The organism is Roseburia sp. OM03-7AC (genome assembly GCF_003462625.1).
Taxonomy (GTDB): Bacteria; Bacillota; Clostridia; order Lachnospirales; family Lachnospiraceae; genus Roseburia_C; species Roseburia_C amylophila.
The window spans coordinates 1038086-1144905 of the sequence record NZ_QTZJ01000001.1; the positions used below are offsets into that span (position 1 = coordinate 1038086).

Below are 106820 nucleotides of genomic sequence, written 5' to 3' on the forward strand. Positions count from 1 at the left end.
CACAATGGCAGCAAAGGAGCCTATGTCCGTTCCGTAAAATCCCCATATGTTTCCAAAAAATCCTGCCACACAGGCTGCAACGATATAAAGCATCAGTCCATAGAGTTCCAGCGGAATCTTATCGATAAAACTTCTCTGTATTCTGCCCTCTTCATCCTTCTTTCCGGCAGTCCGTACCAGCGTAACCAGTAAAATAACTGCTCCAATTGTACTTACTGCAAGTACCGCAAAGATTGCATAGCGGGTCTTATATGCAAAATCAATATATTTCATTTTAAAATACAAATCATCATGATAAGTCAAATCCCCCAGCGGGAAGAATGCCACTGCATAAATATCACCTCTTGAAAGATTTGCATCCTGTTCTTCTACTTCCGTAAATATCTGCTCCGGACTGTTTAAAACATCTATGGAAATTCCCGGATAACAATAACTGTCATAATTTCCCACGATTGCCATGTATTCCGGAATGACGCTTGCCAGACTTCCGTTTTCTATGGTACAGATTCGTTCCACGGAAGTATCTACACTCTTTTTAAATACATAAAAATTAAAGTTCGTCTCATCAGCCAGGCTGTATGCACAAGACCGCGCATCCTCTATATCATAATTTACAAAGTCTGAAAAAATTTCTGCTGCCAGATAGGAACCAATCTGCTCCTGAAAGTCTGCCGCTGTTTCCTCCTGGCTGTTTCGATAGATCTGGCTGTCTATCATTTCCAGCGTAAATACTGCAGATAAAAATGCAATTGAAGTCAGTAAAATAAATGCAATGACTGCGCTTGCTCTTCTGATGCTTCTTTTTTTCTTTTTCATGGTGTGTTTCCTCTTTCCATCTTATAGCCCTGTCCCCACACCACTTTTAAATATCGTGGATTTGCAGGGTCATACTCTAATTTTTCCCGAAGATGGCGAATATGCACTGCCACTGTACTTTCTGAACCAAACGGCGCATCTTTCCATACTTTGCGATAGATATCCTTTGGAGAAAATACAACTCCGGGCTGTTCCATAAACAGTTTCAAAATATCATACTCTGTAGGGGTAAGACTCACCGCATCTCCGTCCAGCGTCACAACCTTGGCACTGTCATCTAATTCAATGCCACCGATGGCAAGATTCTTCTTTGTCATGTTTCCACCTCCCAGCTGCATATAACGGCGCAGCTGGGATTTTACTCTTGCCTGGACCTCCACCGGATTAAATGGCTTGGTAATATAATCATCTGCTCCCACCATAAGTCCTAAAACCTTATCGTTGTCTTCACTTTTTGCAGTCAGGAAAATCACAGGGACATTGCTGTTCTCACGAATCTTCACCATGGTCTGGATGCCGTCCATTTCCGGCATCATAATATCCATGAGCACAAGATGTATCTCTGTTTTCTGCATCATTTCAATTGCTTCCCGACCGTTATAAGCCTCGTAAATTCCATAGCCATCCGATGCAAGATAGATTTTTAACGCGGACACGATATCCGGTTCATCATCACATATCAATATGTTATACATTTTCTTTTCCCCTTTCCAAGTACACCATTATTGTATCGAATGAACCTTTAAGAACCAAGGCACCAAGTCTTTAAGATTTCTTTAACATCACGCAAATACTGTCTGTATTAACACCATATAAAGCACGGTTCCCACACCGATGCTCAGTAAATTATTTCTTTTCCACACATGTAAAACGATAACTACGAAAACTGCAATAAATTCCGGCAGACCAAATGGAAACTTCACTACATTTACTGCCTTTAAGCAATAAATAACAAGCATTCCCACAACTGCAGGCGGCAACACTTTTCCAAGATATTTTACGATTTCCGGGATTTCTTTTTTCCCACTGAATAATACAAACGGAATTGCCCTTGTTGTAAATACAACCAATCCGCAAACCACAATAATTAATAATGACCGTTCCACACTAATCGGCATTTTCCACTACCTCCTTTTCTTCCATCACCTTACGACCGGATAACAGAATTATCATAATACAAATCATGGATGGCAGAATGAAATTATCACTGCCAAAGATAAGCAGGCAGATAAGAGATGCTGCAATTCCGGTCAGCGCCGGCAAATGATTCCTGCTGGTCAGCCACTGCTCCACAAAAATTACGACAAACAATGCTGTCATAGCAAAATCAATACCCGTTGTGTCAAACGGAATCAGCGTTCCGGCAATGGCTCCGATGGCAGAACCAATAATCCAGTAAAGCTGGTCTAACAACGCAATGGAAAATAGGAATTTGTGCTCATCCACGCCCTCCGGCACTTTTGTAATAAAGAATAAGGAATAGGTCTCATCTGTCAGGGAAAAAATCATATATAATTTCTTTTTTCCCATATCACGGAATTTTTCTATTAAAGACAGTCCATAAAAGACATGCCGGATATTTACCATAAATTCTAAGAATATAATCTGCAGGAAACTGACTCCCGGTGCAAAGAAATTAACAGCCAGATACTGTCCGCTTCCGGCGTACACCAAGATACTCATCAGGATTGCCCAAAGAAAATTGTAGCCTTTTTCCTGATACATCACGCCAAATGCAATTCCTATAAAAAGATAACCTGTCAATACCGGTATCGTATACGGAAATGCTGCTTTCACTGCTTTGACATAGCCATTTTGTTTCATTCTGTAATCCTTCTTTCTAATTCGCCCTTTCTACATCAAACACAATAACTCTACAATATGAGACTTCAAAAAACAAGTTTTTTATGCTATACTAGAATAAATTGTAATTTTAATACACAGCCTGGAATTCGCATCTTAATGAGAAAGAAGAATTTCAGATTATGAAAGGAGTTCTATCCATGCAGATTGATCCGATTACCGCTGCGCTTGGAAGTACCGCTGCTTCCACAACCTCTGTAAACGGTGTAAATAATTTTGAATCCTATTTAAATAATGCAGGCAACAATTCCCTTGCATCTATCTTTCAAAAAGCCTCCGATACCTATGGTGTCTCTGTTTCTCTTCTGACCGCCATGGCAAAGCAGGAATCCAATTTTCAGGCAAATGCCACTTCCAAATCAGGAGCCATGGGCATCATGCAGCTAATGCCTTCCACTGCTTCTTATTTTGGCTGTACCGACCCTTATGACCCGGAACAGAATATTATGGCAGGTGCCAAATATATCAGCGAGCTTTTAAATAAATACAACGGAGATACCTCCCTTGCTCTTGCCGCCTACAATGCAGGCAGCGGCAACGTAGCAAAATACGGTGGAATTCCTCCATTTAAAGAAACCCAGAATTATGTAGCCAAGATCACCGGCTATATGCAGGAAGGTGTCACTCTTCCGGACGGAACATCCGTTGCTGCAAGTGCAAACAGCAATGCTGCCTACAATGCAGGCACTGTAGATAATTCCCTTTCTGTTGACCAGTGGGATTCCCTTGAGCAGAATGCCCTGCAGGATATTCTTGACCGCTTCTTTAATTATGATGACTATTTACGGTTTTTGAATATGTTTATGAAATTTATGTAAGATGACTGCAAAAATGCAACCCGGATATTTGTTGCTTCCTAAAAAGCATAGTTTTAGGGGCATTACAAATATCCGGGTTGTTTTTTTTTGCGGATTCCCGGAGGAGCCGGGAATTCTGGCTTTGCTGACTCTCGTCAGGGTAAAAGGCTGGCATTTCTGCGGTTTTTTACCCAATTCAAAGATTCTTACAGCTCCTTCATCATTTCCTGTACTAACTTTGCACAATGCTCTGCTGCTTTCTTTTCAAAAGTTGGATAATCCTCCTGTGCAGAGCCATCTGCTTTATCTGAAATTGCACGAATGACTACATATGGGATGTTATTTAAAGTTGCTGCCTGCGCGATGGAAGCTCCCTCCATTTCCGTGCAGTCCGGATGAAATTCTGCAATCAATGCATCCTTTATCTCTTTGCTGGAAATAAACTGGTCTCCACTTACTACGCGGCCTTCTGTTACATGAATATCCGGATTTACTTTTTTACATACCTCTACAGCAGTCTTACACAACTTTTCATCTGCCACAAAAGCAAGCTGCTCTAATCCCGGAATCTGTCCTTTTGCATAGCCTAATGGTGTCACATCCATGTCATGTTGAATAGCATCCTTAGATACTAAAATATCTCCGATATCTAATACAGAATTCAAAGAGCCTGCTACACCGGTATTGATAATATGTGTTACATCATATAAATCTGCAAGAATCTGCACGCACATTGCTGCATTTACTTTTCCTACACCGCACTGTACCACTACTACCGGCATTCCTTTTAAATTACCCTCATGAAATTCCATGCCGGCTTTCTTTGTAATCTGGTCTGTATCCATATTTTTCTTTAATGTTGCTACTTCTAATTCCATAGCACCGATAATTCCGATTTTACTCATGTTTTCTTTCCTCTTTCTGCTAATTTCCTACTTATGCATTACGCAATACATTTTTCATATCTGCTTTAAAGCAAATTTTCCAAGTATCCTCTACGCCGGATAATTCAGGTGTGCATCATCAATATGATAGAGCACATTATTTAAATAACGGTCTGCCAGATAGTTTGCCATACCAAGGTTCATATCAAGATAGTTGCCGCAGTCTTTTGGACTTGCGCCCGGTACCTCACCTTTAAAGTCACGGATGAATTCAAACATGCGAATCATCAGTGGCACGATATCTTTGGATGTATAGTCTCCCGCCAGCAATAAATAAAAGCCGGTCCGGCAGCCCATTGGTCCAAAATACACGGTCTTTCTGGCATACTCTGCGTCATTTCTTAAAAAGGTTGCACCAAGATGTTCTATGGTATGCACCTCTGCGGTATTCATAACCGGTTCATCATTTGGTGATGTCATTCTTAAATCAAAGGTTGTTACTGTACTGTCTCCTACTGCATCCTTTCTTGATACATAGACACCCGGCTGCAGTTTAATATGGTCAATTGTAAAGCTTGCGATTTTCTCCATATGCTTCTTCCTTCTTTCTCTTTTTTCAGAGTAAATTTATCATGCATTTTCTATTGTGTCAAATTTTCTAACAGTCCCCCCAGATTTCTCGCTACTCACCTGCAGAACCTGCCACCGGCAGCTTCTTACGGATGCGTTGCAGCGTAAAAAAGTAAGATGCATACCCAATACCCGCTGTACGCATCTTACTTTTTATCTCCACAATCCTTTATGCGGTAATATTTTTTCCGTTTTCCTGAATGCACTTTGCATACCAGTAATAGCTGTCTTTTGGGATTCGCTTAAAATCTCCGCTGCCATCATCATGTCTGTCCACATAAATAAGTCCGTAACGCTTCTTCATTTCGCCGGTTCCGGCACTGACAAGATCCATGGCTGACCAGATGGTATAGCCGAACAGGTCTACACCGTCCTCGATTGCCTCGCCCATTGCTGCGATATGGTCATTGAGATAGGAAATACGGTAATCATCGTGGATGCTTCCATCTGCATCGACTTCATCCGGTGCACCAAATCCATTTTCCACCACCATCATTGGAAGATGATAGCGGTCCCAAAGTTCATTTAATGTATAGCGCAGTCCCTTCGGATCTATCTGCCAGCCCCATTCACTAGCGGTCAGATACGGATTCTTGGCTCCCTCTAAAAGATTTCCATCGGTCTGCTCTGCTGCATCATCTATCGTGGCACAGTTTGTCATATAATAGCTGAAGGTATAGAAGTCCACACAGCCTGCTTTTAAAATTCCATCATCCTCCCGCTCCTTCTGAATCGTAATTTGATGTTCTTTAAAATAACGGTTCATATAGGACGGATAACTGCCGAACACGGCTACATCTCCGGCAAATTTATTTAATAGCCGGTCTTTGTGCTGGCACTCTAACATATCTTCCGGCCGGCAGGTCAGCGGATACTGCGTAATGTGTCCAATCATACAGCCCACTTTTATTTCCGGACTGATTTTCCTTGCTTCTATCACCGTTTTCGCTCCGGCAACAAACTGGTGATGTAATGCCTGGAATCTTACTTTTTCGTCTACGGTCATGGATTTAAGAGAAATGAATGCTTCCCCGCCGAGATATTTCCCATCAATCAGCCCCAGCGACTTATAAGCACCCATTGGCATTACGCCAAAGTTAATCTCGTTAAATAAAAGCCAGTAATGTACCTCTTCTTTAAAATAATTCATTACACAACAGGCATAACGAACAAAATCATCAATTACTTCCCGGTTTGCAAAACCGCCCTTTTCTTTTACCAGATACCACGGCATTTCAAAGTGGCTTAATGTCACCACCGGCTCTATGCCAAAGGATTTGCACAGAGTAAAAATATTCTTATAAAAGGAAAGTCCTTCCTGATTTGGCTCCTCTTCGCATCCGGTTGGAAAAATTCTTGCCCAACTGATACTCATGCGATAACATTTGCAGCCCATCTCCGCCAAAAGGCGGATATCTTCCTCATAATGATGATAATGGTCTACCGCATCATGGCTCGGATAGAATGCTCCTTCTTCCATGGTACTGCGAAACATCCGTGGTCTTCCGATTCCGCCACCTTTTATATAGTCCTGTATGGTAAGTCCTTTTCCTCCTTCTAAATATCCTCCTTCGCACTGGTTCGCAGCAGTGGCTACGCCCCATAAGAAATTTTCTTTAAATTCCACTTACACTCCCCCTATCGCTCTATTTTCCTTCCGAGGAATTCACCCAGCCGCTCATCAGAATATATGAGATTTACAGTCTGATAAAAATGCTGATAGCCGTCTCCTGCAAAAGAATGGAATGGTGCATCCTTTTTATAATTCTCCTGCAGTTCCCATTCGAAACAGTCTATCAAATCTGTCAGATAATTTTTCTGAATCGGAATAATGTCATGTGCCGGATAAATTTTATAATCCTCTGTTACTTTTAATGCCAGCTCCTTCAAGCTGTGAAGTGTACTCCGGAAGGGAGCCTGCACATCATTTCCCTGAAAATGCCAGATGTTGTGTGCAGATATCTGGTCTCCGGAAAAGAGCCATTTTTTCTCCTCTTCCAGAAGCATAATATGTCCATAGCTATGTCCCGGCGTATGTAATACCGTAAATTCAATATCTCCCAGCGAAATCTTGTCTCCATGACAGAGAAAATGAGGTTTCGTCTTATTGCTGATTCTCCACTCCGGGAACTCTTCCGGTATCAGTTCTTTTGTCCAGGGCATTTTATTTACCCTGTAATCCATTGCTTTTTTACGCATCTCTGTAGTGTCATTCCAAAGAAGCTTTCCCCAGTCCAGCGGATGTATCCACACTTCATCAAACCATTTGCTTCCAAGACCATGATCCGGATCACCGTGGCTTAACACCAGCATAACCGGCAAATCTGTAATTGTACGAACCAGTGGCATGATATTTTCATAGCCATATCCGATGTCAAAGAGCATTGCCTTATCACTTCCTATAACAAGATAACAATGCACACTCTCTGTCTCCGTAATCACATAAAGCTGATCCGATATTTTTTCCACTACATTCAGACTTTTTTCCATTAAGCTGCTTCCTCTCCATAAATGCTGTCATCAAATCCTAACACCCAGGTTGATACAAAGCTTACTACAATGGTAATTGCTGCTGCTGCAATTGCAAAATAGAAGTTACTCATCGTTCCATCCGGATTTAAGAAAATCGGCATTGTAAAGAAGGATGGAGCGCCGAAGCTGTATACTCTTACGCTGAAGATCGCACAGAAGATTGCGTTTACGATACATGCAATCCAGGTAGCAATCAAAGGTTTCTTCATTCGTACACAGATTCCATAAAGGGTAGGCTCTGTAACTCCTGCCAGGAATGCTGTAATTGCACAGGAAGATGCCAGTGTACGAAGGTTTTTATTTTTAGTTTTTAACATACAAGCTAATGCTACACCGAACTGTGAGAAGTTCATTCCGATAAATGCAACGAATAACATATTATCATATCCTGCTGTTGCAAACATGGACATTACAAGCGGAATCAATGCAAGATGCATTCCGGTTAATACTAAAAGTGGTGCAAGACAGCCAACAATTAATACAGAAGACCAAGGTGCTACGTTATTGATTGCGGTCAGTGCTTTGCATAAAAGGTCTCCACAATAGCTTCCGATTGGTCCGGTAATACATAACATAACTGGAATCATGATAATAACAGACAGTAACGGTTTAAATACAAATTTAACTGCTGCTGGAACAATTTTAACTACCAGCTTCTCTACATAGCTGAAGATCCAGATGGTTAAAATAATTGGAATTACGGTAGAGCTGTAATTTACTGTTTTCACCGGCAGTCCGAAAAGTGATACAAAGCTTCCCTGCTCCGTTAATCCAATCAATGTCGGACTAATCATAATTGCGCCAAGGAAAACACTGGTCATAATATCACAGCCGAATTTCTTGGCAGAAGTATATGCCAGTAATACCGGCAGGAAATATAATGCTGCATTTCCAACCATGCTGATGATGGTATAGGTTGTGCCTTCTGTACTCAGTCCGCACTTGGTTAAAATAATCAGTAATGCTGAAATCAATCCACTACACATAATCAGTGGAATTGCCGGTCCTAAAATGGCAGAAAGCACATTGAGAATTTTTGATACAATTCCATTTTTCTCCGGTGCTGCATCTGCTTTTTCAACCATCTTGCCATCACCGCTGTTTTCAATCTTATGCTTTGCTACAATTGCAGCATAAGCGGATGCTACATCATTTCCAATGATAACCTGAACACCGCCAACACTTTCTACTACGCCCATGACATCCGGCAGCTTCTTGATTCCTTCCAGGTCTGCCTTAGACATATCTGCAAGCTGAAAACGAAGTCTTGTAGCACAGTGAAACAGCTTGGTAATATTTTGTTCTCCTCCCAGCCGGGTAATAATTTCATCTCCCAGCTTCTCATAATTTTTTCCCATAAACATTCTCCTTTCATAAATGACCCGCATTTATTTTGTTAAGCTTATTATACCGTGCTTTTATGTTTCAGGAAATTTATACTTTTGCGTCACTAATAGCGAAATCCTCTGCCTAGCTCTGTCCACCTAACAGCTCTTTTACATAGTCAAAGAATTCTATCATATCCCCTTCTCCGCCATAATGTGCTGCAATAACTTCTGTAATCTGCTTACCGCCATAAGCAAATGGCTTTTTAAGATAAATACGATAAATCTTATTTCTTCCATCCTGCTCATGGTCAATCATAGAAAGACGATTGCTTCCGATGGTCTCCTTCGACACCTTCTGTTCCTGATATTCATAACCGATTCTTTTCTTTAAATCATCAAAGTCTGCCACTTCTTCTATCAGATACAGACTGTCCTTTGTGCCATATTTTTTCCGGAGCTTTTCTTCCGTTTCCTTCCAGTAGTTATTTTCAAGCTTATCAACATTTCTCCCCAGCCGCATAATCTGCTCATTGTCTGCAAAAAGGTCGAGATAAGTAAAGGAAGCATCCTTTAATACCAGCTCCTTTTCCGATGTAATCCGAAGCTGGTAATTCCGGCAATACCGTTCTTTTCTCTGTTCAAATAAATATTCCGGGATAACTGTTATCTCACTGATTCGCTCCCCTAAGAAGCCTTTTAATTTATTCTGTACATTATAAATGCTGCTGGCACTCTGGTCACTGATAAATAAAATATCCGGCTTTCTTCTGTTACGTTCAATGGCAGATGCAAAATAAAGCACCAGATAGCCCATTTCCGCATCCGGAATCTCTGTATTTAAAACAGGACTTAAACAGGTTCTTAAAAGATGCATTTCCAGCGGATACCGCTTTGCCATTTCTTTGGTATGATTACCGATATTATTACGTCCATTCTGAATCCGGAGTTCCATTCTTGACACATGGTCTGATAAAACCTCTAAAAGGTCCCGCTCCACCTGCAATTTAAGTCCGGTTTCCTCCTGCACCCGCTGGATAAATACTTCTAATTTCTGCAGCATATCCAGTTGAATGTCCGTCTCCTTACAGACCATATTCAATTCCTTTAACCGTGCCTCTACATTCTGCATTTCCATTTCCGGAAAATGATATCCGCAGACTTTCTCTATCTCTTCCACCAGCTCCATTGCCAGTCTGCCCGGACGGTTGATGCTGTCCTCTCCTTCTGTTACTGGAAATCCCATCTGGCTTCGCATCATGCAGACCGCAAGATAACGTGCAAAATCATGATAGGCTTCTCCCGATACGATAAACTGGTTTCTGGTAAATACTTCTGCCAGAACAGCCTGTAACTTTTTCTGATTTTCTGCAAACTGCTCCATCTCTTCTTCCGAAAACAACATATGATAATCCTGTCTGCTCTGCATGGTCTTCATGCACATGATTCTCTTTACATTCTCCGATGCCTGAATCTTAAGTCCATATTGTCCGGATACCAAAAGATCTGCCCCCGGCGTGCGGCTTATAATCCGCTTTACCTGCGGCAGGTCAGAAGTTACAGATGACCGGGAAAGGAATAATCGCTCAGAAATCGTTCCAATACTGGTATACTCCTTTTCAAACAGCAGCAAAGTAATAATCTGCTTGGAATGCACATAGTTCTCCTGTCCGCAACTTTTCTGTTCCTGCTCTAATGCAATCTTATTTTTCAAAAGATACCCCAGCCGGTTATTAGACTGTATCAGAGGCTCTCCTGACTGTTTCTCATTGATTGCCTTAATATCCATCTGCAGTGTCCTGCTGCTCACCCCGATATTTTCCCGCAGAAGGGAACCACTCATCCAGCCATCTGCACTTTTTAAGACCGCTATAATCTTTAACTGTCTGTCTGTATACATTTCATCCTATCTCCTGATTTTCTTCCATTCTTCTATCAGCCGCTCCAGACTCCATGCAGCATTGGCAGGACTGGTGGACGGCAGCTTGCAGATTTCTGCCTTATCCTTACAGGAACAGTATTTCATAAATAATTCGTAGGCTTTTGCGCCATTTAGGAAAACAGCCTCGATGGGAGCCTCCGTTAACAGCCGTTCAATATCATTTGCCACAACATTTGTTATGCTGCTGTCTGAAGATCCTGCTATGTCGCAGGATGCAATAACATCCCAGATAGCAATATGATTTTCGAGAAGAAATGCCTTCTTTTCTTCTATCGTCTCCGGGACCTCACAGCCGCATACTGCCGCCGTTACTTTCCAGAAGCGGTTTCTCGGATGGCCGTAGTAAAACCGGTTCTCTCTCGACTTGACCGACGGGAACGTGCCTAAGATTAATACTCTGGATTTTTTATCGTATACCGGGGCAAAAGTATGCATAACATGTTCTGTCTCCATCTTGTTTTCTCCTTTATAAAATGCTACACTAAAAAAGTTGAATTACCTTTACTATAAAATAGAATGACAAAATAATCAATTTTAAAGGACGATAATCATTATGTATATTCAATTAAATGGTCAGATTCTCTATTATGAAAAATATGGCGAAGGGCAGCCTTTCCTGCTAGTGCATGGAAATGGCGAAACCCACGAAATTTTTGATGTACTGATTCCGGAGCTTGCCGAACATTATACCGTTTATGCCATCGATTCCAGAGGTCACGGTCTTTCTGCTTCTCCAAAAGAACTTCATTACATGGATATGGCAGACGACATGGCAGCTTTTATTGATGCCTTAGAATTAAAGGCCCCTCTCTTTTATGGCTTCAGTGACGGCGGTATCGTCGGACTTCTCTTAGCTTCGAAATACCCGGATAAGCTCTCCAAGCTTATGATCAGCGGTGCAAACCTGACGCCAAAGGACATCAAAGGAAGAGACTACCGCCGCATCCGCAGGGAATGCAAAAAGAATCCGAATCCTTTTTCCACAATGATGCTCAATGAGCCAGATATCCAGCCGGTGGACTTACATAAAATCAAGATTCCAACCCTTGTCTTAGCCGGCGAAAAAGATTTAATCAAGAAAAAGGTTACAAAAAAGATTGCAGAAAATATTGAGCATGCCACTCTGGTTATTGTTCCGGGAGAAGGTCATGGAAGTTATATTGAACACAGTGATAAATTATATCCGCTTCTGTACTCTTTTTTAAACAAATAATCCATTGCAAACTCGAATTGCTGTGCTATAATAATTGCAGACTAAAATGAAAAAGGAGCTATTATGGAACATCTGATTATACCAAAAAATTATCAGTCTCAACTTAACCTGCATGATACACAGATTGCGATTAAAACAGTGAAAGATTTCTTCCAGAATCTGCTTTCCCTGCGTTTAAACCTTTCCCGTGTTTCAGCACCACTTTTCGTTGACCCTGATTCCGGATTAAATGATAACTTAAATGGTGTGGAGCGTCCGGTTACGTTCACCATCAAAGAACAGAATGAGCGTAAAGCAGAAGTTGTTCACTCTCTTGCTAAATGGAAACGTTATGCCTTAAAGCATTATGATTTCAAAGAGGGCGAAGGTCTTTACACCGATATGAATGCTATCCGCCGCGATGAAATCGCAGATAATATTCACTCTATCTTCGTAGACCAGTGGGACTGGGAAAAAGTCATTGCAAAGAAAGACCGCAGCATGGAAACTTTAAAAGATACTGTCCGTACTGTATACAAATGTCTTCGTAAAACAGAAAAATATATGGCTATCCAGTACGATTATATTGAAGAGATTCTTCCGCATGATATCTTCTTCATTACCACTCAGGAATTAGAGGATATGTTCCCTGAAAATACTCCAAAGGAGCGTGAATATTACATAACCAAGGCAAAGGGTGCTGTCTGCATCTTACAGATTGGTGATGTCTTAGAATCCGGCGAGCGTCATGACGGACGTGCCCCGGACTACGATGACTGGTCTTTAAATGCCGACATCTTAGTATACTATCCTGTCCTTGATATTGCACTGGAATTATCTTCCATGGGAATCCGTGTAGACAAGGCTGCACTGCTCTCACAGCTTGATAAAGCAGGCTGCCCGGAACGTGCTAAGCTTCCTTTCCAGAAAGCAATCATTGATGGCAAACTTCCATATACCATCGGTGGAGGAATCGGACAGTCCCGTATCTGTATGTTCTTCCTTCGTAAGGCCCATATCGGAGAAGTCCAGTCTTCTCTCTGGCCGGAAGACATGTGCAAGGCTGCAGCAGATGCAGGTATCCAGTTATTGTAAAACGAACTATGCGTAAATATTAAATCCCCGGTATCATATCTTTTTCGGATATGATACCGGGGATTTCTTATTTTGTAATTATATGCGTGCCCAACTCTACTCTGCACGGATTACATCATGCATATCATACATTCCGGCAGGTTTTCCCTTTAAGAACTTTGCTGCTTCTACAGCTCCTTTCCCAAAGATTGCCTTAGAATATGCCGTATGCTTAAATTCAATCACTTCATCAGTTCCTGCAAAGATTACTTCATGTTCACCAACAATGCTTCCTCCACGGACTGCCTGAATACCGATTTCTTTTGCATCTCTCTTCTTCCGCTCACTGCTCCTGTCTAATTTATAGGAATAGGTATTGTCCATAGCTTCGTTCATGGCATCTGCTAATGCAAGAGCAGTTCCACTCGGCGCATCCAGCTTCTGGTTATGATGTTTCTCTACGATTTCCACATCAAAGCCGGCAGGTGCAAGCTTCTTTATAGCAGTCTGCAATAAATCCATTAAGGTATTGATTCCAAGTGACATATTGGCAGATTTTAAAATTGCAGTCTCTTTGCTGGTCTCAGTAACTTTCGCCAGCTGGTCTTCGGATAAACCGGTGGTGCAAAGTACCAGCGGAAGCTTCTTCTCGCCACAGTAATTTAACAGTTCATCTACTGCCTTCGCATTGGAAAAATCAATCACAACATCTGCTGCAATCTGGCATTCCCGGATGGTCTTATATACCGGATAATCATTTTTCTTTTCATCATAGGTATCAATTCCGGCTACAATTTTCACATCTTCGTCCTGCGCAATCAGGCCGGTTATTACCTGACCCATTTTTCCATTACAGCCATGCATGATTACTTTTGTCATCTCTATCATCTCCAGTTTCTTATACTAATTTTAATCCATATGTACGCATTGCCTGAATCAGTCTCTCCTTATTGGCTGGCTCCATCTCGCAAAGCGGGGAACGAAGCGGTCCGACGTTCTTGCCCATAAGATTTAATGCTTCTTTTACCGGAATCGGGTTTACTTCACAGAATAATGCATCAATCAATGGAAGGGCTTCTCTCTGTAACTGATTTGCTGTTGCAAGGTCGCCTTTGAAGAAGCTTTCACACATATTATGCACTTTTGCCGGAGCAAGGTTTGCCCATACGGAAATTACTCCGATTCCGCCAATGGACATAAGTGGTACAACCAGTCCGTCTTCTCCGGAATATAAATCAAGCTTTCCATCGGTTAAGTACATGGTCTTAGATGCCTGTGCAAGGTTACCGGTTGCTTCTTTTAATCCAACAATATTTTCCTGGGTGCGGAATAATTCTGCAACTGTCTCCGGCAGAAGGTTACATCCGGTTCTTCCCGGTACATTATACATAATAATCGGAAGTCTTGTTTCCTGTGCAATCTTAGAATAATGTCCGATTAAACCTTTCTGTGTTGCCTTATTATAATATGGAGTTACGATAAGTGCTCCGTCTGCTCCTGCTTCTTCTGCTTCTTGGGTCAACTGGATTGCTGTCTCCGTTGAGTTAGAACCGGTTCCTGCTACTACTGGAACTCTGTGTTTTGCAAATTCTACTGCTGCACAGATTACTTTGTGATGTTCTTCCATGGATAAGGTAGAACTCTCTCCGGTTGTTCCTGCGATTACGATACAGTCTGTACCTTCAGAAATCTGTTCTTCAATTAATTCTGCTAATTTGTCATAGTTAACTTCTTCATTTGCTTTCATTGGGGTTACAATTGCAACTCCGGAACCTTTGTAAATAGACATGTTCTTTTTCCTCCACTTTATAAGTATCTTATTTATTGTATGAAGATATCGTTTGTTTTGCTTTTATTACCAGCATAACAAAGAATGTGCCTTGGCACATTCCCGCGCCTGCGGCGGTCGCTTGCGACATCTACCTTATACGCCGCAGTGCGCATCCTCGCGGAGCGTTTTTTTCTTTACAGGAAAGCAATTTCCTGTAAAGTAAAAAAACCGGCTCACAGGGAGCCGGTTGATATTCCACTTAAATTATTATGGATCATACCGATAGCGCCCCATCTTATTACAAGATGACAGTCATGAACTTCTTCAATCCATGCCCAAGATTATTCTTTGCAGGAAAAATAACCTTTCGGCGTGTTCCCCTTTCCTTATGTCTTCTTCTATGTCTGCCATATCCGACCAAGTACTCTTGTCTCACGCAACCTCTACCTTCATATATTAAATTTCTTACCTCAATATAGCACCGCTGCTACTATCTGTCAACGTCCTATGCAGACATTTTACATTTTCTTTCTTATTTTTCCGCAGTAATCTTATAAATCTCATCTGCATAACTGCGAATGGATTCTTCTAATACCCTTCCGGTCATAATAACCTCTGTTTCATCCATCTTTGCTTTTAAAACAGCTTCTAATTCTTCCGACGAAATTACTCCGGCATCTATAAGGCCCAGAACTTCATCCAGAATCAGTACATTGCATTCACCGGTAACCAGCACTTTCTTGGCAAAATTCAGTCCGTTTTTCATATTGAGTTTCTCTTCTGCCTGTCTTTCTTCCGGCAGTTCATCATAATTCTCTTCTGATTTTTCAAAACGGAATACCTTGATTTCCGGTTCTAACTGCTTCATATAAGCAATCTGATCATCTGTTTTTCCTTTTAAAAACTGGATAATAATTACACTCTTATTCTCTCCGGCTGCCCGCAACGCATTGCCCAGTGCAGCATTGGTCTTTCCACGACCTGCACCATAATAAATCTGTACGAAACCCTTTTCCATGACAAACCTCCATGCCAATTCTTACAGGGACTCTTAATCCCAGATTTACTTACGATACCACAATTTCCAATAAAAAGCAATGTCTGTATGTTTCATGCTTTCTCAATTATTCTTTATTTCTACTATTTTATTCCATATATTCAATTTTGCTCACGGATACTTCATAGGCGGTACGCTTCTCTACCTCATCCTCATTTAAGCGTTTGACATACTCCCTGCTCTGGATTCTGCCCCAGATCTGCACATGCACACCCACCTCAAATCTTGCGGCAAATCTTGCATTTCTTCCCCAGCAGATGCATGGGATATAATCAGATTTTCCATAGGAACGGTTTACCGCCACCAACAGGTCTGCAATTTCTCTTCCAAGAGGAGTCTTACGGTAAATCGGGTCTTTACAGATATAGCCATCAAGAAGAATCTGGTTGCTCTTCATCTCCTCCGTCTCTTCTTCAATAAACTCAATCTCCCGGACGAATACGGAGAGAACCAGCCGGTTCTTAAGTTCCTCATGTCTGTTATAGGAACGGAACTGTCCGGTCACATATACCTTCTGTCCTATGTAACTCTGTGAAGTGTCAATCAGACGCTCTGAAATCATCAATGGAATGTAGTCGGAAAAATTACTTAATCTGCTGACCGCTACCTCTACCATATAAAAGCCTTCCCCATACACTTCATGACTGTATTGGAAATCGGAAATAATCTCCCCTACAATGGATACCTGGTTGTTTTCTAAAATCTTATCTGCCATGAATCTTTCTCCTTTATTTAGTGTGTTTTCGAACGTTTTTACAGTACCATTCCAATGAGATGAAACTCATCAAAATCTGTCGATAACATTTTGGATATATTATGCATAAAGCCACTTTTCCATGCATATGCGCTGTGTCCTTGAACAAAGAATGTGCCTTGGCACATTCTCGCGCCTGCGGCGGTCGCTTGCGACATCTACCTTATACGCCGCAGTGTGCATCCTCGCGGAGCGTTTTTTTCTTTACAGGAAAGCAATTTCCTGTAAAGAAAGAAATACTTGCGTATTTTTCAATATGTGATAGAATAAAAACGCCGGTCATTTATGGACAGGCATTATATATAAGAAGAAACTGAATTTTATGCACTGATAGAAGGAAGGATTTTATATGAAAACAACAAGAGACGATATTAGAAACATAGCTATCATCGCCCACGTTGACCACGGTAAAACTACTCTGGTCGATGAGCTGTTGAAACAGAGTGGTGTATTCCGTGCCAATCAGGAAGTCCAGGAACGTGTCATGGATTCCAATGATATTGAGCGTGAACGTGGTATTACCATTCTTTCTAAGAATACTGCTGTATTCTACAAAGATGTAAAAATCAATATCATTGATACTCCTGGCCATGCCGACTTCGGTGGCGAGGTTGAGCGAGTTCTGAAAATGGTAAACGGTGTTATTCTTGTGGTAGATGCATTTGAAGGTGCTATGCCACAGACCAAATTCGTTCTTATGAAAGCACTGGAACTGAATCTGCCGGTTATTGTATGTATCAATAAAATTGACCGTCCAGAAGCAAGACCGGAAGAAGTTATTGATGAAGTATTAGAGCTTTTCATGGATTTAGACGCTTCTGACGAACAGTTAGACTGCCCATTCATCTTCGCTTCTGCAAGAGATGGATACGCCATGAGAAATTTAAATGATGAGCGCAAGGATATGACTCCTTTATTCGAAACCATTATCGACTACATTCCGGCACCTACCGGTGACCCGGATGCAAACACCCAGGTTCTTATCAGTACCATTGATTATAATGAATACGTTGGACGAATCGGTGTTGGTAAAGTAGACAACGGTGTCTTAAAGGTAAATCAGGATGCTATCGTAGTAAACCACCACGAGCCTGACAAACAGAAAAAAGTCAAAATCAGCAAATTATACGAATTTGATGGTCTTAATAAAGTAGAAGTAAAGGAAGCGAAAATCGGTTCTATCGTTGCTATTTCCGGTATTGCAGACATCCATATCGGTGATACCATCTGTGCAACAGACAACCCGGTTGCCATTCCTTTCCAGAAAATTTCCGAGCCTACTCTTTCCATGAATTTCATGGTCAACGACAGCCCGCTTGCAGGACAGGAAGGTAAATTCATTACTTCCCGTCACTTAAGAGACAGACTGTTCCGTGAGTTAAATACCGACGTCAGCCTTCGTGTAGAAGAAACCGACAGTGCAGACTGCTTCAAGGTTTCCGGACGTGGTGAGTTACATCTTTCCGTATTAATCGAAAATATGCGTCGTGAAGGTTATGAATTTGCAGTCAGCAAGGCTGAAGTTCTTTACCACACTGATGAAAACGGCAAGAAATTAGAGCCTATGGAATTAGCTTATGTTGACGTTCCGGATGAATTCACCGGTACTGTTATTGATAAATTAAGCCAGCGTAAAGGTGAGATGGTTGATATGCGTCCAATCAGCGGCGGCTATACCCGTATGGAATTTAACATTCCATCCCGTGGTCTTATCGGTTACCGTGGAGACTTCTTAACCGACACCAAAGGAAATGGTATCATCAATACCATTTTCAATGGCTATGCTCCATACAAGGGAGATATTGCTTATCGTAAACTTGGTTCCCTGATTGCTTTCGAATCCGGCGAATCCGTAACTTACGGTCTGTTCTCCGCTCAGGAGCGTGGTACTCTCTTCATCGGAGCCGGTGTAAAGGTTTACTCCGGTATGGTTATCGGTTCTTCCTCTAAACCGGAAGACATTGAATTAAACGTATGTAAGAAGAAACACTTAACCAATACACGTTCTTCTTCCGCAGACGAAGCGCTGACCCTTGTTCCACCAAAGATACTTTCCTTAGAGCAGGCATTAGACTTTATCGATGTTGACGAGCTCTTAGAGGTTACTCCGGAATCCTTACGTATCCGTAAACGTATTCTTGACCCGACCTTAAGAAAGAGAGCTAACTTCAAAAAATAAAAGTATCTCATGATATAGCATAAGAACTCCCCCGGATATTGAAATTTCTTCCAATATCCGGGGGAGTTTTCGATTACTATAAATGCCTAGTACGCACCATCTTTGTCATATTATTGCAGATATCCGTCCTTTATAATATCAGAAACCACACTGGTCGGAATCGTAAATTCTACAATTCCCATATAACCCGGTGCTACTTCATATTTATCAAAAACAATGGTCAGCTCTCCTTCTTTGTTGACATAGAAATTTACATCATTCTTAATTCCATCAAAGCTGTAGCCATCTACATCCTTGTCTAAGAAGTATTGCAGGTTACTGTCTTTTTCCATATTTTCCTTCATCTGCTTTTCTATTTCCTCTGAAATCCGGTCCAGATAATCGGAATCCTTCTGAAATAAATCATTTAATGTAATGGTATTTCCGGTTTTCTTATCTATATTATAGATTTTCGTATACTGGTTCGATCCTGCCATTACAATGGAAGTATCAATTCTTAAAGCAAACAGCCGGTCGTTATCTGTCACTACCTGATAAGACGAATTCACTGCCTCATTACCATTCTCACCATCTTCAATGGAAGCTACATCTGACTGATAAGACTTAATAATACCACCGGCATACTTTTTCACTTCCTGATTCAGCTCGTCCGTCTCATCCGATAATACTTCCCCATCCTGATTTGTCACTGCCACCTGGGGAATGTCTACATTTGCTTCCATATTCTTATCATCCTGTACATCAGAATATGTAGAAAAGTTCACTACCTTTACAATTGTGCCAAGTAATGGAACCTCTTCCATGGCATGGGCTATTGTCGGGCTTACATTTACCGAAATCACCAGTGCAACCATAGCTGCCGCTACCGTTGCTGCTCCTTTTAAAAAGCGGATACTGCCTTTCGTGGTATCCCTCTTTCCTTTTCTGATTCCGGCTTCCACCTGCGTTTTCAATGCTTCCGGGACTTCTATCTGCTCATATTCCTGCTTCATCCTGTCTATTTTCTCATGGTTCATGCTATTTCCTCCCTGGACATCTTTATCTTTAATTTCTTTAAGCTGCGATACAGGATTGATTTTACGGTGTTTGGATTTTCTTTCAGAAGATCTGCAATATCATCTATTTTCCATTCTTCAAAATATTTTAATATCACAATGGTTCTTTCCCGTTCTTCTAATTCTTCCAACGCTGCCAGCATATCCCAGTCTTTGTATACATCTTCTTTTGCTTCTTCCGGGATAAATACTCCACTTACGATACGCTTCTGTTTCTTGCACATATCCAGTGACGTATTTATAACAATCCGCCAGAGCCAGGTCTTAATATAGGTTTCTTCCTTCACCTGACCGGCATTTTTCATTGCCTTATATGCACTTTCCTGCACTACATCCATTGCGTCCTGTTCGTTCTTTACATAGGTAATTGCCAGCCGGTAAAGCTGTTCATAGGATGCAAGGATTTCCTGCTCCACCGCTTTTGCGATTCCTCTCTTCTTCATTCCTGTTTCCTCTTCTCTTTCCGAAAACCTGCATATGCAAAGAAAGCCTTTCAACCTTTGCTTTCTGTAAATTAGACGTTCCAGCCGGAAAAATAGTTTCATCTTTTTTATTATAACCCGCACAACTTACTGCCGGCAACTCCTTACCTGTGCTTTGCACCTAGAAAATGTTTCCTCTCTTTCATAAATCTCTCTTCTTTTTTGTACTTTTTATTCAGGGAAATGCATAGATTACTACAAAAAATGAATTGAGAATTGCTATGTGCGGTATTTCCGGTTTTTGTAATTTACATACTGATTTTTTAGAAAGGGAGCCTTATTATCGTAACATTCTATCTGATATGAGTGACGCACTTTATCACCGCGGGCCGGACTCCCATGGTATTTATTTAACCTCTCATACAGGGTTTTCCCACACCCGGCTTGCCATTATTGATCCTCATGGTGGACTTCAGCCTATGACCAGACATTATTGTGACGCAGACTTCACCATCGTCTATAATGGAGAACTTTATAATGCGAAAGAACTCCGTGAGGAACTGTTTTCCCATGGCATGACCTTTCGTACTCATTCCGATACAGAAGTCATTTTAAATGGATTTCTTTTTGAAGGACCGTCCTTTGTCCGGAAAATGAATGGTATTTTCGCTTTTGCCATTTATGATGAGGCTCATCAGCTTCTCTATCTCTTCCGGGATGCCTTTGGTGTAAAGCCGCTCTTTTACCGGCTTTTTCATGACACACTTATCTTTTCTTCCGAGCCGAAGGGAATTTTCTGTTATCCCGGCTGCATCCCTTCGGTAAATAAAACAGGACTCTCCGAAATCTTTGGTCTTGGTCCTGCCAGGAACCCCGGCAACGCAGTTTATGAGCATATGGCTGAATGTCTGCCGGGACATTACCTCACTTTCAGTGCTTCCGGACTGAAAGATTACTGTTACTTCCGATTAGAAAGCCATCCACATACAGACAGCTATGAAGAAACCGTTGTCCACACAAAAGAGCTGCTGTTACAGTCCATCCGCCGGCAGATGGTTTCCGATGTTCCTATCTGCACCTTTCTTTCCGGCGGGTTGGATTCCAGTCTTGTCTCTTCGGTCTGTGCGGAAGAATTAAGAAAAGAAGGGCAGACTCTTTCTACCTATTCCTTTGACTTTACAGATAATTCCCGTTACTTTAAGGCAAATGATTTTCAGCCCTCCGAAGACCGTCCCTTTGTGGATATTATGAAAAACTATCTTAAGAGTGAGCATCAATATCTGACCTGTGACAACCGCTCCCAGGCTGACTTACTTTTTGCTTCCATGAAAGCCCATGACCTTCCATGTATGGCTGACGTTGACTCATCCCTGCTCTTCTTCTGCCGGGAAGTCAGTAAGCAGCATAAGGTAGTCCTGACCGGCGAATGTGCCGATGAAGTTTTCGGCGGCTATCCGTGGTTTCACCGGAAGAATTTTCTTTCCTGCAACACGTTTCCATGGACACCGGATTTGTCTTTCCGCAAGTCCTTCTTAAAAGACGAAATTGCAGATGCACTGTCCTTAGATTCCTATGTGCAAAGTTCTTATGAAAATGCCATTGCAGAGGTCGATATTCTGCCATCGGACAATGATACGGAATGCAGCCGCCGGCGTATTTCCTATCTTAACATCCGCTACTTTATGCAGACTCTGCTAAACCGCATGGACCGCACCAGTATGTTCTCCGGTCTGGAAGCCCGCGTTCCTTTTGCAGATAAAAACCTGGTTTCCTATGTCTTTAATGTGCCATGGGAAATGAAAGCCAAAGATGGTCTTGTGAAAAACCTTTTGCGGCAGTGTGCGAAAGACTATCTTCCGGACACCATTACTTTCCGCAAGAAAAGTCCTTATCCTAAGACCTACCATCCTTACTATGAACAGCTCCTGCGTCAGCGTCTGAGTGCACTGCTGACCACCGGGGAAAGTCCCCTTCTTGCACTGATTGATAAAGAAAAGACTATGCAATTCTTAAATCAGGAAGGAGACTATGGCAAACCATGGTATGGCCAGCTTATGGCAGGTCCTCAGATGATTGCTTATCTCCTGCAGATTCATTACTGGCTCAGTGAATATAAGACTGACATTCATTTATAATCTACCGGCATTGGAGACAGTACCACCGGCTGCAGCTGTCTTCCTTTCATGGCTGCAGCTATGGTATCCTCTAACTGTCCAAAATCTGCCACCAGTGAATGGGGCTTCTTCTGATAATCATCCTGCCGGAAAGGTACAAAATAGATATGCTTCATATTCATCAGCAGTCCGATATTTCTAAGATTCATGGACAAAGCATCATTGGTAGAAATTGCCAGCACCAACGGCTTTTCATTTCTAAGATGCGCTTTGGCTGCCATAAGCACTGTGGTATCTACAATGCCCTGCTGCAGCTTTGCCATGGTATTTCCGGTACATGGTGCAATTGCCATCACATCAAAAAGTCCTGACGGACCGATGGTTTCTGCCTGCACGATACTTTGAATTCCCCTTTCTCCTGTAATCTCCTGCATTCTGTTTTGAAATACTTCCGCTGTCATAAATCTGGTATCCAAAGTTCCTGCATGTCTGGAGTATACCGGAATAACTTTTATTCCTTTTTGCACCAGTGCTTCTGTCGTCCGGAGTATCTTCCCAAAAGTACAGAAAGAGCCGGTAATTCCAAGTCCTAATGTAAGCTTATACTCTTCCATAATCTGCTGCTCCTCTTTCTATCATCCGTGCAAGAATGATTCCTGCACTTTCTGTCAGTATTCTTCCAGGAACGGCAGTAAGATGTTCCACATGAATACCTTTTTCTTCTAACTCCTCTGCCGGAAGTCCGCCACCAGTTGTAATATCCCATAGATATGTTTTCTCATCGCACCATTTTAAGACTGTGTCTATTGGACATGGTTTATCTGCCATATGAAAAATCCACTCAAAGTTCTGCTCCTCTGCATTCTCCTGCCACAAGCTACACCCCATTTTCATTGCCACCCGCTGGCAATCTTCCTTTATATCATAAACAGTTACTTCCGCTTCCAAAGATAAAAGCAGCTTTGCCATGGCTCTTCCACAATAACCAAAACCTGCCACCAGACAGTTTCTTCCTTTCACGCAGCACCTGCTCTTTGTCATTGCTTCTACAAGGCAGCCTTCTGCTGTCAGTCCGGCATTCTCATTTCTAAAGACTTCATCTTCCATATAATCAACCAGCCGTATCCGCCGCCCTGATGGTCTTCGTGTCAGAACCTCCGGGAAACAACCTCCATAAATAACACTTCTCTCCGCTGCATAGGATAATACCATTCCTATTTTTACCCTGCTTCCTCTGATTCTGCCATCCTCCTCCAGTGCCCGCAACGGTAATACAATAATCTGACTCTGCATCAGTCGCCGGATATTCTGCTCCGTTATTTCTATGATTCCAATTCCTGATTCCGTCAGACAACGTTTCAATGCCGGTGTTCTTTCATCTGCTCCAATGATTGCGATTTGCATTTCATCCCTCCTTGCCTTGCAATCGTCTGTTATTACTATATGCGGATGCTCCATTTTGTTACCGCTGTTACTGGATACAGGCTGCAAAAAAGCAGAACCAGCCTGCGCCGATTCTGCTTTTTTTATCCACTTTTTATCTACTATTTTTTAAACTGCTACAATAACACCGCCATTATTGGCATACATGGTGCTGACTCCTGCAGTATCTACAATTCTGATATCTTTAAATTTTGCCAGCTTTTCCAATTTTTCTTTTACCTGTTTTGCACGTTCCGGACAATTGCAATGTGCGATGGATAAAATCTTCTTTTCACACTCTTTCGTTCTCTTTACAATTTCATTAACCATATAGTCCAATGCCTTTGTCATTCCTCTTGCCTGTCCCAGCTGACAGATTGTACCCTCGGGCGTGGCCCCCATTACCGGCTTGATATTTAATGCCCCGGCAACCCAGGCTTTCAGGTTACTGAGTCTGCCGTTTTTACGCAGAGTCTCTAAAGTCTCTAATACAAAGAAGGTCTGCTGGTCTTTAATATATTTTTCCGTCTCAGCAACCACTTCTTCAAAGCTCTTTCCGGCTTCCTCTGATTCCTGTATCTTTTCTGCAATCAGAGTCTCTCCAATGGATGCAGAACAGGAATCAAATACATGAATCTGTTTTGCCCTATGTTCTTCTAAATAAAGCTTCTTTGCCAGCTCTGCACTGTTATAAGAACCGCTTAATTTACCGGAAAGTGTTACTACATATACATGCTCTGCTTCTCCTAAATATGCTTCCACATATCTCTGTGGAGATGGGCAGGATGACTTCGGGCTATGCCTGCTTTCCTTTACCCTGCGAATAAACTCCAGTTGATCAAAGGATTCATCATCCACCACATGGTATCCATCTACCTCAAGTTCTAACGGAACAGACTGGAATCTTCCATCTGCTTTCATATCATCAAATAACTCTCCACAGCTGTCTACTATGATTTTGTAGCTCATTTTCTATCCTCCTGATTGCGTAGTCATCTCTCTTATAGTATGTACGCAATGTTTAAAATTATATGTTATGTTTTTCTTTGTAATAACAAGTAGTTTTCATTACTACGTCATATTATCATAAATATTACGTTTTGAAAAGAGAATATTTAAAAATTTATAATATTTCACAAATATTTTATTTTTTCAGGAAAGTAAGTACCCGCATTGTCTCATTTTTCATATAAAATAAGGAACTATCCCCGGTATAATAATCCCCGATATGCCCTTCTTCAATGAAAAACTGCTGTGCCTGCCCATAAACTGCCTCATCCTCAAACTTCATCTGTACAGGGTGGCTGTCAAGCTCTGTAAATAATGCTCCGATGTCTTCCGGATACCAGTCCTTAAAATAACAATTTTCCTGCACAAAATAACTGTCATCCAGGCAATTGCATTCCGGCAATGAAAAATTCACATTGGGACTGTGGGTCTGAAATAACTCTTCTGTAGTTGCAGTAAAAAAGCAATAATCTACCACTTCAGCTACATCTCCGAAGTCATCCGGACTGTTGGAAGTTGGATTACCCCAGGTAGTATCCATATAATAATAGGCTCCATCCAGTTCGATGAGATTCCATGCATGTGGTTCTCCATTGGCAGTTCCTGTCACTATCGTACATGGAATATCTAATAAATCCATCAGATATTTTGTGGCACAGGCATAGCCCTGGCACACCGTTCTTCCCTCTAGAAATACACTGATGATATTCTGATTATTCTCTGCATTAAGGTCATAATTTACCGTACGCACCAGCGTATCAAATATAAACCGTGCTTTCTGGTAATCACTGTCCTCGGATGAAATGCCGCCAAGCAGCACATCGACCTTTTCATCAATTGCCGCCTGTGTCTCCTGTCTTGCAGCTTCATCCATCGTATACTTCGGTGCAAACTTAAGCCCGGTCAATACACCGGCCCTAGAATATTCCGTATAGGAATAGCCATCCACCCAGAAGAGTCCACCATAGTCTGCCATAATTGCTTCATACATTTTTGCCAGTACGTCTTTATCTAATGTAGCAACTGCCACCTCCTCCCGATGATTTAAAATAGCATCCAGCATCTCATCATAAACAAGCTGTTCTTCTTCCGTAAGCTGGCCATATACATATTTTTCCTCTGAAACCGACTCTACCGGAAGCAAGGTATTATCCGGTATCTGTCCATTGATATCTTCTACTACTTCATCTACCCATTCTTCAACGGATGATGTATTACAGCCGGTAAACAGAAATGCCATAAGTATTCCTGCAATACCGGTTAATAATCTTTGTTTTCTCATATCATTTCCTTTCGATCTGCTTCTTTTCATAGACATTCTACAATACTTTCTCTGTTTTTTCTATCCGGTTTGTGTTACACTTTAAAAATGAGGAGGATACTATGATTGCAATACAACTTTTACAGGTAAAGGATTTTATGAATAAATTACTTCGCACGGATTTATTTGACCACTTCTTATTATCAGAAGCTACCATCCGTGGAAAAGGTTCCTATGAAATCGACGGACATCTTGTACCGGATTTCTACAGTCCGGAAGAACTGGATGAACTGGAACTAACCGGTTTAAGCTGCCTGCCTTTTGGCATGCTGCGTGAAAACTGCTTCGCCCTGATCAAGGGAAAACATACCCCCTCCTATTTCCGCTTTATCTTTCAGCTTTCTCCAAAGAATCTTAAAAATACTCTGGAAGTAAGCAAAAGTGGTCTGACTACCCAGGATTTGAATGGAGTTTTCTTAAACATCAAATTTCAGGATGGTATTCTTTCCTGTACCAATGGTGTATCTTACCGCAGTTTTACCCTAGACCACACCTTCGACCAGGAATGGGATCTGCTGATACGAAAATTTTTTGCCGGGCATGATATCCCCTATACTGATATCAACTAATTTTCTTTACTTTTAAAATAAATTATGCTATTCTAAGCATAGCCATATGGCTAGATAATTTTTGTGGAGGTACTATAATGAACGGTACAGTTAAATGGTTTAATAACCAGAAGGGTTACGGATTCATCTCTGATGCAGAAGGTAATGATGTATTCGTACACTACTCAGGACTTAACATGGATGGTTACAAATCCTTAGAAGAAGGCGCAGCAGTAGAATTTGACGTAACAGAAGGCGCTAAAGGTCCTCAGGCAACTAACGTAACAGTAATTAAATAGTTGCAATAATCAAGGTTTTTCAATGTACCTTTCTCAGATATAGAATTTGATTTTTAATAATGATTTTTTATGTTGATTAAGATATAACGAACGAATTTGATTAAGAAAAATGGGATTGCTTCCTTCGGTATTATTACCGTTGGCTGCAATCCCGTTTTCTTACCTGTAAGCAAACAACATAGAAACTGCTGCTCCGATAAAAATAAAGAAATCGGAAATATTAAATACAATTCTTGAAAAGCGTTTCCACGGTGTATCAAAGCGGATATAATCCACCACATGCTTCTTATGAATTCTGTCCCAGAGATTGCTTAATCCGCCGCCAACCATCATACTCATACCGGTTTTCAGTCCTGTATTTCCTCTTCTTAATACAAACCCATATATGGCCATCAGTCCTGCCATGCATGCACTGTGTAACCCCAGCATAATTTTCGGTTTCTTCGCTAAAAGATTCAATGCGGCTCCATTGTTATAATATTTTTCAATTACAACCGGAAGCTTTGGAACTCTTTTTTCTTTTCCCAACGGCTCCTTCTTATCAACCCGCTGCTTGATTCCTTCATCCAGCCCGAAAATGGATACCACCAGTAATAAATATTTCATGGAAACTCCTCCTTCTTTTGTCCTGCCTGATTCCTTCTACCCTTTTCTTTCTCTCTTTCTATTCCGCCTGCTCTATAATTCTATGTCAGCAATCACATCCCGCAGTGCTTTTGCTGACGCATGAAGCCTTGCCCGCTCTTCTTCGTCTAATGACACCGGAAGAATCTGCTCCACGCCACCGGCATCCACCACTGCCGGCATGCTCAGCACGATATCAGAAATGCCATATTGCCCATGCATCAGACTGGACACCGGAAGCACCGAATGTTCATCCCTGACAATACATTCACAAATCCGCTTAATCGCCATTGCAATTCCATAATAGGTTGCCTGCTTACGCTCTATGATTTCATAAGCACTGTTCTTTACTTCTTCATATATACGCTTCGTATGACTTTCATATTCCTCATAGCCACGCAGCTTATAAATCTGTTCCAACGGAATACCGGATACGTTGGCAGAACTGAATACCGCCACCTCACTGTCTCCATGCTCTCCTACAATAAATGCATGCACACCACGATTGTCGATGCCAAGCTGTTTTCCCAGCATATTTTTTAACCGGGCAGTATCTAATACTGTTCCGGAACCGATTACCCGGTTTTCCGGAAAACCGGATAATTTCAATGCTGCCAGTGTCAGTATATCCACCGGATTTGATACGATGAGTAATATGCCACGACACCTTCTGCTGGCAATTTCCGGGATAATATTTTTGTAAATGGCTACATTTTTCTTTACCAGCTCAAGCCTTGTTTCTCCCGGTTTCTGGTTTGCTCCCGCCGTAATGATAATAATGTCGGCATCCACAATGTCATCATAACTGCCGGCATATATTTTCATCGGTGCGGCAAATGGCATTCCATGGCTGATATCCATGGCCTCTCCTTCCGCTCTTGCTTTATCCACATCAATTAGAACCAGTTCGGAAAAGAGCTTGCTCTGCATCAGTGTAAATGCAGTGGCAGAGCCGACAAACCCACATCCGATAATGGCTGCCTTTCGTAAATCAATTGCATGTTCCTGCTTCATCTTTACCCTCCTGCTTCGTGTTTTCTATATAGAATCCCACAGAAGCAGTTATTCTATGCAAACAAGAACCTCCTATGTCCGGCGCAACTGTTCGAAGGTCTGATAGAGATTTAAGGTTCCATATCCCCATTCCCGGTTCGGATAAACTCTGCTTTCTAACCGCACCGCACCGCGGATAAAATCATTTTTAATTTCTGCATTTGTAATATCAGTATTATAACCACGCTCTACTGCCCATTCCAGATACAGTGCTGCAGCTCCTGCAGTAATTGCCGCTGCAATGCTGGTACCACTTCTTGCCTCAAACCGGTTGCCCGGTGCCGGTCCAATCACATTGACACCCGGTGCTGCAAAATCCGGCTTTACCAGTCCCGATGCAGTGTATCCTCTGCTGGAATTCAGATAAATACTGTCATTTCCTGCATTGTATCCACCTACTGTCATCGGTGCAGCTGCATTTCCCGGCATGGTAATTGTCGTATCCGGATTAGAACGAATAAAAGAAATATCACCGGCAATCAGTCCGGTAATCGGAAGCCACATGTGATATCTTCCTTCTATACTGTAATCGCCATTTACCTCAATCGTCCAGATGCCTCTGGTGGGCCGGTCAAACCGGATATAAATAAGCTGATCTCCTGTGGCAGTGCCAACAATGTGGTAATCAATGATAACCTGTGTATTTTCAAATACAAAACGGTATACCTCTCTGCCATCCTGCTGCACCCGGACACCTGCCGTCCGCTCTCCCGTTGGCGATATAATCCGCACCGAATAAAGCTCCGGAGCCTTTGCCCACATTTCAATATGGAAACCCGCCACTGCATCTTCCACATCTACTTCTACCACATCACTCTGCTGCCCGAATGCAACTTCTCCGTAATAATGATGTCTGGCAGTAGCTTCATTCCCTGCTGCTACCACAACTGCCGTATTCCGCTTGAAGGAAACATAATTAAGATAATACGAAATCACACTGTTTCCACTGTGATCCCCGGAATTGCTTCCAAGCCCAAGATAAATCACCAGAGGGCGGCGATATCGTTCCGCCAGTCTGGTCAGATATGCCACCCCCGCCATAATATCATTTTCCTGATAAGCCTTTGCACCTTCCGAAATATAATAAAAACGCCTTAAATATTCCTTTGCCGGCTTCAGCTTTACCATGGCAATCTGTGCATAGGGTGCTACTCCGGCAAATTTCTCCGAAAGTTTTTCGCTTCCTGCCGCAAGACCTGCCATAAAGGTACCATGACCTTCTTCATCCCGGTGAGGTACTACCCGAAGAGGTGCATCTGTTAACAACGCCATATCGATCTGTTCTTTTGTATATTCCGTTCCATAGAGGAATCCCTCTGGTGTATCTTCACTTCGAATGCTCTGATCCCAGATTCTTAATATACGGCTGCTGCCATCGGAATTACGGAATACTTCATTCTGATAATCAATTCCGGTATCCACAAATCCAATCAGAACACCCTGCCCTCTCAAAGCAAGATTTGGCTGACTCTGTACCCTTATGATTCCGCCTGCCTGCAATGCCTCTTCGTCTAATGTGGTAAAACATTTTGGAATTGCCGAATAGGTATACTGGTCAATATCCAGCTTCGGCAAGCCTGCACTCTGCAAATAGACTACATTAAAATCTTTATCAATATTCTGGATACAGCCTCCCGGAAGATATTCATTTTCAAGGCTCAGATAGGAAACCAGAAGGTCGTAATATTCTTCCGAGTATGGTGCGTCTTTACAATCTTCCATATAAGCTCCGGCACTTATTTTCTTTTATTTTATTCGTTTACCGGTAATGCTGCCACTCCACGCATAGTGATAAGCGGACCGCCCTTTTTCTCAATATAATCTCTTGTAATCGTTACCTGGCCGATGTTTTCGTCCTTTGGAATCTCATACATGATATCTAACATAAATTCTTCGATAATAGAACGGAGTGCTCTTGCTCCGACCTTCTTCTCCTTTGCTTTCTCTGCAATTGCCCGCAGTGCATCCTCTTCAAATACCAGATTGACTTCGTCTAATGCCAGAAGCTTCTGATACTGCCTGATGATAGCATTTTTCGGCTCCTTTAGAATACGGACCAACATATCAACAGTAAGTGATTCCAGGGTAAAGAGAATCGGAAGTCTTCCGATAAATTCCGGTATCATTCCAAACTTCTTTACATCTTCTACCGTTACTTTCTGTAAGAGATTCTCATCATTATCATATTTATCCTTTAAATCTGCCTGGAATCCAATGGATGCCTGCTTATTGAGACGTTCTTTGATAATCTCTTCAATATCCGGGAAAGCTCCGCCACAGATAAAAAGAATATTCTTAGTGTTAACGGTAACCATCGGAACCATGGCATTCTTGCTGCTGGCTCCCACCGGCACTTCCACTTCTGCTCCTTCAAGAAGCTTTAACATTCCCTGCTGCACGGATTCTCCGCTGACATCACGCTGGTTGGTGTTCTTCTTCTTGGCAATTTTATCAATCTCATCAATGAAAATAATGCCATGCTCTGCCCGCTCTACATCATTATCTGCAGCTGCAAGCAATTTACTGACAACGCTTTCGATATCGTCTCCGATATAACCTGCCTCAGTTAAGGAAGTCGCATCTGTAATTGCCAGCGGCACATCCAGAAGTCTTGCCAGTGTCTTCACCAGATAAGTCTTACCACTTCCGGTCGGTCCAATCATTAACATATTGGATTTCTCGATTTCAATATCATCCATCGTATCGGTTGCCACACGTTTATAGTGATTGTAAACTGCCACAGACATTACCTTCTTGGCATATTCCTGTCCAACCACATATTCATCCAGGCTTGCTTTAATCTTATGTGGTGCCGGAATCTTCTTTATATCTAATTTTGGAGCTTCTGCTTTCTCCTCTTTGGTTTTCTTTTTCTTAATCTTCTGGCTCTGCGGCATAAAGCCCTGCAAATCTGAAAGATTAATCATGCTGATATTGGGCATCTGACCATTTGGTATAAAATCACCCATTGGAAATCCAGAGTTATTCATGCTGTCGAAGGTTCTCTGCATACAGTCTTTACAAATGCAGATATTATTCGGAATCTTTATCATCTTACCGGCAACACTTTCCGGTCTGCGGCAGATGTAACAGATTTCTTCGTATTCATCCTTCTTCTCATCTGTGGTCTCTTTCTTTGTCTCTTCTACAGTATCTATATTTTCAAGTTCTCTCTTGTCTTCATTCTCTGTCATATCTGATTCTCCTATTCTCTCAAATCTGTTTTAAGATTCTAAAACATTGCTTTTATTATAATTCAAGCCGGTTTTAATCTCAACCTTCGCAGCCATAATTTTATAAAATCTTCATATATGACAGAACCTGATATTTTTTACTATTTTTCAAAATTTGCAACCAATATTTGACAGTCTCCCTATTAAATGCTAAACTTTCAATGTAATTTATTAGATTTTTATAAACCAAGGAGGACATGAAAATGGGTGTCGCAGCATTAGTTTTAGGAATTATTTCCATCGTTGTTGACGTAGTTACAGTAGGTGTTTATGGCTGGATCGGAGCAATCTTAGGTCTTATCGGTACTATCTTAGGCGCTGTTGGACATAAGAATCAGGCTAAATGTGCTACAGGTGGTCTTGTATGCTCTATCATCGGATTAGTATTAGGCTTACTGCTTTACATCGCATGTGTTGCATGTGTTGCATCTGTTGCAAGCGCATTCTAATATTTGTTTTTTGAAAGGATACATGGAAAAAGATGGCACTTTATCTGAATATTCTGGGATTTCATATCCCATCTTATGGATTTATGATCACACTTGGAGTGATTACGGCAAATCTTTTTGCCCTGTATCCGCTCAGAAAATATAAGCTTAACTTCGATGATATGCTTATATTAGAAGCTTACACATTACTTGGCGCCTTCTTAGGCGCCAAGCTTTTGTATCTATTCATTTCTTACCGGGACATTGACTGGTCCCGTATGTTAGAACCCCAGTATTTTAATTACATTATGCAGAGTGGCTTTGTATTTTATGGCGGACTGATTGGAGGACTGCTTCTTTTTCTGCTGGCCGGAAAAATACATCATATTGACTGGAAGCCTTTTATCATTCACCTGATTTATCTGATTCCATGGATTCACGGTTTCGGACGTATCGGATGTTTTCTTGCCGGCTGCTGTTATGGAATTCCATATGATGGACCTTTTGCAGTACAGTTCCCGGAGCATTCCATTGCGCCATCTGATACTACGCTGTTTCCAGTTCAGCTGGTGGAAGCAATCTGTCTTCTGATTCTTGCTGTCGTACTTGCAATACTGGATTTAAAGAAATCTTATCCGCACACGATTGCCATATATTTTATTGTCTATGGTATTCTGCGGTTTCTGTTAGAATATGTCCGCTATGATGCCGTCCGCGGTCATCTCTTTGCCTTATCCACCTCCCAGTGGATCAGCATTGGATTTGTAGTTGGAACCATATGCTATCTTATCAGAACTTCTGTTTCCAGAAAAAAGGCATAAGTTTGGCTTCTCTTTATTGACAGACTACAGTAAAAACATAAAAATCCTGCAACATGACAGGTATTTCTGATACCTTCATACTGCAGGATTTTTTATACATATAAGGAAAAGCTTGCATGCATTCCCTGTTATTTATAACACTTCTTTATAACAGTTCTTTCAATATCTTATTTACCATTCCAGGATTTGCTTTGCCCTTCATGGCTTTCATGGTCTGACCTACCAAGAAACCGATTGCCTTTTCTTTCCCATTGCGGTAATCTTCTACCGACTGAGGATTTTCTTCAATGACTTTTGCAATAGTATCCCGTAATGCACCTTCGTCATTTACGGTCTTAAGTCCATTCTCTTCCACATATTTATCCGGATTAATATCCTTAGCAAAAATCTCTTCAAAAACTTCTTTTGCTACATTGCCATTGATGGTTCCGGCATCGGTAAGTTCGATTAATTTTGCCAGATTCTCCGGTGAAAATGCAATATCCTCCGGGTCTTTGTTCTGCTCCTTTAAGATACGCATGGTTTCGCCCATCAGCCAGTTGGATACTTTCTTTGGCTTATTACAGATTGCTGTGGTTGCTTCAAATACATCTGCCATCTTCTTTGCAGAAGTCAAAATATTAGCATCATATTCCGGAAGGCCGAATTCATCCTGATAACGCTGACGTTTTGCTTCTCTTAATTCCGGCTGGCTGTCTTTTATGCGTTGTAACCATTCATCACTGATGACGATTGGAACCAAATCCGGTTCCGGAAAATAACGGTAATCCTGTGCATCCTCTTTGGAACGCATGGCATAGGAATATCCCTGGTCATCATTCCAGCGTCTGGTCTCCTGAACCACCTTTTCGCCAGACTCAATCAAATCAATCTGTCTTGCTGTCTCTGCTTCAATGGCTCTTGCAATTGCTTTAAAGGAACCGATATTTTTCATCTCGGTACGGGTACCAAATTCTTTTGCTCCTACTTCACGGACAGATAAGTTGACATCTGCACGCATGGAGCCTTCCTGCATCTTACAGTCGGATGCACCAAGATACTGCACAATCATTCTCAATTTATCAAGATAAGCAATGACTTCCTCTGCAGAACGCATATCCGGCTCAGATACAATCTCAATCAGTGGCACACCGGAACGGTTATAGTCCACCAGGGAAACATCTTCCCAGTCATCATGGACTAATTTTCCCGCATCCTCTTCCATATGAATCTCGTGGATTCCAATGGTTTTCTTTCCTTCGGAAGTCTCAATCTCAATGCCGCCATCGTGGCAAATTGGAAGATAAAGCTGGGAAATCTGATAGTTCTGAGGATTGTCCGGGTAGAAATAGTTCTTCCGGTCAAATTTACAATACTGGTTGATTTCACAATTCATGGCAACACCTACTGCCATGGCATATTCTACCACCTGTTTATTTAAAACCGGAAGAGAGCCCGGCATACCGGTACAGACCGGACAGGTGTGTGTATTTGGTGCACTTCCGAATGCAGTAGAACAGCCACAGAAGATTTTGGTCCTGGTTGCCAGTTCCACATGGACTTCCAGTCCGATGACGGTTTCATACTGTTTATTCATAATCTTCTTTTCCTCCTATTCTGCTGCTAACGGGCTGTGCTGATATGGTCTTGTCTGTTCAAAGGCATATGCGGCACGGATGATATTCTTCTCCTTGAAGCAGTCTCCAATCAACTGCATGCCAATCGGAAGCCCCTTGCTGTCGATGCCGCATGGCAGGCTGATTCCCGGAAGTCCTGCCAAGTTCACCGATACGGTATAAATGTCGCCTAAATACATTTTTAACGGGTCGCTTAAGGACTCTCCCAACTTCGGAGCGGTGGTCGGTGCTGCCGGTCCTAAGATAACATCATATTTTGCAAATGCTTTATCAAATGCCTGCTTTATCAAAGCTTTCGTACGCAGTGCTTTCAGATAATAAGCATCATAATATCCGGAACTTAAGACAAAGGAACCTAACATGATACGACGTTTTACTTCTGCTCCGAAGCCTTCGGAACGGGATTTCTTATACATGTTGTGAAGTCCTTCGTAGTCTTTCGTACGATAGCCATATTTTACGCCATCAAAACGGGCAAGGTTAGAGCTTGCTTCTGCATCTGCAATTACATAGTAAGCAGGGATTGCATATTCTACCAGGCTCAAATCGAACTCTTCTACGATAGCACCTTTTTCTTCTAATTTCTTAGCGGCTGCTAAAATAGCATCCTTTACTTCTGCATCCAGTCCTTCTCCAAAATAATCTCTTGGAATACCGATTTTCATTCCTTTCACATCATCGACTAATGCACTGGTAAAATCGGTCTCTTCTCTCTGAATGGAAGTAGAATCCTTTTTATCATAGGAAGTAATTGCCTCTAAAATGGTTGCGCAGTCTGTCACATCTTTGGCTACCGGTCCAATCTGGTCTAAAGAAGAACCATATGCAATCAGTCCATAACGTGATACGGTTCCATATGTTGGTTTGATGCCGGTCACACCACAGAATGCACTTGGCTGACGGATAGAACCACCAGTGTCTGAACCCAATGCATAAAAGCATTCTTCTGCTGCAACTGCAGCACAGCTTCCACCGGAAGAACCTCCCGGTACATGTTCTGTATTCCATGGATTCTTCGTCTCGCCAAAAGCGGAAGTCTCTGTAGTACTTCCCATGGCAAACTCATCCATGTTGGTCTTTCCAAGAATTACTGCTCCGGCTTTTTCCAGATTTAATACTGCTTCTGCGGTATAAGTCGGAATAAAGTTATATAAAATTTTAGAACTGCAGGTGGTCAGCATTCCTTTTGTGCACATATTATCTTTGATTGCAACCGGAACTCCTGCCAGCGGTCCTGTCAATGTGCCGTCATCAATGAGCTTCTGCACTTCTGCCGCACGCTTCATTGCACCTTCTTCATCTACGGTAACAAAACTGTGTACCGCATCCTCTTTTGCTGCAATGGCATCTAAGGCGGCTCTTGTAGCTTCTTCTACTGATACTTCATGGGCTTTGATTTTTTTCCCAAGCTCTACTGCTGTCAGTGATAATAAATTCATCTTCTGCCGCCTCCTTTACTGATCTACGGTCTTTGGTACAACAAATGCCCGGTCTCTGCGCTCCGGCGCGTTGGCAAGGGTATCCTCGCCGCTGTCACCATTGGTTACTACATCTTCCCGGAATACATTATGCACCGGAAATACATGGGACATCGGTTCTACACCGGATGTATCCAGTTCGTTTAATTTATCAATATAATCTAACATGCTCTCCATGTCTTTTTTTGCTGCTTCCTTTTCCTCTTCGGAAAGTTCAAGCTTTGCAAGGATTCCAACGTATTCCATGGTTTCATCTGAAATCACATTTGCCATTGTTTTTCCTCCTTAATCACGTACTTTGATATGAACTTCTCTTAACTGCTGCTCTGTTACTTCGTTTGGTGCTCCACACATCAGATCCTGTGCATTTCCATTCATCGGATAAGCAATGACTTCACGGATATTATCCTCGTTACGCAGTAACATAATCATACGGTCAATTCCAGGTGCCATTCCTGCGTGTGGTGGTGCTCCAAACTGGAAGGCGTTGTATAATGCACCAAATTTATTTTTCAGTACTTCTTTATCATAACCTGCAATCTCAAAGGCTTTCTCCATAATCTGCATATCATGGTTACGGACTGCACCGGAAGAAAGTTCCACGCCGTTGCAGACGATATCGTACTGGTATGCTAAGATGTCCAGCGGATTCATGGTATTGAGTGCCTCTAAGCCGCCCTGTGGCATGGAGAATGGGTTATGGGTAAATCCGATTTTCTTGGTCTCCGGGTCACGCTCGAACATTGGGAAATCATTGACATAACAGAAACGGTATGCATCTTTCTCAATTAAATCCAGCTTCTCGCCTAATTCATTTCGAATCATGCCTGCATAATATGCGGCACGCTCTTCTTTATCTGCCATGAAGAAAATGGTATCTCCTACTTCAAGGCCTGCCAGATTTCTGAATTCTTCTTTCATGTCATCCGGGATAAATTTATCAATCGGTCCCTTATAGCTTCCATCTTCTAATACTTCCAGATATCCTAATCCACCCATACCGATTCCGGTTGCAAATTTCAAAAGTTTCTCATGGAAACCTTTGGACATCTCTGCATGTACACGGATGGCTCTTACCGTCTTTCCGATAAATGGCTTAAAGGTACATCTCTGGAAGAACTCTGTCACATCGATGATACGAAGTGGGTTCCGAAGGTCCGGTTTGTCACTTCCGAACTCTAACATTGCCTGCTTATAACTGATGATTGGATATGGTGCTTTCGTTACTTTGCTGCCTTCCGGTGCGAATTTCTCAAAGGTTGCAGAAAGTACTTCTTCACCAATCTTAAATACATCTTCCTGGGTTGCAAAGCTCATTTCAAAGTCAAGCTGATAGAACTCTCCCGGTGAACGGTCTGCTCTTGCATCCTCATCACGGAAACATGGTGCAACCTGAAAATATTTATCAAATCCGGATACCATCAGAAGCTGTTTGTACTGCTGTGGTGCCTGTGGCAATGCATAAAATTTTCCTTTGTATTTTCTGGATGGCACGATGTAATCTCTTGCGCCCTCCGGAGAAGATGCGCAAAGAATCGGAGTCTGAATCTCTAAGAATCCCATTTCTGTCATTTTCTCTCTTAAGAATGAAATTACCTTGGAACGGAAAATAATATTGTCTTTTACTTTCTGGTTTCTCAAATCCAGATAACGGTATTTCAACCGGACATCCTCGCGGACTTCCTTACTGGTCATTACTTCAAATGGAAGCTGTGTATAAACCTCTCCTAAAATATCTACGCTCTTTGCCTCTAATTCAATGGTTCCGGTCGGAATCTTTGGATTGTAGGTCTCTTCATCTCTTTTTTCAATCAGACCTTCTATGGAAACTGCCTGCTCCTTACGGATTCCCTCTAACAGTTTTCCATCCCGGATTACAATCTGCATTACTGCATACATATCTCTTAAATCAATAAAGGATACGCCGCCATGGTCCCGGATATTCTCTACCCAGCCTGCTACCCGAAGTGTCTTTCCAATGTCGTTTTCGCTTACCTGATTTAAGGTTACGTCTCTGTAAATGTTGCTCATCTTATCTACTCCTTTTCTGATATGATTGTCAGCCCGGAGTATAAAAATAACCCCGGAATACTGACTCGTATTCCGGGGCGAATAATCTTCTTATCCGCGGTACCACCCGCATTGGAAAATGAATGCTTCATCTTCCCTCTCTTCGTGCGTAACGTGCACTACGTACTGACCTACTGTAATTCAGCCAATCGGCTCCAGAGTGTTCCCTTTGCTTTCTCTTCCAAACAGCGCTCTCAGTCGGTGACGCTGTATTCCTGTCGGCCTCTAAAAGTAAGAGTCTCTTTCCCAGCTTTTGCAACTATATCTCCTAGTTGTTGACTATGATAGCACTGCTTTTTTTGTTTTGCAAGTATTTTTTACAAATCTGATGCTATTTTTTCACTATGTCCTTTATATTATCCAATTTTATTTTATATAATGAACATAATCTATTTTTCTCGGAGCGGCGTCTTTTGCCGGTTCTTTTGCATAGCCGATGACACAGTTTCCAATGCCTTCGTAATCTCCTTCAATGCCAAGTTCCTTTAAAATTGCTTTTCCCTCTTCCCGCTCAAAAGTTTCTTTTGCACGGTGAATCCAGCAGCTTCCAAGGCCTAAGGAATGTGCTGCCAGCATCAGATTGCCCATAACGAGGCTTCCATCATAAAGATAGGTGGGACGGCTCTTATCTGCTAACACCACCAGTACAACCGGTGCTCCATAAAACGGATCGCCGGTTGTTCCCATAATCTCAGCATTTACCTTGGAAAGTCTGTCCCTTACTTCCTTATTGGTAACTGCAAGTATAATCGGTGACTGCCTGCCCATTCCGGTAGCCGCATAAGTTCCGGCTTCCACTACTTCTGCAATCAGCTCTTCCGGCACCATATCTTCCTTATAACCTCTGATACTTCTTCTTGTCTCCATTGCTTTTATGATCTCGTTCATTCCTTACTGCTCCTTTCTGATGCTCCGGCGGAAAATTTCATCCGCCTCTTTTACTACTTCTATCTCTCCGGTCTCAATCATATGATTGATGCGGTTCATATACCAACTGTCACTGATTCCAAGGGGATATTTTAACAACAGATTTCCAATGAGTCTTGCCTGTATGATTTCGCCCTCCGGCAGTTCTCTTCGAATCAGGAAATCATAAAAATCCTCTTTTACGCCCACCAGACAGCCATTTATCAGAACCCGAAGAGGTGCATCCTCTTCTTTAAGTTCGTCCCATCTGGATGCAAATACTTTCTGCTCATGCTCTGAAAGTTCCCTTTCCAATGGGAGGAATCGATAAAACTGTCCGGCATCTACTTCTCCCCAGGAAGAATAACGTACCGTCGTATTTTCCTCTTCTCTTACAAAATCCGGCAGACGTACCACGGATATCGCACATTCATATTTCCGCAGCACACTGACTGCATGGCAGAGTCCGCACAGGGAATAAGGCTTGTTGCTGTACCAGATACGGAAAGATTCTCCCTGCTTTGCAAACTGCTCCATCCGCTGCAGCTCTTTTACATAGGTTTCCACTGCCTGCTCTAATTCTTCCCGCCCCTCTTTCTCATCCTCATTCCAATAGACACCATACTGCTCTAAGATTATCTTCTTCCGATATGTACCATCCAGCGGTTCCCTCAGGCTGCCAATGTCCAACATAAATGGCAGTATAATGACCTCCGCAGAAGTTCCGCCAACTGCTTCTCCTGCAAACATGTCTTCAAAGGTGGCTTTGTCCGGCTTTTCCCCAAGCCATGCGGTTGGTCCATCCTCATAATCTGGCTGCTGATAGTTCTTCGCAAGCTTCATGGCTACGCCTTCACTTTCGCCAAATAAGATTTCTATCATCTACACTTCTCCCTGCTCTATGAGATATTCTAAGAATGCTTCGCATCCGCGTGTTACATCCGCATAGGTTTTATCGAACCTGCCGCTGTACCATGGGTCAGATATTGTTGCCTGCTCTCCGGCAAAGGAAAGCAGCATGGATATTTTACCGCCACAATGCCCGGTTATCCGCTCGATTCCACGGATATTGCTTTCGTCCATCCCTATGAGGTAATCATAAATCTCATAATCGGATTTTGTCAACTGTCTCGCCCGCTTGTCCCGAAAATCGGTCTCCGGCGTATTCCCGATTCCATGCTTCTTAAGCTCCGCCTGCGCCGGCGGGTAAATCGGATTCCCGATGCCATTCCAGATTTCTTCGGTGCTGGTGGCAGCCGAGGCTATCTCGAAGCGGTCGGTGAGGCCTCGCCTGGCGACGAGGTCCTTTAGGATGAATTCTGCCATGGGGGAACGGCAGATGTTGCCTAAGCAGATGAAGAGAACTTTTATCATGGTTTTATTTACTCCTTGTTTTGTATTTTCCAATGTCCATTTTTATTACAATTTCCTTGGCACTAATTTCTAAATCATTATCCATACCGATATAGTCTCTATCCAGCAGCACATTTACCAATATCGGCCTGCATTCTGTATTATGGTATCCCCACTCACTTAATTATATATTTTGTTCCTCTGCCTTTTCCTTCAACTGTAACCACACCTTTTTCCCCCATAGCTTTCAATAACTGTGTTGTTTTGGATTTACCAAATGGAACATATGGGGCAATTTCACTTATTGGTTTCAACATGGTCTTACTTAAGAATTTGTAAATTACTTTTTCATCTTCGGTTAAATTAACATTTGTCTCAAATACCGGCAGCACAATTTTTATCGTATTTTCTGACACTTCAAAATCTGGTTTTATCAGACTATCTGCATACAATTGTTTTATTCGTGTAATTCCTGTTCCAAATATCTCTACAAATCCCAGTCTGTAAAATACATTTGCAAGATTTCTATTTCTTAAAACAGAAAGTTTACCTGATAAATATTCTTCTGTTGTTATTCCATCTGGCAATCCACCAGGAGATACTACTTCTATTCTATCATCAAACATAGAAACTCTGATGTGTGAATTAACATCCCATACCCTATGAATCAAAGCATTTGCAATTGCTTCTCTGAAAGCTGCCTCCGGTATTTTCTCTATCATCTTTCTGTCAGCGCCCTGTATTACTTCATATTGGTAATAATCTCTAAATACTGCAAGTGCTTTTTCATATACTTCTAAAACCGATATATGTTCAAATGTTACTCTTTTTTGAATAATACTGATATTCTCACCGAACCTAACAATATCAATTCCCGAAAAATGATTTTTATCTGCTAAAAGTCCTGCTGTATTATTAAAACCTTTTACATTGTCATACAGATTCAATGTCTTTAAAGTATCCTGATTGAAAGTTTCAATCTGAATATTTTCTTTCAACTTACGATGTAAAATTTCAAAAGATAGTTTCTGATCTTTACAAGGTAATTCTTCGAAACTAATATTTTTCCCAGCTAATACAAGCCTTGAAAATTCCAGTGTATCTACTTCTATCGTTGCAGTATCATTTCTTTTGTATGCTTTTGATTTATATAAATACGGCTTCTGAAGACCACTTTTTATAGTGAGTTTTATCGTCTGGTCATTATTCTGTATTTCAAGTGTATAGTTTGGTTGAGGTGATATACTGTCATTAATTTTATTTTCAATACTCAGGCAAGCCAGCTTTACATCCGGCACTCCTTTCACATTTCCATTATCATCAACACCAAAAAGAATTGTTCCACCATTATAATTTGCAAAGGCACTGACTGTTTTCAAAAAAGTATTCGTAATTGTTTCCTTGAATTCCAATATTCTTGTTTCACGCATAGTAATCAACTCCTTTCCAACCTTAATGATTACATTATATGCATAAATGTGCAAAAAATCAATCGCAAAAATTTACGATTGATTTTTTGATTGGTTTTGAGTATAGTATCTTTTTTGTCCAACTAAATTGTGGCAACTATTTTAACTATTCCGATTCGATCTTCCAAAGGTATAAATAAGGTGTAAATTATTGCTTAATCCACAGAAAAGCCAATAAAATCAAGTTTTTCATAGTATACATTAAATACTGCCGTGGCAGATGAAAAGTACTTTTATCAAGTCTCTATCTCCTTCCAAAATGCACTTTTCTGCTACCATTTGCAGCGTTTTGCGCAGTGTTAATTCTTCTTTATGTATCAGTCATTTCTGTACATAAAATGCAAATCTTAGCAAAATATTGCAAGATGTGTACAGCAATCGTAGTAAAAGGTGGGGGTACTACTTCTCTCTTACTGCAAATATACCATTCTTTGGGGTAAGTCAAGATACGCACCTATCTGCTTGGCTAATTTTTCTAGTTCCTTATAAATTGACTTTTTTATGGTATAATAATCCTCTCCAAATATTTTTTCTGTTAGACCAAACATTGCATCGCTAATGATCAAATTGCTCTCCTTTAACACTATTCCCAACTTGTAGTGTGCCATAGAATTTCTAAATCTATCTGATTTCCATTTCGAATTAATTTTTAAAGTGATGCCTAATTTTTGATTTATTTGTTCAATCACACTTATTAAAGAATAATATAAAAGATATCCAAATCTCAGCTTCGTAGGTATCTCATTGTTTATCCATTTTTCAATCCCATATAACAAGAAATTTATCTGGCACAAGATTGACATTAAAACAAACTTGTCACTATATACATTACCAACTGGTGATTTTATAAATCCTCCGTAATCTTGAACCCCAAACTGCAATTCATTATTTACCTGAAAATCAGTCGTTGCATGGAACAAATTAATATATCTACCACCAATTTCACTCATTACTTTTATATACTCACCATTATTCTCACTGTATGAAAAAAACGGTGAATAGCAATGGCACAGAATAGTATTCCCACAAATCACTCCATTTATAGTATCCATTCCATATATATCATATAGCTTAAGAACTTTGGCAATTGGCTTACAGACACTTCCAAAATAATCATCATTTTTACGATAAGCGTTTCCTAACGAAATATATATTTCGTTATAATCCTGCTGCCACATCTTAATGCTATTTCTGATTTGTTCATAAAAAATAGTTTGTGATTCATTAAATAATGGCATGCAGAATTTACATTTACTTGAATTTTTAATAGCCTTTAGCCAATCCTCTGCTCCATCTATAACAACACCCAAATACGGAAACATAGAAGGTATGTAATTAGATGCTTTCGGATTTATATTTTTTATAACCGTATAAATATATCGAAGATCTTGCTGAATCAAAAAAAATGCTGCCTTCTGTACAGGATTTAATTTCAAGCTATCCACACCAATTCGCTCCTTAAAACATGTTATTCTTCTTATGTTTCGGCGATTTATGTTTAATGATTTTTCAAATACATTTGTTCCTCAATATATTTCTCATATAATTCGATAATATAGGCACACGCCTCCGAAATATGATCTAATTTACGTTGTAAATCATTAACCGAAACTTCACGTCCCACCTCTTTTGGAGTTTTATTCCCATGTGCAATATAATTCCTATTATCAACCATTTCCTGAATGTTTCCTCCAATTTCTGCCCTAGGAAGAATTGCATTATGAATACCAAAAGATTTTGCGATACTCTCTAATTGTCTATATCGTAGATTTTTGCCATCAGTAGGTACTATTTCATTTGGAATAGAAACGATAGGATTCCGAGTTAATTTATCTGAAATATTCCACCTTTTTTCCCACTTATGTTCATTACCCACACCATATATACTGTCATATTCCGCGGAAAAAATGAGTGCATACAGCTCATATATACACTCATCAATTTTTACAGATTTAGCATTTAATTCCCCTATCGTTTTCTGAACGACAGTTCTAACTGTTTCTTCATAAATCCCATATATATACACGTAAAACAAACCCTTATTAATTGCTGAAAAATCATCGCTATCATTAATATTACTAAGCCATAATCTTAGTTCGCATATTTTACGAGTCAATTCCTCTTTTATTTCATTAAACACTTTTATCCCTCAAATTTTTTTCTACAGAACTCAATTCTACCTATTACTCTCGGTTTCGAATTTGTAGCTCCTGTAATATATTTTAATAATTCTTTATCTTTTAGCCATTCATCTATTCCTACAGTGTTTATTTTTCCATTATCCATATATGCTAATGCAGCTCCTACTGACACAGCCTCAAAAAGATTAAGTGGTGTATTTTTCCTTCCTTTACTTATACCATGAGGCAAGGCATCATTCAATATTTTGAATACCATTCTGAATAATTTATCATTTTCACTATAATTAAATCCTTTGTCAGCCTTTGACATATAATTATTTAAGAAGTCTTTTACACTATGCTCAAACGAATCCAAATCATACAAATATGCAAAAAATCTCAAAACAAGTTCTTCTCTCGTACCATCATTTTCTTGACTCTCAGATAAATGCACGCAATTCTTAAAATTAGAATCTTTGGATAACTCTTTTAAAAAATCATTAAACCCGCCTCGATAAACACAGCTACGAATTTCCTGAGGTGTAAGATTTACGCCTCCTTTATTCAATCGTTCAAACAAATCAAAGCGCACGTCTTTATCGCTTTTATCACTCAACGTAGTAACTTTAATACTAGTCAATTTAAACTTATTTTGTACACCTACCGGAAGATCAGCAAATCTCTTATCATTAAAATTAGCTAGTTTTGATAATCCTTTCAATTTTAAGGGCTCAGCTTTTTTAGCATTGACTTTCTCTCGTACATTATCATCTCCTGCAAAACAAATCATTGTACTAAGTCTCTGCACTCCATCAATCACTTCCCAAGTTCCATCCACATTTGTTGCCATAAAAAGACTTGGAACCGGAATTCCCAAAAAGAGAGATTCAACTAAACTTGACTGGCGTTCAACATCCCATCTAAACTGTCGCTGATATTCTGGTGCTATATTTATCAGTCCATCATTTACCATACTTAACAACTCTTTAACAGATAAGTCATAGGTATTAAAATCAACTTTCATTTTTTGCTCCATTAATTCTGAGTTTAAATCTATCATAAATATATTCTCCTTTAGCCGTAAAAATATACGTGAATACTTTTATGATAATTATAACATTATTCATTGATTTTTCATAGCATTTTAATCTCCATAGCATTTATGATTATTTCCACATTCACCTCCATCCTTATCAGGTAAATTCAAAAAAAGCTGAGCATCCAGCCCAGCTTAAATTTAACCATTCTTCTATATTGCTTTAAACATCTTCTGTGACACAGGCTTCTCTCCTTGCGTCCGTTCCAATTCTTTTCTGGCATTCTGCAAGTCCTCCAGCCGCTTCAAAGTCAGCAGGCTTGATGGAACCAAACTCTGCATTGTACTGATCCGGTGCCACATATCCTTCCTGGGTAACGATTGTCTTCTTATAAAACTTCACTGCACTGTTCCATATGGTATTGAGTTCTTCCTCTTCAAGTGGCGGATCACATCTCTGAGCATGAATCTCAAAGGCTTCTCTTGCCTTATCAGTAACCCCGTACTTCTTAAGAACCCTGCTGGCAAATCTGCTCATGGTGTTGTTGCGGCTACCCTCTAAAATCGGACCACTTGCAGAAGGTGTTTCTTCATTAGAAATCTCCACCACAATGTCTTCATCAATGGTTGTCCATCCTTCGTGCCATACCACTTCACCACTATCCGCACCGAAAATAAATCTCGCAGCATCCAGAGCATTACCGTCAAAAAATGGATATGCATTATGGATTGCCGCCTTCAATGCTGCATGCGCTGAGGAATCCGTAATCTCTTCAATTTCAGAGTAAACATGGTATTTAGGTCTTGCAGCCTTACCATTCTTAGCAACCATATGGTTTCTGCTTGGAGCCACTGCATATGAAATATCAGGAAGAAGTTCTTCCAGCTTCTCTGCCGTGATCCATTCATCCGGATTATCTGTATGGTCGTTATCAAGATCCATGACAACCACATTTGACTTAATGAAATTATCAATGCTGCGGTAATTTTTCTTATATTCCGCACACACATGATTCATCTTTACCGCTTCCTGTAGCTCCGATGCATTAGTAACCGCTACCTTATTGGGATAACTACAATTCTTTGCATCAGCAGTTACATTCGCTGTCTGTAAAATCAATTGCATGTCTTTCCTCCTGTTAAATTTTTCCACTTATTATTCCTGGTCTTTTCATCCCATGGGAATCACCCCCTTCGCCGTGTTCGGGGTTCTTATCAAGCTCCCTCTACTGGTCAAAGGAGATTCAGACCAATATTTTCCGAACTTTTTTCAAAAAACTTTGCAGTTATCCTGCACCGTCAGAATCGCTTCCTTATACAAAGAAAAAACCTCCTCATCGTGCGTGTGGATTTCCTTATTCATACAATTGCTTTACAGATAATCAACGGTTCCTCTGAATTCTTCATATATCGGTCTGAGTCTCTTTACCCAGTCATATAATGTACTATCAGCCTTACCCATAATTTTTGATGCGGTCTTCATATTGTATTCTTCGCCAAGAATATTGATAAGCTCCACATACTTAGTATATTTAGGATAGTGCTCAACAATATACTCTCCAAGATCCTTAAGAAGTCTCATGTAGATGTCCGCATCTGAGTATTTTTTTGACTCAGGCTCAAATGCATCAACATTACCGTCTCCATCTTCCACATCAAAAGTAGAAAAGTTTATCTTACCGTTCACTGGACGGAATAAACGGTTGTATCCATATGGACACTCTTCACATTTAACCGCTATAGTCTTCTTCTGACCAGGGGCTCCGGTATAATCAGGATTCTTCACTCTTAATGGGCAGCGCATGCTCTTACCATTGCTGCCGCAAATCTCACAACGATTCTCCATTCTGTACTGGACCTCCTGTCTCCATTCTTCCTGCTTCCAATCAGAATAAAACTGTGCGCCCTCTTCGGTAGAGATATCAACTGCAAACTTAAGTGCAGGTACCCACGCACCTTCTACACGCATTCTGCTGATTTCAATACCTGCTCTCTCTTCTTCTGGAGCTGCTTTAAACTGCTTGATGCTTTCCCCTGTAGTCTCTACATACAGATACTTCTTACCTTCTTCAACATTTACTCTGGTTTCCATTTTTTGTCCTTTCTGCTGTGTGCTTTCACGCCACAAGCGAGGACAAGAGCCGACCAGAGCTGCTGATAATGCCGTAACAAAAATGGACACACGACAATAAAGCGGGAATAGTCTCTGATTACGAACCTCCACCCACTTTGGGTGTTGTATCGAAAACCAGTATTCTTATCCTCGCCTTGTAGTCGCGCGCCCACAGGCTTTGAAATAAATTATTGTTTTTGACGGATTATAGGTTCCGCCGAACCTTTATCTATGAGAACTGCCGTAGCAGATATCTCCTACTTTCCTAGGCCTTCAAAAGCTTACTTTTTCCGGCTCAACAGAGATTTTTGTTGTCTCCATTGTACTTTTTGTGCTATAACATATTCAAAAGGAGCTTACTCATATCTTTTGTGTATGCTTTATGTATTGGAGGAATATGTTATGGCTACCAATTATCACGATATTCTCATTGAGAATATTGAAACACTTATGAGAGAACGAAATATAAGCCAGGCTGACATAATCCGTGGTACCGGAATCCCTCAGCCACAAATGAGCAAAGCTCTTAATAGAACTAAAGGCAACCGCTTCACTTTCGAGCAAACAATAGCTATCGCTGATTTCTTTGATGTATCCGTAGACTATCTTGTAGGTCGTAAGCTCGATCAGCCTTCTACTGAACAACTTTCCAACAAAGAAATCTGTAAGATACTCATGCAGCTTATTGAAAGTGGTGTTATCAATTACACCGACCAGACCATCAAAGAAGACAAATACCTGGAAGTGAACTATCCGACAAACGACTACCCATATGAATACAAGAAAGAAAACAGTACTTACCATATGTTCTACTTCTCAGAGTTCATAAACCCCGACATCACCGGCCTTTGCGAAGAACAGCTCGACGAACTCAACTGGGATTTTTCAACTGGCGGTAATGGCAACGAAAAGTCAGCTGAAATCAATGCCTTCCTCAACTATTTCTTCAAGCTTTACGATGTCTACAAACGAAACGACCTTCCTCGTGAAATCTTCGACCAGGCTATCTCTGACCGTCTGGATAAACTGAAGAAATAAAAAAAGCCGGAGCCCAGACTCCAGCATTAGTTATAGATATAGTTATCCAATAACTCTTACTGAAGTCTTGACTCCGGCGGTTGGTATCTCGGTATATCGGATCCGATTGCTCGGTAGTTCAAACCATGTTAACTTGCTCTCTTTTCAAAAAAATCCATTATTTGTTTCTCCATTTCGGATGTTTCCACACAGATACACCCTTTTATATTTTGAGTATAATATCTATAAATATTCCCATGTTCATCAGCCTCTACATCAAAAATTCTTTTAGGTTTTGGGAAATCGCTATTATATATAGGAATTCTCCAAGTCATTACTCATCACCTCCACTATTAAACACTTCCATTAAATCTATGCAAATGCTATCTATGAAGTTCTGCATGTAATGAACTGATGGCTGTGAAATAATAGTCAATTCTATCCTTTCACGTTCTGCAGCTGTACATTCCAAAGTTTTCCCAGCTGTTCTTAATCCGTCTACTGCAGGCTCATTATACAAAAATACATAGAAGAGCTTTTTATCATCATCATCTTGTGTAAATAACGCTTCGTTATATTCATTCAGATATAACAAATCCTCAGGCAACCCGCTTAGTGTATCAGACCACTTATAATGAGCAGATGTATAACCTCTTTTGGGTGTATCTGTTAATGACGGTATTCTCCATTCATTACCATATTTTTTTGCCGTTCGTATTTTACCTCTTCTTATCCATTGACGAACAGTTACAACTTCTACACCATGAAGAGAAGCGAACTCATCCACCGTCAACAGACTCGTTGGCACAGATAATATTGTAAAAACTTGATCAAGTTCTTCAAGCGATGGATCCTCTGGATATCCCTCATACAATATATAATGAACTAATTGTAAATCAGCTCCACTATAATTAACTCCCCAATCGTAACACCAACCATTCTCTAATTGTTCCATTAATGTTGAAGATAGTATTTTGTCCTTCAAATTTTCTAATAAGTTTTTCAATGTTGCATAATATGCGTAAGAATGATTTGGATCTGTCTCAGCATGTAACAGAATCTTTTCTAATGTACTGTCAATATCCTCTATCAAATCGCTCTTATTCATTGAGTGGTGTTTTCTAAAAAAATCATAATCTATCATACGCGACCTCCATATGTATTGCCCTCCTTCCATTGTATTGTATCAATACATTTTTGTATTGTCAAGCATTTTGTATTGTAACAATACATTTAATAATTAAAAACCTGACAAAGCATAGGGATATCCTCTCTATACTTCGTCAGGCTTTGGTCGCTATAATTTCTTATGCGCCGATTCGCTCAGTACGAATCTTCTTTTTGTGGAAGCGGACTGCAATCACACCTTTACAGATAGGACACTTGATTTTAATAATGCCCTCAACTGCTTCCGGATCTGCATCAAACAACCTTTTATTTTTACAACATGGACAAGCCACATGCACTTCCTGCATTCATTTTTCGCCTCCTGATAAGAAGGCCAGCTAAAAGGGATGTCAAACTGACCGTTGATAATGTCAATCATTCCTTTGCACTGCTCCGTGACTTGGTACCTAAGTTAGCGATGAAATAAATATAGTAAACATATGTTCGATTATCAATGTTTTTCGTCGAAACTAATTCAATGTTCCTATATCGTCAACTTGAATATAATTTAATACAGCTGGATCCGAGTCAAAACTTCTGTTATAGTGCATTTCCAGGCTAAACTCACATTTTCCAACTGCTTCCTTAAGCGCCTCAATATTCTCAACACCAAAGAGTTCCATCTTTTTTTTACAATATCGTTTGGACTTCATCTTTCCCCATTCTAATATTGTATTCTGGGCATATACATAAAAGGGTGGGAACCAATAATCTCCTCTCCACCCTTTTGTCTCTTCTGGAAGATTCAAACCATTACATACTTGATAAAGAAAAAGATCTGCTTCAGCGATAGCATTCTTTGTATTTATAGGATTAGGGTGTCAAAAGGTTTATAACCTTTGATATAAATTTGTACCTTGAAAACTTAACACGATATACAAAAACATTGGATTCTCTGGTAAAATATAGATAAGATTTTGTGAGGTGATCCACCGGATGTTTAACGATTATCCACATTTTCTGTTTTTCATTTGCCCATTTGTAGTATTACCGTAGTTCTCAAATGCATTAACAACCAAACTATGCCCACGGGGTACTGTTGCTTTAACATTTATATACTTCACAAATCACCTTCCTAATATCTTTTATATTTCCATTTAATTCATAATAGGATGAACTCATTTCCCGGATAATATCAGATTTATTATAACCAACCAAAAGCATTTTTACTATTCTTCTTTTTTTCGCATCATCTATTTTGCACAAAATATTTTCAATCATAATTTTACTAATTATTTTTCTTTCAAAATCAATGTATATATTACTAATCTCATCAAACGTTTTTTCAAAATATAATATATATTCTTCTATAGTATTATAACTGCAAATACCTGCTTTAGGATTTCTCTTTAACCGTTTTTTATCTCTAAAATAATTACTATAATAGCTATCTAATGTTTTCCATATAATAGTTTTTATACTATACTTTTTCAACTCATTATCCCTATAATATTTTTCAATTCCCCTTATATATGGTATATGCAAATTACTTCTCCACTCTGAATCCTTTAATCCTCTTCTTTTCATATAGACTGACAACAAATAATAATTATCTTCTGCAGCCACACATTCTTCGCCTGTCATTTTATTTAATTGTTCTTCCATGTTTCTACCTTCTAAATCACCACTCCATTACAATGATCTATCTCATGCTGAATTATCTGCGCTGTCCAGCCGGAATATTTTCCATGCTGCCGCTTAAAATTCTGGCCAAGATAATTCACCTCTATCTCCTGGTATCTGGTACAGGGACGAACTCCTTCTAATGACAGACATCCTTCCTTTGTCTGATACGCCCCAGACTTTTTTGTAATTACCGGATTAATCATTATAAACTGGAATGGTCCCGCTGCCACTACGATAATGTTCTTTTTCACGCCAATCATATTTGCTGCCATACCAACGCAATGTTCCAGATTAGCTCTTAGTGTATCTAATAAATCTATGGCAACCTGCTTATCTGCTTCTGTTGCATCCACTGATTTCTGTGCAAGAAATAACGGATCTTTTACTATTTTCTTTACCATGTCAGTATTCCTTTGCTATATCTTCATTTATTCCATACATAGACTTAAATTGTTCCAGGTCTGCCGGATTTTTTATCAGCATAACTTCTTCTATCATGCCGGTATGTATATCTTTAAAGCCAGCAACCTGCTCTCCATTGCAAATGCTCGCTTTAATTACAGGCTTTTTATTTTCCTTATCATAGGACTGTGTTATTATTTTCTTTTTAAAAAGTGCCATCCTGACGACCACCATCCTTTGACTGTACCACTAGCACAAGTTTCTCAAATGACTGTGCGAAACGCTCATCATCTTCATTTGTCCGCTTCCTTGTTCCCTTAATATGATTCTTAGAAGAACTTCGTCTTGCTTTCTTATTAAGATGTCTTTCCATCAGCATTCGGTCAATATTTTCATCCGTGTACCACTTGCCGGATTGATGCATCGCATATGCACCCTTGCCAAGTGCCATTGCAGCAACGCCATAATCCTGAGACACTACAATATCTCCCTTATGACAAATACTAATCAGCTTATAATCTACTGCATCAGCTCCGGCTCCCACCACAATCACTTCACTGTAATCAGAATATAATACATGATTTGTATCACACAGTAATGTAACTGGAATATGATATTTTTCTGCAATTGTCTCAACAACGTCAACTACCGGACAGGCATCCGCATCTACAAATATCTGCATTATTACCTCTCCATTTCTTTCTGTATCCACGTCATAATTACATCCACACGGTAATCCTGCTGCACTTCACGCAATTCTCTGCCTGGCTGCATCTTGTGCCATTTCCGAATGCACTCCCTGCAGCATGTAGCAGTTGCGTGCTGTGCTATAAATACAGGATGTCCCTTGGTCGGAGTCTGTTTCCCATCATTTGGAATTACCGCCGGAGCTTCTCTTTTGGCAATAAAGTCTTTAGCATGTTGCCGGATAGTATCCATTCCCTTTTCATTTACATAATCGATATCTTTCTGTTTCAGATGAAAACTGCTGCGGAACTTGGAATTACCCAGTCGCTCGAACAGCTGCTTATACCATTCGTCTTTCGTCATTAGAATTTCACTACTTCCGGCTCATGGGTAAATGATGAGAAGGTGGCTGTTGCATTCTTAAAATAGAATACCTCTGTATTACCATCATCTGCAGAATACATCTTCTGTAATGAAGGATATGCATCCAGCATGGACTGTCTTGCTTCCCTGCGGTCATCTTCTACAAGTTCACCTGCTACACGAAGCCACTCACCATTCTTAAAAGCACATATTTCAACCTTTGGATTGGTGTGAATCTGCTTTGAAACATCCTTAATCTTACCTGTCTGAATATAAAGCTTTCCCTCAAAAATGTGAGCTGTTCCGAAAGGTCTGACTCTCGGCTGGTCTCCCTCAACTGTTGCCAGATAATATGTTTCTGCTTCTTTTAAAAATTTTTCTACTCGTTCCATTGATTCATCCTCCTTTGATTATGCCCTCATTATCAGCTTTTTCATATAATTTATCGTACATCAAAATATTTGATTTTTCAATGTGAAAACAGTTCTGTCAATGCTGCCTCCCATTCCTACTCTCCCAGCATCTCCAGAAGTTTCTCCACCCTGCTCTTCTCATCCAGTCTCTTCAGCATCCCCATGTCATGGTTCTTAATATAGCATACTACATCATAAAAATTGGTCGAAGGTAATTTCTGCTTATGATATCCCTCCATACATTTTGTATGTACTTTTAATGCATTGTTTTTTCTCGCTTTATAATTTTCATGATGCAATTTTACTACTTTGTCATCCCGAATATAAATTAGCCATCTGCTGAATGTGGTGCGGATAAATACAGCATCTACAGATATATGATATTCCACCCGAAATTTATCGCATATCAGACTCATGTTTTCTGTCGTCAATGGCAATTGCCTCAGATAACTGGCTGTTTCATGCAATTTTCTACCCGATTGCGGCCCCCAGCCAAGCCGGCTCCAGCTGTCTGTGCAGCCACATACTTTACAGACTTCATTTCCATTGAAAACAGCTGTTTTTCCGCAAATCTGCCACTTTATCTTTGACATATTCTGAACATAACGGCAATTTTCTGTATGCAATTTATGTGTTTTCGGATTCCTATAACAGAATTCCTTTTCTGTCTGTTTTTCATATTCTTTATAGCAGCTGCAAAACAACAGATACATATAATTTGCATCATGTTTGGAATAATGCAGATAATTCTTTTTATATTCTATTCCCGCCTGCCTTAAAGCTCTTTCAAATCCTATCTGATTTCTGCCATCACCTGTAGCTGTTCATCTGTTGCCACAATGCCAATCTGTACCGGCTCTCTATCCTCTATCCCCTTTGTTCCGGGCGTCTGATTCCACTCCATGTCTACAAATAAATATTCAAATGTTTCTGCCATTTTCTTATCTGTCACTCGATCACCAGTCCTCATCCCACTCGTCCATTGCATCATCTACGCCTTCTGCATAATCGTCATCTGTATCGTACCTGTCTGAATCGTAGTCTCCGTCCATATAAATGTCATCATATCCATCATCATATGAATCATAATAGTAATGTTTTGTTGTACTGCTGCCAGAATTTCCACTATTCGTATATTTTGTAGTCTGTTCTGTTTTCTCCGTATTACTGCCTGTTGCTCCACTGTCAGATGGTTTACTATATGAATCTTTACTGTCTGACGAAGTGCTGTCTGATGGCGTGCTATGATAAGATGATGATGGTTTGTGAATATAGCAATAGTCACTTCCAGATGCACGCTTATTGTCACATCCGGCTTTGATACATTTTGGTTCACTGGTCTTACCCAGTGTTCCTATTAGAAAAAGTACAAGAACAAATACAAGAACTACCAATACACTTTGTCCAAAAGAATTTTTTCTCATCTTACACGGTCTCCTCTTTGCATTTGATTCATTAATAACTATCCCTTTTATAAGTCCATTAACACGGTCTTATTATTATTTTTTCCACTTTTCCCATAAAGAAAAAAGGTGAGGTGACCCCTCAAAGTTAGACTTTTACGAGGCGACTTCGGTCGTCTCGTTTTTCTTTATGCAGCTAAAAGATGGAGCCTGTATTGAACAGGACTCATCCATCCCAACTTTTCTTTTATTCGTTTCTCGTTGTAGTATTTTATAAAACGTTCTATCTCTGATTTTAATTCCTCGTAGCTGTAATAAACAACACCGTAGTAAATTTCTTGTTTGAGCAGTCCAAAGAAATTTTCCATTACGGAATTGTCCAGACAGTTTCCTTTTCTGGACATGCTTTGAAATATCCGTTCTTCTTTTAGTCTATGGGAATATGCCTTCATCTGGTAAGCCCATCCCTGATCTGAGTGAAAAGTTCTTCTGTATGGGCAGTCCGCAGTAGTTTCAATTGCTTTATCTAAAGCATCCATTACGTTTTTGGCAGAAGGTCTCTGATCTATCCCGTAGCTAAGTATTTCACCATTACACATATCCATAAACGGATCGAGATAAAGCTTATGCATAGTCACATGCCCTTTCTCATCAATTTCATAATACTTGAACTCACTGGTATCTGTAGTGATTTTCTGATGAGGTATATGTGTATCAAAACGTCTGCGAATCCTATTCGGTGCAACGGTGCCAATCTTACCTCTATAAGAACTATACTTCCTGCTTTTACGAGTATAGGACATCACCTGTAATCCGAGCTTTTGAACAATACGTTGAACTTTCTTTTTATTTATGGAATATCCTTGATTACGAAGTTCTCCGAGAATCCTACGATATCCATAATCCTTATGTTCTTTACGAATTTCGAGTATCTTTTCCTCAATTTCCTGATCCGGATTTTTTCTATCAAAACGCTTTTGCCAATACATATATGTGGTTTTTGGCATTCCAGTATATGAGAGAAGGTCTTTTAATTTGAACTGTCTTCGGAGGCTGCTGATGATTCTTGCCGTTCTCTCATTTTTGCTTTGTCCTCTAAACGCAGTCTCCTCAGTTCTTTTAAAAACGCATTCTCGATTCTTAATTTAAGAAGTTCTTCTTCTAGTTCTTTTACATGCTCTGCACTTGTATCAACAGAAGATTCTTCAACGAGTTTGTTTTGTGTATTGTCATCAGATGTGTTTAATGTTTTCTTTCGTCCTTTTTTACGTGGTCTCAGCGCATCAGGACCCGCCACTCGAAAGCGATTACCCCAATTGACAATCATTGACGGATTAGTAATTCCTTCTTGTAGAGCCAAATCTTGATACGAGATTTCACTTGATAAATATAACTCTACAACAGAAAGCTTCTTTTTGAAAGAGTAGTTCTCTTTTTTTCGAGAACGTTTTAATCCTTCATCTCCGAATTCTTTATACGCAGCAAGCCATTTCCTGAGCTGAGAATTTGATCCAAGCCCATACTTTGTAGAAAGATACTGTGTGCCACCTTCTCCATTTATGTATTCTAGAACTACTTTTTTCTTGAATTCAAAAGAATATTTAGCCATAAAAATACCGACCTCCAATCGTTAGATTTTTAGGTCTAACTTTTTGGGGTCGATACAGATCATCTGAAAAGCCTGTACATATTATATTCCTAATCCTGCTTATCCTCTTCCATAACTTTTTCCTCCTTAACTTCTTCCTCCATAACTTCTTCCTCCAAAATCTCTTTCTCCAACAGCTCATCCTCCGGAGCATCTTTTCTTAACTTCTCCCGGAACTGCTCTTTCTTGGCTGCCACAGCGTCCTTGAGGGCAAGCTTCTTCTCTTCGCGGTTCTCTAAGGCTTCCTGCTTCTTTGCGTCACGTAGTTTTTGCTGTTCTTCGCGCTGCGCGGCTTTCTTAAGCTCTTTTTCCTGGCGCTGCTCTTCTTTGATGCGAAGCTTCTCGGCTTTATCCTGCTCCTTCTGCTGCAGGCGGTTCTGGCGAAGTTCGTCTTTCGCCTGCTGCTTCTGGCTCTTCTTGACCTGCTTTTTGGCGGAACGCTCGATAGAACGGATCATGCTCTTGGCATCACCGACTCTGCGGCGGGCACTGCGGTATGGATCGTAGAGGAAATAGGATGCTGTGGTAAGTGCCAGCAGCACCAGTCCTACGATAAGGCAGATTGGAAGCAGGAAATCGTAGAAGCCGTACTTTAATTCATAGCCGATAAAGAGAACCAGCATCACCGGGAAAACTACTGCTGAGAAAATATCACAGATGAGTCTCCAGAGAAAGAAGCACTGCTTCTGGTGTACAAAAATGGCAGCCTGCACGCCGGTAAAGAACATCAGCATCAGACAGATTTGTGATGTGATTCCATGTAAAAAGCCTACAAAGACGCACAATGCCAGTGAAAGGAAAAACATGGCAAGGGCGTAGCCTCTGCGGTATGCATATTTATATTCCCGCATTCCCTCTCGCTTATCTGCACTCAGGTCATGGATTTCATATATCCGGTCATTGACCCGCTCCTTCATATCCTCCCGGTATTTGCGGCCTTCTCTGGCATGTGCCATATTTTCGTCCATGTCTTCGTCCAGTTCCTGCAACATTTTCTGTTCCATAAAAATCTGCTGCAGCAACTCATCTTCCCGCTCTCTGCGCTTTGTGATTTCATCCTGAATCCAGCTTGCCTTCTGCATCTGGAGACTCTCTTTCATCCATTGTTCCTTTTCCATATTTTCACCCATAGCTGCCTTCTCCGTTTCATACGCTTCCATTCTGTTCTATTTCTAATCAATCAAATCATTCTGAAATCTCGACAAATGCTCATAAGGAAGAATCAGTCTTCCCCGGTATAAGCCGCAGCCGTCATTCATCAGGCTGTTGCTTACTGCTGTAAACATGTCGACATCCACACCGGAAAGCTCCAGTTCCTGCAAACGCCTGCACCGTTCATAAGCTTCATCAAAATAAATGCATTCTCCCTCCGGGATGGTATCCCGGCGTGCTCTGGATGCTTCCTGCTTTTTCTCATAATTAATATGATTGGCGGAACCGATTTCTGCAATGTCATCCATCTGCTTTGTGCGAAGCTGCATTTCCACATAACATCTCGCACTGTTATCATAAAAAGTAATATGTAAGGATTTGTAATCGTCCTCCTTTTCGCTGGTGATATAATCCCTGTAATATGGTTTTACAGCATCATCCAAAAGCGGGGAACTGCTTCTTAAGACACCGCCTGTCGGCTCTGCCGTAAATCCACGCTCCTCTAAAAACTGTGGCAGCACATTTGCAATCTGATAAAGGTGCTTTAATTCCTCTTCTTCGCGGTTCTCATGATTTTTCAAATGACACCGTGGCATGGAAATCACAATCCGATATGCAATCAGATCACGGAAGCAGTTCAGCTTTTCCTTTAATTCTGCAATGTCCGGATAGCTTTTATGCTTTTTATAATAATCATAAATATACTCTACAATATAGCCGTTGAATTTGCCCTCCGCACGAATCAGTGACTTAATTCTTCCTTTAAAAGTAAAGGAAAGATAAGGATATTCCATTGCCATATATTTGTAGAACTCACGGATTTTCTGGGACTGCGCTGTCAGGAAATCATTGTGCTCTAACAGCTCCATAATCTGAATCAGGAAATTGCAGTGCACCAGATCCACTTCATTTTTTGATACTTTTGCGGATGCCCGGAGGTCCTGCGTATACTTTTTCAATATCCGGAACACCGTTGCTCCGGAGTATAAGTAATCATTTAATGTAACCATTTTTCCTCGCTAAAATATCTTTTTATTTCAAATACTCTGCCAGTTCATATACCCTGTTTCTTGTTAATTCTGCCGCCTTATCATTTTCCAATAATGGCTGCAGGCTTCCGCCCTCGGCATCTTTGCCGGCTTCCTCTACTGCACTGTCTTTTGTCTTAATCCAGTCACGCTCTTCCTGGGTAAGAGTCGTCATAGTGTCCTCATCCAAAGTCTCTTTTAAACGGCTCCAGATAGAATTCAGCTCATTATCCCACAACTGATACAACTGCAGAGACAGGGTATTCATTTCCTGCTGTGCCAGTTCTCCACTGGAAAGGTCTTCCTGCATGGCTGCTGCTTTCTCCTCGATTTTCTGCAATTCACTCTCTATGGATACATCGGAAGTTGTGGTTTTATCATTTACCGTAACCTTATCTCCACTCGGTCCTAAAAAGGTATCAAAGGTCAGCACATTAAAAATTGCATAGAATGGAAGCGTCGTATCATCATCGGTAAGACCAAGGGATGCCCAGTCCAGGAATCTTTCCGGCAATTCATCTAACGGTGCACCCGGCAGATAAATATATAAATCATAAACCTCTTCCAACCCAGCCGGTCCCGTGTAAATATATTTCACGCCGCCTTTAATTTCCGTGTCGCCTTCTGTTTCCTTCGTTGCAATATTCTCCAACTGCATCTCATAGGTATAATCATTTATCTTTTCCGGCTGGGTGAATTTTCCATAGAAATCACAATAGTAAAGGGTTCCATTTGGATATCCATCCCCGCTATCTCCCGCATCTGCATCATGATAATTTCCCACAAAAGAGCCATCCTCGGATAAAATCAATGTAGAATCCCATGCGCCGGCTCCGCTGGTAAACATAAAACTTTCTCCTGCAAGCTGTGCAAAAATGTCATCTTCATCCACATTTTCCGTTTCTGTCTCCTCTGTCACCTCTTCTGAGTTTTCCGTTTCTTCCGTCTCAGTCACTGCCTCTGTTTCTGTGGTCTTTTTCTCCGGCTCCACGACTCTTCTTCCACAAGCCGCAAACGTTGACATTCCCAACGCTGCACTTAATATCATTGCTAAAAACTTTTTCCCTTTCATAAACGAATCCTCCTGATGTTCCTTTTCATTTCTCGCCCCTTTTTTATCTTTCTATGATTCTAAATCAAAGACATCCTGGTTTCTTCCCCGCTCCTTTGCAGCATAGAGCTTCTCATCCGCTAAGCGGTATAATACCGTAACAGCAATCCCTTCTGTATAATGCTGTACTCCACTGCTGAAAGAACATTCGATATTCTTTTCATGCTTTGTAAATTCTTTATATTCCCATCTTATATGCTCTAGCATTTTACCGATTTCATCCGTGTTCATCCCCTTTAAAACCAGCATAAATTCTTCTCCGCCAAAGCGTACTGCAATCCCTTTATTCTTTACATGCTTTGTTAAAAGTCTTGCAAATTCCACCAGAATAATATCTCCAAATCCATGTCCGTATGTGTCATTCACATGTTTAAAGAAGTCAAGGTCAATCAGTACCGCATCAAATTCTTCCTTCTCATCCAGAATAAGGTCTCCCAGATACTGATTTAAATAACGACGATTATAGATTCCGGTCAGTGCATCTTTATCTGCGGCATCTTTCAACTGTTCATTCAACTTCTTTACTTCTTCTTCCTGTCTCTGTCTCTGCATCTGAAGCAGGATAGAAATTAAAAAGACACAAAGTAAAACGATAAGCAGGGAACAAAGTGTGCTCTGCAGCACGACTTCTTTTGACAGTTTTTCACTTTCCAGCGGTCTCATATAGGCTAAAATAACTGCTGCCACATCTGCTACAATTACCACGCCGGCAAACCGGATTGCATTTCCGGTTGGAATAAAAATCGCAATTGCTACCATCGCAAGTACCATGTATACAATCGTTCCCGTCTGATATATATAATACAGTGCCGGAAATTCCACAAGGCTTAATACTGCTATCATCAAATAAGACGCATAACGTATCTGTCCTTTTTTAATTCCAATGAAACTTCCTGCGACCATAAGTAACATACAGATTCCGCAGAAAATCGTTGTTCCGCTCCATCCGAAAATCAATGCATTTCCAATAAATCCTGCCAGATTTCCGATACAGCTTCCCATTGCCAGCACATAAAACTGTCTGCGGCTCACATCAATCGAAGTATCAAATAAAAAATTCATCTTCCCTCTCCCATTTTATGAAAATAAGTTTTTCAATTCATCCAGTGTATTTACACATATCGTAAGTTTCTTTTTTAATTCATCATCCGGCTGTGTCTGGTCCGGAACCATTGCCACCTGACAGCCTGCCTGACAAGCACTCATAACCCCATTGGGCGAATCCTCCACCGCAAGGCATTCTTCCGGAGCAAGTCCAAGTTGTGCACATGCAAAAGTATAGATATCCGGTGCCGGCTTTCCATGTTCTACCATAGCTGCACTGATAATTTCATCAAAGTACGGATACAGTCCTATCTGCTTTAAATATCTTGTGGTACGCTCCATATCGGTTGCCGTTGCAACTGCCCGCCGGATTTTCTTTTCTTTTAAGAAATTCAATAACTCAACAGCTCCTCTTTTTATCTCAATACCGTTCTTTGCAAGATATTCCTCCATCAATTCCTTCCGGTAAGCCCGGATAGCCGGATAGTCAAGATTCTCATCTGCAAACATTTCCTTTAAATGCGCCGGTGCAAAGGGTTGTCCTAAGGAACGCATGGACAATGCCTGCTCATCACTCATTTCATAGCCAAAATGCGCCATTGCCTTAGGCCAGCAGATTCTGTAGTATTTCTCTGTATCAATTAACGTTCCATCCATGTCAAATAAAACTGCTTTTATCATATTACATTTTCTTCCTGCCTTTTTCATTGACTAATTTGCCATACCCACTACCACAGTTACCGAAAAAAGATTTTCTTCCTGTTTCAGGAAAACATCCCCGTTCATTTTATGCATCAGCTTTCTGCATATATAAAGCCCCAGTCCGCTTCCTTCCTGGCTTCCTGCATTGGAGCCACGATAGAAGCTGTCAAAAAGATGCGGAAGTTCTTCTGCCGGAAGAACTTCTCCTGTATTTTCCACGGTAATCAGCACACAGTCTTCTTCTTTTGAAATTGATATACCAATTTTTTTGCCACTACCATATTTTATAGCATTTTCTATGATATTCTGCAATACTTCCAGCAAACGTTCTGTATCTGCTTTCACCAGAAAATTCTGATACTCCCCCATGTTAAACCCTATATGAAGCTGTAAAAGTTTATCTTTATAGTATACTGTATCTCGACGGACTTTTCCGATGGCATGCCTTCTTCCGTAAGTTCTTCTGCCAGGCAATCTAATTCTTTTGCCAAATCAGCCCGGGTCTTTCCCGCCATATTCTCCATTGCCTGTGATACATCTGATATGTAGATATCACTTTCTTTTCCAAATGTCGTAATCAGATTCTTACTTTTCATGGTATCTGTTGTAATAACCACTCCCAGCATAAAAACGGAACAGAGGAAAAAGGACAATATAATCGTAAGGAACCGTCTTGGACTGCTTAAAATATCATTGACTGCCAGATACCAGGTACTGTTAAAACGGCTTTTTCCCAGCCGGTAAATGGATTTCTTTTTAAAGCGTTCTCCGGACTGACCGTTTCGAATAGCATCCACCGGTGTCAGCTTCTTTACTTTTCCGGTACACCGGTATGCAAACCAGATGGTAACTGCAATAACGATAAGTGCTCCAATGAAATTTGCTGTAATGGCATGACTGTTTCCCAACATCATATTTTCTGTCACGGACTGCAACAGCATATTGCCAAATGGAATACTTGCCAGGAATCCAATTGCGGCTCCAACAACAGCCAGCATCAGATATTTTACAAGATAAAGGCTTCGTATCTTAAAGTCCGTAATTCCGATGGCTTTCATGACACCGATTTCCCGGTATTCCTCTGTCACCGTAAAAGTAATCGTAAATTTCAACACTGCAAAGGATACTATCATCAGGCATACACTTAAAACCAGCACCACAAATGCCACAATCATATCCATGACATAACACAATTTAAAAATGTCCCGTCCCCGGTTAAATAGGATGTTGGATGCATTGCTTAATAAAGAGGCTATTTCCGATGGATTGTCTGTGTCAATATAAATGATCTCGCCACGGTATTCTGCAAGACTTTCATCCGATGCAAATTTCTGATAATCCGCTTCATTTAAAATAAATCTTTTATTTCCCATAAATTCAGAACCCAGCAGCGCATCTTTTGCTTTTCCGGCAATCGTAAGCTCCACACTGTTTTTGCCATGGGTAATCGTAAGTTTATCTCCCTCTTTTAAATCATTTGCATCTAAGAAATTTCCTGTGACATAGACCTCACCCTCAGGCACTTTTGTAAGCTCCTTATTATCCTTTGTGAAAAAATGTATCTCACTTTCGGAAATGGATTCTATGATCATTGGCTTGTTTGCCATATCAAGTTCTTTTCCCTCTGCCTTGATATTCCCCTTGGTTGCATACATAATATGATCCATGCGGTAGTCTTTTACATACTGACAGGTATCCAAAAGCTCCGGCACACCGCCATCCCCCTGCTGGGTCAGTACTACATAATCTCCAATGTCTGCCTGATTAAGATAATAATCGGTTCCATTTACTACCGTCAGTACATTGTTCAGCCCGCTTGCCACAAACATGGCAGCTAAAATAATAAACAGCAAAATTACAATATTAATTGTTTTCTTTCGCTTTAAGTCTTTGCGTAAGATATCCCAAAACATCTTCTGCTCCTTTCTATCCTCTTAGTATACCTCAACTACGCGAAACGCGCTTTGCGATTTTCTCGCTACTTGTAACAAAGAATGTACCTTGGCACATTCTCGCGCCTGCGGCGGTCGCTTGCGACATCTACCTTATACGCCGCAGTGTGCATCCTCGCGGAGCGTTTTTTACTTTGCAGGCAATTTCCTGTAAAGCAAAAAAAGAACCGGCAAAGTTTTATTTCCTTTGCTGGTTCTACTATAACGAATCAATTATTAAAGAATCCTTAAATCTGAAAATTCTTATTTCATGCTTTCTTTTAAAATAAATGCCATCAGCAGTGCATCCGGTCCGATATGGGTTCCGATTGCCATTCCAACTTCATGAAGACTGCTTTCTGTCAGGGAAAAAGCTTCCATGGTTTCTTTCCGGAATTCCTCTCCCATTTCCGGGTTATTGCTGTGAGCAAATTCTACCGGCATGCAGCTATCCACTTCTCCTTTTTTCAAAAATGCCTGCATTCCGCTTTTGGCTGCCTTTATGCCGCGGGCTTTGGAATATCCTTCAATCTCTCCATTCCGGAGCAGCAGTACCGGCTTGATTCCCATTACATTTCCCACTGCTGCAACTACCGGAGAAATACGTCCGCCCTTTTTCAAATATAATAATGTAGACGGAACACCGGTAAGATAAGTCCTGTGCTTTACTTCTTCTAAGATTCCTGCAATCTCTTCTGCACCTTTGCCTTCCTCTCTTAACTTCACTGCATACTCCACCAGAAGCCGCAAGGATAAGGATGCCTGCAGGGAATCCACGATATATATCTTTTCATATCCGCACATTTCCTTCGCCAGCACTGCCCCATTATAAGTTCCCGAAAGCTTCGAGGAAATAAGTATCACCAGCACTTCTTCGCCTGCTTCTTCTGCCGCTTCATACTTTTCTAAAAATGCTGCCGGTGATGGCTGGCTGGATACCGGAAGTTGTTCCTCGCTGCGCAGTTTCTCATAAAATGCTTTGAAATTCTCTTCTGTATTCCGGTCAAATATAACATCTTCAAAGTTTGCCGAAATCGGCACCAGATCCACGCCCATTGCCTTTGCTTCGATTTCTAATATATCAGATCCTGTATCTGTAATTATCTTCATTTTCGTCTCCATCTCTTGACTGTTGTCTGTATCTATGCCACACTATATGTGAGATAATTTATATCACATTGTTGTAGCTACATAAGTAGCATTGTAGCATAGTTTTCCCTTTTTTCAACGGTTTGATGTGAGACATTTTATATCATTTTGTATCATGATACGGATGTGGTGCCGGCAGGTGGGACAGAATATGATATTCGTTTCTTACGATTTGCATTTGATATGTGCATTGGTTCATTACGCAAAGAGCGTTATTTTTCTTAGCACTGTATTTTTCTTGCTGTCAGGCTGTCCTTTCCGTTGCTTTGACCGGATGCCGGCTCTGTCCGTCTGATGCGGATACCACATTCCGTCTGAAAGAGACGCTAAGAATTCCGTTAAAGTTTCCGTATCTTCCGGCAACCGGCACATATTCGCATCCATGCTTAAGATGTGCCTCGCTGGCACATCCCTGTGCCAGCGTTGCCGGTTGCTGCCGGAATTCTAAGCGGCTCTAACAGACTGCATATATCGTATCCGCATTCAGGCGAACAAAGTCCGGCATACTGTCAAACATTGGAAAGACAGGCTTTATCGGCAAAAGAAAAATGCAGTGCAAGAAAAACCGCTCTTTGACGTTAGAAGCAATGTATGTATCAAATACAAATCGTAATAACAAATATAAAGCGACTGTCCCACCCACCGGCACACATCCATAGCACATACGAACAGGAGTATTCAAATGAAAGAAACAGACAAACGATACGAAGCGAACCGCCAGGTAAAATTAAAGATTGCCCGTGCCCTGACCAAACTCATGGACACCAAAGCATTTTCCGATATATCCGTAACCGATATTATTACCACTGCCGGAGTAGCAAGAGCTTCCTATTACCGGAATTTTCATTCCAAGGAAGAAGTGTTGATTAAAATTACGGACGATATTATGGAAGAATACCGGAAGAGGGCAGAAAAGCTTGAAAATGACTTTTTCAGCTATGAGGCAATTTTACTGATTTTTCGGTATTTTAAGACTTACAAGAAATTTATTTTAAGTGTATATAAGGCAGGTCTTGCATACATTTACTTAGACCTTTTTGATCAGGAATTAGAAAATCATATGGGTGACATGCCTTATAATGATATTCACCGGTATAAAGTCTACTTCTATTCCGGTGCGCTCTATAATGTTTTCTTAAAATGGCTGCAAAACGGAATGAAGGAACATCCTTCCGCTATGGCTTCCATGGTGACGGAAATGTTAGAACAGGGAGCCTATCCGCTAGCTTAGCTGCCAGCGGACATGGCTTCCTTCTTCATCTTTTGTAATAAGAAGCTGGTCTTCCATTTCCTGCTTTAATTCTGTTACATGGGAAATGATTCCAATAAGCTTTGAGCCGCCTGCCATCTCTTTTAATACCCGGACTGCCTGCTCTCTTGCATGCTCATCCAGGGAACCAAATCCTTCATCAATAAACATCATATCAAGATGTATGGCAGCAGAATTTTCCTGAATCTCATCTGCCATGCCTAATGCCATGGATAACGCCGCCATAAAGGACTCTCCTCCGGAAAGCGTACGGACTTCCCGCTCTTTTCCGGTCACATTGGAATATACCATAAGGTCAAGTCCCTTGTTCTTTCCGATTGCAGCCTTCTTCTCATCAAACATTCTGAGTTCAAACTGTCCTGCTGACATTTCTTCAAAACGGCGGTTTGCTGCATAAAGAATCCGCTCCAGATAATAGCGTTGCACAAAGGTCTCCAAATCCATACGGCTGCCGGACACATTTCCGGAAATGACAGTATAAAGCCGTGTTATGCGGTTGTGCTGCTCTAATACCTGCTGCCGCCCGCTCCATATTTCTTCTACCGCTCCTAAGATTTCCGTATCCTTCTGATTGGAAATCTCCCACTCATTAACTGCCCTGCCTGCAAGCTTACTCTGCTCCTCTGCTGCCTTAAGTTCCTCTGAAAGCTTCTCTACGTCCGGTTTTTCTTTCTCTCCTACAGTTTCTTTCGCTGTCTCATAGCGGCTCTGATACATCGTCTTCTGATTCTGATAATCTTCCCTTTTCTGCCGCATCTCTTCCATGGCATCCATCGAATACTGCTCCACCAGAGTCTGCCATTCCAGTTTGGAAATATCTTTTTCTTCTATATATAAATCATATTTTTGCTGCTTGGCTTCTGCTTCCTTTTTCCGTTCCGGAAGTTCTCTTTCACAACGGACAATGCCTGTCTGTGTACCGGTTTTCTCTTCCTCTAAACGGCTCTTTTCTTTATCAGCCTTTGCATATGCACTTTCTGCAGAAGCCTTCTTCTGCTGTGCTTCTGCCAAGACTTCATCCGCTTCTTTTTCAGATGTATAGTCAAGGGTGCGGTTCCGCTCTGTGTAAGCTGCCTGACAACGGTCAAACTGCTCTTTTGCCAATAGCTTCTTTTCTGTTGCTTCTGTCTCTTCTTTTTGAAGTGCAATCTTTTTTGCTTCTGCCTCTTCTAATTTATCAGACAATTCCTTCTTCTTTTTTATCTCCTGAGAAAGTGTTTCTTCTTCTTTTGCAAGCTTTTTCTTTTGCGCGACAAGCCACGGTTCTATTTCATTATCGGCTGCCGGGTTTGCTTCCTTTCCAAAGGCTTCTATTTTATTCCGGCACTTTTCCTGTTTTTCTGCCAACTCTTTCTCCCGGTTCTCTCTTCTTACGTGGCATGCACCGGCTTCTGTAGATGCCGCTTCCTGCTTCTGCTGTAACTTTGCAACCGTTTCTTCTAAAGCTTCTAACATTTCCCTGCTTAATTCTTCCTGCATCTCTACCGCAATGCATGGCTTTGGATGTTCCATGGAACCGCAGACCGGGCATGGCTCTCCCTCTTTTAATTCCTTTGCTAAAATACCTGCCTGCGCATCGAAAAACCGCTTACGATATGTTTCGTATTCCTGCTGCTTTGCCTGATACTGTCCGGATGCTTCCCGATAAATCTCTTTTGCATGTTCCTCCTGTTTCTTTTCTTTACCAAGAAGCTGCTTTGATTCTGTAATCTCTGCTACGGCATCTTCAATTTCTGCAAGAGCATCTTTCTTTCCGGTAATCTGTAACTTCCTTACTTCAATTTCTTCGAAGGCTTCTGCTTCTTTCTTCCACTGCACGATATTCTGCTCTAAGACAGTGCTTTTTTCTTTTGTCTCTTTTTCCGTCTCTTCCGCCTGCTGCAAAGCATCTTTACTCTGCTCTACTTCCTGTGCGGCTTTTCTTATTTCTTTCAATGCCGCTTTCGTGCGATTTACTTTTTCTTCTATAATACTGTAATTCTTCTGCTGTGTTTCCTTTTCCGCCTCTGCTAAGTTTCTTTCCTTTTCTGCCTCTTTTAAAGCTTTCTTTATCTCCGGCAGCTTTTCTTCTAATTTCTGTTGTTCTGCCTTTAAATTCTCCAGCCTCTTTACCGCTTCTTCATACTGCTGATAGAGCTGCTTTGCATCATAGGCAAGCTTTATCATCTGCTCTAACCGGGCAGTCTCTTTTATCTCCTCTTCCGCTTCAAAAAGGCGTGCTAACTCCCGCTGTGCTTCTTCCATCTGGGTAAAGGATTTTTGCAGATTTTCCGCTTCCTGCAACGCACTCCTGCAATGCTCCCGCAGTTTTTCCGCTTCCTTTGCTTCCTTCTTTTTCTGCTTTCCCTCTTCCTTAAGATACTGGCACAATTGCTGCATCAATTCTAAAAAGCGTTCCATCTCCGGTGCTTTTGCATCCGCCTGCTGCATCTTCTTTTTCAATGCCAACAGGGCTTCGGCTTCTTCAAAGGCTTCCGGTATGTCCGCATTCTCAGCTTTGGCATGAAACTTCGTACGGATTGTGGCAATCTCTGCATCTAATTTTCTTTTCCGGTCTCCTAATTCATTGGCAATCTTTTCATATTTTTCTGTGTGGAATAATTTTCGGAAAATCACTTTTTTCTCATCGGATTTTGCCCGGAGCAGTTCCATAAATTCTCCCTGGGCAATCATTGCCACCTGCATAAACTGCCCCTTGGTCAGCCCGACAATATCAATGATTTTCTGATTCGTTTCCTTTTGCGAATAAACCTTTTCATCCGGCATGATTAAGGTAACGGATTCGCTTTCTTCTTTTTCACCGCTTCCCCGCTTCAATGGGCGGACATGTCTTGGCACACGGCGCACTGTATAGACGCCGCTTTCTTCTGTTCCTTCACAGAATTTCAATTCCACATAAGGCTCTGTGCCTGCGATGGCAAACTGACTCTGCAGCTCTGTTCCACTTTTTTTATTAGCTGTGGAACTGGCTTCTCCATATAACGCAAAGGCTATGGCATCAAAAATAGTGGACTTGCCGGAACCGGTATCTCCGGTAATCAGGAATAAATTCTGGGATGGTTTTCGAAAATCAATTTTCGTCCGGTCTCCATAGGACCCAAATGCCTGCATTTCCAAGGTTAATGGTCTCATAACTCACTCTCCTCCTCTACTTTATTGATGACTTCCTTAAGAATTTCTCTCTCTTCCTCGTTCATCTCTCCGATAAACTCACAGCATAGCGAAAAGGCATCAAGCTCTGCCTCATGCCGGAATTTTTCCATTTCATAATTGGCTTTGTGCAGCGTTTCTCTTCGGATTTCCAGCAAATTGGGAAATGCATGACGCAGCCGGTCCTGCATGTCAAAGACATTGACATCCACCTTATCGGTAAGAATCACAGTTACAAAATTATCGGATGGCTGCTTTAATACTTCTTCTAATTCCCCTTCCACAATACGCACCTGACGCAGTGGTTTTAACGGAATTACTCTGGTGGCAAGCTTTCCCTTTTCTTTCAGTTCCACCATAATAATGCCCTTTTTCTGTCCCGCTTCACTGACAGAGCAGGCAAGAGGTGTTCCACAGTAACGATAACACTCTTTTCCCACGGTCATAGGCTTATGAATATGTCCCAATGCCGCATAGTCAAACCGCTCCAACACATCCGCAGACACTTCATCAATATTTCCCACGGTGCGGATTTCGGAATCCATCCGCTCAACATCCTCCGCCGCTTTTCCTGCCGGCAGATAGAACTGGTGGCTCACCAGCACATTCCGCTCTGCTTCATTTACATTTTCTCTTTCCAGAAGTTTATGCAAAGTTGCATCATACGAAAGATTGTTATCATTTTCATCCGTTCCCACAATCTGCTTTACCATAGACGGCTTCACAAATGGCAGAAGATAAAAATTCACTTTTCCATACTTATCCGTCAATGTCACTTTCTCAATGTATTCCTCTTTCGTCTCAGGCGGCTTTCCTATCATATATAAATGCTGTCTTGATAAAATGCTTCGAAAACAGTTCACTCTTGGTGCGCTGTCATGGTTTCCGCTAACCATCATAATGACAGCCTCCGGCACCATCTCCGTCAGTTCATTGATAAAATGATCGAATACCTCTACTGCCTCTGCCGCCGGCACTGCTTTATCATAAATATCTCCTGCAATCAAAATGGCATCCGGTTTTTCTTCTCTGGCCCGCTCTACAATCTGATGCAGGATATATTCCTGGTCTTCCCTTAAATCATGATTCATTAATTTCAATCCGATGTGAAGGTCGGATAAGTGAAATATCTTCATAGCCCATGTGCTCCTTTTCTATACAAGATTATCCTGCAAAGTGAGATTATATTTTTCCCTTACTTTGTATTATAGCTTGTCTGTGGTTCTGCCGCAACGGACTTCTACCGAATTATATGGCAGCATTTTTAAGCAGGAGGCTAATTCTTTAGGGGGAAAATCTTTCAACTTCCTTCACTTTATAAAAATTTCGCAGTTTTTTTATTGATTTTATGACTTATTTATGTATAATAATTATGATGACGTAACTAGGATTTATAGTTTCTCAGTCAAGATATCATAAAAACCTGCTTTTTGCGGGCGATTATCATATTACTATATTTAAAGGAAAGAGGTAAAAACAAAATGGCAGAAATCAATTTAAGCAAGTATGGCATTACTGGAACAACAGAAATTGTCTACAACCCATCCTACGAAACATTATTCGCAGAAGAGACCAAGCCAGAACTGGAAGGCTATGAAAAAGGTCAGGAAAGTGAACTTGGCGCAGTCAATGTTATGACTGGTATCTATACAGGTCGTTCCCCTAAAGACAAATTCATCGTTATGGACGAGAACTCCAAAGACACTGTATGGTGGACATCTGATGAATACAAGAACGACAACCATCCAGCATCTGAGGAAGCATGGAGTGCTGTAAAAGACATCGCTATCAAAGAACTTTCTAACAAAAAACTTTATGTAGTAGATGCTTTCTGTGGTGCTAACAAAGATACCCGTATGGCTATCCGTTTCATCGTAGAAGTAGCTTGGCAGGCACATTTCGTAACAAATATGTTCATCCAGCCTACTGAAGAAGAATTAAAGAACTTTGAGCCGGACTTCATCGTTTACAATGCTTCTAAAGCAAAAGTTGAAAACTACAAAGAATTAGGATTAAACTCTGAGACAGCAGTAATGTTCAACATTACAAGCCGTGAGCAGGTTATCGTTAATACATGGTACGGCGGAGAAATGAAAAAAGGTATGTTCTCTATGATGAACTACTATCTGCCATTAAAGGGCATCGCTTCCATGCACTGCTCTGCTAACACAGATATGAACGGTGAAAACACCGCTATCTTCTTCGGACTTTCCGGAACAGGTAAGACAACCCTTTCTACCGACCCTAAGCGTCTCTTAATCGGTGATGACGAGCATGGTTGGGATGATAACGGCGTATTCAACTTCGAAGGTGGATGCTACGCTAAGGTTATCGACCTTGATAAAGAATCTGAGCCGGATATCTACAATGCGATCAGACGTGACGCTCTTCTTGAGAACGTAACATTAGATGCTGACGGAAAAATCGATTTTGCTGATAAGAGCGTAACAGAAAACACCCGTGTATCTTACCCAATCAACCACATTGAGAACATTGTCCGCCCGATTTCTTCTGCTCCAGCAGCTAAGAATGTCATCTTCCTTTCCGCAGATGCATTCGGAGTACTGCCTCCAGTATCTATCTTAACTCCAGAGCAGACTCAGTACTACTTCCTGTCTGGATTTACAGCAAAACTTGCTGGTACAGAGCGTGGAATCACAGAGCCTACACCTACTTTCTCAGCATGTTTCGGACAGGCTTTCTTAGAGCTGCATCCTACAAAATACGCTGCAGAGCTTGTTAAGAAAATGGAAAAGAGCGGAGCTAAGGCTTACCTCGTAAATACAGGATGGAACGGAACCGGAAAACGTATCTCCATCAAAGATACTCGTGGTATCATCGATGCTATCTTAAGCGGAGCTATCTTAACCGCTCCTACAAAACAGATTCCATTCTTCAACTTTGAAGTTCCTACAGAGCTTCCAGGCGTTGATTCAGGCATCTTAGATCCTCGTGATACTTACGCAGATGCTTCTGAATGGGAGACAAAAGCATTAGATCTTGCTGACAGATTCATCAAGAACTTTGCTAAATACGAAGGAAATGAAGCTGGTAAAGCTCTTGTTTCTGCAGGTCCTCAGAAATAATTTTCCTGATAAGGAAATCAATAGAAACGGAAAACCGGATGTGATTCCACATCCGGTTTTCTTTATCTGTTTCTTATTTTGCTGCCAGATCCTTTACTACTTCACCTGCGATAATCAGTCCAGCGACAGATGGCACAAATGCCACACTGCCCGGAATATCACGCCGCTCCGTACATTTATGGGCTGCTCCCGGCGGACAGATACAGTTGGTTCTACAGCTGATTGCCATATCTTCAACTGGTCTGGTTGGCTGCTCTTCGGAATAAACCACCTTAAGCTTCTTTACGCCACGTTTCTTTAACTCACGGCGCATTACTTTTGCCAGCGGGCATACCTTTGTCTTATAAATATCTGCCACACGGAACTGACTGGCATCTAACTTATTTCCGGCTCCCATACTGCTGATAATCGGCACATTCATCTCCTGTGCCTTCATAACCAGTGAAATCTTCGCTGTTACCGTATCTACTGCATCTACGATATAATCATACTCTTCAAAAGGAAATTCATCCGCATTTTCCGGCAGGAAAAAGCATTTATGCACTTCTACCCTGGCATCTGGATTAATCTCTAAAATACGGTCTTTCATGACGTCTGTTTTATATTTTCCAACGGTCTTTCTGGTTGCAATAATCTGACGGTTGAGATTCGTCAGGCATACCTTGTCATCATCAATCAGATCAAAAGCTCCAACTCCGCTTCTTACCAGTGCTTCGCAGACATATCCACCTACTCCGCCAATTCCAAATACTGCAACCTTTGCATTCTTTAATTTTTCCATTGCTTCTTTTCCAAGCAATAGTTCGGTTCTTGAAAACTGTGTCAGCATCTTCTATCTCCTCTTCTTTGACTACGCTACATTTTACCGCGTCCTTATGTTCTTTGCAACAGAAAAATGCTGCACTCCCATTTCTGAAAGTACAGCATTTTTATTTTTCATTTCATGACTTTTCTATTTCCGATATATCCCTTTTCACTTATTTCATACGGCGTCCTGCATTTAATCTGCCATATGCTCCCGCAGCCACTCCTGCCGCAGCAATCAGTACAAGAAAATATAGGAATATCTGATTGTCGTCTCCGGTTTTAACCTGTGTGCTGCTATCAGACGTTGTTGCTGCCGGTGTCTGTAGCGAAGATGCGCCTGGCAATGTTGTAACAACATTACTTCCGGCGGTTAATGTCGTTCCATTATTATTTTCATTTGGCGTGCTTCCACCTGGTGTATTTTCCAGATTATTTCCGCCGCCCGGGTTTGACGGGTTTAAGCTGTCGGAAGAAGGAAGTCCTTTTTCTACTACAATCTGTGTTGCAGAAGACACATAATAATTGCGTGTTTCCTGATAACGTACCAGATAAGTTCCGTCGGCAAGTCCGGTCAATTCATTTTCTGTAATTGCGGTATAGGTAGTTCCATCAATACTGTATTCCATTTCCGCATTCACACCACGAATCTTTCCATCATTTTTGCCATCAATGGTTTCTGCTACTGCGGTAAGTCCTGTTGGTGCTCCACGATGTGCTTTGGTAATGCTGAAGTATTTTGTTACACTGTCTAAAAAGCGGGAACCACTGATAATTGCTGCAGCTGTATCACCCACTTCAATATTATCAACATAAGTAACCGTAAAATCCCTTCCTTCAGTTAATGTCATTCCATCATACGTTACGGTTACAGCCGGCTCTTTTCCTGTGCCATCATAGACAAAGGCAGCCGGGCTTAAAGTAATGTCCGCTTCTGCCAGCTTCTTATTACGAAGCACCAGATTTTGGGCACGATTTCCGGATTCATCCAGTACTGTAATATCAGTATCAACAAAAACTGAATATCCGAAAGGAATTAATTTACCTAATGCCTGTTCCATTGCTGGTACATTTTTATATTTTGCCAGACCACTTATCATGTTTTCTACTGTAATTACAGAATCGTCATCCGGTGCTATTGTAATCATTTCTACAAAGAATGAGCAAGGGGATGCCTGTGAACCTACATGAAGTCTACTGCTCTTTAATTCCAGGCCACCATTTGCAGTCCAACTTATCTCATGGATATCCGCTTCCACATTTTCTAATGTACATTTATCAGAAAGACTAGTATTTGCATCATTGAGCATTCTCAGGTTAAGCTTTCCATTGGAAACGCTTAAGTGATTCATGATATTGAATGCATCTAATGTTAAACTCTTCCCATTTAAATCAAGATTTACAGCCTTATATACAGAGGATAAATCAATTGTTTCACTGCTGTTCTTATAATCAACTAATAATTTTACAGTATTGTCTGCATTGGCATTATGGAATGCATCGGACAGGCTGTTATAATTTGTTACATTTCCGCTGGCATCTACAATAGCAGCCACCGGCTCCTGGTCATCACAAACAACACATTTTCCATTGATACGCTTTGGATGCGTACATCCGCTGGCAGTATATACGGTTCCATCTACGATGGCTCCTTTCTTTGTGCCGTCTACAAGCTGGATTACACCTGTTGCAGGAATCCCGTTCACCATGGAAGTTAATGCTGTTCCTTCCGTATTTCTCTTTAACGTAACCGTTCCACCTGCATTCAGGCTGACTGCATTCAAAGTTGAAATCACATATGTGCTGCTTTCCTGTTCTATTGTAATATTCCCATCGGTACTCTCAATACTTCCACCGGCTCCGCCCCAGGTAAGTGATGAATCTGTTGTTCCATTCTGTTTCAGTGTTACATCATTCTTTGCCTTTATATCAAGTTCTGCCATAAACATCGGTACCGGTGCATTAGTTGAAATGCTTACTGCTCCTGCCAATGCCTGAATCGTCAGCTTACCATCTTGCATGACAGGGTTTGCAGTCTGTTCTATTGTAACATCCCCATTGGTTGAAGTTAAGCTCACCTGTGGATTACTCTTGCTTGTTATTCCCTTCGCTGATTTTAAAGAAATATCTCCTGCAGCTTCAATCGTAAGATTACTGTCAGTCAACACCCCTGTGCTGGTATTTTCCAGTTCCACCTTTCCACCGGTATTTTTCAGGGTAACATTTTCTGCATGGAAAATTGGATAATAATCAGATGCAGAACTTAATGCAAGGTCTCCTTCTGTCTGTGTCAGGTTCAGTGTGGATACTCCACTGTCAATCATACCACATGGTGCGGTTATCGTAACTTTCTTTCCACTTAAATCAACCACTCCACTGCTCAAAGCAATTGGCTCTGAAGACGTTGATGCAGTTTCCAGTGTAATATCACCGGTTGTATCTATCTCAAATCTGCTGCCACCGTTTATTACATTACTATTACTTGTCACCTTAAAATTTCCGGTAAAATCCTTTGTGACAACGGCAGCACCGGTTCCGGCTAACAGAAATGCAGGAGAAGTTCCTTCTACAGTAAAATTTCCTGCTCCGGAAATTGTTAAGTTTCCGCCTGTTACTGTCACCGGATTCGGTCCGGAAGTAGCAATCTCCATATCATTATATACAGTCATGGTTGCCGTATCTTTATCAAAATAAATATAACCACCACTTTCCGGTTCTTCCCCTACTTTATCGACGCCACGAATCGTTGCAGATGGTCCCGGTGTAGAAGGAGGATCCACCGCCTTCACATACCAGCCCGTCTCTAATGTTGTAATTCCTATTTGAACGGATGCCGGCGTATCCTCTGCCTTTACCAATAGTCCGGCAGCATCTCCCATAAATAAGCCTGTCATCATAGCCAATGCCATCAAAAATGCCAGACATCGTTTTTTTCGTTTTTTTCCCATATTTCCTCTCCTTTTTTATTCTATTTCTTTTGTTCACACAGTTTCTATCTTAAGAAAACGCTTAAAATTTTGCAACCAATTCTTCCAAATTGTGATTTTATCTTCCTGATTGTCGATAAAAAATGATTTTTATTTTCTTTCAATATGTTATACTTGTTTCGTATCCGGTGTTTTTTACTTTTTATATACAGGAGAATAATTATGCTGATTTACTTATGCGAAGATTCTGAAAGCGATGCCTTACGGCTGAAACATCATCTGAATACATATGCCACGAAACATCATTGTAATATGGAGATTCTACTTTTTTCTTCGGGCGAAGAGATGATTCAATATTATAAGGAAGAAAAGCGTTATCCGGTTCTGCTGTTTTTAGATATCTATATGAATAACCAGGATGGTGTGGAAACAGCACGTATCCTTCGTTCACTGGGCTATGAAGGTGGCATTATTTTCACCACTTCTTCTACGGAACATGCCATGGCAAGCTATGAGGTAAATGCTCTTTACTATCTGCAAAAGCCTTACTCACACACAGATTTTCTCAATGCCATGAGCCGCTGCGATACGCTTTTAGAGGAATCCAATGAAGTATTTACCTTTTCTGTCCGTAGGAAGGAATATTCTCTTCCTTACTCAGATATTCTCTTTTTTGAAACCGGGCAGCACAATGTCCTGCTGCACGCTATATCAGAGACTTTTACGATTCCCGGAAACCTGACACAGCTTACCGAGGACTTTGCCTCTGTTGCCTGTTTTCTTCCGGTTGGCCGCAGCTATCTGGTAAACCTAAACCATGTCACTGGAATTCTGCAGCACGACCTTATTATGGAAGACCACTCCATTGTGCAGATTCCTTTTCGTAAACGTGACGAGGTAAGCAAGGCCGTTAATAGCTGGTTTGCAAAGCTTGAGAAAGAGCCAACTCCTCCCGGCTTATCCTAAGGCCAGATATTTCCCATGTTTCCAATGTACTCCTATTGCGAAAATGTTACAGACTTGTTACAATTCATTTGTACTTAGCTAAGACATATTCAGAAAAATAAGGAGGACGAAACTATGTGTTTTAATTTCAATAGCTGTTCCGAGTTATTTAACACAATCTGCAAATTATTCAGACTCGGATGTTAATATGTTTTATGCGATTTGCATAACCTGAAAAAAGCTGCCGGTGGGCAGCTTTTTTCTGGGTAAAGATATTGTCTTTTTGATTGACAGTTTCTTTCTTATATGTTAGTTTTCTACTAGAACCATTATTGGTTCTTTTTCTTTACATATTATGTGCATATCATTTTAAGTAGTTCTTTTAATCTTCTTATTTCAGATTATTCCATGCATTTTTATTATCTTTTTTGTTTTAGTTTATTCCACTCTTGACACACGTATTAACACGTATTAATATAATATTGATCAAAGGAGAATTGCGTATATGCCAATGACTTCCAGAGAAATGGTAAACTACCTTAAGAAACATGGTTTTATCATAACCAGCCAAAGCGGTTCTCACATAAAATTATTTCATCCTATCACGAATAGAACCGTCATTGTTCCTTATCATAACAAAGACTTGAAGAAAGGATTAGAACAGGCAATTTTAAAAGAAGCCGGTCTACGATAATCCAATTTCTATCGAAAGGAGGTTCTTATGAACAAATTATTTTATCCTTCCATTTTTCATATTGCAGAAGAAGGTGGATTTTGGGTTACTTTTCCAGATTTACCGGAATGTATGACCCAGGGAGATGATATGCAAAATGCTTATGAAATGGCTGTTGATGCCTTAGGTCTTGCCCTGATAAGCCGTAAGCAGGAACATCAGGAGATTCCGGTTCCTTCCCAGCCAAAAGATATTAACGTTTCAAAAAATGAATACTGCATTATCATCGAATTCGATATGCTTGCTTATCAAAAACGCAATAACTCAAAAGCAGTAAAAAAGACCCTTACCATTCCGGAATGGTTAAATGAAGAGGCTATCTCACTCAATATTAATTTTTCGCAGGTACTGCAGGACGCCCTTATCCAAAAAATTAGAGCTAAGCTGTAACCCTTAAGCAGTTTTATCCGCTAGGTCACTTTTTGAAGTGAAAGATTTAACCTTTTTGTATTTATTGACATTTATCATTCTATTTTTCTATTCTGTGTTATCTGCAATGCTTTTGCCAGTATCTGCTCCTCCGCTTCGCTCGGATTGTTCCGATACATTTCCTCTGGAATATCCAGTGAAAACCGACCTAATTCCCTGATTTCCTCGTCCGTCTTCAGCATATTGCATATTCCCCATATTGTAGTCGAAGCTATCCCACATGTGTCTAACCAAATTATTAAATCTTTCTCTACTTTTGTAATTTCCTTTGAACCTGCCACTGGCAGCTTCTTACGGATGCCTGCAACCAAAAAGGCTGTAACCCTTGATTTATCAAGGATTACAGCCTTTTTTCCTGTTAAGCTGGCAACGGGAATCGGACCCGTGACCTCCGCACTACCAATGCGACGCTCTACCGACTGAGCCATGCCAGCAATTCTGTCGGAACTAATCCCGACTTGTAATACTATACTATAGAGAGCTATGATTGTCAATACTTTTCTACAGCATAATGTCAGATTTTTCTTTGCTATGCTCAATCTTCATATTTAACTTCCGGAACGGAATTGCAATTACAAGTCCAATCAGAAGTGAGATTATAATATAGATGCCTAAGATGCCAATGCATTTCCAATAAGTCATTCCATACATACCACCGATAGTCTCCCGGAGTGCATCCATTCCATAAGGGAATGGGAAGAAACGGTAAATCCGCTGATAGATTGCCGGCAGTACTTCGATTGGGAAGGAACCGCCTGCTCCTGCTACCTGGATAACCATAATGACTACCGCCAAAGCCTCTCCGACATTTTCAAAGGCTACCGTTAATGCGTACATAAATAAGGTAAATACAAAGCTGCAGCATGCGCAGGCAAGCCAGAATAAGAACGGGTTATGGCATTGTATCTTAATATAAAATAAATCTCCCAGTGCAGTAATCAATGCCTGCACCTGTCCAATCAGGAAGAATGTAATATATCTTCCAAAGAATTTCTGGTAAGGTTTTGCATCCGGTATTTTCTCATCCGGAAGTACCTTTACATGAATGATTGCCACCAGAATCAACGCACCTACCCACAATGCCAGTACTGTATAGAACGGTGACATTGCCGAACCATAATTGGAAATCGGATAAATCTCTTTCGTCTCCATATTGACCGGAGAAGATAAGAAATCTCCTAACAAAGTCGGGTCGGTCTCTAAGATTTTCATCAAAGCCTGATACTGGTCACTGATTTCCAGAGCACTGAGACTTGTAATCACACTGTCAAGTCCGGTCTTCATTTCCTGTGCTGCTGCCAGTGAATCACTTAAGCTTTCATTTCCCTTATCGAGGGTTTCACTATAAGCATCCAATACTTCCGATACTTCATCAAAATCTCCATCGACACCATTTAAAATTGCCTGTGTCTGATTCAGTGACCCCTGCATGGACTGAATGGTTGTCTCCAGCTGACCTTTTACCGAATAGTCAAACGTATCTTTTAAAGCTTTTATTTTGGTCTTACAGGAAGTTATTTCGGTAGATATTTCAGTGTTTAAAGTATCCTTTGCAGTATTTAAATCTGTGACATTATTCTGGACACTGTTTAAATCTGCTTCAATTTTATCTAACTGTGCTTCGATTTCTGCAATCTGACCGGAAACACTTTCATCATCCTTCCAGTCTGCCACACTGTTTTCAAATAACTGACGGATCAGCGGCATCATATTAATTGCGCTCTGCAGTCCGCCGGAAGATAAATCACCATAGTTATCCAACTGATCTAAGGCATTCTGTATCAGCGTATTGATGTTGTCAAGGCTGTCGGCTGCTGTATTAAGATTTGCTGAAATAACCTCAGCCAAAGCACTGGCATTAAGGCTGCCGGAATTCAATGCTCCCTGCATGGTATTTACCGTATTCGAACCATCATCTACCATCGTATTCAGATTCGGCAGCATAACCTGTGTCGTATCAATCAGGCTGGATGCCGAATTGGTAATGCTGACAAAAGAATTCAGCAATGCAATATAGCCGTCCAAATCTCCGCTTAAATCATTAAGCTGTGTCAGGAAAAGATTCATCATAGAGCCGGAATCCATTCCATTTTCTACCATGACATCATTTACCTTTAACATGACTTCTGCCAGAGTGCTGACAAAGGTTGCATTAACCTGTTCCTGCACTGCCGTTTTTGCCTTGGATGTAATCTTTGGTGCAATGGCATTTTTCTTCTCATTTTCATAATAAATAATCTGCGGATTCTGTACTTCTCCGTTAAGGAAGCTTATCATTTTCTCGGAGAAATCCTCCGGAATAATCAGTGCCGCATAATATTCACTGCTGTATACACCGTCGGTTGCTTCATCCATGGTATCAGTAAACTGCCAGCCCATAGTCTGATTGGCTTTCAGGGCATCAATGACGCTGTCTCCGATATTTAAAGACAGACCTCCCATGTCAATTCCCTCATCTGCGGAATATACTGCTATCTTAAGATTTGATGTAGATTCCGGTCCATACGGGTCCCAGTTGGACAATATATTAAACCATGCGTACAGTGACGGAATAATAGAAAGACCTATTACAATAACCACTGCTACCACATTTGTGCTGACTCTCTTAAAATCCCGGTAAAAGATTCTAAAAATATTTTTCATGTGTTATCCCTCTGCTACTCCTTTGTGCTATCCGTTAAAAGTTCCTGCTCTGCCGTCTGAAGTACGGTACGAATCCGTTCTTCTACCTGGGCAATTCCATCGCCAATCAGTGCATCTCTCTCCTGTTGCTCCCGGTTAGAAATCTCATTTAATTTTTCCTGTAATTTATAGTCCGAATATTCTACGAAAATTAAATATCCTGCCAGAATAAACAGCGATACAATCCACAGAATCAAAAATACAATTTTTGAGCTTTCTGTCCAGAATAACAATGCCAGGAAAATCAGTGGAATAATGATAAGGCACCGCAATCCGATGCGGATACGTTTCTGGTTCTTCTTATGAATCTCCTGCTCATAGCCTAAAAGCATGTCATAAAGCTTTTCATAATCTTCTTTCTTTTCCATCTGCTCTTCACCTGCTCTCTTACATCATCTTCGTATCTTTCATTCGCTTTTCTACGAAATGATTGATACCCATAAATGGTATGCGAATCATCAGTCCGATTAACAATGCCGCTGCTGCGAAAATCAGAAGCTCTGCCAGATTCTTCTCATAGGTTCCGCCATACATGCCGCCAATGGTTTCACGCATGGCATTAATGGCATATGGGAATGGGAAGAAAATATATACCCGCCGGTAAAATTCCGGCAATATCTCAATCGGATATGTTCCACCGGAACCTGCAATCTGGATAACGACCATTACAACCACCAGTGCTTTTCCGATATCTCCAAAGGAAAGTGTCAGTGCATAAATTAACAGCGTAAAGGTAAAGCTCGTCAGCGACGCCGCAAACCAGAACAATACCGGATTCTTCACCTGGCAATGCAGCAGATAAATATTACCCAGCACAATAATCAATGCCTGTATCTGTCCCATCACAAAGAAAATGAGATATCTTCCAAGGAAAAGCTGATAACGCTTCGGATTCGTCAAATCCTTTTCGGATGCCTTTACCTTAATCAGTGCCACCAGTACAATACCGCCTACCCAGAGTGCCAGTGTTGTATAAAATGGTGCAACCGCAGAACCATAATTTTTAATCTCATAAACCTGCTTTGTCTCCACTTTTACCGGCTGTGCAAAGAATTTACCATAGGATTCCGGATCGCCGCCCAAAAGTTCCATGATAATCTGCATCTGTTCATCTTCCGATGCTTCATTCAGCTTGCTGATTGCCTCTTCTATCTTTGTATCACAGGTCTTCAGCAATGTCTGAATCTGTGTAAAGCTTTCATCTGTAGCATCTACCATATCTAAGGTTCCATCGAAAATGGTTTCCATGTCACCTAATGTATTATTCAGATTATTCAAAAGATTGGTTACATTGACCAGTATCTGGGATGCCGTATCCAATATTCCGGATACTCCAGGCACCAGATTATTGGTGTATACATTCTTCATATTTTCAATGGTCTTGCTGCAGGTAGACAATGCTGTATTCATTCCGCCTGTCACAGTATCTACCGCATCTTTTACTGCATCTGATGCATTGTCCGGCATCAGTGTCTCTAAAAGCTTCTGCATTTCTTCTGCATCCTGCTTCAACGCATCAATCTGTGACATCACATCATCCATATCCGTTTTCTGCTCGTCCGTAAAGCTCTCATCTGTCTTGAGTCCACTGATTGCTCCATAAAGCGACTGCAACTGGTCATTTAAAGTCTTAATATCATCCGTTGTTGTCTCAATACTTTCAGTTGTCTTCTTGGCAGAATCTCCCAGTCCGGCATTGGTAATATCCGTTGAAATCTTATTCAAAGAATTCTCAATATCCGTTAAGGTTGTCTCCACATTCTTGGAAAAATCTGAAAGTGTAGTATCCGTACTGTCTAATTGTGTCTTTGTTCCATTTAGGGAATTTACAGCTGAATCAATTTTATCTTCCACCTTTGACACACTGGAATTGGCTTCATCAATCCCTGCGCTCAGTTCTTCATTTCCGGACAGGAAGCTGTCTATCATGGCATCATAGTCCTTTAAATTCTGGCTGAGCTGCTCTAATTTCTGGCGGAATCCATCCACACCGCCATCTTCACTTATTTTCTCAGAAAGATTATCCATCTGGGCAAACATGGCACTTGCCGCTGTCTCAAGAAATGTCTCATTGATACTGGACTTTAATGTGCTCACTGCAGTATCGGTAATTTTCGTTGCAATGGCATTTTTCTTCTCATTCTCATAATATGTAATGGTCGGATTCTCCAGTCCTTCAGAAAAGATGCTGAACATGCTCTCGGAAAAGCGGTCACCAATAACTACTGCCGCATAATATTTTCCACTTTCTACTCCACTGATTGCTTCATCAGAGCTGTCTACAAACTGCCAGCCTATGGATTTATTCTCCTTCAACTGCTCAATCACCTGAACACCCATGTTGACGGTTGTGCCATCCTCTAATTTCATTCCTTCATCTTCAGATGCCACTGCAATATAGATATTTCCGGTGTTGGCATAAGGATCCTCGTTGGAATAAATATTAAACCATGCATACAAAGATGGAATAAAACACAATCCAATTGCAATGACCAGTGCGAAAAAATTCCTGCAAAGTCCTCTTACGTCCTTACGAAAAATGTGAATGATATTTTTCATGCTGTTACTTCCCTTTCAACTTCTTCTTTAAACGCTGCAACGCATTATCCACAGCCTTCGGCTCTTTTCCCATAGCTTCTGCAATCTGCTCATAGCGAAAGCCCTGCAGATAATACGACAACACTTCCTGTTCCATTTTGCTTAAAGTTTCATTTACTTTCCGCTTGAAATCTTCCCGGTCTTCCTGACTGATAAATAAATTCTCCGGATTCGCCTCATCTATAGTCTCTAACACATCCGCCAGATTCCTGCCTTCCGAATCCTCACTATCTGCATAAAGTGGTACATACGAATTGAGCGGTGCATGCTTTTTCCGATTGGAAGCCTCCACCGCTGTATACATCTGCCTTGCAATACAAAGGTCTGCAAAATGAAAAAAGCTGCTGTCTTTATCCGGCTGATAATCCCGGACAGCTTTAAACAGACCAATCATTCCCTCCTGAATCAAATCGTCCGTCTCACCACCAATGAGATAAAGTGCTTTTGCTTTTTTCTTAACCAGACTCTTGTATTTGTCCATCAGATAATCTGTAATTTCTTTTTCACCACTACGAAGTGCTGCAATTAATTCCTCATCACTCATATTCTGATAAGATTGCATCTCTCTCTCCTGTTAACTTAATCTCTGTCTTACAATTTCATAAGCTAAAACACCTGTTGCTACCGATGCATTTAAGGAGTCAATATCTCCCTTCATTGGAATCGATGCCACAAAGTCACAGTTTTCTTTTACTAATTTGCTGACACCTTCTCCTTCATTTCCGATAACCAGTCCGATAGAACCTTTTAAATCCAGATCATACATGGTTGTGCCACCCATATCTGCACAGACAAACCACATGCCCTGCTCCTTTAGTTCCCGGATGGTATTGGTAAGATTGGTTACCTTTGCTACCGGTGTATAATAAATGGCTCCTGCAGAAGCCTTTGCTACGGTAGCGGTCAGTCCCACTGCACGGCGCTTTGGAATAATGACGCCATGGGCACCTGCCAGATTGGCAGTACGGATAATTGCACCCAAATTGTGCGGATCTTCAATATTATCCAGCAAAATGACAAATGGTGCTTCATTTTTCTTTCTGGCATTTTCTAAAATATCTTCTACCGTTGCATAGGAAAATGCTGCTGCCATGGCAATGACACCCTGATGCTTCTTCGTCTCTGACAACTGCTCTAAACGCTCTTTTGCCACAAACTGTACCAGCGTATCATGTTTTTTCGCTTCTCTTAAAATGGTCTGAATGGGACCGTCTTTACAGCCATCTAATACAAACAGCTTGTCTATGGTTTTCCCGGAACGAAATGCTTCTAAAACTGCATTTCTTCCTTCTATCTTCGTGCTTTCCGCCTGTGTGTTTTCCATCTGCATTTCTTCCATTCTACTTTCCTCCTGCCAGATCATTCTTTCCGGTCTTCACATTATAGTGTCTGATTGCTTCTTTCGCCAATTCCAAAATCCGCTCAAACTGATCCGTCAGATATAAATAGCCCATCAATGCTTCAAAGCCGGTGGCACGGCGATAATCTGACATAGTTGCGTTTTTTGCCATGGTCGGAGACTTGGCATTTCTGCCTCTGCGGTAAATTTCCGTTTCGTCTTCCGTAAGCATTGGAGTCAGTGTCTCCATCATCGTTGCCTGTGCATGTGCTTTCACCAGATGGCTGGTGGTCTGATGCAGACGGGATGCCTTGGTATTGCCTTTTCCAACTACAATGCTTCTTATGACAAGGTCATAAATGCCATCTCCTATGTAGGCAAGTGCCAAAGGGGAGTAGGTTGCTACATCCACCTTTGGCAGGTCAAAATATTCTTTGATATGGGAATCTATGCCTTTTTCCATTTTACACCCTCTCTGGTATCCTCTAAGACAATTCCTTTTTCCAAAAGTTCATTACGAATTGCGTCTGCTTTGGCAAAATCTTTTTCTTTCTTTGCAGCCTTACGCTCTTCGATTTTTTCTAATACATATGCTTCTAAATCTGCATCGATTTCATCGGCAGGATTTGCTGCTTCTCCCGCTGCTAAATCAAGAGATAATACATAATCAAAATCTTTTACCAGTGCAAGCTTGGTTGCATCGGTCATATCGGCTTTCAATACTTCATATACTACAGTCAGTGCCATGGAAGTATTTAAATCATCCTCTAATGCCTGCAGGAATTTCTCTTTGTATGCATCAAATTTATCCTGCTCTACTTCTGTAGACGCATCCAGTTTTGCAATGGTCTTACGAAGCTTTACATAGGAATTTTCCATATTATCCATTACTTCATAAGAGAATTCCAATGGCTTTCTGTAATGGGACTGCAGACAGAACATACGATATACCAGCGGCAGATAACCTTTTTCTTCCAATAAGGAAACGGTCAGGAAATCTCCCTTGGATTTACTCATTTTTCCTGATTTATCATTCAGATGATGCACATGGAACCAGTAATTACACCATTTGTGTCCCAGATATGCTTCACTCTGTGCAATCTCATTGGTATGATGTGGGAAAATATTATCCACACCGCCGCAGTGAATATCCATATATTCACCTAAATGCTTCATGCTGATGCAGGAGCACTCGATATGCCAGCCCGGATAACCAACGCCCCATGGACTATCCCATTTCAGTTCCTGGTTATCGAATTTGGACTTGGTAAACCACAATACAAAATCACTCTTGTTGCGCTTATTTTCATCCTCAGATACGTCATCACGGACACCTACCATCAGCTCTTTTTCGCTCTGGCTGGAGAATACATAATAATCATCTAATTTTGATGTATCAAAATATACATTTTCTCCGGCAATATATGCATAGCCTTTCTCTAAAAGTACCTCTATCATATGAATAAATTCCGGGATACAATTGGTTGCCGGCTCTACCACATCCGGACGTTTGATATTTAATTTGGAGCAATCGGAAAAGAATGCATCGGTATAATACTTTGCAATCTCCATAACGGTCTTGTGCTCACGCTTTGCGCCCTTTAACATTTTATCCTCACCGGTATCTGCATCACTGGAAAGATGTCCTACGTCTGTTATGTTCATGACACGCTTTACATCATAACCTGCATAGCGAAGTGTTTTCTCTAATACATCTTCCATAATATAGCTGCGCAGATTTCCGATATGTGCAAAATGATATACGGTTGGTCCGCAGGTATACATTTTCACTTTGCCATCTTCGTTTGGCACAAAAGTCTCTATTTTTCTTGTAAGGGTATTAAAAATCTTTACGTTGTTCTCCATGTTATCCTCCATCGTTCCTGGAATTACTTATTTAATTCTTCTCTACTTCCTGCTTCAATGCTTTTATCTCTTTTTCCATATCAATGATACGGTTGCATAATTCTGAATTTTCCCGCTGCAATACATTGATGTCTTCCTGTACCGGGTCCGGCAGATTGCACTGATCCATATCGCTGCGCGGAATTTTTACATTGTTACGTTTTACAATTCGTCCCGGAACACCAACTACGGTACAATTTGGCGGCACCTCTTCAATTACCACACTTCCGGCGCCGATTTTCGAATTCTCTCCTACGGTAAAGGAACCGATGATTTTTGCTCCGGCACTTACCATTACATTATCCTCTAAGGTCGGATGACGTTTTCCGGTTTCCTTACCGGTTCCGCCCAAAGTTACACCCTGATATAAGGTTACATTATCTCCGATAATTGATGTCTCTCCGATGATAACGCCGGTACCATGGTCGATAAAGAATCCTTTTCCAATTACTGCGCCCGGATGTATCTCAATTCCGGTTTTTCTTGCTGCTTTCTGCGAAATATATCTTGCCCGGAAGAAATGTCCCTTCAGGTAATGCTTATGTGCACGCCTATAACTAAGCATAACACGAAATGACGGATAAAGCAAAACCTCCATTGGAGATTTTAATGCCGGATCACGCTCCTTGATAATCTCAAATTCCTCTTTTAATTCTTTTATAAAACCCATGATTACAGCCTCCTGTTCACTGTATAGATTCTTTCCTTTATGCATGCAAGCCTGCAATTTTTCTCGCGGAGCGATTTTTTACTTTACAGAAAAGCAATTTCCTATAAAGTAAAAAATCGTCTCTATATAAATATAGAGACGAAGTTATTCCGCGGTTCCACTCTAAGTAAAGCATTGCTGCTTTCCCTCAATACACGTAACGTGTGCTATTCGTTCCTGGCTACTTGCTTTCACCGGGACTGCTTCCGGATGCACTTCATATACTTTGGAATCAAGACTGCTTTCAGCCGATGACCGTCTCTCTCTTTTATTCACGCATGTATACTACTCTTTCCGTTCACTGCATTTATCAATTCATTTCTGAATCATTTTTAAATTCTTTTTACGCTACTAGTTTATGCACGAATTGCCATTTTGTCAATAGAAAAGTTATTTTCCGCATCCCGGGCAGCCTGCACAATTTCGTTCACTGCCTCCCACTGCTATGCTGTTTTCATAGATACTTGAGATAGCACAGATTGCCTGGGAGCTGATTCCATCTTCGCTTCCGGTAAAGCCAAGCCCTTCCTCTGTGGTTGCCTTTACATTTACCTGACTGACGTCTATCTTCAATGCCTGTGCAATATTTTCTTCCATCTTCTCAATGTGTGGACGCATCTTTGGCTTCTGGGCAATAATCGTAGCATCGATATTATCAATGACATAATTCTCTTTCTCTAAAAGCTGTCCCACTTCTTCCAATAATTTTATACTGGAAATCCCCTCATATGCCGGGTCTGTATCCGGAAAATGCTTTCCGATATCTCCTAAAGCCGCTGCCCCCAGCAACGCATCCATGATGGCATGTAACAATACATCTGCATCCGAATGTCCCAGCAAGCCAAGACTGTGCGGTATCTCCACTCCGCCTATGATTAATTTTCTTCCTTCTACTAATTTATGAACATCATATCCCATTCCTACTCGCATGTGATTACCTGCTTTCTTTTTTTCTTTTCAACTTTTCGGCTCTCTGCTTCCGCCCTATCTCAGTCCAGCTCCGCAGTGCATGCGGGAAGCTGCCATGCATCTTCCCGCTCTCGGGCTTTCGCCCTATCTTGGTCCAGTTCCGCAGTGCACGCAGGAAGCTGCTTCGCATCTTCCCGCTCTCGGGCTTTCGCCCTATCTCGGTCCAGCTCCGCAGTGCACGTGGGAAGCTACTTCGCACCTTCCCGCTCTCGGGCTTTCGCCCTATCAAAAACAAGGAAAATCCAGTTTTGTCTGCAAGCAGCCAATCTGGATTTTTCTTGTTTTTTGGCACTGCTCAATGCTTACGGACATTATACCACACTGGAGGTATTTTCTGATAGCTGTTTATAGATTTCTTTTTTCATATTATTTTCTGTTTTGCATCATACTATAGTTTCAGGAGGTATTTTTATGAATTCTAAAAAACTTTTTATCTGGGGTTTCCTCTTTGTGTCTGTGATTGGATCCCTATTACATTTCGTCTATGAATGGTCCGGTAACAATTCCATCGTACGGCTTTTTGCACCATGGAATGAATCCACCTGGGAGCACATGAAGCTCCTTTTCTTTCCAATGCTGGTTCTTGTGCTTTTTCTCTTTTTCAAACTGCCGGAACAAAGTCCGATTCCAGTAGCACTCTCCATTGGGACGCTGGTTGGGTTGGCATTGATTCCAATTCTCTTCTACACATACACCGGTGTGCTGGGCTTCTCTGTCATGGCGATTGATATTGCAATTTTCTACATCAGTGTTCTGGGTGTCTTTCTTACCGGATGGTTTCTGAAAGATAACCGCAAACTTGCCAACCGCAGTGGACTGCTACTTACCTGCCTTGTAATTCTTGCAATTCTGTTTTTTATCTTTAGTTACTATCCGCCTGAGATTGGACTTTTTCAGGAGCCATAAGCTATTTTTAAATAGGAAAACAGGCCGGTAAGGGATTTACAAGAAATTCTCACCTGCAGTTCTTTCCTGATGCCAGATTTTTTCTTGCTACTCGCAAAAAAAGAATCCTGCATCTGCAAGATTCTTTTTCAGTAGCGGAAGGGAGATTTGAACTCTCGACACCACGGGTATGAACCGTGTGCTCTAGCCAACTGAGCTATTCCGCCATATTCAATTATTTGTTTTGGAATGGGACCTACAGGGCTCGAACCTGTGACCCTCTGCTTGTAAGGCAGATGCTCTCCCAGCTGAGCTAAGATCCCATATTCCTGCGGGTTACTCATCTGCAACCCGCTTTGCTAGTATACTATATAGGAATAGTGAAGTCAAGCACTTTTTCAAAAATATTTTTGAAATATTTAAAATTTTTGAAAATATTTCAAGATTCAAAATTACTCCAATAATTCTGTCAAGCTGCCGGATACCTGCCTTATGAAATACCTTTGCAAATCATACATCTCTCCTTCTCCCTACTCCTTCGCAATAAACAAGACGCCCAGTGTTCCCGGTCCACAGTGGCTGGATACTACACCACCCGCTCTGGTCTCTAAAATTTCATGAAAGACATGCAGGTCATTGAGATAAGCCCGTACCTTATCTACGATTTCCGGGGCACTGCCGGAATGAGTGATAAATACGCGTTCCGGGCGAGCATTCTTAAGTGCTTCTTCCATATCCTTTACATAAGAAAGTACAACCTTTTCCATATTGCCACGGTATTTCTTTCCCGGTCCCATTTTACCATCTTCCACACTGATGCGGGGATGAAGTTTTAACGCACCTCCTGCTAATGCAGCAAGTCCGCTGCATCTGCCACCACGATAAAGATAGGTTAAGGTGTCTACCACAAAGCTTGCCCGAACCAGAGGCTTTAATTCTTCCATGCGTGCAGCAATCTCTGCTGCACCCTTTCCCTGCTGTGCCATTTCGGCTGCTTCTATGACAAGAAGTCCGATACCGGTAGAAAGGTTTGCAGAATCAATTACTGTAACCAGATTTTCTGCCTCCAGTTCTTCCGCTGCAAGACGCATCACATTCATGGAAGAAGACATCCCGGATGCAATGGCAAAACAGATAACCTCCTGACCTTTTTCTACATAAGGCTTTAACAATTCTACTGCCTGCTCTGCAGATGGTGCTGAAGTCTTTGGAGTGGTCTTGTGTTCATCCGACCAGTCAAAAATCTCCTGCGGAGTAATATTTACTCCATCCAGATATTCTTCGTCACCTAATAAAATGTGAAGCGGAAGAATGGTAATATCATAACGTTTTACCAGTTCTTCAGATAAATCACAGGTACTATCTGAAATTATCTTTACCATATCAAAAACCTCCCAAAATAAAAATTTACATTTCTTCCAGCAGACGCTCTACCAGTTTTACACAATCAGCTGCATCCGGGGAATAGCCATCTGCACCGATTTCATCTGCAAAGCTCTGTGTAATTGCTGCGCCACCGACGATAATCTTGCTATTGCAGCCGCGCTCTTTTGCCAGTTCTACCACATCCTTCATACGCATCATGGTAGTGGTCATCAGGGCAGAAAGTCCGATAATCTGGGCATTTTCTTTTAACGCTGTATCCACAATAATATCCGCTGCCACATCCTTGCCAAGGTCTAAGACACGATAACCATAGTTACGGAGCATCAGTGCTACCAGATTCTTACCGATATCGTGTATGTCACCTTCTACGGTTGCAATAATAATGGTTGCCTTTGGCTCTGCGTCCTTATCTTTGGAAAGCATTGGCTCCAAGTATTCAATGGCATGCTGCATGGTCTGCGCACTGGAAATCAGCTGCGGCAGGAAATAAATCTGCTTGTCAAAAAGGACACCTACTTCATTAATGGCAGGAATCAACTGTCCATTAATAATCGCTCCCGGTTCTTCTCCTGCTGCCAAAGCTTTATCTACTTCTTTTAAAATATTGCCCTTATTTCCCTTTAATACACAGTCAAATACCGGATTTGCCGGCTCTAAAGTGCCTGCCGAAGCTGCGTTATCGGTTGCCGGAGCTTCCTTCTGTGCCCGCTGGTTCATCCGATTGATATAGCGGATATCGGAACCTTCTTTATGTAAAAGCATATCCGAAGCCACTGCCGCATTCATTAATAAATCCTGGGATGGATTTGCAATTGCCATCGTAAGTCCTTTTGCAATTGCCATGGTAAGAAATGCACTGTTTACATAAATACGTTCTGGCAGACCGAAGGAAATATTGGAAAGTCCACAGGCTGTGGCAAGGCTCAATTCATCCTTACAATACTGGATGGTATCAAAACATTCCAATGCTGCCAGCGGATTGGCACCTACCGTTGCTACCAGTCCGTCCACGATAATATCTTCTTTATGAAGACCGATTTTTAAGGCTGCATCTAAAATGGTACGGACAATCTGCCGCTTCTCTTCTGCGTCTTTTGGAAGTCCCTCGTCAGAAAGCGGAAGCAAAATAAACATTGCTCCATATTTCTTTGCAATCGGAAGCAATTTTTCGAATTTCTCTTTTTCTAAGGAAATAGAGTTAATCAAAGCTCGTCCCGGATAAATACGAAGTGCTGCTTCAATAATATCCACATGGGATGAATCGATACAAAGCGGACAATCCACTGTATAAGTAACCTCATGAATGGTATTTAACATCATCTGTTTCTCATCAATTCCATTCATACCCATATTGACATCCAGAATGGCTGCACCATTTTCTTCCTGTGCCCGTGCCATATCACGAACCATATTAAGGCTGCCTTCCCGAAGCTCTGCCTGCAATTTCTTCTTTCCGGTCGGATTAATCCGCTCACCAATTACCATAAATGGTCCGTTCAAATCAATTTCTACCGTCTTACGCTCGGAAGTAAGCACTCTTCGTCTTGGTGCTTCCACATGATGGATTCCCATTGGTTTTACTTTATCTGCCAATGCTTTGATATGTGCCGGGGTCGTTCCACAGCATCCACCAATAATCGAAACGCCTTCTTCGACTAATTTTGCACCAACTTCCGCAAATTCTTCCGGTGTGGTCTTGTATACCGTTACACCATCCTCTAATTCCGGTAATCCGGCATTTGGCTTTGCCAAAACAGGAACATAGGCATATTCTACAGTCTGGCGAATCGGCTCTAACATTTCCTCTGGTCCTGTGGAGCAGTTCATTCCAACTGCATCTGCACCCAGGCTCTGCAACGTAACTACCGCAGTTACCGGATCTGTTCCATACAAGCTTCTGCCATCCTCGTTATAAGTCATACTTGCCATAATCGGCAAATCACAGGTTTCACGGATTGCCAGCACAGCGGCTCTTGTTTCCTGCAGACTCATCATGGTCTCAATGATAAATAAGTCTGCTCCCGCATCTGCCACAACTTTGACCTGTTCTTTATAAATATCTACCAGTTCTTCAAACTGCAATTCACCCATCGGATAAAGCTGCTGACCGGTCATGGTAATATCACCGGCTACCAGCGCTTTTCCGCCTGCTGCCTCTTTGGAAATGGCAACTAATTGCTGGTTCATCTCTACCAGCTTATCTGCCAGTCCATATTCTTCTAATTTAATGCGGTTTGCAGTAAAGGTCGGTGCCAAAAGAATCTGTGTTCCAGCCTCCACATAAGCCCGCTGCAAATCTATCATGGTCTGTGGATGCTCTAAAATCCACTGCTCCGGGCAGACTCCTACCGGCATTCCTGCATTCTGAAGATTGCTTCCGGTTGCACCATCTAAGATAACCGGTCCATTTTTTACTAATTCTTTAAATTCCTCTCTTGTCATCTGCGTTCTTCCTCCTGTCGGATTGCCTCAATAATTCTCGCAATTAAGCCCGTCCGGTTAAATGGTGTCATAAAATAAAATCCGTCTGCAATATCATATAATTTTGCTGCGATTTCAACAGATAATTCAATTGCCACTTCTTCTGCCTCTTCTCTTGTCATATCTTCCCGATACCGGTTTACAATTTCATCGGAAACATGGATGCCCGGCATCTCATTTTTCACAAACATTGCATTCTTATAGCTTACCAGCGGCATAATACCGCACATGATTTTGGTGTCAATGTGTTCTTTGATATAAGTCAGTCTTTCCACATCTTCCTCGGTATATACCGGCTGTGTCAGGAAATAACCGCATCCTGCTTCCGCTTTACGCTTCATCCGTTCAATAATCGCATCCGGATTGGCGCCATGATAATTCAGTGCACCACCATAATAAACCGGCTCCTGTGCAAAAACTTCTAAATTCATTTCCTTAACATACTGCATCAGTTTGATGGAATTGAAATCAAAAACAGAAGTCACTCTTTCGCGGTCTGCCCTTGAAACCGGGTCTCCGGTCACAATCAGGAAATGGCGGACATCATTCATATGCATGCCTAAAAGACCTGCCCGCAACGCAATCACATTGCGGTCACGGCAGCTGATATGTGGCATTACTGCCACACCGGTCTTCTGCTGGATTTTCACTGCCAGCTGTCCGGCATCCATTCTCGCCCGCGCCATTGGGGAATCGGAAAGGGTAATCAGATCCACATTACATTTTCTTAAATCTTCTGCTCCTTTCATAACCTTGGATGCATCCTCGGAAAATGGCGGGTCCAATTCTACAATATAAGCCTTCTCCCCACGGGAAAGCTTCTCTTCAAAAATAGATGGAGTTCTTGTAACCTCCTGCGTTACTACATTTTCAATTTTCTTTGCTGCCTTCGGCACATCCTGTAACTCGCCAGAAAGCAAAGCAATATATTCCGGTGTGGTTCCACAGCAGCCACCTAAAATATCGGTGCCAAGGGCTGCAATATCCTTCATTTTTTCTGCATAATAAGATGCATTATTGGAATAAATTGTCTTTCCCCGCAAAGTATATGGGTACCCTGCATTTGGAAGTGCTGATACGAATTTGTCACTGGAGAACTTCAGGTTCTTCATAAACTGATACATGTGGGTACTGTCCAGTTCACAGTTAAATCCATAGGCATCCACATTTTCCATCTCGGAAGCTTCTACTGCCACACGTTGCATGGAGAGACCTGAGCGGGTGTATCCACTTTTGTCAAACGCAAACTGCACCAGAATAAATGCGTCTGATTTTTCTTTGATATATGCCGTCACCGGCTCAATATAGGTAAAGTCACTCTGTGTCTCAAATACAAAACAGTCTGCGCCACAAGAAAGGAAGGTGTCACAAATTTCTTTGTACTCCTGTAACACATTGTCATAGTCCTGATGGTCAAGATCATAAATCGGTCCTAAATCTGCTCCGATAAATACCGGAATCTCTTTTCCATTTTCTGCCTGAAATGCGGTTACTGCTTCCTTTGCAATCTCATAGCCCGCCCGGACTGTCTCTTTTACTTCCTGCATATCTGCAAGAAACATGGTATTTGCTGCAAATGTATTGGTACGGATCAGCCTTGCTCCCGCACGCAGATATTCTAAATGAATCTCCTTAATCTGCTCCGGATTCTTGAGATTCTCCTTTTCTGCAATCACGGTATCTTCGCTGTATTTTTCCTCATAATAAGTGCCCATGGCACCATCGGTTATCAGTCTTTGTTCTTTGATATATTCTTTTATATTCATAGTATGCTCCAGTTTATCTTACATTTGAATTCCTACTAATTATATATGTAAGCTCCTTTTCCTGCAACTTAAAAATATAAATTTAATCCGGTGAGTTGCTTTTTTCATTTTCTGTGCTACACTGTTATTCATTGACAATGATATTTTCAAATACAAAGGAGTACACTTGATGAATTCAGTAAAGCTAATTGCCTTAGACATCGATGGCACCCTCTATAATAAAGACGGTGTCATTACCTCTTATAATAAAGAAATGATTCGAAAAGCCGTAGAAAACGGGATTACCGTTATTATCTCCACCGGCCGGCCTTATATCGGTCTTCCTGTGGATGAAATGAAGGAGCTTGGCATCCAATATGCCATTACTGCCAACGGTTCTGCGGTATACCGCGTCCCGGAAAAGGAACTGCTCTTAGATGAAAGCATGGATACCGATTTAAGTGTCCGGCTGTTACGCAAGCTCTATACGCAGTCTCTTCATATCGATGCCTTTATCAATGGTGACGGCTATACCCAGTTTTCCACCAGCGAGCTTACCAACCTATTAGATATTCCGGATTCCTTAAAAAAATATATCCAGACCACCCGGAAGACGATTACTGACTTAGCTGCTTATATCGAAGAACATAAACTTTGTGTTTCAAAACTGACTTTAAACTTTGCACCGGATGCAGATGGAAGCTATACCACAAGAGAAAAAACAAAAGAAATCTTAGACACCTTCCCGGAAGTCACTTATGTGTCCGGCGGTTTTCATAACTTAGAAGTTACCAGATGCGGCATTGCCAAATCCAAAGGACTTAAATTCCTCTGTGATTACCTCCACATTTCCATGGAAGATACCATGGCGGTAGGTGACAGCGAAAATGATCTCGATATCGTCAAAGCTGCCGGCATTGGCGTTGCCATGGGAAATGCGCAACAGCTCTTAAAAGATTCGGCTGATTTCATTTCCCTTTCTAATGAAGAAGATGGTGTTGCATACGCAATCGAGCGGTTCTGCTTTTAACAGAACCGCTCGTTGTATACGCTAGAACTTTGTACATACTTTATATTTATGTCGTAAAGTATTCATCGTATAGTCGTTATAATCTATTTTCTTATCCTTCTGAAGTCTTCCTAATACAATACCTGGATCACGATTTATTTTATTTGCAAATTTCTTAATAGCCTGTAAATCAAATTCACCCTGTCTTATAAATTCCTGATAATACCCTTTCGGAATCAGACTATCTTCTGCGAAACGATTCGCCGCTTCCTCCTGCTCACCACAATTTTTAATGTTTCATGTACTTACCATCTTCTACTAAAAAAAGACCTTGCAGAAAGGATTTCTCCTATCTACAAGGTCTTGCTCTTCTTTATTCCTATTTTTTATTTGAAGTATGCTACTCCACTTTCGAACAGCTTCATATCCTGCTCGCCGTAAATGTTGACTGCAACAGACTCTCCACGACGCTCTGCATGTGCCATCTTACCAAGGACACGTCCGTCCGGACTGGTGATACCTTCGATTGCCATGTAAGAACCGTTTACGTTCCACTCTTCATCCATGGTTGGAACACCGGCTTCGTTTACATACTGGGTTGCCACCTGACCATTCTCAAAGAGCTTGTCTAACCACTCCTTCGGAGCAACGAAACGTCCTTCTCCATGAGATGCCGGGTTACAGTATACGCCGCCAAGCTCAGCCTGTGCTAACCATGGGGACTTGTTGGTCACTACCTTGGTATATACCATCTTGGAAATATGACGTCCGATGGTATTGTAGGTCAGAGTCGGTGAATCCGGTCTCTGGTGTGTAATCTTGCCGTAAGGAACCAGACCTAATTTAATCAGTGCCTGGAATCCGTTACAGATACCAAGTGCAAGACCGTCACGCTCATTTAAAAGCTTGTTTACAGCTTCTTTCATCTTCTCATTACGGAATGCTGTTGCAAAGAATTTTGCTGAGCCTTCCGGTTCATCTCCTGCGGAGAATCCACCAGGGAACATGATAATCTGTGCTTCATCAATTGCTTTTACAAATACATCAACAGAATCACGGATGTCTTCTGCATTTAAGTTCTTAAATACCTTTACGGTTACATCTGCACCTGCATTTTCAAATGCTTTCGCACTGTCGTACTCGCAGTTGGTTCCCGGGAATACCGGAATAAATACATGTGGGCGGGCAACTTTGTGCTTGCAGACATAAATGTCTTTTGTATCGTAAAGTCCGCTCTTCACTTCTTCTGTTCCGGTGGTTGCTCTGGTTGGGAATACTTTCTCTAAAGTCTGTCCCCATGCTTCGATTGCTTCATCCATGGAAATGCTCATATCACCATAGATAAAGTTCTTGCTGTCATTTACTGCACCCACAACAGCTCCGTTCGCTGCAAGGCCTGCTGCTGCAAGGATTTCCTGTGCTTTTACAACTTTATTTTCCGGAACTTCTGCTACGATATTTCCAAAGCCCGATGCAAATAATGTTTCTTTTGTTACATCTACATTTACAGTAACGCCAAGTTTATTACCAAATGCCATCTTGCTGACTGCTGCTGCAAGACCTTTTCCGTCTAATGCATAAGCTGCTACGATAACGCCTGTCTCAGTCATCTCATGAATTGCATCATAAAGCTTCATAACCTGTGCGTAATCCGGCATATCATAAGCATCTTTTTCGATGGTAAATAACATCAGCTTATCATTTTCTTTCTTAAGCTCCGGTGTGATAACATCTTTTTCTTTTGCTACATCAACTGCAAAGGATACCAGTGTTGGCGGTACATCAATTTCATTGAAGGAACCGGACATGGAGTCCTTTCCACCGATGGATGGAAGTCCGAAACCAATCTGCGCATTATAAGCACCAAGCAGTGCTGCAAATGGCTGGCTCCAACGACTTGGCTCCTCCGACATTCTGCGGAAGTATTCCTGGAATGTGAAACGAATCTTGTGGAAATCACCACCGGCTGTTACGATACGGGAAACAGACTCTAATACTGCATAAGCTGCTCCATGGTATGGGCTCCATGAAGATAAATATGGATCAAATCCGTAACTCATCATGGTTACTGTATCGCATTTTCCATTCATAACCGGAAGTTTTGCAACCATACTCTGTGTCTCGGTCAACTGATATTTTCCACCATATGGCATGTATACACTGCCTGCTCCGATAGAACCATCAAACATTTCTACGAGACCCTTCTGGGAACATACGTTAAGGTCTTTTAATTCATTTAACCATGCAGCTTTCATATCGCCTGCTGCAACTGCTTCTTCTACAGCCTTTGTGCCGATTTTATTTAAATAATTCTCTTCTTTTACCGGAAGCTCTACCTTTACATCAGTCTCCTGATGTGCTCCGTTGGTGTCTAAGAATGCTCTGGAAAGATTTACAATTTCTTTTCCTCTCCAGGATAATACTAATCTTGGCTCTTCGGTTACAACGGCAACTTTCACAGCCTCTAAGTTTTCTTCTTTTGCATAATCTAAGAACTGCTGTGCATCTTCCGGTGCAACAACAACTGCCATACGCTCCTGAGACTCGGAAATAGCAAGTTCTGTTCCGTCCAGTCCAGCATATTTCTTAGGTACTTTATCCAAATCAACCTGTAATCCGTCTGCAAGCTCTCCGATTGCTACGGACACTCCACCGGCACCAAAGTCATTACATTTCTTAATAATGTGGGCAACTTCTTCTCTGCGGAAAAGTCTCTGAATCTTACGTTCGGTAGGTGGGTTACCTTTCTGAACCTCTGCTCCACAGGTATCAATGGATTCTGTATTGTGTGCTTTAGAGGAACCGGTTGCTCCACCGCAGCCATCACGTCCGGTACGTCCGCCTAAGAGGATAATAATATCTCCCGGATCAGAAGTCAGTCTCTGAACGGCACGACGAGGTGCTGCTCCCATAACGGCTCCGATTTCCATTCTCTTAGCAACATAATCCGGATGATATACTTCTTTGACATATCCAGTAGCAAGTCCAATCTGGTTACCATAGGAACTGTATCCCTGTGCTGCGCCGCGAACCAGTTTCTTCTGAGGAAGCTTTCCTTCCATGGTATCTTTTACAGATACGGTAGGGTCAGCAGCTCCGGTTACACGCATTGCCTGATATACATAGGTACGTCCTGACAACGGGTCACGGATTGCTCCACCAAGACAGGTTGCAGCTCCACCAAACGGCTCGATTTCGGTTGGGTGGTTGTGGGTCTCATTTTTAAAGTTTACAAGCCATTCTTCTGTCTTGCCATCTACTTCAACAGGCACTACGATAGAGCAGGCATTAATCTCATCGGACTCTTCCTGATCCTGTAATTTTCCTTCTTTTTTCAGACGCTTCATTGCCATTAATGCAATGTCCATTAAGCAGACAAATTTGTCATCTCTACCCTCATACATTTTCTTATGTGTATCAAGATAATCCTCATATGTCTTTTCCATTGGCTCTTTGTAAAAACCATCTTCAAATGCAACATTTTTCAGTTCGGTAGAAAATGTGGTATGACGGCAATGGTCTGACCAGTAGGTATCCAGCACACGAATCTCGGTCATGGATGGGTCTCTATCTTCTTCTCCATGGAAATAGTTCTGAATATGTAAGAAATCCTTGAATGTCATAGCCAGTCCAAGGGAATCATAGAGTGCTTTTAATTCCTGCTCCGGCATATCCTTAAATCCAGTCATAATCTTAACATCTGCAGGCTCCGGGAACTCTGTTACCAAAGTCTCAGGCTTCTCCATGCCGGTCTCTCTGGAATCTACCGGGTTGATGCAGTGATGCTTGATTGCCTCTAACTGCTCAGCGTTGATATCTCCGTAAATAACATACGTTGTTGCGGTACGGATAACCGGCTCTTCATCCTCTTTTAAAAGCTTCACACACTGCTCTGCAGAATCTGCTCTCTGGTCGAACTGTCCCGGAAGGAATTCAACGGAAAATACTTTTCCATCCCCCATTTCAAAATTCTCTTCATAGACATCATCTACCGGCGGCTCTGAAAATACAGTCTGAACTGCTCTTTTATATACATCATCGGAAATGTTTTCAATATCATAACGAATCAGGACACGTACCTTATCTACTGCGCTGATTCCAAGATAACTCTTAATCTCTGCATGTAACTCTTTGGCGCGTACTGCGTAAGCGTCTTTTTTCTCTACATACACTCTTCTTACCTTACTCATCTTCTACCTCCTGAATGTTTACTTTCTTATGCTCATTATAGCACGGCATTATGAATAAGAACAATTAATATATTTAATTTTATTTATAAGAGTTACTAATGTTGACACAGTTATAAGCGTCACTTATAATAAAGGAAAATATGTAAGATATGCATTCTGATATGATAAAGGAGCCATTATGGATATTAATTACGAATTATATAAAGTATTCTACCACGTTGCTACTTCCTTAAGCTTCTCGGAAGCCAGCAAGCAGCTTTACATTTCCCAGTCTGCAGTAAGCCAGTCCATCAAGACCTTAGAAAAGAAATTAGAGCAGCCGCTTTTTATCCGGAGCACCAAGAAAGTCCAGCTTACTCCGGCAGGACAGGTTCTGTTAAAACACATTGAACCTGCCATGAATCTCATCGCCCGCGGGGAAAACCAGCTCTTAGAGTCCAATACTCTTGGATTGGGTCAGCTTCATATTGCTGCCAGCGATACTATCTGCCGCTATTTTTTAGTACCTTATTTAAAAGAATTTCATAAAAAATTTCCCAGCGTTCCCATCAAGGTTACCAATGCAACCTCTCTTGGCTGCGTTGACCTCTTAGAGCAGGGAAAAGTCGATATTGCCGTTACCAACTGCCCGAATGTACGATTAAATCAATCCTACATCCGCAAAATGGTACTGGATTTTACGGATGTATTTATTGCGAATCCATCCTACTTTAATTTAAAACAACAGGAATTAAGTTTCCGGGATTTAACAAAATATCCTCTGCTGATGCTCGATAACAAGAGTACCACCAGCGAATTCATGCACAATCTCTTCCTCTCCCATCAGTTGGAGCTGATTCCGGAAATTGAACTGAGCAGTAATGACCTTCTGATTGACCTTGCCCGCATCGGTCTTGGCATTGCCTGCATTCCGGACTACTGTTTAAAACATGAATCCAAAGATTTGTTTATCTTAAAAACCTTAGAACCTCTTCCGCGAAGACAGCTTGCCGTCTCCGTCAATCCGAATCTTCCGATTCTTACTTCTACGGAAGAATTCTTAAACCTGCTGCCGACATTATAAATGCATTTCCTCCCAGAAGGTTGTCAGCTTTTCTTCCAGATTGGAAAGTTGGCACACACTCCGCTGTTCCCACTCTCTTGGGAACAGCCGCTGATAATCATTCTGCAGAAAGCGTTCATCCAAAAGCTCGATAATTCCCACGTCTTCTGCAGTCCGGATAACACGTCCCGCTGCCTGAAGTACCTTATTCATTCCCGGATACCGATAGGCATAGTCGAATCCCATGCCCTCTTTCTTATCATAATACTCTTTTAAAATTTCCCGCTCATTGCTAATCTGCGGCAGACCGGTTCCTACGATAATTGCGCCAATCAACTGCTCCCTCTTTAAGTCAATTCCTTCTCCAAAGATGCCGCCCATAACACAAAATGCCACCAGGGACTCTTCTTTTTCCTCCTGAAATGCTTCTAAGAAAGCTTCTCTTTCCTCTTCCCGCATGCCGGATTCCTGACAGATGCAGGTAATTGTTTCATCCATCCGCAGTTCAAATGCCTCATGCACTTTTTTCAGGAAAAGATAGGATGGGAAAAACACCATATAATTGCCCTTTTTCTTCTTTATTGTACGATAAATATAATCTGCAATCCTTCCGTATTCTTCCGGTGTTCTTCTGGTATATTTACTGCTGACATCATTTCCGATTAACAAAAGTCTCTTATCCTGAGAAAATGTTGTCCTGGCATAAACCGCATAATTATCCGTTTTATTCGTCAAAAGCTCCTTATAATACTGAACCGGCAGCAGCGTTGCCGAGAAGAAAATCGTAGCATTTCCCTTATCCAGACACTCCTGCAGATTAAAGGACGGATCCACGCAAAAAAGCTTTATGACAAATCTGCCCTCTTCATCATGCTGCCCGTAAATTACATAATGCTCATCCACACGCTCATAGATATTCAAGAAATTGCGCAATTCAAAATAGAAATCAAGAACCACATCCCGCCCCGGGAACTCCGGATTCTTCTGCATATATTCTTCGATTTTTGCTGCAAGACGCATACAGGAGAAAATGAGATTCGGAATGCTTTCGTAAATCTGATAGGTTTCGCATTCTCTCTTATATTCTAACATCAGCTTATTGCATTTGCTCAGTTCCTTCTCAATGGCAGAGCTTCTTGGCTTCATAATTTTCCGCGCCGCAAGAATATCCTCTTTGACAAGGGCGGCACTATACATCTCCCGTCCACGTTCCACAAGATTGTGTGCCTCATCCACCAGAAAGATATAATCACCCTTGATGCCATCTGCGAAAAAACGCTTTAGATACACATTCGGGTCAAAGACATAATTATAATCACAGATAATATTATCCGCCCAGGTTGCCGTGTCCAGACACATTTCAAACGGGCAGACCTGATATTCTTTTGCATGTGCCTGCAAAACTTCTCTTGTCATATTATTTTCTTTCTGTAATAAATCGTAAACCGCATCATTTACCCGGTCAAAATGCCCCTTTGCATAAGGGCAGCTTACGGGATTACAGTCCACTTCCTCACAAGGGCATAATTTTTCTTTCGCTGTAATCTGCACACTTTTTGCCCGATAACCCTTTTCACATAAAATGCCAAGGGTCTCTTTTGCCACATTTGCGGTAACAGTCTTGGCAGTTAAGTAAAAAATCTTATCACCTAATCCTTCTCCCACCGCTTTGATTGCCGGATATAATGTAGAAATGGTCTTGCCTACTCCGGTGGGTGCCTGAATAAACAGATTCTTTTTTCTGGCTATCGTACGGTAAACCCCGGCAGCCAACTCCTTCTGTCCCTCCCGGTACGGAAACGGAAATGCCAGTTCCTTAATGGATGCCTGCCGTTTCTTCCGCCACTCATACTGAAAATCCGCCCATTTCTTATATTTTAAAATCAAATCTGAAAACCATTCCTGCAGCTGCTGCATACTATATTCATAAGAAAAATATTTTAAATCTCCGGTATCGAGATTTCCATATGTCATCTGAACATTGATTTTCTGTAAATCATTCTGGATTCCATATATGTACGCATAGCACTTTGCCTGTGCCAGATGTACCTTTACGGGTTTTTCCAATAAGTCAAGGCTTAAATATACGCCTTTTATCTCATCAATGGTAACTGTTTCTTCTATTATAATGCCGTCTGCCCGTCCCCAGATTCCAAGCTCATAATTTTCTTCCTCAATGATAATATTTAAAGGAACCTCGGCATGGTAAGTGCTTCCCATCTTCTTTTGAATCTTCCGATGGAGTCTGCTGCCCGCCTGCATGGCTTCCATCGTATCAAGACTGGCTCTGCGGTTATCAATGTCTCCGGAACGCAAGATAAACTCCACCAGATTTCGTACCGATATTCTTATCTGCTCACGTTCCATTCCGCTGTCACCCCTTTTCATCCCATCTTATACTTATTTCTATTTATGCTATTCACTATTTTTTCTATTTATCAATTTTTGAAAAATCTCATTTTTCTAGCAGACTTTAAAGGAATTGAAACGTACTCTCATTTCATAATAACAAAAAAATACCAGATAGAAAAGACAATATCCAAATTGTCCGCTACCCGGTATTTCTTCTTACCTTATGAACCTGTATTTTCTGGCTGCCAGAAAACCTGTGCCATCATTTAAGCAGTTGCATACTTGCTTAATACATTCTCAAAGTTCATATCATGTCCGCCATACTTAACAGTAAGCTCTCGATTCAGATCTAGACTTAATACTCCAAGAAAAGACTTTGCGTCAATTATTACTCTATTGTATGAAATATCAATGTCAAAATCACATTTTCCTGCCTCACGTACAAAGTCTCTAACCTCTTCTGTGCCAGCTAATTTGATTTTCTTTTCATTCATTTTTTTCACCATCCTCAAAAAAATAAACTGATTTACTTTTGATTCTTGAGCATTATGACACCATTTCTTTTTTTTGTCAATTTTCGCTTACCATCTTAGTATATGAATTTTATGAGCATTTTACACAATAAATTTTTCTGTTTTTCTCCATTTTGGTCTTACCAAAATTAGTTTGCCTGTCACATTTTGTCGTTTTTTATGGTACTTTAGTCACATTTACAAGTTTTTTTTTACTCAGTCAATATTTTTTATCGTTTTTCACAAATTTTTGTGTCAAAAAATAAGGTAATAAGCCTCGCATTCCTTCAAAAGTCTTCAAAAAAGCTCCAAATTCCATCATTATTCCTAAACTTCTTTCCACACATAACATTTACATAATACTTACTATTGCACTTTTTTCCGTACATTCAGCGGTTTTCCATATAAGTGGACATTTTGTGTATTATAACGTGATTGTATCACTCATTATATTACGTCTTTCGAAGATATCCAGATCTGCTTTTTCTTGAAATATACTATCTCTATAATAATAAGAAGAACGGACACTCCGATTACTGCCAGATAACCATATTTCCATTGAAATTCCGGCATTCCCGGAAAATTCATTCCATACCAGCCTGTAATTAGTGTCAATGGCAAAAAGAGAGTTGTTACAATGGTCAGAATACTCATAATCCGGTTCTGGTGAATATCAATCTGCGTCTGATACATTTCACGGATTTGCTGTAAATACTCGCGGATTGTCTCTACGTAATTATGCAGCCGTTCCACACGATTCATATAGCGTTCCCAGCCCTGTTCCTCTTCTACTAAAGACTCCCGGTTCATATACATCTGCATGAAATCTCCCATATTCATCAACTGTTCATAATATGCCCGGCTCTCTGAAAGCTGCTTCCGATAACGCATAATTACTTCATTAAAATGCTCCGGTATCCTCTTAATTACAACATCCTCTACCTTCTCCAAATTTTCCTCTATCTTTTGCAGATAAAGAATATCATTGTCAATTAATGCATTACAAATAAAGAGCAACACCATATGAAGTGTGCAGCCATCAAACATATCATTTTTGACCTTTGCCAATATTTCCTGTAATTCCTCATCTTCTTCTATTAAAAATAGTTTATTTTCAAAGAGATAAAAGCCAAAGGAAAACTCTTTTTCCTTTTTACTTCCCTGTTTTGGTACATGTATAATCCCCTGTACACATTCATGAAATGCCTCTACTTTGCTATAGCGGATAAAACGCATGCTGCTAATCAGATTCTTTCGATGCGGATAATTTCCTTCTAATTGCTGAAATTCTTCCATATTTAATAGTATTATCTGCGGTTCTGATTCCTTTTCTATATTTTTCCCATTATCCCTTGCTAAAGAAAGTTCTCCTGATGCCGCATGCAACCAATACCTGTTCATTTCTCTTACAGCTCCCTTCCTCACAATCCTGTTTTCATTCATCACATATTTTCTTCTATGTCAGCAGACTACCCTTTATAAAACTTCTCTTTCATTACTTTCTCTTAGATTTTAACACTCTTTGTCTATTTTATACCACTTTTCTTTTTTATACAAAATTTACTGCTAATAGCTGTTTGTGAATTCATGCTAAGTCTGCCAGTAGCTTCTTACGAATACCTGGCACAACTACGAGAAACACGCTTTGCGAGTTTCTCGCTACTCGCATAACAAAGAATGTGCCTTGGCACATTCTCACGCCTGCGGCGGTCGCTTGCGACATCTACCTTATACGCCGCAGTGTGCATCCTCGCAGGGCGTTTTTTACTTTACAGGAAAGCAATTTCCTGTAAAGTAAAAAAAAGAAAGTATAAAATATACTTTCTATTTAAGAACAGGGGTGGAAGGAATCGAACCCTCCTCTGGAGTTTTGGAGACTCTTATTCTACCGATGAACTACACCCCTATATGCTAAAATGACGTACAAGTACGTCACAATAGGTTTGTTTTGTAACATACCTTCAAAACTTCATACAGGAATCCGAAAACTTTATTTCTAAGATGGTCATCTCAAATGCTTCGCATTTTCGATGTCATTTGCAGGCAAATGTTCGTCCGGCTTAAGAGCTGTTTCCGCAGATAAATCTGCTCCACATCTCTTCATCCGTCCTACCATCTTACTGCTTTTTGGTCAAGCCCTCGACCGATTAGTAACAGTCAGCTCCACACGTTACCGTGCTTCCACCTCTGCCCTATCTACCTGATACTCTTTCAGGGGTCTTACTGTCTTATAGACAGGGACATCTCATCTTGGGGGGGGCTTCACGCTTAGATGCCTTCAGCGTTTATCCCTTCCGGACTTGGCTACCCAGCTATGGATTTGGTATCCAGCTGATGCACCAGTGGTCCGTCCAGCCCGGTCCTCTCGTACTAAGGCCAGCTCCCCTCAGATATCCTACGCCCGCGCCGGATAGGGACCGAACTGTCTCACGACGTTCTGAACCCAGCTCGCGTACCGCTTTAATGGGCGAACAGCCCAACCCTTGGGACCTGCTACAGCCCCAGGATGCGATGAGCCGACATCGAGGTGCCAAACCACTCCGTCGATGTGAACTCTTGGGAGTGATAAGCCTGTTATCCCCAGGGTAGCTTTTATCCGTTGAGCGATGGCAATCCCACTTTATGCCACCGGATCACTAAGTCCTACTTTCGTACCTGCTCCACCCGTCGGTGTCGCAGTCAAGCTCCCTTCTGCCTTTGCACTCTTTAAATGGTTTCCGACCATTCTGAGGGAACCTTTGAGCGCCTCCGATACCCTTTCGGAGGCGACCGCCCCAGTCAAACTCCCCGCCTGGCATTGTCCCACCGCTGGTTCACAGCGGCTGGTTAGAAACCCAATACTGCAAGGGTGGTATCCCAACAGCGACTCTGTTAAGACTGGCGTCCTAACTTCTTCGTCTCCCACCTATCCTGTACATGCAGTACCGAATCCCAGTACCAAACTGGAGTAAAGCTCCATGGGGTCTTTCCGTCCTGGCGCGGGTAACCAGCATCTTCACTGGTACTTCAATTTCACCGGATGTATTGTCGAGACAGTGCTCAAATCATTACGCCTTTCGTGCGGGTCGGAACTTACCCGACAAGGAATTTCGCTACCTTAGGACCGTTATAGTTACGGCCGCCGTTTACTGGGGCTTAAATTCAAAGCTTCGCTTGCGCTAACCTCTCCTCTTAACCTTCCAGCACCGGGCAGGCGTCAGCCCATATACTTCACCTTTCGGTTTTGCATAGACCTGTGTTTTTGCTAAACAGTTGCTTGAGCCTATTCTCTGCGGCCTGATTTCTCAGGCACCCCTTCTCCCGAAGTTACGGGGTCATTTTGCCGAGTTCCTTAACAATACTTCTTCCGTCGGCCTTAGGATTCTCTCCTCATCCACCTGTGTCGGTTTACGGTACGGGCACATATGGCACAATAGCGGCTTTTCTCGGCAGCCGGTCCGCATGCTTCGCTACTTTGGTTCGCTCCACATCACAGCAAGGACTTTCGTGTGCGGATTTGCCAAC

General features: G+C 41.3%; 100 protein-coding genes, 4 tRNA genes, 1 rRNA gene, 1 riboswitch and 1 other annotated feature (2 of these 107 running past the window's edge). Of the genes, 18 read left to right on the top strand and 87 right to left on the bottom strand.

Translation table 11 applies throughout. From position 1 onward, the window contains the following. From DXB39_RS05030 to DXB39_RS05045, 4 genes are all read right to left on the bottom strand, one after another. Positions 1–816: the beginning of a sensor histidine kinase gene (locus DXB39_RS05030; protein WP_117840771.1), read on the bottom strand. It extends 1158 nt beyond the left edge of the window; only the first 816 of its 1974 coding nucleotides appear in the window; the start codon lies at positions 814–816; its stop codon lies off the left edge, out of view. Then, a complete protein-coding gene (locus tag DXB39_RS05035) occupies positions 813–1511 on the bottom strand; it encodes a response regulator transcription factor (RefSeq protein WP_022242694.1) in 699 nt (232 codons plus the stop codon). Before DXB39_RS05035 ends, DXB39_RS05030 begins: the two co-directional genes overlap by 4 nt. A gap of 87 nt (positions 1512–1598) precedes the next feature. Continuing rightward, positions 1599–1934 (bottom strand): branched-chain amino acid transporter permease, encoded by a 336-nt coding sequence (locus tag DXB39_RS05040; RefSeq protein WP_022242693.1) that lies wholly within the window; start codon positions 1932–1934, stop codon positions 1599–1601. Continuing rightward, positions 1924–2640 (bottom strand): AzlC family ABC transporter permease, encoded by a 717-nt coding sequence (locus DXB39_RS05045; RefSeq protein WP_117840770.1) that lies wholly within the window; start codon positions 2638–2640, stop codon positions 1924–1926. Before DXB39_RS05045 ends, DXB39_RS05040 begins: the two co-directional genes overlap by 11 nt. Before the next feature lie 161 nt (positions 2641–2801). On the opposite strand from DXB39_RS05045, the gene DXB39_RS05050 reads away from it, so the two are divergent. Next, positions 2802–3497, top strand: coding sequence for a lytic transglycosylase domain-containing protein (locus DXB39_RS05050; RefSeq protein ID WP_117840769.1), 696 nt, complete (start codon positions 2802–2804; stop codon positions 3495–3497). Positions 3498–3682: 185 nt separating this feature from the next. Here DXB39_RS05050 and DXB39_RS05055 read toward each other — a convergent pair whose 3' ends face one another. The 7 genes from DXB39_RS05055 to DXB39_RS05085 form a co-directional block, all read right to left on the bottom strand. Then, positions 3683–4381: a 5'-methylthioadenosine/adenosylhomocysteine nucleosidase gene (locus DXB39_RS05055; RefSeq protein ID WP_117840768.1), complete on the bottom strand. Its 699-nt coding sequence runs from the start codon at positions 4379–4381 to the stop codon at positions 3683–3685. Between the two features lie 90 nt (positions 4382–4471). After that, a complete protein-coding gene (locus DXB39_RS05060) occupies positions 4472–4951 on the bottom strand; it encodes an S-ribosylhomocysteine lyase (RefSeq protein ID WP_117696767.1) in 480 nt (159 codons plus the stop codon). A 208-nt stretch (positions 4952–5159) separates the two neighbouring features. After that, positions 5160–6617, bottom strand: coding sequence for a glycoside hydrolase family 1 protein (locus DXB39_RS05065; RefSeq protein WP_117840767.1), 1458 nt, complete (start codon positions 6615–6617; stop codon positions 5160–5162). An 11-nt stretch (positions 6618–6628) separates the two neighbouring features. Beyond that, positions 6629–7480 carry an MBL fold metallo-hydrolase gene (locus DXB39_RS05070; RefSeq protein ID WP_117840766.1) on the bottom strand — a complete coding sequence of 284 codons (852 nt, stop codon included), beginning with the start codon at positions 7478–7480 and terminating at the stop codon, positions 6629–6631. Next, positions 7480–8880 carry a PTS transporter subunit EIIC gene (locus DXB39_RS05075; protein ID WP_158564690.1) on the bottom strand — a complete coding sequence of 467 codons (1401 nt, stop codon included), beginning with the start codon at positions 8878–8880 and terminating at the stop codon, positions 7480–7482. The genes DXB39_RS05070 and DXB39_RS05075 overlap by 1 nt, the downstream gene beginning before the upstream one ends. Positions 8881–8992: 112 nt before the next feature. Continuing rightward, on the bottom strand, positions 8993–10747 hold the full coding sequence (locus tag DXB39_RS05080) for a BglG family transcription antiterminator (protein ID WP_117840763.1): 1755 nt from the start codon (positions 10745–10747) through the stop codon (positions 8993–8995). Between the two features lie 6 nt (positions 10748–10753). Further along, positions 10754–11242: a DNA-deoxyinosine glycosylase gene (locus DXB39_RS05085; protein ID WP_117696752.1), complete on the bottom strand. Its 489-nt coding sequence runs from the start codon at positions 11240–11242 to the stop codon at positions 10754–10756. Positions 11243–11342: 100 nt separating this feature from the next. On the opposite strand from DXB39_RS05085, the gene DXB39_RS05090 reads away from it, so the two are divergent. Next, positions 11343–12002, top strand: a complete 660-nt coding sequence (locus DXB39_RS05090) for an alpha/beta fold hydrolase (RefSeq protein ID WP_022242683.1) — start codon at positions 11343–11345, stop codon at positions 12000–12002. 63 nt (positions 12003–12065) lie between these two features. Then, positions 12066–13076 (top strand): aspartate--ammonia ligase, encoded by a 1011-nt coding sequence (gene asnA, locus DXB39_RS05095; RefSeq protein ID WP_022242682.1) that lies wholly within the window; start codon positions 12066–12068, stop codon positions 13074–13076. 96 nt (positions 13077–13172) lie between these two features. Here asnA and dapB read toward each other — a convergent pair whose 3' ends face one another. The 4 genes from dapB to DXB39_RS05115 form a co-directional block, all read right to left on the bottom strand. After that, a complete protein-coding gene (dapB, locus tag DXB39_RS05100; protein WP_022242681.1) occupies positions 13173–13934 on the bottom strand; it encodes a 4-hydroxy-tetrahydrodipicolinate reductase in 762 nt (253 codons plus the stop codon). Between the two features lie 19 nt (positions 13935–13953). Then, on the bottom strand, positions 13954–14844 hold the full coding sequence (dapA, locus tag DXB39_RS05105) for a 4-hydroxy-tetrahydrodipicolinate synthase (protein WP_117840761.1): 891 nt from the start codon (positions 14842–14844) through the stop codon (positions 13954–13956). A 257-nt stretch (positions 14845–15101) separates the two neighbouring features. Further along, a riboswitch (Lysine riboswitch) is annotated at positions 15102–15280 on the bottom strand. A 78-nt stretch (positions 15281–15358) separates the two neighbouring features. Further along, positions 15359–15844 (bottom strand): cob(I)yrinic acid a,c-diamide adenosyltransferase, encoded by a 486-nt coding sequence (locus tag DXB39_RS05110; protein WP_117840760.1) that lies wholly within the window; start codon positions 15842–15844, stop codon positions 15359–15361. Positions 15845–15971: 127 nt separating this feature from the next. Then, entirely contained in the window at positions 15972–16598 is a 627-nt protein-coding gene (locus DXB39_RS05115; RefSeq protein ID WP_022242678.1) for a single-stranded DNA-binding protein, read from the bottom strand. Positions 16599–16986: 388 nt separating this feature from the next. On the opposite strand from DXB39_RS05115, the gene typA reads away from it, so the two are divergent. Further along, on the top strand, positions 16987–18816 hold the full coding sequence (gene typA / locus DXB39_RS05120; protein ID WP_117840758.1) for a translational GTPase TypA: 1830 nt from the start codon (positions 16987–16989) through the stop codon (positions 18814–18816). Between the two features lie 110 nt (positions 18817–18926). On the opposite strand, the gene DXB39_RS05125 is transcribed toward typA, so the two are convergent. Together DXB39_RS05125 and DXB39_RS05130 are read right to left on the bottom strand one after the other, a co-directional pair. Next, positions 18927–19832 (bottom strand): RsiV family protein, encoded by a 906-nt coding sequence (locus DXB39_RS05125; protein ID WP_117698936.1) that lies wholly within the window; start codon positions 19830–19832, stop codon positions 18927–18929. Then, positions 19829–20314 (bottom strand): sigma-70 family RNA polymerase sigma factor, encoded by a 486-nt coding sequence (locus tag DXB39_RS05130; protein ID WP_117698937.1) that lies wholly within the window; start codon positions 20312–20314, stop codon positions 19829–19831. Before DXB39_RS05130 ends, DXB39_RS05125 begins: the two co-directional genes overlap by 4 nt. A gap of 260 nt (positions 20315–20574) precedes the next feature. Here DXB39_RS05130 and asnB point away from each other — a divergent pair, with 260 nt between their 5' ends. Beyond that, positions 20575–22428, top strand: a complete 1854-nt coding sequence (gene asnB / locus DXB39_RS05135; RefSeq protein ID WP_117840756.1) for an asparagine synthase (glutamine-hydrolyzing) — start codon at positions 20575–20577, stop codon at positions 22426–22428. Here asnB and DXB39_RS05140 read toward each other — a convergent pair. From DXB39_RS05140 to DXB39_RS05155, 4 genes are all read right to left on the bottom strand, one after another. Further along, complete coding sequence (locus DXB39_RS05140) at positions 22419–23021, bottom strand: dipicolinate synthase subunit B (protein ID WP_117840754.1); 603 nt, start codon at positions 23019–23021, stop codon at positions 22419–22421. The two genes, asnB and DXB39_RS05140, sit on opposite strands and share 10 nt — an antisense overlap. Next, positions 23008–23811 (bottom strand): hypothetical protein, encoded by an 804-nt coding sequence (locus tag DXB39_RS05145; protein ID WP_158565950.1) that lies wholly within the window; start codon positions 23809–23811, stop codon positions 23008–23010. Before DXB39_RS05145 ends, DXB39_RS05140 begins: the two co-directional genes overlap by 14 nt. Positions 23812–23958: 147 nt before the next feature. Beyond that, a complete protein-coding gene (locus DXB39_RS05150; RefSeq protein ID WP_117840750.1) occupies positions 23959–24798 on the bottom strand; it encodes a DegV family protein in 840 nt (279 codons plus the stop codon). A gap of 175 nt (positions 24799–24973) precedes the next feature. Then, entirely contained in the window at positions 24974–26119 is a 1146-nt protein-coding gene (locus tag DXB39_RS05155) for a transglutaminase domain-containing protein (RefSeq protein WP_158565952.1), read from the bottom strand. 101 nt (positions 26120–26220) lie between these two features. Between DXB39_RS05155 and DXB39_RS05160 the strand changes: the two genes are divergently transcribed. After that, positions 26221–26727, top strand: coding sequence for a DUF5721 family protein (locus DXB39_RS05160; RefSeq protein ID WP_117698942.1), 507 nt, complete (start codon positions 26221–26223; stop codon positions 26725–26727). 77 nt (positions 26728–26804) lie between these two features. Further along, entirely contained in the window at positions 26805–27005 is a 201-nt protein-coding gene (locus DXB39_RS05165) for a cold-shock protein (RefSeq protein ID WP_022242668.1), read from the top strand. Positions 27006–27164: 159 nt separating this feature from the next. Here DXB39_RS05165 and DXB39_RS05170 read toward each other — a convergent pair whose 3' ends face one another. The 4 genes from DXB39_RS05170 to clpX form a co-directional block, all read right to left on the bottom strand. Beyond that, positions 27165–27611 carry a signal peptidase II gene (locus tag DXB39_RS05170; protein WP_117840746.1) on the bottom strand — a complete coding sequence of 149 codons (447 nt, stop codon included), beginning with the start codon at positions 27609–27611 and terminating at the stop codon, positions 27165–27167. Between the two features lie 72 nt (positions 27612–27683). Further along, complete coding sequence (locus DXB39_RS05175) at positions 27684–28643, bottom strand: L-lactate dehydrogenase (RefSeq protein WP_117698944.1); 960 nt, start codon at positions 28641–28643, stop codon at positions 27684–27686. Between the two features lie 72 nt (positions 28644–28715). Next, on the bottom strand, positions 28716–30404 hold the full coding sequence (locus DXB39_RS05180; RefSeq protein ID WP_117840744.1) for a S8 family peptidase: 1689 nt from the start codon (positions 30402–30404) through the stop codon (positions 28716–28718). 29 nt (positions 30405–30433) lie between these two features. Continuing rightward, the gene (gene clpX, locus DXB39_RS05185) at positions 30434–31876 is read right to left on the bottom strand and encodes an ATP-dependent Clp protease ATP-binding subunit ClpX (protein ID WP_117698946.1); all 1443 of its coding nucleotides are present in this window, start codon (positions 31874–31876) and stop codon (positions 30434–30436) included. Between the two features lie 242 nt (positions 31877–32118). On the opposite strand from clpX, the gene DXB39_RS05190 reads away from it, so the two are divergent. Both DXB39_RS05190 and DXB39_RS05195 read left to right on the top strand, forming a co-directional pair. Continuing rightward, positions 32119–32364: a hypothetical protein gene (locus DXB39_RS05190; protein ID WP_117699110.1), complete on the top strand. Its 246-nt coding sequence runs from the start codon at positions 32119–32121 to the stop codon at positions 32362–32364. 32 nt (positions 32365–32396) lie between these two features. Then, positions 32397–33164, top strand: a complete 768-nt coding sequence (locus DXB39_RS05195) for a prolipoprotein diacylglyceryl transferase (RefSeq protein WP_117699109.1) — start codon at positions 32397–32399, stop codon at positions 33162–33164. Between the two features lie 145 nt (positions 33165–33309). Here DXB39_RS05195 and gatB read toward each other — a convergent pair whose 3' ends face one another. The 13 genes from gatB to DXB39_RS05260 all read right to left on the bottom strand — a co-directional run bounded on the left by gatB (position 33310) and on the right by DXB39_RS05260 (position 47304). Next, positions 33310–34740: an Asp-tRNA(Asn)/Glu-tRNA(Gln) amidotransferase subunit GatB gene (gatB, locus tag DXB39_RS05200; RefSeq protein WP_117840742.1), complete on the bottom strand. Its 1431-nt coding sequence runs from the start codon at positions 34738–34740 to the stop codon at positions 33310–33312. A gap of 15 nt (positions 34741–34755) precedes the next feature. Then, on the bottom strand, positions 34756–36219 hold the full coding sequence (gatA, locus tag DXB39_RS05205; RefSeq protein WP_117840740.1) for an Asp-tRNA(Asn)/Glu-tRNA(Gln) amidotransferase subunit GatA: 1464 nt from the start codon (positions 36217–36219) through the stop codon (positions 34756–34758). Between the two features lie 15 nt (positions 36220–36234). After that, positions 36235–36531 (bottom strand): Asp-tRNA(Asn)/Glu-tRNA(Gln) amidotransferase subunit GatC, encoded by a 297-nt coding sequence (gene gatC / locus DXB39_RS05210; protein ID WP_117840738.1) that lies wholly within the window; start codon positions 36529–36531, stop codon positions 36235–36237. 12 nt (positions 36532–36543) lie between these two features. Beyond that, the gene (gene aspS / locus DXB39_RS05215) at positions 36544–38289 is read right to left on the bottom strand and encodes an aspartate--tRNA ligase (protein WP_117699106.1); all 1746 of its coding nucleotides are present in this window, start codon (positions 38287–38289) and stop codon (positions 36544–36546) included. 405 nt (positions 38290–38694) lie between these two features. Then, on the bottom strand, positions 38695–39216 hold the full coding sequence (locus DXB39_RS05220) for a nitroreductase (RefSeq protein WP_117840736.1): 522 nt from the start codon (positions 39214–39216) through the stop codon (positions 38695–38697). 3 nt (positions 39217–39219) lie between these two features. After that, entirely contained in the window at positions 39220–40116 is an 897-nt protein-coding gene (locus DXB39_RS05225) for a DUF3658 domain-containing protein (RefSeq protein ID WP_117840734.1), read from the bottom strand. Then, positions 40117–40608: a low molecular weight protein-tyrosine-phosphatase gene (locus tag DXB39_RS05230; RefSeq protein ID WP_117840732.1), complete on the bottom strand. Its 492-nt coding sequence runs from the start codon at positions 40606–40608 to the stop codon at positions 40117–40119. It lies immediately after the preceding gene. Positions 40609–40763: 155 nt separating this feature from the next. Continuing rightward, entirely contained in the window at positions 40764–42017 is a 1254-nt protein-coding gene (locus DXB39_RS05235) for an RNA-binding domain-containing protein (RefSeq protein ID WP_117840731.1), read from the bottom strand. A 449-nt stretch (positions 42018–42466) separates the two neighbouring features. After that, positions 42467–43501 (bottom strand): hypothetical protein, encoded by a 1035-nt coding sequence (locus tag DXB39_RS05240; protein WP_117840729.1) that lies wholly within the window; start codon positions 43499–43501, stop codon positions 42467–42469. 53 nt (positions 43502–43554) lie between these two features. Continuing rightward, the gene (locus tag DXB39_RS05245) at positions 43555–44196 is read right to left on the bottom strand and encodes an MAE_28990/MAE_18760 family HEPN-like nuclease (RefSeq protein WP_117840727.1); all 642 of its coding nucleotides are present in this window, start codon (positions 44194–44196) and stop codon (positions 43555–43557) included. 2 nt (positions 44197–44198) lie between these two features. Further along, on the bottom strand, positions 44199–45236 hold the full coding sequence (locus DXB39_RS05250; RefSeq protein WP_117840725.1) for a DUF262 domain-containing protein: 1038 nt from the start codon (positions 45234–45236) through the stop codon (positions 44199–44201). 199 nt (positions 45237–45435) lie between these two features. Then, positions 45436–46338, bottom strand: coding sequence for a primase alpha helix C-terminal domain-containing protein (locus DXB39_RS05255; RefSeq protein WP_117840723.1), 903 nt, complete (start codon positions 46336–46338; stop codon positions 45436–45438). A 246-nt stretch (positions 46339–46584) separates the two neighbouring features. Then, the gene (locus DXB39_RS05260) at positions 46585–47304 is read right to left on the bottom strand and encodes a hypothetical protein (RefSeq protein WP_117840721.1); all 720 of its coding nucleotides are present in this window, start codon (positions 47302–47304) and stop codon (positions 46585–46587) included. Between the two features lie 423 nt (positions 47305–47727). Here DXB39_RS05260 and DXB39_RS05265 point away from each other — a divergent pair, with 423 nt between their 5' ends. Beyond that, positions 47728–48363 (top strand): helix-turn-helix domain-containing protein, encoded by a 636-nt coding sequence (locus DXB39_RS05265; protein WP_158565954.1) that lies wholly within the window; start codon positions 47728–47730, stop codon positions 48361–48363. A gap of 128 nt (positions 48364–48491) precedes the next feature. Here the strand turns inward: DXB39_RS05265 and DXB39_RS05270 are convergent, their stop codons facing one another. The 23 genes from DXB39_RS05270 to DXB39_RS14630 form a co-directional block, all read right to left on the bottom strand. Then, positions 48492–48677 carry a hypothetical protein gene (locus DXB39_RS05270; protein WP_117840718.1) on the bottom strand — a complete coding sequence of 62 codons (186 nt, stop codon included), beginning with the start codon at positions 48675–48677 and terminating at the stop codon, positions 48492–48494. Further along, positions 48677–49486, bottom strand: coding sequence for a helix-turn-helix domain-containing protein (locus DXB39_RS05275; RefSeq protein WP_158565956.1), 810 nt, complete (start codon positions 49484–49486; stop codon positions 48677–48679). The genes DXB39_RS05270 and DXB39_RS05275 overlap by 1 nt, the downstream gene beginning before the upstream one ends. Positions 49487–49649: 163 nt before the next feature. After that, positions 49650–49817, bottom strand: a complete 168-nt coding sequence (locus DXB39_RS14895; RefSeq protein ID WP_199535114.1) for a hypothetical protein — start codon at positions 49815–49817, stop codon at positions 49650–49652. Positions 49818–49979: 162 nt separating this feature from the next. Beyond that, positions 49980–50258, bottom strand: coding sequence for a hypothetical protein (locus tag DXB39_RS05280; RefSeq protein ID WP_117840714.1), 279 nt, complete (start codon positions 50256–50258; stop codon positions 49980–49982). 295 nt (positions 50259–50553) lie between these two features. Beyond that, positions 50554–51114 carry a hypothetical protein gene (locus DXB39_RS05285; RefSeq protein WP_117840712.1) on the bottom strand — a complete coding sequence of 187 codons (561 nt, stop codon included), beginning with the start codon at positions 51112–51114 and terminating at the stop codon, positions 50554–50556. An 11-nt stretch (positions 51115–51125) separates the two neighbouring features. After that, positions 51126–51536: a peptide deformylase gene (locus DXB39_RS05290; RefSeq protein WP_117840710.1), complete on the bottom strand. Its 411-nt coding sequence runs from the start codon at positions 51534–51536 to the stop codon at positions 51126–51128. A gap of 1 nt (position 51537) precedes the next feature. Beyond that, positions 51538–51756 carry an aspartate dehydrogenase gene (locus DXB39_RS05295; RefSeq protein ID WP_117840709.1) on the bottom strand — a complete coding sequence of 73 codons (219 nt, stop codon included), beginning with the start codon at positions 51754–51756 and terminating at the stop codon, positions 51538–51540. Next, on the bottom strand, positions 51743–52219 hold the full coding sequence (locus DXB39_RS05300; RefSeq protein ID WP_117840707.1) for a YaiI/YqxD family protein: 477 nt from the start codon (positions 52217–52219) through the stop codon (positions 51743–51745). The genes DXB39_RS05295 and DXB39_RS05300 overlap by 14 nt, the downstream gene beginning before the upstream one ends. 2 nt (positions 52220–52221) lie before the next feature. Next, positions 52222–52587, bottom strand: coding sequence for a DUF4186 domain-containing protein (locus DXB39_RS05305; protein WP_117840705.1), 366 nt, complete (start codon positions 52585–52587; stop codon positions 52222–52224). After that, entirely contained in the window at positions 52587–52979 is a 393-nt protein-coding gene (locus DXB39_RS05310) for a pyridoxamine 5'-phosphate oxidase family protein (protein ID WP_117840704.1), read from the bottom strand. Before DXB39_RS05310 ends, DXB39_RS05305 begins: the two co-directional genes overlap by 1 nt. Before the next feature lie 116 nt (positions 52980–53095). Further along, positions 53096–53593, bottom strand: a complete 498-nt coding sequence (locus DXB39_RS05315; protein WP_147343714.1) for a hypothetical protein — start codon at positions 53591–53593, stop codon at positions 53096–53098. Positions 53594–53793: 200 nt separating this feature from the next. Further along, the gene (locus DXB39_RS14750) at positions 53794–53952 is read right to left on the bottom strand and encodes a hypothetical protein (protein WP_158561481.1); all 159 of its coding nucleotides are present in this window, start codon (positions 53950–53952) and stop codon (positions 53794–53796) included. 4 nt (positions 53953–53956) lie between these two features. Further along, positions 53957–54424: a hypothetical protein gene (locus DXB39_RS05320; RefSeq protein ID WP_243005985.1), complete on the bottom strand. Its 468-nt coding sequence runs from the start codon at positions 54422–54424 to the stop codon at positions 53957–53959. A 167-nt stretch (positions 54425–54591) separates the two neighbouring features. After that, positions 54592–56012, bottom strand: a protein-coding gene (locus DXB39_RS05325) for an IS3 family transposase (protein ID WP_243005984.1) whose coding sequence is annotated in 2 segments (ribosomal slippage) — positions 54592–55490 and positions 55490–56012 — 1422 coding nt in all. Because the reading frame shifts where the segments join, the coding sequence is not laid out codon by codon here. An 89-nt stretch (positions 56013–56101) separates the two neighbouring features. After that, entirely contained in the window at positions 56102–57211 is a 1110-nt protein-coding gene (locus DXB39_RS05330) for a hypothetical protein (protein WP_117840698.1), read from the bottom strand. Between the two features lie 12 nt (positions 57212–57223). Then, a complete protein-coding gene (locus tag DXB39_RS05335; protein WP_117698592.1) occupies positions 57224–58213 on the bottom strand; it encodes a guanosine polyphosphate pyrophosphohydrolase in 990 nt (329 codons plus the stop codon). Positions 58214–58235: 22 nt separating this feature from the next. Further along, a complete protein-coding gene (locus tag DXB39_RS05340) occupies positions 58236–59303 on the bottom strand; it encodes a lysozyme inhibitor LprI family protein (RefSeq protein ID WP_117840696.1) in 1068 nt (355 codons plus the stop codon). A 51-nt stretch (positions 59304–59354) separates the two neighbouring features. Then, entirely contained in the window at positions 59355–60404 is a 1050-nt protein-coding gene (locus DXB39_RS05345) for a GGDEF domain-containing protein (protein ID WP_117840694.1), read from the bottom strand. A 15-nt stretch (positions 60405–60419) separates the two neighbouring features. Continuing rightward, positions 60420–61067 carry an HAD family hydrolase gene (locus tag DXB39_RS05350; protein ID WP_117840692.1) on the bottom strand — a complete coding sequence of 216 codons (648 nt, stop codon included), beginning with the start codon at positions 61065–61067 and terminating at the stop codon, positions 60420–60422. Between the two features lie 30 nt (positions 61068–61097). Beyond that, positions 61098–61457, bottom strand: a complete 360-nt coding sequence (locus DXB39_RS05355; protein ID WP_117698596.1) for a sensor histidine kinase — start codon at positions 61455–61457, stop codon at positions 61098–61100. A gap of 8 nt (positions 61458–61465) precedes the next feature. Then, positions 61466–63001 carry an ABC transporter permease gene (locus DXB39_RS05360; protein WP_117840690.1) on the bottom strand — a complete coding sequence of 512 codons (1536 nt, stop codon included), beginning with the start codon at positions 62999–63001 and terminating at the stop codon, positions 61466–61468. Positions 63002–63283: 282 nt separating this feature from the next. Continuing rightward, positions 63284–64129, bottom strand: a complete 846-nt coding sequence (locus DXB39_RS05365; protein ID WP_158565960.1) for a DegV family protein — start codon at positions 64127–64129, stop codon at positions 63284–63286. Positions 64130–64366: 237 nt separating this feature from the next. Next, entirely contained in the window at positions 64367–64552 is a 186-nt protein-coding gene (locus tag DXB39_RS14630; RefSeq protein WP_147343715.1) for a hypothetical protein, read from the bottom strand. Between the two features lie 298 nt (positions 64553–64850). On the opposite strand from DXB39_RS14630, the gene DXB39_RS05370 reads away from it, so the two are divergent. After that, positions 64851–65399 (top strand): TetR/AcrR family transcriptional regulator, encoded by a 549-nt coding sequence (locus tag DXB39_RS05370; RefSeq protein ID WP_117840685.1) that lies wholly within the window; start codon positions 64851–64853, stop codon positions 65397–65399. On the opposite strand, the gene DXB39_RS05375 is transcribed toward DXB39_RS05370, so the two are convergent. Next, positions 65391–68570, bottom strand: coding sequence for an AAA family ATPase (locus tag DXB39_RS05375; RefSeq protein ID WP_117840682.1), 3180 nt, complete (start codon positions 68568–68570; stop codon positions 65391–65393). The genes DXB39_RS05370 and DXB39_RS05375 overlap by 9 nt on opposite strands. Next, a complete protein-coding gene (locus DXB39_RS05380) occupies positions 68567–69724 on the bottom strand; it encodes an exonuclease SbcCD subunit D (RefSeq protein WP_117840680.1) in 1158 nt (385 codons plus the stop codon). Before DXB39_RS05380 ends, DXB39_RS05375 begins: the two co-directional genes overlap by 4 nt. 345 nt (positions 69725–70069) lie before the next feature. Between DXB39_RS05380 and pckA the strand changes: the two genes are divergently transcribed. Next, a complete protein-coding gene (pckA, locus tag DXB39_RS05385; protein WP_117840678.1) occupies positions 70070–71674 on the top strand; it encodes a phosphoenolpyruvate carboxykinase (ATP) in 1605 nt (534 codons plus the stop codon). Positions 71675–71747: 73 nt separating this feature from the next. On the opposite strand, the gene DXB39_RS05390 is transcribed toward pckA, so the two are convergent. Both DXB39_RS05390 and DXB39_RS05395 read right to left on the bottom strand, forming a co-directional pair. Continuing rightward, positions 71748–72503 (bottom strand): tRNA threonylcarbamoyladenosine dehydratase, encoded by a 756-nt coding sequence (locus tag DXB39_RS05390; protein ID WP_022242242.1) that lies wholly within the window; start codon positions 72501–72503, stop codon positions 71748–71750. Between the two features lie 148 nt (positions 72504–72651). Further along, positions 72652–75426, bottom strand: a complete 2775-nt coding sequence (locus tag DXB39_RS05395; RefSeq protein WP_117840676.1) for a hypothetical protein — start codon at positions 75424–75426, stop codon at positions 72652–72654. 201 nt (positions 75427–75627) lie between these two features. Between DXB39_RS05395 and DXB39_RS05400 the strand changes: the two genes are divergently transcribed. The 3 genes from DXB39_RS05400 to DXB39_RS05410 all read left to right on the top strand — a co-directional run bounded on the left by DXB39_RS05400 (position 75628) and on the right by DXB39_RS05410 (position 77473). Then, positions 75628–76371 carry a LytR/AlgR family response regulator transcription factor gene (locus DXB39_RS05400; protein ID WP_158561855.1) on the top strand — a complete coding sequence of 248 codons (744 nt, stop codon included), beginning with the start codon at positions 75628–75630 and terminating at the stop codon, positions 76369–76371. 484 nt (positions 76372–76855) lie between these two features. Further along, the gene (locus tag DXB39_RS05405) at positions 76856–77044 is read left to right on the top strand and encodes a type II toxin-antitoxin system HicA family toxin (protein ID WP_117840672.1); all 189 of its coding nucleotides are present in this window, start codon (positions 76856–76858) and stop codon (positions 77042–77044) included. Between the two features lie 27 nt (positions 77045–77071). Beyond that, positions 77072–77473, top strand: a complete 402-nt coding sequence (locus DXB39_RS05410) for a type II toxin-antitoxin system HicB family antitoxin (protein ID WP_117840670.1) — start codon at positions 77072–77074, stop codon at positions 77471–77473. A gap of 74 nt (positions 77474–77547) precedes the next feature. Here the strand turns inward: DXB39_RS05410 and DXB39_RS14755 are convergent, their stop codons facing one another. From DXB39_RS14755 to ispF, 11 genes are all read right to left on the bottom strand, one after another. After that, positions 77548–77694, bottom strand: a complete 147-nt coding sequence (locus DXB39_RS14755; protein ID WP_158565962.1) for a hypothetical protein — start codon at positions 77692–77694, stop codon at positions 77548–77550. A gap of 179 nt (positions 77695–77873) precedes the next feature. After that, positions 77874–77946 (bottom strand) — tRNA-Thr (locus DXB39_RS05420). A gap of 67 nt (positions 77947–78013) precedes the next feature. Continuing rightward, positions 78014–80155 (bottom strand): YhgE/Pip domain-containing protein, encoded by a 2142-nt coding sequence (locus DXB39_RS05425; RefSeq protein ID WP_117840667.1) that lies wholly within the window; start codon positions 80153–80155, stop codon positions 78014–78016. A gap of 14 nt (positions 80156–80169) precedes the next feature. Beyond that, positions 80170–80562: a hypothetical protein gene (locus DXB39_RS05430; RefSeq protein ID WP_199534332.1), complete on the bottom strand. Its 393-nt coding sequence runs from the start codon at positions 80560–80562 to the stop codon at positions 80170–80172. A 19-nt stretch (positions 80563–80581) separates the two neighbouring features. Beyond that, entirely contained in the window at positions 80582–82753 is a 2172-nt protein-coding gene (locus DXB39_RS05435; protein WP_117840665.1) for a YhgE/Pip domain-containing protein, read from the bottom strand. 4 nt (positions 82754–82757) lie between these two features. Continuing rightward, entirely contained in the window at positions 82758–83354 is a 597-nt protein-coding gene (sigH, locus tag DXB39_RS05440; protein ID WP_022242898.1) for an RNA polymerase sporulation sigma factor SigH, read from the bottom strand. 12 nt (positions 83355–83366) lie between these two features. Further along, positions 83367–84122, bottom strand: coding sequence for a 23S rRNA (guanosine(2251)-2'-O)-methyltransferase RlmB (gene rlmB, locus DXB39_RS05445; RefSeq protein ID WP_416390276.1), 756 nt, complete (start codon positions 84120–84122; stop codon positions 83367–83369). Between the two features lie 10 nt (positions 84123–84132). Then, positions 84133–84594: a Mini-ribonuclease 3 gene (locus DXB39_RS05450; RefSeq protein ID WP_022242900.1), complete on the bottom strand. Its 462-nt coding sequence runs from the start codon at positions 84592–84594 to the stop codon at positions 84133–84135. Beyond that, entirely contained in the window at positions 84579–85997 is a 1419-nt protein-coding gene (gene cysS / locus DXB39_RS05455; protein WP_117840663.1) for a cysteine--tRNA ligase, read from the bottom strand. The genes DXB39_RS05450 and cysS overlap by 16 nt, the downstream gene beginning before the upstream one ends. Before the next feature lie 31 nt (positions 85998–86028). Continuing rightward, positions 86029–86706 carry a serine O-acetyltransferase EpsC gene (gene epsC, locus DXB39_RS05460; RefSeq protein ID WP_022242902.1) on the bottom strand — a complete coding sequence of 226 codons (678 nt, stop codon included), beginning with the start codon at positions 86704–86706 and terminating at the stop codon, positions 86029–86031. Between the two features lie 131 nt (positions 86707–86837). Further along, positions 86838–87056, bottom strand: a binding site (T-box leader). A 79-nt stretch (positions 87057–87135) separates the two neighbouring features. Then, the gene (gene ispF, locus DXB39_RS05465; RefSeq protein ID WP_022242903.1) at positions 87136–87675 is read right to left on the bottom strand and encodes a 2-C-methyl-D-erythritol 2,4-cyclodiphosphate synthase; all 540 of its coding nucleotides are present in this window, start codon (positions 87673–87675) and stop codon (positions 87136–87138) included. 450 nt (positions 87676–88125) lie between these two features. On the opposite strand from ispF, the gene DXB39_RS05470 reads away from it, so the two are divergent. Beyond that, the gene (locus DXB39_RS05470) at positions 88126–88620 is read left to right on the top strand and encodes a DUF6512 family protein (RefSeq protein WP_117840662.1); all 495 of its coding nucleotides are present in this window, start codon (positions 88126–88128) and stop codon (positions 88618–88620) included. Between the two features lie 132 nt (positions 88621–88752). On the opposite strand, the gene DXB39_RS05475 is transcribed toward DXB39_RS05470, so the two are convergent. The 5 genes from DXB39_RS05475 to DXB39_RS05495 all read right to left on the bottom strand — a co-directional run bounded on the left by DXB39_RS05475 (position 88753) and on the right by DXB39_RS05495 (position 94232). After that, positions 88753–88826: transfer RNA gene (locus DXB39_RS05475), tRNA-Met, on the bottom strand. A gap of 23 nt (positions 88827–88849) precedes the next feature. Continuing rightward, positions 88850–88922: transfer RNA gene (locus DXB39_RS05480), tRNA-Val, on the bottom strand. A 207-nt stretch (positions 88923–89129) separates the two neighbouring features. After that, a complete protein-coding gene (locus DXB39_RS05485; RefSeq protein ID WP_117840660.1) occupies positions 89130–89981 on the bottom strand; it encodes a DegV family protein in 852 nt (283 codons plus the stop codon). Positions 89982–90006: 25 nt separating this feature from the next. Then, positions 90007–92427: a homocysteine S-methyltransferase family protein gene (locus DXB39_RS05490; protein WP_117840658.1), complete on the bottom strand. Its 2421-nt coding sequence runs from the start codon at positions 92425–92427 to the stop codon at positions 90007–90009. Further along, a complete protein-coding gene (locus DXB39_RS05495) occupies positions 92424–94232 on the bottom strand; it encodes a bifunctional homocysteine S-methyltransferase/methylenetetrahydrofolate reductase (protein ID WP_117840656.1) in 1809 nt (602 codons plus the stop codon). The genes DXB39_RS05490 and DXB39_RS05495 overlap by 4 nt, the downstream gene beginning before the upstream one ends. 169 nt (positions 94233–94401) lie before the next feature. Here DXB39_RS05495 and DXB39_RS05500 point away from each other — a divergent pair, with 169 nt between their 5' ends. Next, positions 94402–95241 (top strand): Cof-type HAD-IIB family hydrolase, encoded by an 840-nt coding sequence (locus DXB39_RS05500; protein ID WP_022242649.1) that lies wholly within the window; start codon positions 94402–94404, stop codon positions 95239–95241. Between the two features lie 365 nt (positions 95242–95606). Here the strand turns inward: DXB39_RS05500 and DXB39_RS05505 are convergent, their stop codons facing one another. After that, positions 95607–99410, bottom strand: coding sequence for a phosphoribosylformylglycinamidine synthase (locus tag DXB39_RS05505; RefSeq protein WP_117840654.1), 3804 nt, complete (start codon positions 99408–99410; stop codon positions 95607–95609). A gap of 178 nt (positions 99411–99588) precedes the next feature. Between DXB39_RS05505 and DXB39_RS05510 the strand changes: the two genes are divergently transcribed. After that, the gene (locus DXB39_RS05510) at positions 99589–100473 is read left to right on the top strand and encodes a LysR family transcriptional regulator (RefSeq protein WP_022243377.1); all 885 of its coding nucleotides are present in this window, start codon (positions 99589–99591) and stop codon (positions 100471–100473) included. On the opposite strand, the gene DXB39_RS05515 is transcribed toward DXB39_RS05510, so the two are convergent. The 5 genes from DXB39_RS05515 to DXB39_RS14900 all read right to left on the bottom strand — a co-directional run. After that, entirely contained in the window at positions 100468–102819 is a 2352-nt protein-coding gene (locus DXB39_RS05515; RefSeq protein ID WP_117840652.1) for an ATP-dependent DNA helicase, read from the bottom strand. The two genes, DXB39_RS05510 and DXB39_RS05515, sit on opposite strands and share 6 nt — an antisense overlap. A gap of 251 nt (positions 102820–103070) precedes the next feature. After that, positions 103071–103298: an HPr family phosphocarrier protein gene (locus DXB39_RS05520; RefSeq protein ID WP_117698613.1), complete on the bottom strand. Its 228-nt coding sequence runs from the start codon at positions 103296–103298 to the stop codon at positions 103071–103073. A gap of 465 nt (positions 103299–103763) precedes the next feature. After that, on the bottom strand, positions 103764–104717 hold the full coding sequence (locus DXB39_RS05525; protein WP_158565963.1) for a magnesium transporter CorA family protein: 954 nt from the start codon (positions 104715–104717) through the stop codon (positions 103764–103766). Between the two features lie 434 nt (positions 104718–105151). Then, a tRNA-Trp gene (locus DXB39_RS05530) sits at positions 105152–105222 on the bottom strand. A gap of 221 nt (positions 105223–105443) precedes the next feature. Then, positions 105444–106820 (bottom strand): 23S ribosomal RNA (locus tag DXB39_RS14900); it runs 1733 nt beyond the window's last position.

Coding starts and splice junctions, on each gene's coding strand:
- DXB39_RS05035 (WP_022242694.1), bottom strand. CDS start 1,511: ATGTATAACATATTGATATGTGATGATGAACCGGATATCGTGTCCGCG.
- DXB39_RS05040 (WP_022242693.1), bottom strand. CDS start 1,934: ATGCCGATTAGTGTGGAACGGTCATTATTAATTATTGTGGTTTGCGGA.
- DXB39_RS05045 (WP_117840770.1), bottom strand. CDS start 2,640: ATGAAACAAAATGGCTATGTCAAAGCAGTGAAAGCAGCATTTCCGTAT.
- DXB39_RS05050 (WP_117840769.1), top strand. CDS start 2,802: ATGAAAGGAGTTCTATCCATGCAGATTGATCCGATTACCGCTGCGCTT.
- DXB39_RS05055 (WP_117840768.1), bottom strand. CDS start 4,381: ATGAGTAAAATCGGAATTATCGGTGCTATGGAATTAGAAGTAGCAACA.
- DXB39_RS05060 (WP_117696767.1), bottom strand. CDS start 4,951: ATGGAGAAAATCGCAAGCTTTACAATTGACCATATTAAACTGCAGCCG.
- DXB39_RS05070 (WP_117840766.1), bottom strand. CDS start 7,480: ATGGAAAAAAGTCTGAATGTAGTGGAAAAAATATCGGATCAGCTTTAT.
- DXB39_RS05075 (WP_158564690.1), bottom strand. CDS start 8,880: ATGGGAAAAAATTATGAGAAGCTGGGAGATGAAATTATTACCCGGCTG.
- DXB39_RS05080 (WP_117840763.1), bottom strand. CDS start 10,747: ATGTATACAGACAGACAGTTAAAGATTATAGCGGTCTTAAAAAGTGCA.
- DXB39_RS05085 (WP_117696752.1), bottom strand. CDS start 11,242: ATGGAGACAGAACATGTTATGCATACTTTTGCCCCGGTATACGATAAA.
- DXB39_RS05090 (WP_022242683.1), top strand. CDS start 11,343: ATGTATATTCAATTAAATGGTCAGATTCTCTATTATGAAAAATATGGC.
- asnA (WP_022242682.1), top strand. CDS start 12,066: ATGGAACATCTGATTATACCAAAAAATTATCAGTCTCAACTTAACCTG.
- dapB (WP_022242681.1), bottom strand. CDS start 13,934: ATGACAAAAGTAATCATGCATGGCTGTAATGGAAAAATGGGTCAGGTA.
- dapA (WP_117840761.1), bottom strand. CDS start 14,844: ATGTCTATTTACAAAGGTTCCGGAGTTGCAATTGTAACCCCAATGAAA.
- DXB39_RS05110 (WP_117840760.1), bottom strand. CDS start 15,844: ATGGAAAAGGGTTTCGTACAGATTTATTATGGTGCAGGTCGTGGAAAG.
- DXB39_RS05115 (WP_022242678.1), bottom strand. CDS start 16,598: ATGGCAGATAAGATTTTAGAAAACAACCAGGTATCCATTGTAGGGGAG.
- typA (WP_117840758.1), top strand. CDS start 16,987: ATGAAAACAACAAGAGACGATATTAGAAACATAGCTATCATCGCCCAC.
- DXB39_RS05125 (WP_117698936.1), bottom strand. CDS start 19,832: ATGAACCATGAGAAAATAGACAGGATGAAGCAGGAATATGAGCAGATA.
- DXB39_RS05130 (WP_117698937.1), bottom strand. CDS start 20,314: ATGAAGAAGAGAGGAATCGCAAAAGCGGTGGAGCAGGAAATCCTTGCA.
- asnB (WP_117840756.1), top strand. CDS start 20,575: ATGTGCGGTATTTCCGGTTTTTGTAATTTACATACTGATTTTTTAGAA.
- DXB39_RS05140 (WP_117840754.1), bottom strand. CDS start 23,021: ATGGAAGAGTATAAGCTTACATTAGGACTTGGAATTACCGGCTCTTTC.
- DXB39_RS05145 (WP_158565950.1), bottom strand. CDS start 23,811: ATGCAAATCGCAATCATTGGAGCAGATGAAAGAACACCGGCATTGAAA.
- DXB39_RS05150 (WP_117840750.1), bottom strand. CDS start 24,798: ATGAGCTACAAAATCATAGTAGACAGCTGTGGAGAGTTATTTGATGAT.
- DXB39_RS05155 (WP_158565952.1), bottom strand. CDS start 26,119: ATGAGAAAACAAAGATTATTAACCGGTATTGCAGGAATACTTATGGCA.
- DXB39_RS05160 (WP_117698942.1), top strand. CDS start 26,221: ATGATTGCAATACAACTTTTACAGGTAAAGGATTTTATGAATAAATTA.
- DXB39_RS05165 (WP_022242668.1), top strand. CDS start 26,805: ATGAACGGTACAGTTAAATGGTTTAATAACCAGAAGGGTTACGGATTC.
- DXB39_RS05170 (WP_117840746.1), bottom strand. CDS start 27,611: ATGAAATATTTATTACTGGTGGTATCCATTTTCGGGCTGGATGAAGGA.
- DXB39_RS05175 (WP_117698944.1), bottom strand. CDS start 28,643: ATGAAGCAGGAACATGCAATTGATTTACGAAAGGCAGCCATTATCGGA.
- DXB39_RS05180 (WP_117840744.1), bottom strand. CDS start 30,404: ATGGAAGATTGTAAAGACGCACCATACTCGGAAGAATATTACGACCTT.
- clpX (WP_117698946.1), bottom strand. CDS start 31,876: ATGACAGAGAATGAAGACAAGAGAGAACTTGAAAATATAGATACTGTA.
- DXB39_RS05190 (WP_117699110.1), top strand. CDS start 32,119: ATGGGTGTCGCAGCATTAGTTTTAGGAATTATTTCCATCGTTGTTGAC.
- DXB39_RS05195 (WP_117699109.1), top strand. CDS start 32,397: ATGGCACTTTATCTGAATATTCTGGGATTTCATATCCCATCTTATGGA.
- gatB (WP_117840742.1), bottom strand. CDS start 34,740: ATGAATAAACAGTATGAAACCGTCATCGGACTGGAAGTCCATGTGGAA.
- gatA (WP_117840740.1), bottom strand. CDS start 36,219: ATGAATTTATTATCACTGACAGCAGTAGAGCTTGGGAAAAAAATCAAA.
- gatC (WP_117840738.1), bottom strand. CDS start 36,531: ATGGCAAATGTGATTTCAGATGAAACCATGGAATACGTTGGAATCCTT.
- aspS (WP_117699106.1), bottom strand. CDS start 38,289: ATGAGCAACATTTACAGAGACGTAACCTTAAATCAGGTAAGCGAAAAC.
- DXB39_RS05220 (WP_117840736.1), bottom strand. CDS start 39,216: ATGAACGAGATCATAAAAGCAATGGAGACAAGAAGAAGTATCAGAGGT.
- DXB39_RS05225 (WP_117840734.1), bottom strand. CDS start 40,116: ATGATAGAAATCTTATTTGGCGAAAGTGAAGGCGTAGCCATGAAGCTT.
- DXB39_RS05230 (WP_117840732.1), bottom strand. CDS start 40,608: ATGATAAAAGTTCTCTTCATCTGCTTAGGCAACATCTGCCGTTCCCCC.
- DXB39_RS05235 (WP_117840731.1), bottom strand. CDS start 42,017: ATGCGTGAAACAAGAATATTGGAATTCAAGGAAACAATTACGAATACT.
- DXB39_RS05250 (WP_117840725.1), bottom strand. CDS start 45,236: ATGATAGATTTAAACTCAGAATTAATGGAGCAAAAAATGAAAGTTGAT.
- DXB39_RS05255 (WP_117840723.1), bottom strand. CDS start 46,338: ATGCAATTGATTTTACAGACAGCGAATGTAACTGCTGATGCAAAGAAT.
- DXB39_RS05260 (WP_117840721.1), bottom strand. CDS start 47,304: ATGGAAACCAGAGTAAATGTTGAAGAAGGTAAGAAGTATCTGTATGTA.
- DXB39_RS05265 (WP_158565954.1), top strand. CDS start 47,728: ATGGCTACCAATTATCACGATATTCTCATTGAGAATATTGAAACACTT.
- DXB39_RS05270 (WP_117840718.1), bottom strand. CDS start 48,677: ATGACTTGGAGAATTCCTATATATAATAGCGATTTCCCAAAACCTAAA.
- DXB39_RS05275 (WP_158565956.1), bottom strand. CDS start 49,486: ATGATAGATTATGATTTTTTTAGAAAACACCACTCAATGAATAAGAGC.
- DXB39_RS14895 (WP_199535114.1), bottom strand. CDS start 49,817: ATGCAGGAAGTGCATGTGGCTTGTCCATGTTGTAAAAATAAAAGGTTG.
- DXB39_RS05285 (WP_117840712.1), bottom strand. CDS start 51,114: ATGGAAGAACAATTAAATAAAATGACAGGCGAAGAATGTGTGGCTGCA.
- DXB39_RS05290 (WP_117840710.1), bottom strand. CDS start 51,536: ATGGTAAAGAAAATAGTAAAAGATCCGTTATTTCTTGCACAGAAATCA.
- DXB39_RS05295 (WP_117840709.1), bottom strand. CDS start 51,756: ATGGCACTTTTTAAAAAGAAAATAATAACACAGTCCTATGATAAGGAA.
- DXB39_RS05300 (WP_117840707.1), bottom strand. CDS start 52,219: ATGCAGATATTTGTAGATGCGGATGCCTGTCCGGTAGTTGACGTTGTT.
- DXB39_RS05305 (WP_117840705.1), bottom strand. CDS start 52,587: ATGACGAAAGACGAATGGTATAAGCAGCTGTTCGAGCGACTGGGTAAT.
- DXB39_RS05310 (WP_117840704.1), bottom strand. CDS start 52,979: ATGGAACGAGTAGAAAAATTTTTAAAAGAAGCAGAAACATATTATCTG.
- DXB39_RS05315 (WP_147343714.1), bottom strand. CDS start 53,593: ATGTCAAAGATAAAGTGGCAGATTTGCGGAAAAACAGCTGTTTTCAAT.
- DXB39_RS05320 (WP_243005985.1), bottom strand. CDS start 54,424: ATGAGAAAAAATTCTTTTGGACAAAGTGTATTGGTAGTTCTTGTATTT.
- DXB39_RS05330 (WP_117840698.1), bottom strand. CDS start 57,211: ATGGAAGCGTATGAAACGGAGAAGGCAGCTATGGGTGAAAATATGGAA.
- DXB39_RS05335 (WP_117698592.1), bottom strand. CDS start 58,213: ATGGTTACATTAAATGATTACTTATACTCCGGAGCAACGGTGTTCCGG.
- DXB39_RS05340 (WP_117840696.1), bottom strand. CDS start 59,303: ATGAAAGGGAAAAAGTTTTTAGCAATGATATTAAGTGCAGCGTTGGGA.
- DXB39_RS05345 (WP_117840694.1), bottom strand. CDS start 60,404: ATGAATTTTTTATTTGATACTTCGATTGATGTGAGCCGCAGACAGTTT.
- DXB39_RS05350 (WP_117840692.1), bottom strand. CDS start 61,067: ATGATAAAAGCAGTTTTATTTGACATGGATGGAACGTTAATTGATACA.
- DXB39_RS05355 (WP_117698596.1), bottom strand. CDS start 61,457: ATGGGGGAGTATCAGAATTTTCTGGTGAAAGCAGATACAGAACGTTTG.
- DXB39_RS05360 (WP_117840690.1), bottom strand. CDS start 63,001: ATGTTTTGGGATATCTTACGCAAAGACTTAAAGCGAAAGAAAACAATT.
- DXB39_RS05365 (WP_158565960.1), bottom strand. CDS start 64,129: ATGAAGATAATTACAGATACAGGATCTGATATATTAGAAATCGAAGCA.
- DXB39_RS14630 (WP_147343715.1), bottom strand. CDS start 64,552: ATGGATGCGAATATGTGCCGGTTGCCGGAAGATACGGAAACTTTAACG.
- DXB39_RS05370 (WP_117840685.1), top strand. CDS start 64,851: ATGAAAGAAACAGACAAACGATACGAAGCGAACCGCCAGGTAAAATTA.
- DXB39_RS05375 (WP_117840682.1), bottom strand. CDS start 68,570: ATGAGACCATTAACCTTGGAAATGCAGGCATTTGGGTCCTATGGAGAC.
- DXB39_RS05380 (WP_117840680.1), bottom strand. CDS start 69,724: ATGAAGATATTTCACTTATCCGACCTTCACATCGGATTGAAATTAATG.
- pckA (WP_117840678.1), top strand. CDS start 70,070: ATGGCAGAAATCAATTTAAGCAAGTATGGCATTACTGGAACAACAGAA.
- DXB39_RS05390 (WP_022242242.1), bottom strand. CDS start 72,503: ATGCTGACACAGTTTTCAAGAACCGAACTATTGCTTGGAAAAGAAGCA.
- DXB39_RS05395 (WP_117840676.1), bottom strand. CDS start 75,426: ATGGGAAAAAAACGAAAAAAACGATGTCTGGCATTTTTGATGGCATTG.
- DXB39_RS05400 (WP_158561855.1), top strand. CDS start 75,628: ATGCTGATTTACTTATGCGAAGATTCTGAAAGCGATGCCTTACGGCTG.
- DXB39_RS05405 (WP_117840672.1), top strand. CDS start 76,856: ATGCCAATGACTTCCAGAGAAATGGTAAACTACCTTAAGAAACATGGT.
- DXB39_RS05410 (WP_117840670.1), top strand. CDS start 77,072: ATGAACAAATTATTTTATCCTTCCATTTTTCATATTGCAGAAGAAGGT.
- DXB39_RS14755 (WP_158565962.1), bottom strand. CDS start 77,694: ATGCTGAAGACGGACGAGGAAATCAGGGAATTAGGTCGGTTTTCACTG.
- DXB39_RS05425 (WP_117840667.1), bottom strand. CDS start 80,155: ATGAAAAATATTTTTAGAATCTTTTACCGGGATTTTAAGAGAGTCAGC.
- DXB39_RS05430 (WP_199534332.1), bottom strand. CDS start 80,562: ATGGAAAAGAAAGAAGATTATGAAAAGCTTTATGACATGCTTTTAGGC.
- DXB39_RS05435 (WP_117840665.1), bottom strand. CDS start 82,753: ATGAAAAATATCATTCACATTTTTCGTAAGGACGTAAGAGGACTTTGC.
- sigH (WP_022242898.1), bottom strand. CDS start 83,354: ATGCAATCTTATCAGAATATGAGTGATGAGGAATTAATTGCAGCACTT.
- rlmB (WP_416390276.1), bottom strand. CDS start 84,122: ATGCAGATGGAAAACACACAGGCGGAAAGCACGAAGATAGAAGGAAGA.
- DXB39_RS05450 (WP_022242900.1), bottom strand. CDS start 84,594: ATGGAAAAAGGCATAGATTCCCATATCAAAGAATATTTTGACCTGCCA.
- cysS (WP_117840663.1), bottom strand. CDS start 85,997: ATGGAGAACAACGTAAAGATTTTTAATACCCTTACAAGAAAAATAGAG.
- epsC (WP_022242902.1), bottom strand. CDS start 86,706: ATGGGTTTTATAAAAGAATTAAAAGAGGAATTTGAGATTATCAAGGAG.
- ispF (WP_022242903.1), bottom strand. CDS start 87,675: ATGCGAGTAGGAATGGGATATGATGTTCATAAATTAGTAGAAGGAAGA.
- DXB39_RS05470 (WP_117840662.1), top strand. CDS start 88,126: ATGAATTCTAAAAAACTTTTTATCTGGGGTTTCCTCTTTGTGTCTGTG.
- DXB39_RS05485 (WP_117840660.1), bottom strand. CDS start 89,981: ATGGTAAAGATAATTTCAGATAGTACCTGTGATTTATCTGAAGAACTG.
- DXB39_RS05490 (WP_117840658.1), bottom strand. CDS start 92,427: ATGACAAGAGAGGAATTTAAAGAATTAGTAAAAAATGGACCGGTTATC.
- DXB39_RS05495 (WP_117840656.1), bottom strand. CDS start 94,232: ATGAATATAAAAGAATATATCAAAGAACAAAGACTGATAACCGATGGT.
- DXB39_RS05500 (WP_022242649.1), top strand. CDS start 94,402: ATGAATTCAGTAAAGCTAATTGCCTTAGACATCGATGGCACCCTCTAT.
- DXB39_RS05505 (WP_117840654.1), bottom strand. CDS start 99,410: ATGAGTAAGGTAAGAAGAGTGTATGTAGAGAAAAAAGACGCTTACGCA.
- DXB39_RS05510 (WP_022243377.1), top strand. CDS start 99,589: ATGGATATTAATTACGAATTATATAAAGTATTCTACCACGTTGCTACT.
- DXB39_RS05515 (WP_117840652.1), bottom strand. CDS start 102,819: ATGGAACGTGAGCAGATAAGAATATCGGTACGAAATCTGGTGGAGTTT.
- DXB39_RS05520 (WP_117698613.1), bottom strand. CDS start 103,298: ATGAATGAAAAGAAAATCAAATTAGCTGGCACAGAAGAGGTTAGAGAC.
- DXB39_RS05525 (WP_158565963.1), bottom strand. CDS start 104,717: ATGAACAGGTATTGGTTGCATGCGGCATCAGGAGAACTTTCTTTAGCA.